Here is a 115343-nt window from a genome sequence, read left to right as displayed (position 1 = left end):
TCAATATCCAACAATGCAATTTAGAAGTGATTTACATCGTAAATTATGAATTATTAAAAATTTAGATTTTTCTAAGTTTACAAAACTTGCGCCTGAGGGTGAAAGATTTTTGAGAGAAGGTAAAGTTTTAGATCCTAGAAATGTTTACTTAAATGAAAGAGGTGAGTGAACTTCAAGTAGTTGAAGCGGACCTAAAGAATTTAACGGTGTTATCGCAGAAAGAGAGAGAAATAATAGTCAAAAACGTGCTTTTGACTATGATACTCCTTGGGGTCGTAGTGCCGATGATATTAATAGTGGAACTTATCCAGGGTGAACTAAAACTAAAATAAACCCTGATCAAGATCCTAATTTTAAAGATTTACATATATCAAATATAAATGGACTTGATGTTTTTAGAATGACAAGAAACGGCCAACCTAAAACTGATGGAGATTATGTTAATGATGGATATGTAGTCGAAATTGATGCATCTAAAAGTAATGCTTATGAGCGTACAAAGACATTAGTTAAAGAACTTACTGACAGAAAAGTAAATATTACTTCATATAGAATTAAGCATATGGGTAAAGCCAATGCTGCTCAAAACTTCAAAGAAATACTTCTTGCATTACCTGAAGAATTAAGGCAATTAGAGTTATTCTTTGATGCTAGAGCAACAAATACTTCATCGTTAATTGCTTTAGAAAATAAAAAGATTAAAGAATTATCGTTATACACAGATGGTAACTCACTTTTAGATAGTTGAAGTCTAAATCCTTGAGCACTTAAAGAAACTGCGTGAGTTAATACTCTTGATTATAATGTAAGTAGCGAGTATCCAAGTGATGCATATATCATTACAAGAATAAGATTTGATACTTTAGCTTTTGAGGAAAGTGATATTAATAAATCGTATGCTGATGACGATCCTACAAATAGATTCAAGAGAATTAATGATGGTTTAAGACGTGCTTACTGAGCTAGAAATAATGAAGCTATATTCCAAAGCATGGGTCCAGGTTTAAATCCTGATAATAATGAAAGTGGTAATGGTTATCCTATGGGATTAGATTTTGGTAGAGCACCAAGCGTTAGAACTTTAAGAGGATTGGTTTTTAAAGATATTATCAAACCTCAAAACGGAAGTAGAAAAATACAAAGAGCAAATTTTGCTAATACTGGTCAAAATTATAAATTGAAATTAATAGACTTAAATGATTCCGGTTTTGAAAACTTTATACCAAAAATACCCGGTGTTCAAGAGCCTAAAATTACTTTTAGCAATGGAGATGAAACAAAATATCTTTTTATTGATGATGCTGGACAATTGACAAGTAATGGTGTTCAAAGCATTTCAAAATTCTTTGAGTTAGCAAAAACCTTAAATAAAACCATAAGAGTTAGAAAAGGTAATATACAAACTATTCAATCACTTAGAAATTACGGTTTTGATGTAGAAGAATTTGAAGAAGGTGATGAACTTAATTTTACATAGGAGGCAATTATGAATTTTATTAGTAAGAAAAAAATATTTTTAAGTTTTGCTAGTATATCAATATTACCTATTGCGATATCATGTAGCACAGATAATAATTCAAAAAATAATGGAATCAATAATAATTCTGAACACAAAAAACAAGAAGTTAGAGATATATTAAATGATGATTTTTTAAATATTGATTCTAATAAGAAGCAAGAATTAAATACTCGTTTAGAAACCGCTAATAAGAATACAGTTGTTGATCAAATATTATCTGAAGCGAGAGAATTAAAAAATAATTCTTTAAAAAACAAAGGTATTGAACAAATTAAAACTTATGCACTTGATAAGTTATCAAATTTGAGAAATTTAAAAAATTATGAAGCAAGAATTACTAGCGAGAGTAATAAGGAAAATTTAGTTGATATAATTAAAGAAATTGATTTAGATATAAAAAATCAAGGACAAATAACTGACGCCGAAAAAGAAAAAGCAACTAAAGAGTTTAGTAAGTTAGTTGATTCTAATGGTTTTAAAGAAGTTTCGGTTTTTGAATTACTTAATACAACTCCTTCTTTTACGCCTCAACAAGGACATATAAAAAGCGAAGTTTTACCAACGACTTTTATAAAAAATATTTCAACATGGGTTGCGAAAATAAAACCAAAATATTCATGGTTTTTAAACTCATTTATTACTAATGCTAGACCAGAAGATAGTCTAGCGCAAGCTAATCAAAAAGGCGAGTTATTATTAAGTATAGTTTTTCAAAATAAATTCAATGAAAATCAACAATATACTGAGTCGTATAAAATCTCTGGTTTTAAAAGTAATTCTCAAGGTTTAGACGATGATGGAACTATTTTAACTAGTTCTACTGAAAGACTTAAAACACCAGACGAAAAATATGTTTTAATGAATCAAAAAGAAAGATTTAACGCTGATGATTCAAAATATATAAATGTTTTAAAAGAACAACTAAGATTAAATGATTGAAAAGAACTTCGTAAAGATGCAAAAAACGTAACAGACGAAGAAATAGCTAAGTATAATAAAGAAGCTGAAAAAGTTGGATTAAGTTCTTACGAATCTTCTGCTTTAAAAGGGTTTTCTATACCCAAATATAAGTCTGATGGAAGTTTTGAAGGATTTAGTTTGAATACCGAAAGATTAATTCCGATGGGACCCACTTGAGCCGATGCTTTAGGTGGTAGAAGCACTTTTCAAATTGGCGGATTAGGAAGAAGAATAACAAATGAAAATTATTTAAATCTTGCCAAACAAACATATTCCGTTACTTTTAGCAATCAAAGTATTACGGAATTAGAAAGTGAAAGAGTTGAAATTCAAAGAAATTTAAAATTTGTTGATCATTTATCTAATTTTGCTAATAATATTAAAGATCAAACAACTAAAGATAAATATTTAAAATTAATAAACGACGCTGGAGGTCAACAATATTATTTAGAGCCTTACGAATCACAAATTTGGGATATTATAGCCAAAGAAACAACAGATACCAATGCTAGCGATCTTTATAAAAAATATTTAAACGAAGAAAGAAATTTTTATAAAGAGAAAGTTAATAATTTAAAAGTTAGAGAAGAGACAAAGAAACTTTTAAATGAAACAATCGATAACTCTAATTCTTTTTATAATTTAGATAGTTTAGGAAATACAGGTACATCACCTTCAGGAACAATGTGAATTATGGATTATGAAGAGCCTGTTAATGGTCAATATCCAACTAAATTTTATTTTGGTACAAATTTACATGTTGCAGATAGTATTGCTAAAAATAAAAGAATGTTTTCTGGTATCGGCTTAACAAGATTGAACGGTGATAATAATGGTATTTTAAATAACTTTAAATTAATGGAAATGGAAGTAGAAAACGGAACTTTTACTCAATTCACCATGAATCCCGAAACAGTTAGAAGAGTTTTTGATGGTAGAGATTATCTTAAAAGTTCTCCAAGTGAATTTATAACTTCTACTCAAAAAGAAATATTTAAAGATGCGGAAGAATTTTTAGATTTTGCAGTAATTGAAATTGATTTTGGAAAAATACAAAATAATAGAGTTAGTGGCACAGGTTCGTTTCAGCCTTCGTCTATTACTCCACAAAATTTTGCTAAGTGAGTCACTAATGATTATGCAAATTGAGAAGAAAAAGACAAAACAAAATTTAAATCAGAATCTTATTTAAAAAATTATAAAAAAATTGAATTCCCACTTGCTACAAAAGGAAATTACGATTGAAGTAAATTAGATCAAATATTTGCGTTAGGTTATCCTAAATCAATTAGCAGCGGGTTTCAAGATTATTTCTTAAAGCCGTATATAGACGATGATCAACGCGCTAGAGCTGAGTGAAGTCATTCTCTTTGAACAAATGCGGACCATAAATTTTATGATTTACAAGCAACTGAAGATGGACCGCAAGGAAATCCTGAATTACTTAAAAGAGGTAATTTCTTATCTTACAATATTGGATTTAGGTCATTTGCGTATAAACCAGGATTGACCGATGCGTTTTTAGCCGCTCCTTTAGTTGGTGATAAACCTGATCCTAAGAAAAATATATATGTTTCTACCGATGACAATAAAAAATATATTAATTTCGGTTTAGAATATCTGCCACGTTGATTTACTCCTGGTGTTGGGGCTAGTGGTTCGAGTTTAAGAACCCAAAATAATGAAGTAGTTGCTATTTATCATGCCACAAACGCTAGTTCAAATACTGGTTTAGCAGCCGCATTTAGATCTGAAGGGTTCGATTACGGAGGAATGTTTGGAAAATATACATTACCTCAATATGATTTAATTTATGGCGGTGGTAAGGATCAAAAGAATTCTTATCGTGAAGCTATGAAAAAGTTATTTGAAAAAGGAGAGATCAAAAATACTCATTTATTTAAAAATGGTTTTGATAATATTCCTAAAGGGTTTGAATTTAAGGAAACTAATGGCTTTATTAAATCAACAGATTTAGAAAAAGAGGAAGGAAAAAATGAATAATACTACATTTGAAAATAAAAGAATTTATTCAGATTACAAATCTCACTTAACCTCTGATTCAAGAAGTAAATGAAGTTTATTTTACAAGAGTATTTTGATATTGTTTTTTGCAACAAGTATTCTTGTTATGCTATTCATGGCAAAATCTTCTATATTTCCTGAAGTTTACATAGGTAACGATGGTGATGGTTGAGTTAATTTGTTTAAGTTTGACGATCAGTATAGAGAAGGAAATGCGGTTATATTAATACGTTTTAGTACGTTATTCTTTGTATTTTTATTCTCGATATTTAAAAATTATAAGAACATTAGCAAGCAAAAAGAAAAAATTAAGCATTATATATTTTTCTATATATCTTATTTATTATTATCAATAGCATCTGTTGCGTTAATGTTTTTCTATACATATTGAAATAATCCAATTGAAACAGAAGAGGGGACTTATGTTCAAAAAGTACCTTATCACTGAAATGAAATTTTATCATTAACTTTTCTATTGATACCATTATTAGTTATCAATATTTCATTTGAAGTATATAACTATATTTATAAGAGAAAATCAGAACCATTACTTTATTCATCTGTTATTAGTTTTATAATACAAATAATTTCACAATTTTTATTAGTTGTGGCGATTATAGCAATTGCACAAGCGTGAATTAATCCTGCACCAGTTGATGCTGGAAGTATAGAATTAAAAAATAATGTTTCAGGTGAAACAGAAATAAGAAGCTTCACAAAACAGATATTAATGTTTAAAGATAATCAAACATGAGAAAGTATTGAATCATTATTTACAGTTAAAAAGGCAACAAATTTAATTATTATAATTGCATTATTTATAGCTTTTGGTTTTTTAATTGTAGGTTCAAATATTAGAAGTTTATCAAGATTATCTGAAAAAAATCTTTTAACTCATAATAACAAGGATAAATATATGTTATCAATAACATTATTTATTTCGGTATTACTTTATTTAATATATGTTGCAACAACTTCAGATATAAATAAAGTTTTTCGTATTATCGGAGATGATACAACATATAATTTTGCTTATTTAACAATAATTGGTATTGGTATATTTATATTTGCGCTATACTTTATTGTTTTAGAATCAAGCAAAAGAAAATTTAAAAGTTATATAACAAATACAATTGTTTTAGCTTTGACACAAACATTACTATGAATATTGTTAGTTATTTCATCAATTTTATTAGATGATAAAACTGATTGAAATATATATAACATAATAGTTATTGCTGTTTTATCAATAATTATTTATATTCATTATTTAGTAAAAAATAAAACACTTTCAAAAACAACTTCAAACCTAATTTTTATAGCAATATTTGTTCAAACAATTTTAATGTTTATTTTTGGATTAAATGAATTATTACTTGCTGATAGAAACTTTACTTTAATTTCAGTACCAACAGTTTTACCATTATTTAAATTAGCGTCAATAATTAATTTTATTATTATTTTCTCATTCTTAATGTATATTGTTGGGTATTCATTATATACACTTGTAAAGATTGAAAAAGATAAGATCAAAGACAAACAAGAAGAGGTATTAAAACATGTGAAAAAATAAGAAAAAAATAACACCTGAACAGAAACAACTTTTTGATTTATATGCAAATTACAAAGAAAAAATTAAAAGTGATAAATATTTATCAAACAGTAAAATTATGGCTACAATTTTACTTAAAAATAGTTTAGGTTTTAATTCAAAAGAATATAAAGAATTTGTTGCTAATTTAGATTTAGCTATTAAAAACAGAAATGATATTATTTTTAGAAAATTTATTATTAATTTTAATGTTAATTTAAAATTTAGTGCTAATGTCTTAGTTCCAAATATTGTTGATAAAGAGTCTTCAAATGATTATTCACTTAACTTAACTAAAAGTGCTCAACCAAATTTACAGAAATTATATGATTCCTTAAATAGTGAAATAGAAACGCTTTTAAATAATGGATTTGTTTTAGAAATATTACCTAATACCGCTTTCTTCATAGATAGCACATCACAAAAATTAAAAGTTTTCTTTGATAAGAAATTTGTAGTAGAGATTTAAAATGCATTTAAAAGATATTGTACAAAAGAAAAATAACCTTGAACATATTAAATTAAAGGTTAATAATGATAAAAATATTCTTTTAATTAATATTATGAAATTAACTAAAACACTAAGTTTTTATGTTGAAAATTCGGTTTTAAATATTCAATTAATTGAAGCTTTAAAAAATAAATATAACATTAAAAATAGTTTTATCGAAAATGTGTCTTTAGTTAAGAATAACAATTTCTTAAAATCAATGAAATCAAAATTTATCAAAGAAAAAGAACTTTACATATATTTAACAGAAGAACAAAAATATGGTACAGATTCATATTCTAGATATGAAAGAAATATATTAGAAAATATCAAGAATAAAGAAACGGATTTTATTACTATTGGTAATCGTGCCTTGCAATTTGCGAAACAAAACAATTTAAGTGTTATTAAGTCATTTGAAAATTCTTCTGTAAACAAATTAGCTAAAACGCTCACTCAAATGACAAAAATTTTATTTATCGATAATAATTATTCTAGAGTACATTTTGTAATTAATTCTAATAAGAATTTTAAAAAGCCATTCACAATATTGCCTTTAGAAAATTTTGATATTGATAAAATTTTAGGTGTTAAAAATAAAAATAGATTTGATGAAACTATTAAAGATTATAAAATATTCCCTAATATTGAAACTTTTATCGAAAACCAAATAAATATATTTTTAGAAAACTCAATAAATTCATTAATCACTGAATCATCATTTTATAGTGCTAAAAATGCTTTAGTTGCTACAAACCAAAAAAGTAAGCAATTAGATGATGAATTACTTAAAATATCTAAGCGTATCAATCGTGTAAAACAAGAAAAACAAATTGAAGAAATAGTTTTATTAACAAAGAAAAAGAAAACTATTTTTGAAGAAGGGGGTAGTGATGAATTTTAAAACTATCCACATATCTTTTATAGACAATAAACATTTAACACTTAAAGGATACTTTTTATCAATTAATCATAATGATGAAGACGATTGAATTAAATTAGAGAAAAATTCAATAAGTGCATATCCGCAAATATTAGTTAAATTTACATCCGAAAAAGAAAATGAATTTTATTTATTTTTAAAAAATGCAAATATAGTTATCGAAGAGGATGAAACTATTATTAAAACTTTTTCATCAATGAAATTTTATAAAAGATCGAAAAATAAACAAAACCACAAAGAAAAAATTAATACCTTAAACGAAAGAATCAATTATTTAAAATTTAAGCAAAATATTGGTTTAACAATTGATGAAACAATAAAATTAGATGAATTAAGAGAAGATTTATATGAATATAAATTGATGCAACAGTTAAAAATTAAAGAAAGGGATGATTATGAGTAAAAAACGTAAATTTTGAAAATTTGCTTCATTAGTTACTTCAACAGTTTTACCAATTTCTTTAATTTCTGCTGGTAATGAAACTACTACAACCACCCCATCTACTCCAACTTCAGGTTCAAACTCTAATTCAAATACAAATAATGCTAATCCCGAAAAAGAAAAGCCAAGATTAAGCAATGAATTTCCTGAGTACGACAAAATAGCAAAAGAAGAAATTAAAAAAATTCTTGAAAGTGCATTAGGAGCGGCAAATAGTTATATTGATAATGAAATTGCCAAATTAGAAGCTAGACCTAGTGAAGACCAAGGAACAGAAGGTTCTTCAAATGATAGTAAGTCTGATGAATTAGATTATAAACAAAGACTAAGTAGACTTACTTATTTACATATCTTAAAAAATTATTTAGAATCTAATAAAGCAAAAATGTTAGAAAAACCGGATGATTACGAATTTACTATTATTTTTCCTTATGTTTTATCTCAAAACGAAAAATTTGATAAAGGTAATGTTACTTATAACGGGAAAGAATATACAGGTGTAACTTTAGGGAAAAGCGCAACAACAAACTACGTCGAAGCTATTAAGAAAAAATATGAAGTAAAAGAAGATGGTGTTATATCAATTGAAACTAAAGACGAAGTTAATGGTCTTCAAAAAGGTAAATTTCAAGAAAGCATTAAACAGTATGGTGATAAATTATTAACATCAATAGGTTCAATAATTTATAATGAAAAAGATGCGCTCGAAATTGAAAAAGATATTAATTTAGAATTTAACACAATCGGAGATAAACAAGGTTATACAATTACTGTTCCTAAAAATTATGGATCTTGAGAAGAGTACTTCAAATCTAGAATCAGACCTCGTTTTATTGATTTTGACTTAACAGCAAATCAAGAAACAGAAATCGAAGAGGAAACAGAACAAGATCAAGAACAACCCACCGAAAATCCTACAAATCCAAATAGACCTCCAAAGGGACAACCAACCGAGCCATTACCTGCAGAACCAGTTGATCCTGAAGAACAAATTTTAGCTATTCCTGCTTTACTACCAAATGTTAAAGCTTCTTTAGGGTATATAACAAAAGAACAATTAAAAAACATTTTCCAACAATATAAAAATCAATATCAAAGTTCTTTAACATCAACTTCAAATACAACAAACAACAATTCTAACGGTGAAGTTGCAAATTCAGAACAACCAACATCTAAAGAACAAATTGATGCTAAAGAAGAGCAAGATTATAATTTAAGACGTGAAAATTCTCCTTTTTACTTTGATAATCCATATAATACAAGGTATAGTTATGATGTAATTGATATTGCAGAAAATAGTGGTAAAATGTTAGCTACCGTAATGATTAGCGATAGAAATGATAAAACTAAAAATATAAAAAGAGAATATAAAATTGAAATTCAATTAGATACATCCGAAGAAGCTCTATCAAAAAATTATTTACATGAGGCAGAAATTGACCAAATAAAAGATCAATTTGGTAGGTTATATCATGCTTTAGGCATTGATTCAAAAATTAATTATACAGATTTAAAAAGTGGTAGACTTTCAAGAGCTCTTTTCTCAATGATTGCAAAAGCTGTTGATTTAAATAATAGCAAAGATTTTGATGATAAAAGAAATGAAATTAACGAATCTTATAATAATGACTTTAATAGTTGAGAAGCAACTTCAAAAGATTTATGAATTTGAACATTAAATGAATTAAAAAATTCAAAAGTAAATAGTTTACCATACTATGAATTAATGTTGAATGCCTACGAAGAACAAATTATTGGATTTTGAGGTGTAGCAATCGAAGATCAAAGCGAACCTTATCGTGCTCAAATTATTAAAGATTGAGAATCTCAAAACTTTAATTTAAATGTTTTAAATGATTTATATAATTTAGTTCGTTTTGATTTATACAAACTTAATTCAATAGTCAAAACCAGTTCTTTTAGTTTAACAACTTGATACGATTCATTTATTGATTCCCTTACATCTCTTTCGAAACATGAAAGAATCTTAAATGAATTAACTAAATCAAAAGATTTAAATAACGAAACAGCAAAACAAGATTTTCAAAAATATTATGAAGAAGCAATTGAAATATTAAATAGCCAGTCTGATGAAAAATCCAATTTCTTAAGAGATTTTGGTATATTCTTATTGGTAATTGGTGGTTTAAGTTCATTAATCAACTTAATGGTTGCTTTAATCAAATTTAATAAAAAAACAACACAAATTAAAAAACTTTATCTACTTATTGGTATAACAATGGCCATTGTTTTAATAGCTGGTATTGTATTATTAGCTGTAGGTTTAGGAGTGAAAGGAATTTAATATGATAAATAATCCAAAAATTACATCAATATTTGACTATATTGTTGAAGTAAGCGGTGAATTTCCTTATAAACAGAGACAATTTTATTCATTAAAAGAAAATTCAGAAGTTAAGCTTATGTTAATTAGCGCAACTAAAAATAAGGCGTTTTTAATTGCAAACACAAAAAATACACAATTAAGAATTAATGCCGAGATTGTTTTAGAAAATAACGAAGCAAGTGTATATACATATCACAGTTACTTTGGAAAAGTTATTGATATTGAAGGGAATATTATTTTACCTACAAAACAAAAAAATAATTTAGTTCCAAATGAAGGTCAATCAACTGCTAAAATATTTGAATTAGCACACGATTTGATGACTGTTAAAACCTTAAATGAACAATTATTCACTGGTATTATTCCAATCGATCTTTTGATACCAATTGGTAAAGGTCAAAGAGAATTAATTATTGGTGACCGCCAAACCGGTAAAACACATATAGCATTAAATACAATAATTAATCAAGCAAGAAATGGTGTTAAATGTATTTATGTTGCTATTGGTCAAAAACGTGAAGCTATTTCAAAAATATACAACACACTTAGTGAAAATCAAGCTTTATCAAATACAATTATTATTGATGCACCTTCTACAAGTGCATACGAACAATATTTAGCACCATATATTGGTATGGCTCATGCTGAAAATTTATCAAAAACACATGATGTTTTAATTGTGTTTGATGATTTAACTAAACATGCAAATATAATTCGTGAAATTGCTTTACTAACTGATAGACCAGTCGGAAAAGAAGCCATGCCAGGAGATACTTTCTTCTCACACTCTCAATTATTAGAGCGTTCAGGTTCGTTTGTTGGACGTAAAACAATTACTGCATTACCTATTTTACAAACAGTTGATGGAGATATAACTTCATTAATTGCATCAAATATTATTTCTATTACTGATGGTCAAGTTGTAACCAGCGCAGATTTATTCTCACAAGGTGTATTGCCGGCTATTAATATTAATTTATCTGTTTCTCGTACAGGTTCTAGCGTGCAAAGTCGTCAAGTTACAAAAATTGCTGCCGAAGTTGGTAAAATTTATAAACAATATAAACGTCATCTAAAATTGGCTATGTTAGATTACGATTTTAATAAAGAAACATCTATGTTGATTTACAAAGGTAAAACTATTGATAAAATGTTTCAACAAAGAGGATTTACATTATATAAGCAAGAATTAATTTTATTCACTTCTAAATTAGTTTCATGAACAATTCTTAAAGGTATTAGTAATGAAGATTTAGCTATGAAATTCTTAAATAAATTTATTGTTGAAAATCAACAAGCAAAAGAAAACTACAATAGAATTATTAATGGATTAAGTTATGATGATAATTTAGTTAAATCATTTTTCGCTAGTGCGTTAAAACAATTTTCGGATTACAATAGTTTGGAATGAGATATTGATAATGAATATGATTTCATTGGTTTAGATGAAGCATATTTAGAAAAAGTATCTAGAGAATTAAAAGTTAAAGAAACAAACGGAGGTAAATAATGTTAGGTAAAATCTTAAATTTATGATCAGATATTATTGAAATTAAGTTTGATAAAGAAAATTTACCAAAAGTTAATACATTATTAACTTTACACAATGGTAAAACATATTTATTAGTTAAAAGAGTTTTAAATGATACAACAGTTAGAGCTATAATTATTTATGCTTCTGACGAAATTTCCATTGATGATAGTGTTACAAACACAGGAAGAAGTTTTTATGTTCCAGTTGGTAAAGGATCAAGAAATAATATTTATTCATTCCGCGGAGAACCTCTTTTAGAAGGAAGAGGTACAAAACCTTTATACATTGAAATGAATTCTATTATTAATAATGATAGATATTTAACAAATGAAGTAACTCTTGTAGAAACAGGTATTAAGGCGATAGATTTCTTTATTCCAATTATTAAAGGATATAAATTAGGTATTTTTGGTGGTGCCGGAGTTGGTAAAACAGTTTTAATGAAGGAAATTATTTTTAATGTTAATCGTAAAAATCAAAAAACATCTAATGTTTTTATTGGTTCTGGAGAACGTTCAAGAGAAGCTATTGAACTATTCAATGAGTTAGAACAATCTAAATTAATGGATAAATCAGTAATGTATATCTCTAAAATGAACGAATCACCTGGAGCACGTATGTCAATTGTACCAATTGGTGTAACAGCTGCTGAATATTTAAGAGATAGAGAAAAAGAAGATGTTTTATTATTTATTGATAACATATACCGTTTTGTTCAAGCTGAAAATGAAACAAGTGCTACATTAGGTAAAAAACCTTCTGTTGGTGGTTACCAATCAACACTTGATAGTGACGTTGCTAATATTGAGGATCGTTTATATAGAAACCAAAACGGATCAATTACTTCGTTCCAAACTATGTTTTTACCAATGGATGACTTATCGGACCCTTCTGCAGTTGCGGTGTTTAATCACCTTGATGGAAGTTTGGTCTTATCAAGAGCCCAATCTGCTAAAAATATTTTCCCTGCTTTTGATCCACTTGCATCAAATTCTAACTCAGTAGATGAAAAAATTATTGGAAAAAAACATTTTGAAGCAATAAGAAGAGCAAAAAGTATTTTAAAAGCTTATAAAGATTTAGAAGATGTTATTTTAATTCTTGGATTCGATGAACTTGATGAAGAAAGTAAAGTCATTGTTAAAAAAGCTTTACAACTAGAAAACTTCTTTACACAAAATTTCTTTATGACAGAGCATTTTACAAAGGCGCCTGGTCAATATGTTAAATTAGAAGACACGGTCGAAAGTGTTATTAGAATTTTAGATGGTAAATATATTAAGCAATCACCAGAAATTTTTCAATACGTTGGTGATAACTTAAGTATTCCAACTGACGAAGAATTAGGATTATAATTTTAAAAACTCCTCATTAAAAGAGTGAGTTTTTTTACAAAAACTTATTTTTTGGTAAAAAAATGATTAAAATATTAACTTTTTAATAAAAAAATAAGTTTATAGTGATATAATATTATAAGAAAAATATAATGAATATTACACGGAGGAATTATGTCAAATCCAAAAGTAAAATTAGATCAATCATTTATTGAAGAACTTAAAAAAACAACTAAAGCTTATAGTAATTCACTATCTATAGCCATTAGGAATAATATTAAAAACGAAAATAAAAAATAATAAAAAAACATAAGAAATTAGAAATTTTCTTATGTTTTTTTATTAAATTCAGAATTATTTATTATGCTTAACATTTAAAAAATACATTTTTAATAATTGAATATTTAATTCTAAAAAAGGAGTAAATCGTTTTTTTTAAATTATTTAAAAATTAAAATAAAAATATTTTATGCATAAAAGTTGCCTCTATATATAGAAATGTACAATTTAATTTGTATAAAAGAATACTTATATACGAACGTTTTGAGGTAAATTATGAAAATAAATAAGAAATTTTTAAATAAAATTACTCTTTTAGGAGTGACTTCAAGTTTATTTGGTTTGGTTTCGCTTAATAGCAGTAACCAAACATTAAACGAAACTGAATTAAATGACTCTGAAAAAGAAGTTTCTAAAATAGAATATACAATTAATCCTAATCCACATAATTTAAAGTATTTTGATAATTTAAGTTTTATTTCATCAAAATATACACTAGTTCGTGGATCATCAATTTTGTCGGATAAATATTTAGATCATCATATTAAATCTGTTTTAAATCTTAAATCTACTCTAGAATCAGAGAACACTTTAGATTATTTATTAGACAAAAATAATTTAAATACTAGAGTATTAATCGGAATAAAAGGTTCTGATGATGAAGTGTCTAAATATATTGAGTCTAAATATGAATCAGAAATTGATAATGATTTCAATAAGTTTGATGCTTATTCTCTAGTTGTTAAAAATAATAATATCGTAATAATTGCTAAAGATAAAGAAGGTGTTTTCGCTGCTTTTAATACATTGAGTTGAATATTTGAAGAAATGAACGGTCAATTTATTAGAGATTTAGTAATTAATGATTATGCTGATACTAAAATTCGTGGTTTTATAGAAGGGTATTATGGAGTACCTTGGTCTTGAGATGATAGAAGTTCAATGATGACATTAGCTGGTAAATATAAAGCTAATTCATATATATTTGCTCCAAAAGATGATCCGTATCATAGTGTAAAATGAGATGAATTATATCCTTCTGAAGAAATTGAAAAAATGAAAAAAACAGTTGAAGCAGGGCATTATGCTGGTGTTGAATTTACATGAACCGTGCATCCATGAATTAACAAATCACATGCTATTGATTTGCAAAACAATTATGATTCTGAAGTTACAAAATTGAAAGCGAAATTTAAGCAAATGTATGATGAAGTCGGTATTAGGCAATTTGGTTTATTAGCAGATGATATTGATGGTCAACCATTTAATCTTGTAAAAAAATTAATCGAAGATTTAGTTGCATGAGGTTCTGAAGAGGGTAGAGAAGTAAAAGGTTTTGTGTTTGTTCCAACAAAATATGAAGGAATGTCAAATACATGATCAGGAACAGTGGCCCAATTGCAACAGTACCAAAGAGAACTACCTGATAATTCTAAAGTATGGATTGTTTATACAGGTGCTAATGTTTTTGGTAGTGTAGAAACAAGATCTATAAATTGATGAGTTAATACTTCTGGAACAAATAGGTCACCTTTATTTTGGTTAAATTGACCTGTAAATGATCCAGATTATACAGCCCTTAATTTAGGGCCCGGAACAATGTTAAATAACGATGTTGAACCAAGTAAATTATTAGGTGTTGTAACAAACCCAATGCAAGAAGGTGAATTATCTAAAATTGCAATTAGTGCAATAAGCTCGTATACATGAAATATTAAAGACTTTGACGCTTGAAAAGAATGAAAAGAATCATTTTATAAAATAGCCCCTGAAGCCCCTGAAGCCCTTATGAAATTAGCTAGTCACATGACTTCTACATCTAAAGATGGAACTAGATGAGGGGTTAATATTGATGATGAATCTAAGGATATAAGACCATTAATCAATTCGATTACAAATTCGTTGAATTCAAATAATAATTTAAATGAATCAGATAGAGAACAATTATTAAGTGAAATGGAATCCATAATTGATGCTTATGATGAATTTATGCATTATTCAACTAATGAAAAAATGAAGCAAGAAATGGAATTATTTGGATTATCATTATCTAAAATAGCCGAAACAATTAAGAATGGTTTAGTAGCAATGAAATTGTTTGATGAATTAAATTCATATGATTTTAACATTAGATTAAAACAAGCTAAATTATTTGAAGCATATCAATACGCTGATAAAGCTAGAGAGGCATTTAATTTTGCTAAACATTTAATTAGAGAAGATTTAAAAGAAGGCTCAAAACCAAGAGATAAAGAAAAAATTGTTAGACCAGGTAATCAATATTTAGAACCTCTTGCAAAACTCATTTTAAATAAAATTAATTTTATTAAATCAAAGTCAGGAAATATAAATTTAGATAATTTATATGTTTCAAAAGAAAATAAAAGTCAAATTGCAAATCCAGAATTGTATAAGCAAACTGTTGAAAATGAAAGTGCAAATTCTCAAATTATTTCAAATATAGATCCTAATAACCGTGAAAATGTGGGTGCAGCATATATTGGTGCATCAAAAATAGAATACTTAAGTCCTAAAGATGAAACAAAACAAACTTTAACTTTAAAAGGTGGTCAATATATTGCGTTTGATTTAAATGTCGTCTCACAAATAACATCATATAATTTAGTTCTAGATGGAAAAGATAAAGATAACAAGAAACTAAAGAAATATTATTCAACAACATTTGATAAAATTAACTCAGTACCTAAAGATGTATCAGATGAAAAACCTTTTATTGCTAGATATATTATTTTATTCAACGATTCAGAAGAAGAATTAGAGTTTAGTATTACTGATTTTAGCTTAGTAAGAAGTTCACATGTTGAACAAATAACCAATGGTGCCAATAAGCAAAATGTCGAAAAAGTAAATAATTATAGAGTTCATTCATCGGATTATAACGAAGAAATGAATATGTATAAATATTTATTCCAAGATTCTGATTTTATCTTTACTTCGCACTCTGATAACGGAGAATTAGTTATCGAAAGTGAATCAGATGAAAATGCTTTATTTAATGAATTTTACATTAAGCAAGACCCTCTTTATATTTCGCATGCTTTAGTTTATGCGACAGTTTACAATAAAACAACCGGAGTCACCCAAAACAAAAAAATGGGTAATCTAGACCAAGTGGAAAACTTTTTTAGAGCACCTCTCGATAAAGATGAAATTGTTCTTAAACTAAATATTCAATATAGAAATTCTAAATTGCATCTTGATAAAATTGATGTTTTAAGTAATTTTAATCGTTTAGATTATTCAGAAGTTAAAACTGCATTAGAAGATTTAAAAGAATCTCGAAAAAAACACGAAAATATTACATTTACATCAAACCAAAATATTGATACATTAATTTTTAAAGCAGAAGAATTGTTAAAAAACAAATTAGGATATTCACAAATTGCAATTAATAGATTGAGAAACGAACTTATAAAATCTAAGTATGTTTATGATGTTGTAGCAAATCAAGATAATATTAACAAACTTGATTCCTTAGTTGCGGAATTAGAAAAATATAGTTCAGAAGATTTAACTAAAAAAACATTTGTTATGCTTAATAATAATTTATTAACATTCAAATCATTTAAAAATACTAGAAATAATAGTTTAACTAACGATGAAGTTTTAAAATGAATTGACAAATTAACTAAAATCAAAAGTAAATTAGTATTTGATAAATCTAAATCTGATCGTTATTTAGAATTATATACTTTAAGAAAAGATTTATTGAGTTTATCTACAAGTAATGATTATCCAAATCATGTGTTTGAAAAAATGAATGATTTGATTAATAATTTAGATAAATATTACGATAATAATGAAAGTATTCATTTTAATAGTGAATTATCTTCCATCGGAGAAAAACTATCTGAACTAAAAGTAGTACCTTTAGAAAAAGCACAAATAAATGATGAATCCTTAAAGGAAATAAATATTCTAGAAAATTCTATTGATCTAATTACTAAAAATAATATTTTAAAATTAGATTTAACTTTAGAATATAAATTATTAGACGTGACACGTAAAAACTTAGATTTTTATTCTAAAGAAGCTTTAAATAAGAGAAACCAACAAATTAAAGAGATTAACGCAGCTTATTTTGAAAAAGTATCAAAAATAGTTAAATCGCAATTAACTAAATTTAAAGATAAGTTAGATTTATTAAAACCTTCAAATAAATATATAAATTCAAAATTATTCCAAAAATTTGTAAAAGATTTAGAAGTATCTATAGACGACTTAAATTTAAATAAAAATAATTTAAATCTCGATAAATATTTAGAAGAATATTTAAGAATAAAAGATAGTGTTAATGATAAATTAAATTCTTTATCTAATAATATTTCAACAACAATGTATTTACAAAACCTTTATGATATAGATGATAATTTAAATGATATTTTTGTTCAATGAAAAAGAAATATTAAATATCAAGCGGAAAAATTATTAAGTTTAGAGGAATATGATCCAAAAACCTATTCTGATAAAGTCGAAGAATTGTATCAAAAAGGTAGAGATTTAGAAACATTAGAGTTAAAAAAAGATACTTTAAATAAAATGTACCAAGATTTTTTAACTAAAAAACAGGTTTTAAGTGATTTATTAGAAAAATCTAGAGAAGCAAAAGACAATTCTAAACCTTTTGAAATTTATTCTTCAACAACAAAATTGGTTAATAATATCGAAACTTCTCTAAAAGAAAATCCACAAAACGAAATTGAATTTGCAAAATTATTAGATCAAACTGATGATTTAATTAATACTGCTCATAAGTATTCATTAATCGAATCAAATATAGGAACTAAACCTGAGAATAATGTTGTGGTAATTGAAAAAGAGTCGCCATCTAAAAATACAAAAAAAGAAAATAATGTTTCAAGTTCATTAGTTTTATTAATTGTATTAAATGCGATTGTTACATTTGGTATGGCCCTTTATCTTGCATTTAAAAAAATTAAAAAGAATAAAAATAATTAAGGAGAATTATGAAAAAATATAAATCATTAATTATATTAGGATCATTAGTCAGTTTTGCATCAATTGCAACCGTTGTTTCTTGTTTTGCACCAAACACTAAAAAAGAGAGTGAAAAAGAAAAAAATGATAATCAATCTACAGAAGAAAATAAAGCAAATAGCAAAATAAACATTGCACTAATTGATAAATTATTAGAAAATAAATATATTACAGATTTTAACCAATTGAATAATAAAACAGAATTATTGTCTCAATTTAATAGTCAAAATTTAAATGTTAATAATGTTGAAATTATAAATTATGATTATGTAAACAATAAAATGAGCGCCAAGTTTACTTTTGAAAATCTGTCAACTAAAGAAGTTTTTAGTGTAGATAGAGAAATTAGCGGTTATAAAGATATTAATTTCGAAAACGAAATTCAAGATGTAAAAGAAAAAAATGATACCGAAATTGGAACTAATAACCAAAGAGTTATTAATATAAATGATAATTGAAGATTTGCTAAAATAAATGATGTCGACTCAGTTGAAGTTAAAAAAACTAATTTTGATGATTCGCATATGCTAAACGTTAATTTACCTCATGATTGATCAATTTATAATGATTTTAGTTCAACTATTTCAAATGAATGAGGTTCTTTAGAGGGCGGAAGTGCTTGATATAGAAAAGAATTAGATGTAAAACCAGAATGAAAGGATAAAGAAATAGAGATTCATTTTGGTGGTGTTTACATGGAATCTGAAGTTTATGTAAACGGACAATATATATCTACTTATCCTTCAGGATATCAAGAATTTAATTATAACATTGGTAAATATTTAGATTACTCTAAAGGTGCTAAGAATGTTATAACAGTAAAAGTAACAAACAAATCCGAATCATCAAGATGATATTCAGGTTCAGGTATTTATAGGGATGTCTCATTAAAAGTTACTGATAAATTACATTTACAAACATATGGTACACAAATTATCAATAATGATTTCGATGTTAACGACTTATCAAATGTTACAAGTAAAGCTATTTATACAATTAAAAATGACGATTCAAAAACAAGAACATTTAAAATTAAAAAAACTGTTTATAAATTCGGTGATGAAAAAACTATATTATTCACAAATCAAACTGAAGATGTCAACATAGACCCTAGCAGTTCAATTAAGTTAGAGACAGAGTTTAACGTTAATAATGTTCAATTGTGAGATACTAAAAATCCAAATTTATATTTATTAAAAACAGAAATTATTGAAAATGTAGATGGAAACGATATTGTTGTAGATCAAGAAACACAAAGATATGGATATAGAAAAATAGATTGAACATCTAATGATGGATTTAGTTTAAACGGAAAATGATTAAAATTCCATGGTGTTTCTATGCACCATGATCAAGGTGCGTTGGGTGCTGTTGCTAGTTATGACGCCATTTATCGTCAAATGAAAATTATGAAAGAAATGGGTGTTAATGCAATTCGTTCAACACATAACCCTGCAGATCAAAAATTAGTTCAAATTGCCGAAGAGTTAGGGTTATTATTTATTGATGAAGCATTTGATACTTGATATGGTGGTAAAAAAACAAATGACTATCATAGATTCTTCGAGCAACAAGCATTACATCCTGATGCAATTGAAGGTGAAACATGAGCAGAATTCGATGTTAAACAAATGGTGCGTTCAAAAATTAATTCGCCTGCAATAATAATGTGGTCAATTGGTAATGAAATTGCTGAAGGTACACAAGCAAAAGGTGTTACAGTTGCAACCAATTTAGTTAAATGAATTAAAGAAGTAGATCAAACAAGATATGTAACATGAGGTTCAGATAGATATCGTTATGGTAACGGGCAAGATGCTAATATTGCTGCAGCTTCTGAAAAACTTGATGTTGTCGGAATGAACTATTCTGAAGCAAATGCTCCGACATTGCATAATCTCCATCCAAATTGAAAAATATATGGTTCTGAAACATCTTCAGCCGTACGTTCACGTGGTGTTTGATATGCACCTAACAGTTATGATAACGGAACCAACGCAAACAATTATTATGGAAAACAACAATCAGATTACGGAAATAACCGTGTAGGTTGAGGAAAAACAGCTACACAATCATGAAAATTTGATAGAGATAACAAATGATATGCCGGTCAATTTATTTGAACTGGATTTGATTATATTGGTGAACCTACTCCATGATGAGGTCAAAAAGGAGATGATAAACCAAAATCATCATATTTTGGTATTGTAGATACAGCTGGATTTCCTAAAAATGATTACTATTTATATCAATCACAATGATTAGATGTTAAAGAACATCCTATGGTTAAAATAGCTCCCCATTTAAATTTTGATAAACCAGAAATGAGAAATTTAGTTGTTAACCAAGATGGAACTTTAGATTTAAGAGTTTATTCTAATGCTAAAAAAGTTATTTTAAAAGCAGATGGTCAAGAAATAGCTACCAAAGAATTCGCTACATTACAAACAAACTACACTGACGAAAAAGGAAATCCGATTATTTATCAACAAGGTGCAAACGAAAATGAGTTATATTTAAAATTCCCTATTAAATACGATGAATTTAAAAACAAAACAATTACAGCTGAAGCATACGACTCAGAAAATAATTTAGTAGCAACAGACACTATTAAAAGAGCTTCTACTCCGGTTAGAGTACAATTAAAACCTGAGAAAAATATTATTTTATCAAACGGCGATTCTTTATCTTATGTTCATGTTTCTGTAGTTGATGAAAATGGAATTGAAGATCCGAATGCTGATAATTTAATTAATTTTACAGTTGAAGGTGATGGTGAAATAGTCGGAGTTGATAATGGTGACGCTCTTACACGCGAAAGATATAAAGCGTATGAAGACGGAACTTGAAAAAGACATTTATTCAATGGTAAAGCGCTTGTTATTGTTAGATCTACAAATAAATCTGGTGAAATTACTTTAAATGCAAATTCAGAAAATCTAGAATCAACCCAAACAACAATTTTAACAGTTGAGTCTTTACCTAATACTGATACCATTATTCCGCTTGCTCTAGATAAGAGAAAAATAACAATTAATTTATTTGAACAACCAAATTTAAATGATATTAATCTAATCTTATCTAACGGTACAAAAGTTAATGATAATATTGAGTGAGATATAACAAAACTAGATAACTCAAATACTGGCGAATACACAGTAACAGCTAATTATCAAGAAAAAACTTTTGATCTTAATGTTGAAGTTGTTGATTTATCTACATTATATAGACCAACAAAAACATATTTATCATATGTAAAAGGCGAAAAATTAGTTTTATCTAATTCTGTTTTAGTATTAAATAACTCAAATGAATTAGAACATAAAGAAGTGGTGTGAAATACCGAAAATATAAATGTAAACGAATTTGAACCAGGTCAAGAAATTGAAATTAATGGATATTTAAAAGATAATCCTCAAATTTTAACAAAAGCTTATTTAAGTGTATTACTTGCTTTAACCGATGAAGTAGATACAGTAAAATCAAATAATAACACTGTAGAAATGGTTTATATTGGTACAAAATTATTAGACAATTTTGACAATGATACTAAAGAGTATACACTTGAATCGGAATATAAAAATGGATATCCTTTGATTGAAGTTATTCCTACTGATAAAAATGCAAAAGTTGAGCAATTAATAGTTGATATTGATGAATTTAATAGAGAATATATTATTTTAGTAACTGCACAAGATGGTAGTGTAAATATATTTAAGTATAAATATCATTTAAACTTAAATGATTATACTGAAGCATATTTAGATGTTTTACCAATCATTGAAGGTCGTGGTAGATATGCAAAAATAGAATTAAGACTATCAAACGGTTCAATTATTACACAGGATCAATTAAGTAATATTCAAATTAAAACATTGGATCCAGAAGATAATAAATACTTTAGTTCTAAATCAAATGAAATTTATGCTTCAATTGCAAAAAATAATATACCAGTTTATGCCGAATTTACATATAAAGGTCAAAAAGTTAGAACTCAAACAACTAATTTAATGATTTTAAAATCAAAAGAATCATCAAATATTGATTCATATAGTTCATTCAACTTAACTGTACAACGTGGTCAAGAAATAAGTCTACCAAATTACATAGAGAAAATGTATCAAGGTGATAAATTCCCAAGAAGACAAATTGTTGAATGAGATAATATTCCAAATACAGATCAAATGGGTGTATATTTAATTACTGGAACTATTGTTGAAACACAAGAACCGGTTTATGCTACAGTATCTATTTATGATTACGTAAAAGTTGAAGAAATTACACTAAATACTATTAAAGGTTTTGAACCATATCAATTACCAGACATTGTGCTTGTAACAGATAATTTAGGCAATAAAGTAACTAAAACAGTTACATGAGATAAATTTACTCAATCTAATCTAGAATCTTCTGAAGATTACTCAATTTTTGGAACAATTGATGGTGTTGAAGATTTAAAAGCTAAATTAAACATAAATGTTGTTCCGGAAAAAGAAGGAGATTATTTAAATATTTCTAAACAAGTAACTGGATTTGATTATCCTGCCGCAATTGCAAGTTTTACCAATGATATTGATCCTACTTCACAAGATAGAATCGAAAAAATAAACGATGGAATAGTAGAACCTAGAAACAATACTTCAAATAAATGATCTGATTGACAAAGAAACTCAACTAGAACATCTGATTGAGTAGGTACTATATTTGCACGTGGTGGAATTATTGGACCTGAAATGTTTGATCAACTTCAAGTTTGATTCGGTGAAGATGGTGGAGCCAAAGCACCTACAAATTATAAAATTCAAGTATTTGATCAACCAATAACAAATTTACCAAATGCTAATGGATTATCACATATTAGCGGATCAAATAGTAATTTAGCAGACGATTCATTATGAAAAGATGTTGAACTAAAAGAAAGTCCAACTATTACACCAAATAATGCTGCAGGTACAATATTTAATTTTGCAAAACCAGTTAAAGGTTATGCTTTAAGAATTAAAATGGATATTGTAAGAGGAAAACAAGGGTTATTAGTGTACGAATTCCAAGTAAATCGTAAAATACCAAAAGATAATAAACAAGGAGTTATTTTAACCAGAAATCTTTCGGCAAGAGTTTCGGATCAAAAAACTCCTATTGCAATTGCCGGCTTTACAAACGATGGAGCCGGATCAAATGATAGAGTACAATATTTAAATGATAATATTATTGAAACTCAACCTACAAGCATAAATAAATGATCTAATTGACAAAGAAATAAGAGAAATGAAGATTGAGTTGGTGTTCTTATCTCTGAAAATCAAACTAAAAGCGTAGACTCTCTTAGAGTATTCTTTGGTGTTGATGGTGGTTCAGGATTACCAAAAGAATATCATATAGAATACTTTGATCAACCAATAACTAATTTACCAAACGGTAACCAAGTTGGTCACATCGACGAACATAGAGATTCGAATTTATCAGATAGTTCGCTTTGAAAAGAAGTAGTATTAAAAAATAAACCTGAAGTAGCTTCTCTACCTTCAAACGATACCGAAGGATCCTTATTCGAATTTGCAACTCCTGTAAATGCAACCGCAATTAGAATAAGAATGAAAACACCTGACAATAAAAATGGAGTTGTTGTCAGGGAATTAAGAGCGTTTAGAACAAGTTCTTTAGAAAGCGAAGCACAATTGCTCGATGTAAAAATTAAAGGAAAATATGTGGATGGTATTAATCTTGAACAAAAAGATTACTACATCGATGATAATGTTGATTTAAATGATATTATCATTCAAGTTAGTGAAGGTGCTAAGGTTATTAAATATATGGATCAATATTCTGTTGAATTTACAATAATTTCCGAAGATCTTTCTAAAACAAATACATATAAATTCACTAAACGTTCATTTGAAGTAAGAAACGAATTAATAAGAAGATATGAAAAATTAGTTCAAACATTGGAATCTAGAATTACACCTAATTTAAGTGTGACTAAATATACAATGGCTAAGTCATTAGTAGCTAAATTTAGATATCTTTCTAAAATACTAGAAACACCAATAAATGATTTAAGACAAATAATTTTAGATTTAGATCAAAATACACAAAAATAATTGAAAGGACTTTAAATTATGAGTAAAAAATATAGAAAAATTTTTACAAACCTAATGGCAGGTTCGATGCTTTTAGGTTCAGTTGCAACTATGGCAATGAGTTGCGGTAGTTCAACTAGCAAAGAAAAAGAAAAACCTAGTCCGGTTGCTCCTGAACAACCTTCTAATCCTGCTAAACCGGATACAAAAAATGACACACCTTCAGATTCTACAAATAATGATTCTAAAAACGAACTAAAATTAAGTTTAGATAAAGTTACTGAATATTTAAAAACTTTATCAGATGCTAAATATGCAGAATTGAGACAAGAGTTAGAACAAGAATATCAAAGAGCAAATTCTATTTACTCTTCAAATAGCACAGAAAATGATGCATATGTATCTGCTAAAATAAATTTAGATAAGGCATATGAAAAGACTGTTGAAAATAAAAAATTAATCGATAATAAACCTACTGATGTTCCACCTGTAGAAGAAGATACAAAACAAGATAAAGACGAAGAAAAAAAATCTGAAGGTGATACAACAACTGAATCTGAAGATAAAACAAAAGACGATAAAGGTGGTAAAGCATCTGACAACGAAGATGAAATCACTACAAAGACAGACGAGGAATCTTCAAAAGAAAATCAAGGTGATAAAACAGAAGGTTCTGAAACTGGTAAAACAGATACTGAATCCGAAGGTGAAAGTGCTAGCGGTGAATCTGAAGATAAAACAAAAGAAGATAAAGGTGGCGAAACATCTAACAATAAAGACGAAACCACTGCAAAAACAGACGAGGAATCTTCAAAAGAAAATCAAGAAGATAAAACAAACGGTAAAGATTCTGAAAGTAGTAAAACAGATACTGAATCCGAAGGTGAAAGTAGTACCGGTGAATCTGGTGATAAAACAAAAACCGAAGGGGATAAAGACGGAGATAAATCATCTGACAACGAAGAAGAAACCACTGCAAAAACAGACGAAGAATCTTCAAAAGAAAATAAAGACGATAAAAGAGAAGGTTCTGAAACCGGTAACGATCAAGCAGGAACAGAAGATGCGAACGTAGAAAAAACAACAGAAGATTCAAAGAAAGAGTTGAATTATGAATATGTTGAAGTTAAAAAAATAATATCAAATACAAATGTTAAAAATTATTTATCAAATACATTTGAAGGATATTCATTTAAAAACTATGATGGTAGCGATTTAGACGAAAATAAAGTAATGTCTAATAACGAAACAATTAAATTATTAGGAACTAAAACAGAAGGTTCTGAAACTAAATATGCTTTATTAACTCTAAAATCTACAGGATATCAAGTTGGTAATTTAAATAATAGTGAGTTTTCTACAATTTTAACAGGAAGAGACAAGATTAATTTAGATATTGAAAAATCATATTATGATTATCATAATCCAAAAAAACCTAATGAAACAAGAGCTACTGAGTTACCTAAATTGATTGATGGTAATAAACAACAAACATCAAGATGAGATAACTGATTTGATTATGCAGAAATACAAGATCATAATACTTTCTATTTAAATCTTAAAGATAGACCTGCAAATTCTAAAATTCATGGTATGAAAGTTTGAGTAAGAGTATCGGGATTTAATGCAGATAAAACTTGAGGAGATTTTGATAAATATAATCATAGTGATAAAGTAGAATTACAAAATGGTAAAACAATGTCTCCTGAATGAATAAAAATTTATTCATCATCAACAAATAATGAATCTGATTTTAAATTAGTTTCTGGTCAAGATAAAGTATTAGATAATGAGTTCTTTAATTTAAAAGTAGAGAATAATTATAAATTAATTGATGAAGATAATTTACCAAACGGGAAAACTATAAATAGTAATATTTTTGAGTTAACAATAAATTTTGAACCAACAACAGATAAATATTTCAAATTCTCTTTTGAAGCACCAACTATTCCTAATTTAAAAGATCCAGAAGGAACTGTTGATCCAAAATTTAAATCTAACAAAGGATTTATAGGTTTTTCAGAACTTGAATTCATAGAATTGAAAGAAGGTGATTCAATAAATTCTGAAGTAGAAAAACAAAATAATGCATCAATATCATTTACTGCATTAGAGCAATTTGGTGATTCATTTAAATTAAATATAGATAATAAAGAAGTTGAATTAAACGGTAACGAACAAACACTTTCAATACAAGTTCCAGAAGATAAAACTTTTGAAGAAGTTTTCAAAACATTATTTAATCAATCAACTATTAAAAATAGTAACAATTCAAATTTACAAGAAGGAATATATACATTTGGTTATGTAAGCGAAGTTACAACAAATGCTAAAACACAAAAAGAAACTGGAGCAAAAGCAAAAGTAGTTGTAACAGATGGTACTACAGAACACAAAAAAGAATTTACAATTAATTTGACTAAAACAGAAGTTTCTACTCCTACAGAAGAAACAAATCAATAATCAAAAATAACGCACTTATTTAAAGTGTGTTATTTTTATATAATATAAATATCAAGCTTAGGTAATAGCTTGATATTTATTTTATTTAATTACTTGAAGACAATCAACCTTGCTTAATTGCTTTTCGTAATGTTTCTTTATTTTTATAACCTTGATTGTGTCTATCGTTGTCTTTATTTCAATAAATGTATGCAAGTAGTTGATCGTTTCAATAATTACCTAATGATGTTCTATCTGATCTATTACCTGTAATGAATTCACGATTATATGCAAATCCACCACCACTTCATCAGCTCTTTTTATATGCACCACTTTTTATTTTTTGGTCATCACTAAATTTATTTCAAAGGTTTGCTTTTGCGTTTTTAGCACTTTCTCATGCTTTTTCTAAACCACCAACAAATGTACCTTCGACATCTAAACCTGTGAAGTTTCAGAATTTACCACCAGTTGCACCTTTTTCAAATATTGCTCATAACATAATTGATGTTAATCTAAAAATAGCTTTGTATTCTGGGTTATTTTTACTTTGGGTTAAATTGTAATTATTTTGTGAAATTTTAGTAAACATCGATTTGAAAATGGGTTCAAAAATAGCCTTGATCAACTCTTCGGTTCTACCAACAACATTAAATATGTTTTCATCAAATGAGAAACCATAAGTTTTAGGTTGATCATTATTTTGATTATTATTTGTATTTGTCTCATTCGATGATCCGCTGCTTGGCTGATCTTTAAATAAGAAATCAAGCACACTATAAATACCTGTAGTTCTTTCTAAGTCGCTACTTTCGAATAGTCTATTTATAAATTCAACATAAATTGATTCATTAAATGAGCTTGTTAATAATCTAATTTTACTTGCTTGGTTTAAAATCTTTTTAAATGATATTGAATTCATATCGTCTGTAAGAATAAATGATAAAGCGCCATCCATAATTTTTTGTTTTACTTGTTGTGGAGTTGCCTTTGTAAAATCTAAATTTCTTAAGTTATCATATATTTTATCTATTATTGTGTTAAATAAAGTATCATTTGATATTCATGCTAAAGTTTTTTGTATTATATGTTCTATTACAACTTCATCTCTATTTTGGTTTAAATTAAATCCTGATTCTTTAAATTTTATTATTGCCAATTTAGTTATACCTTTTATAAAGTCAACATTACCATTTTGTGAAACACTTGCTTTGAATCAATTTTTAAACTTTTGCTTCATTTGCTCAGCATTGTTAGAATGTAATAAAACATTAACCGCTTCTAATCATGTTGTTTTATTTTCGTATTTTTTTGCATTATCAATAATATTATCAAGAATTAAAGTCAATAAATCTCTTAAATCCGGATTTTTAATAAATGTTATTATAGTATTGTTTATTAATTTATTTAATTCCTCATCATTTCTACCGGTAATTAAAGCTGATAGATTTATATCATTTATTGTTTTTCTAATTTTTTCTTCATTATTTAAGAAGTTTGTTAGTAATTGTTTAACTAAACTTTTTAAACCTTCTTTGTTTTCTTGCATTAATGAATCGTTTAATATTTTAGAAACTAGACCAAATGAAGTTGGGTTAACCTTAGCTATCATTTTGTCTTTAATTTTTTGACTTAATTGGCCTAAATTTTCGGATTCTTCGAATGCTTCAGTTGTCGCATCAATTAATTTAGAATTAATTTCTATTCGTTTAAAGAAATCTCCTAAACCATTTGTGAAGTTTTCTATAAATGTGTTAATAGGTTCATCAGCTTTAACTTCTAAATAATTCATAGCTTTATTTATTATTTTTTTAATAGGTTCTCTTAAATTATTTGAACTTAAAGCGTTTTCGAATATCTTTTGTATTTTTTCTTTAAATTTAGTTTTTCTTTGCTCATCCTTTAAGTATTCTTTTGTTATATTTACAAATGAAGTATTATTGATATCATTATTACTTTCAAAAAAGAATTTAACTATATCATTTACAACTTCTTTTAGATTGTTAGTTTTAACTGTGTTATTTATTAATCTTATAAAGTCTTCTTCAGAAATAAAGTTTTCCGAGATGAATGAAGCTTTATTAGTTCCTTCTAATGCACCTCAAATAATAGAACCTATATCGATTTTATCTACGGCCAAGTTAAATATGTTATTAATAATTTGTATTTTATTTTCTTTATTGCTTCCTATTTGGACTTTTAAAGTATTTAATACAGAAAGAATTTTAGCTTCGATATTTTTGTAATTTGTGAATTTTTTAATGTTTTTAATTGCATCAGATATAAATTCACTTACGTTAAATTGAATAGTTCCGTTAGTTCCTAGCTGTTTAATTCCTGATTCAATAAATGAATTAAATATATTGAAATTATTGTTTGATTCTTTAATTATTGTTAGTAATCACCCGATTGAATTTATTTTATCGTTATCTGTTGTTATGTTTTCAAATAATTTAGTTTTAATGTCATCAGGTAATTTTTTATCAAGAATATTTTTTACTATAGTTTTAAAATTTTCATTTTCTAATAGTTTTTTAGTTAATTTATCAAATAAATCTTTAATAGGTGTTTTTAAGTTTTCATTTGAGAAAATAGATTTTATTAAATCTTGATAATTGTCAGCGTTTTTAAATATAGATAAATTTGTTAAACTTCCCCTAATAATAGAAGTTAAACTAGTTTTTATGCTTTCTTCTTTTAAAACTTCTTTAATAATTGTTTTAAGTTTTTCTTCGTTATTTGTATTTACAAAAACTTGATCTTTGTTAACAAGAGAAATTATAGTACTTATTCAAGAATCATTTTCTTTAAATTTATCATATATTTTTTCGAATATCTCTACTACTATTTCTTTGTTATTTTCGATAGAACTAAAGTTATTAAATAATGCTTTAACAAACTTGTAATCAGCTAAATCGAACTTAGAAATAATATTTGTTTTAATTGATTCAACAAATTGTTTTAAAGTTGCGCTTGAAGACAATTGATTAATAATTGTCTCTATAATATTATTATATAAATCAACTTCTTTTAGATACGGAACAATATTGCTTGCAATATTGTAAACAAAACTATTTGATTCACTACCTTGTATAGTTATTTGATTATTCTTTAATACATTATTTAATAAAGAATTAATAAAGTTTGTTGTTGTACTATTTTTTGAAATTCTTTCTAAAGCACCAGGTAAGTTATTTTTAAAATGATTTTTAATTGTTTCTTTATTAAACAATTCTTGAATTAGTTTAAATGGATTATTTAAATTATTTAGTCACGAAGTATCATTTAATAATTCAGGAACTACCACGTTTAGTGTATCGTTTATAAAATCATCTTTTAATACTGTTCCTACCATTTTCTTAAACAAGTTAAGGTCTAAGTATTTAGTAACGCTAGGATCATTTATTTTATCAATTTGAGAGTTTACTATTAATTCAATAACACCTTTTTTATTTAGGCCAATAAATAATTGCTTAACAATTTTAATTATAGCTTCTTTGTGTGGTTGAATATTTGAAGAATTTAAAATTCCATCAACAAACGATTTAGGTTGTTGTGTAATTTTTGATTTTATTAGTTCGACAATATCGTTTGGTAATTTAGTTAGTTTTTCTATTGTATTTTCACTATTTTGACTAAATACTTCTTTGATTTTATCGAATATTTCACTTGATAAATTATTAAGTATATCTGAAGATTTGAAGAAATCTTTTAGATTGTTTGAAACATAATCTATAAATGAATTAATACCTTCATCGGTTGTTTCGACTCCATTTTTATTCAATAAACTAATTAATAATTGTTTTAGTGCGTCTTTGAAACTTACTTCATTTGAAAGGTCACTAAACATTAGGTTTAGTTCTGATTTTATTTCATTGAAGTTCACTAATTCGAAAAGTTTTGAAATTAATCCTTGATATGATTTTACTGATTCAAATTGATTGATATTATTTACTAATTTTGTAATTGAATTATTAATTATGTTGTGTAAATGTTGATTTCTAAGTATCAATTTTAAAATGTTACTTAAATCATTAATGTTTACATAATTTTCTATTTTTTCTCTTGTTGAAGAAGATATATTATTGAATAAATCATCTATAAATGTTCCTTTTGAGAATTTAATTATTAGATTTTTAATTATTGTTTTTATATCTTCTTTATGATTTTTGAATAAAGAAGAAGAAACGAGCGCTTTAATTAAATCGACAGCTTTTGTTTCGCCGTTATTACCGCTAAAAATATTTTTAAGACTAGATACAAATGTATTTAAAAGTGAAGTTACATTAAAGTTAATTCCATTTGTTTGAAGTTGATTGTAAATTAATTCAAAACTTAAATCGCTTAATTTTATTTTTTCATCGATTATATCTAATATATCTACAACGCTCTTTGCTAATTCTGCTTTATTATTAACCCCGTTTAAATACGGAGCTATAAAATCTTTTTCAAATATTTTTTTCAGTGCTTCTGTTAATACTCGTTTAATAGAATCTTTTTGGATTATTGAAGATAATATAGCATTAGTTTCTTCTTTTATTTCATCTTTTAAACCGTTTATAGAAAATACTTTTTTAATTAAGTCATTTATATTTGTTGAATTTTTAATTGAATCAATATTGTCTAATATTTTTTCTATTACTTTTTTAATTACTTCTTTTGTATTTGTGTTATTTACTATTTCTTTTATTGTGGAAACTATTAAATCTTTATCAATACCTATTGAACTAGATATTTTGTTTAGATTAATAGAATTTAAAAACGCAATACTTTTTTCATCTGTTAGATAGTTATTTAGGGCATTCTCTAATACTTTTTTAATTCATTCTTTTTGATTTTGTACAAATTTAGAATTTAAAATAGATTTTATTATTGTGAAATAGTTATTTTTAACTGCATTTGTTAAGTTATTTATTAATACTTCTTTTAATGAATTGAAATTATCAATTAAACTAGCTTGTTCTTGAGTTATATTTAGTAATTGATCTAATATCGAATTATTAACGTTAGAATTATTTATATCAAACAACAATTCTTTAAATTCATTTAATTTTTCTTCATCTAATTTCTGTGAATCATCAATTAATTTTGCATCTTTTAAGGCATCATTTATTATATCTTTGAAAATTTGTATGTTGTCTAGTAATGTGGTTGAAATAAATTTGAATACTTGGATTGAATAATTAAAATCAGAATTAATTGTATTTGATTTAAATAATCTTGATATTAATTCATCTAAATGGTTATTAACTAATGTATTTAAATTATTTTTTAAATTATTTGTTAATGTTTGGATTCTTTGTTCGAAATTAAATTCATTATTACCTTCTGATTTAGTGAATGTAATCAAACTATCTAAAACGTTTTCTACAAGACCTAAATCTTTAAATATTGTAAATCCATCAGTTATTAAATTGGAAATGAATATATTTGTTTTATTTTGATCATAAATTTTTGGATAATTAAGTTGAACATATTTTGAAATAGTATTTGCGATTATTGTTTTGATTTCATTTTGATTTGTAGTACTTGTTAAAAAATTAATTATATTTTGTTTGAGGTTACTATCTGTTGCTAAACTATTCAATGCAATAGAGATAATGTTATTAATATCATTTGCATTTTGTAACTGATCAGTACTATCAATCACTTTATTAAATGAATTAATAATAATTTCCTTGAAAGTATCATTATTAATTAATAAGTTAACAAACGATTTTAAGTCTTGGCCTGAAATATATTTATTTAGAGTATTTTTATATTCACTCGGAAGATTGTTTAATATAAAATCTACATATGTATTATTTTCTTTTAAATAGTTATATATATTATTAAAAATAATTTTTATATCTTCTTTATTTTTGCTTGCAAAATCTTTTGAAATATCTTTTATGAAATTAAATAATGTTGTACTTATATTTTCTTTATTGAACTTATCTTTAAGTTTATTAATTAATATTTCAATAATATCATTTATATTTTCTTTATTTTGATTTTTATATTCATTTAAAGAATCGAACAATAATGTTATTAGATTGAATTTATCAATTTGTGTAATTAAAGAAGAACTTAAATCTGTTAGTAATTGTTTTTTGTTTTTTACATTTTTAAATAATCAAGAAATTTCTTGGTTACTAATTTGAGAATCTATAATATTAGAAATTAATTTTTTAAATACATCATCTTTTTTTATAGTTTTGAAAAGATTTTCGAAACTATCTTTGATATTATTAACTTCTAATTTCTTAACTGCGATATTAAATATATCGTAAAAATTATGAATATTTGAAATTTCTTTTGAATTATTAAATATAAGATCTAATGATTTTTCGTATATATTTTTAAAGTTTTGATCTTTTGCTACTTTTAGTATAAATTGTTTTAACTCTGTTTTTTGAATCCCTAAAGCACTTTCTGGAAGTGCAAATTCTAATGTTGAATCTAAATCATTTGTAATGAATGTCTTTATTAATGATTTAACAAGTTCCAAAGAAAGAGTTCCGTTTTCGTTTGAAAATAGATTGGTTTTTAATATTGTTTTATATAATTCCACATCACTAAAGTTAAAACTATTTTTAATTGTAGTTAAAATGCCATTTGTAACTTCATTTAAGTCGTTTGACTGTGTAAGTAATTTAATGAAATTATCTATTAAAGAGTCAAAAGTATTAGTTGCTTCGAGAGTGTATAAAATACTTGGAACAATATTTTTTATTACTGGTTTGTATTTTTCATGAATGTTATATTTTGTATTTTTGCTTAATTCAATTATTACTTTTGTTATTGTTTTATTATAATCACCAGATTTAATAATTTCTTTAATTAAAGGTTTTGCATCTTGGTTGAGTAAAGTTTTAAATGTAGCATCCTTTAACAGAGCGTTGGCTAAGCTTGTGATTGAACTGAAGTTATTGATTTGATTACTATTAGAAATATAGATTTTAACTAAATCTTGAATTATTAAACTAAAGTTTGCCGAAGAAAATACTTTTGATATTATTTTACTTATCTCATCTTTTTCAACATATTTTGAAATTTCAGGTTTAACTAAATATGTTTCTAATAAATTATTTATAAGATTTTGTAATGTTCCGTTTTTTGTTAATTTATTAACAATAACGCTAACTATTAACGAAACACCTTCTTTATTATTTGTTACATAGTCTTTTTGAATTACTTCTTTAAATATTTCAAAACCTTTTTCATTTAGTATTTTATTAATCTCTATTGAAATTAAATTTGGCAACTCATTTAATTTTTCGATTGTGTTTGCGTTTTGTTCTTTAGCTTTTTTAATTTGATCAAAGATAACGTCTATTAAACTTTCGATGAGTTGTGTTTGTTTGAGGATGTTTCCGAAATCACTAGAAAATCCTTGAATGAAGTTTATTACACTAGGACTAGAATCTATGTTTTCGACGTGTGCAAAATCAGTTAATATTTGTTTAATTGTTTGTGCTAGTTCAGGATCATTTCATAAGTTAGCTAAAGTTGCTTTTAATTCTTTTTTAAACTTGTCTTCGTTAACGTTTTGTAATATTTGAACAACTAGTTCATTATAATTTTTTACGGTTTCAAAATTGTTAGAATTATCAATCAATGAATTTAATGTATCCTTAACTAAATTATTGAATGAATCTTGCTTGAAGAATAAGTTCACTATCTTACTAAATGATTGATCTGATATATATTCGCCTATCATTGTTTGAGATATTAACGGATACATTAAGTTAGAAGCATTCTTCAATTTAGACTTATCTAAAATATTGTTAATCAAGTTTTTAGATAAATCTTTATGGTTTTTCACTAAATTAGATTTAAATATTTGGTTAATTAGGGTTATTATTGATTTTTCTTGATTATTATCATCAGAAATTTTTGAAACGGCACCTAAAAATGAATTAGATAATAATTCCTGAATTTTATCAAATCCATAGCTAGGGAATGAATTAAGAGATATTGATACAAAATTTTCAATTATTTTATGTTGAGTATCAATTTCGTTTATCAAATCAATTAAGTCTGTTGTAACTGAAATAATTTCACTTTTAGTTATATTTGTTGTTAATTCATTTTTTTCAAGAATGTTAAAAATTAAACTACTAAATAAAGAATTTAATGCAGGATTTTTTAATAATTCTTTGAAAATATTTGAAATTTTAGAAGCAATTTTAGTATTTGTATTTTGGTCAGAGATGAATGCTAGTATTAATTGGTTTATATTTTCAAGGTTACTAAATTTTTCGGGGTGATTTGCAAATAAATCTATAGCATCATTTAAAATTTCATTAAAATCATTCGATTTAAATATTGAATTAATTATTTGTGTGATTTGTTCTTTTGAAATATTATAAGTTGATAAAAATTTATCAAATGAACTAGTTAGAGCTGAAAAAATATCATTACCATATCTATTTAAAAGATTTTTTACAATATATTTTAAAGTTGCTCCGAATTCAGTTCTTTGTTCTTGGGTTAAATCTGTTTTTGCAATTATTGAAATAATTTTAGGAATATTATTAACATTTAATACCACTTCCATAAAAGTATGACCAAGATTTTCTAAATTTAATTCATTTTTGTCTCTTAGTATTGCTAGAGAATTTTCTAAATCTGTAACTATACTAGAAATTAATTGAGAATTAATAATATTATTAACAACATTATCTAAAATAGTTTGGTTGTTAGAATTTGTAGAATTTAAAAAGTTGCTTAATCTATGTTCAGGATCTAATTCGTTATATAAGGTATTATTGGAAATAAATTCTATAATTTCTTTAGCAATAAAACTAAATTCTTGTGTTAATACACCTATTTTTACTCCAAAATTTCTTGGGTTTCTATTTAAATCATTTTCCAATTCTTCTTGATTTTTGTTATCTAAATAACTTTCAGAGGAATTTCCAAATACTTCTTGATCGGATTGAACCGCTTCAATTTGATAGTTTGTTGTCTTAGCATCTTTTTCTAAATAATCATTGTCAAAATTGTAATTTTGATAATCTTCTGTATTTAAAGTAGGATGAGTGATTTTTAAGTATAAATCCATTGCCATTTTTTTGTATCCATAATTATTTGGGTGGATATCTAAAAATAATGAATTTAATTTAGATTTATTTACTGTTCAATAATTGTTATTAAACACATCCACATAATTAACTCCATTAGAATCAGCGACACTCTTAATAGCGTCATTTATTAGTGAGGTTAATAAACTAATAGGTGATATGTCTAAATTTTGTCCGACTGATTTTGTTATGAAATCAGTAATTATTTGATCTAACTGTAAAAATGGTGAAGGGTATGAAACGATATTAATATTAGCCTTTGGTGCCATTACTTTTAAGTTGGCTAAGAAAGTTGTTAATCTTTTTTTAAGTTCAGGAATTGAATCTTTAAAGATGTTATTGAAAAATACTAATGAATCTCCGATAATTGGTTTTTTATCAATAAAACTTTTAATAATTTTTGTTATATCATATTTAGTTGCTGATTTAAATAATAAATAAAACAAATCATTAGCACCTAAGGTTAAAGTAATCAAGTTAGCATTCTCTAATTTATTTTTAATTTCTTCTTTATTACCTAATTTAATATTTGATTGATAAGTTGAATCAAATTCTATATCGAAAAATTTAATTCAATCAATTATTTGTGAACCTGAGTGTGCAAAATTATCAAAACTTTCAACACGACCATTAAAATTTAATAAACGAGCTAAATAAGCAGGATATGATAATCCTTCTATATTTCCGTTTTGATAATTTCCTTTTAATATTTCTGGTGTAGAAGCATCAAACCCTTCCGTAACAGAGTCACCAATTGCAACATATTTAATTTTTTGGTTTTTATCAATAAAGTTTTTTGAAACTTTACGTAGTATTTTTGTGCTTTCTGAAATTGATTTATTACCATTTTGAGAATTACTTTCTTCATTTGGTTTTGGTAAGTATGGCTCTATAACCAAAGGTTCTTTTGAAGAAATATTGTTCTTTTCTTTAATTTTCTCATATAAGTCTTTACCACCACTTTGCAATTCTTTATCAGAACCAGGCGCTTTACATGCAACAACTACTCCTGCACTTAATACTAAAGCCATAGCTGTACCGAAAATTAATTTCTTATTTTTTTTCATAATTATCCTTTCAGATTGTTTATTATATTATATATAATAAAGCGAAATAATTAACCTTATAATAATACCATATTTTTACATATTCATAAATTTAGCCGCCTATTCAAAAAAATGTTATAAAAAACATTATAAAGTTTGAACTTCATTTTGTTTATTTATTTTTTTGTGTTTAAACCACTTTTTTAAAGAAAATAATGAAAAAAACCATAAATTTGTCCGTTATTATCACTTTTTTTATGGAAAAATTACCATAAAAAAAGTGATAATATAGCATTTTCTAACATCTTTTTGGCTTGTCGATATTAAAAAAGATAAAATAATATAGATAAATGTGGAAACATTATCTTATTTAATTTAATTAATAAATAAACATTGAAGAGGTTAATATATGAGATTTAAAACAATTTGATTTAAGGGTTTAGCCATTGTTGCTCCCTTATCGTTGACAACAATGGCTGCTATTAGTTGCTCTAATAATAATTCAAGGTCAGAAAAAAATTCTAATGCTCAAAATGGAGCAAAAGATAAAAATGATGTAGATTCTAATAATAAAGAAACTGTTAAGTCTAACGAATTAGACCAAAAACAAAAAAATTCAACTGATTCTATAGATTCAAAAAATAACGAAAAAACAGAAAGTACGGATACAATAGTAACTCCAAAACCAAAATTAGATTCTAAAGAAAAAACTAACGATAATCATGAAGAGGTTCAATCGGATTCTAAAGTAGATAGTGAAAAAACAGAATCTGATCAAAAAGAAGGTTCAAATGATTTTACGAGCGAAAAAGAAAATCCGGAATCAGAATCAAAAGATGAAACCATTGTTGAGTCTAAAAAAGAAGATGAAAAAGATACTCCAACAACAGATGAACAGTCTAGAGATGAAAAAACAGAAAGTGGTAAATCATCAGAGCCTTCAGATAAAGACTCAAAGGGAGTAGGCGAAGAGGAAGAGACGATAACAAATGATAGTGAAACTGTAGGATCCCAAGGTTCTGCTTCCGCAAGGGACGAAAAAATAGAAAGTAATGAATCATTAGAACCTTCAGATAAAGATTCAAACGAAGGAACAAAGGAAGAAACAAAACCAGATGATAGTGAAAATGTAGAATCTCAAGGCGGAGAATTATCTAATTCTTCCGAGAAAGATTCGCAAGAAAATCCTAAAGAAACAACAGGACCGAACGGTGAAGAAACTTCATCGGAAACTATAGACACAGGTTCCACTACTAGTTCAAACGACACATCCGATAATGAAACTATAGATGAAGAAGAACAAAATAAGAAAAATTACAAAGAAGAAATAGATAGATTAAAAAACGATATAACAAATTCAAAAAATAATATTACAGACAAAACTTTTAATGGTTTAAATGAAAAAATTGAAAAATATTTAATGGAAAACAATTATTCCGATGAAGATACTATTGATACTTTAACATCAAAAAAAGCTAAATTGGAATTAGTTCAAAATCAATTAACTAAAATTAAAGATAAATTTAATCTATATAAAGATTCGCTTTATTATTTAGGAATAGAATATTCTTCTTATGAAGATTTATTACAAAAAATTGATGAAAAAATAAAATTATTTAACGAAGAAAATAATGATTGAAATTCTAAAATAGTTGTTGTGGATGATAGTAATTTATTTAACAATAAAGGAAAACTGCTACCATGATCTTTAGCTACTGATGATGTTGAAAAAACTAATTCAAAATCATCAAAGAATGTTTTATATGAAAGTTTTTTAAATGATTCAAATTTTTTAACAGATGTAGATAAAACAAATATAAAGAAAAAACTTTTAGATATAACAGGTTTAAAAAATATGTTAGCATCTTCTCTAGGGTTTAATGATAGCTATAGTGAATTATATGATGCAAACGTAAAATGAATTATTAGAAAAGATCAATTAAATGAATCTAAATATAACCAAGGTTTCGGAGAATATAAAGTAAGTAATAGTGGTGTAGATGGTCTACATCCAAGAAAATTAGAAAATTGATTAATATTTAATAGTTCAGATAGAAATAATGAATTAGGAGATCAAGTAAGTGCAATAAATAACAAAATTAACCAATTAACAACTCAATTTATAGATAGCAAAAAGACTTGAGAAGACTTTAAAAACGAACAATTTAGTGATTTAAAATCAAGAATAGACTCGTTTAAAGTTCTAATTAAAGAAGGAAAAGAATATAGTCAAAATTTAGCTAAAGAATTGTCTGAAGCATATTATTCAGGTTTATTAAATCTTGTATATCTAAAAAGTTATTTAACAATAACAATTTCTCAATTACAAGAAGTTAAAACTAATTCAGAAGAAGTAAAAGCTTTACTTAATAAATTAGGTGTTGATGAAGAAGACCAACCAAAACCTGAAGAAGCTACAGAATAACAAAAATTAAATTCACAATAATTTATTGTGAGTTTTTTATTTTAATAATTTATAATTATTTTATTAATTTATAAATCCAAGGAGAAAATAAAAATGGATAAAAGAACAGAATTATTTAAGCAACGTTTAATTAAATATCTTGAAATCGAAGCGATGTCAAGATATGAAGAACCCGTTGCTACAGAATTAAGAAATAATATTGATAATAATAAATTTGAAATTTTAAGAGATAAATTAGGATCAATTATTTTTCACAAGAAATCTCGAAGTGTAAATGCTCCAAAAGTTATGGTTGCTGCTCATATGGATGAAATTGGTTATATAGTAAGAAATATTGATTCTAAAGGTCAACTGTTACTAAGCTCAATTGGTGGAATATGAGCTTCAACAATTATTGGTACAAAAGCAAAACTTGTTACAAGTAAAGGTGAAACATTGCTTGGCGTTTTTGGTCATACAAGCATTCATATTATGGAAGCTTCAAAAGTTTCAAAAGCTTTAACAAATGATGAAATTTATGCAGATTTTGGATTTAAAAACAAAAATGAAGCAATTGAGAACGGAGTAGAAATCGGTGATAGAGTATATATATCTGGTGAGACTATTATATTCAAAAATCCTGATTTATTAGGTGGAAAAGCAATGGATAATAGAGCAGGAGTTACTGTATTAGAATTTTTAGCAAATCAAGTAGCTAATTTCGATTTGGATATTGATTTATATTTAGTAGGTACAGTTCAAGAGGAAGTCGGAACAAGAGGTGCTAGAAGTTCAGTTTCAATGATTAATCCAGATATCGCCATTGCTTTGGATACAACTTCTTCTCACGATACAATTGGAACAATTGAAGGTACAACAGCTTTATTTAAAGGTGCTGCTATTAGGGTTAAAGATGGCGGAACATTAATGGATACTAAATTAGTGCAATTTATATTTAATTTAGCAAAAAAACATAATATTAATGCTTATAAATTTGTAGCCGCAGGCGGAGGAACAGACGCTAAAGAATTACAATACGCTCAAGGCGGAGCTGCAACAATTACTTTATCTTTACCACAAAGATATTTACATAGCCCAATTGGTGTTATAGCAATTTCTGATTTACTATCAACACTTGATTTATTGGATAATTTTGTAAAAGAAATGAATCAAAATATTCACGAAAAAGAAATTAAATATTCATAAAAAACTTATTTTATGTCTAAAAATACTTAATTTTTTCATATAATTTAAAATATATTAATATATGATAAAATAATATTAATAAACACAATAAAGGAGAAAATATGATCGAACTTAGTGGAGGAGCATTAGCCGGAATAATAATCGGTTTAATAATTGGAATAGGTTTTGCAGTAGGTTTAACAACATTCTTTTTAACTAAAAAAATGTTCGAAAAACAATTAAAAGAAAATCCACCAATTAATGAAAAAATGATTCGTATTATGTTCTCACAAATGGGACGTAAAGCGAGTGAAACACAAATTAGACAAATAATGCGTTCAATGCAACAACAAAAATAAAATTCATTATTTAGTTAATGAGTTTTTTAATTTAAAAGGAAATATGAATTTAGTTATAAAATTAAAAAGATTTTTTAGAAGAAGTTTTATTAACAACTTCTTTAGTAATATAATTAGGTGAAGAAATAAAATACCACAATTAAAATATATTTTATTATCTTATATATTAATTATTTTTATTTTTAGTTTATTGTTGTGAAGCCCGGTTACGCAAACAAATCCAAGTGAGAATTGAACAAATGCCACTTCGTATGTTAATGCATTATTTACAACAGCTAGCGCTTTTAGTGATACAGGATTAGCTGTTTATGATACCTTTAGTCATTGAAATATGCTCGGACAATCTATAATAGCAATTTTAATTTTAATGGGTGGTGTTGGTATATTTGCACTAAAATTCTTTGTTTTAGGTTATCTTTTTCAACGAAATAATAGTTCTGTTATATCGGTTAAGATGCTCCAAAGTGAACGTGGTAGCGCAAAGTTTAATCAAACTACAAAATTAGTTATTTACTCTGTTAAATTTTTATTAATAACCATATTAATATCTGGTTTTCTAATGAGTTTTTACTTTTATTTTGTTAGTCCTATACAAACTAAAGGTATTGAATTGTTGTTAACTGATGCTAGTGGTCAAAAAAAATATATCGATCCAACAGGAGATTGATCTCTTGCATTTAGATTTGGTTTTTTTCACACCATTTCAGCAATTAATAATGCAGGATTTGACATTATTTCTGGTAATTCTTTATTACCATATTATCAAAATTATTTTTTACAAATTTGATTTATTATTTTACTAATAATAGGAGGTATAGGTTACCCCGCATTATACGATATAAAACGTTATATTAGACATAAATTGAATAAAAATAAAGAAAAATATCGTTTTACTTTATTTACAAAAATATCTATAATTTCTTATTTTTTAATTTTTGTAGTTGGTTTAATTATGATTTTATCTTTTGAATTAACTAGTTACGGGCTAAATGATTTATGAAATAAATATTATATACCTAGTGAAAATTTTAAAGATTATTTAGAGTGATTAAAATATAGTAAAAGTAATTCAGTTATGGCAAAAGAGATGTTGAGTGATAATTTTGATTCTTCAAATTTAGAAGGAATTCATAAACAGATATGAGATCTAATCAATAAAGTAGATTCAAAAGGAAATTCTTTAAAAACCTTTTTAGATTATGGTCATTTATATGGTTCAAAATTTGATCGTATATTTGCATTGGTATTTTCTGCATTCTCAACAAGAAGCGCCGGATTTGCAACTATTAATATGAGACATTTAACACACGGAAGCAGTATTACAATAATTATTATGATGTTTATAGGTGCTGCACCTTCCTCAACTGGTGGTGGAATTAGAACCACAACATTTGCAATTTTAATATTAACTATCTATTCAGTTTTAGTTGGTAATAGTAGAGTAAGGATTTTCAAACGCTCGATTGAAACTAAAACAGTGTTTATGTCTACACAAGTTTTTGTTATTGCTTTATTATTATTAATTGTTGCTACAATGTTTTTAATAACATCTCTCGATACATATGGAGGTTTAATACCAACATCAGAGTTGTTAACGGAAAAAGATGAATTAAACATATATAGAGAAAACTATCAAATTGAACATTTATTATTTGAAGTTGCTAGTGCTTTCGGTACAACAGGATTAAGCTCAGGAATTACTAAAAATTTAAATAATTTTTCAAAAATTATGATTATACTTATAATGTTCATTGGACAATTCGGAATTTCATCAACTTTATTAGTTTGAAAGAGAAAAAAATCTAAAGATAGAAATTATGAATATATTGATTCTGATGTAGCGATAGGTTAGGAGAAAAATGAAATTAAAATATTTAGATGACATAGCCGTAATCGGATTAGGTCGTTTTGGTCAATCCGTTGTAGATCAGCTTTTAAAATTAGGTAAAAACATCACAATAATTGATAAAAGTGAAGAACGACTAAAATTATACGAAGAAGATGCTGATAATATCTTAATTGGTGATGCAGCAGAAACTAAATTTTTAAAAAGTATTGATATTGATAAAATCGGTACTGTTGTTGTTGCTGTACCTAATAATATAGAAATAGTTGCAGCTCTAATCGAGATGAAAGTTCCTAACTTAATAGTTAGAGCTACAAGTAGAAGGCATGCGAAAGTATTAAAATTAATTGGAGCGCACGTTATTATTAGACCCGAATATGAAGCTGGAAAGCGTGCTGCACTTATTTCTGCCAATACAAATTTTCTTAGATATAGCGAAAATTTACAAGAGTTAGGTGATGATTTTGTGCTTGGTACTACACAAGTAAAAAATCCGGATTTATTTGATAAAAAAATTAAAGATTTATCTTTAAATCAACGTGGTATAACAATTGTTTTAATTAAAAATAAATCTAAAAACGCTAGACCTACTGGAGATTCTTTATTAAAAAAAGATGATCTTATTACTGTAATCGGAGAAATCCAAGATGTAACGCAAGCGTTCCAATGATTTAATAAAGAATAATGAAACTTAAAAAGACGTAATTTAGGCGTCTTTTTTTATTTTAATTTGTGAAAATTAACCATAAAATCTTAAAAAAACAAAAAAATACTATAAAAAAAATTATTTGTGTGTATAAGTGGTAAAATATTATTGGATAGTGGGAGGAAGTGGTAAAAATGTTAGGACAACAACTAAGAAACATTGATTCCAAAAATCGAGTGGTATTGCCCCCTGTTTTTAAAGAAAAATTGGGTGATGAATTTATACTTACGATTGGTTTTGATGGTAATGCAGAATTAAGAACAAAAGAAGCTTTTAATGAATATTTAAAATTATTTGAAAATAAAAGTTTTTTTGATAAAAGTGTCCGTAATTTAACTAGATTAATTATGGGGAATGCATTTGAAATTAAATTAGATTCAATGAGTAGAATTAGTTTACCTAAAAAAATTATCGAAAAACTAACTATCCAAAAAGAAGTAATTTTTGTCGGTGTAGGTTCAATGGTTGAACTATGATCTAAAGAAATGTTTGAAGAATTTGAAAACCAATATAATCCAGATGATTTATCAAAATTAGCACAGGAAATTTCAACTTTAAATGAACGATAGTAAAGAACATTACCCCGTATTATTAAAAGAAACAATTAGTTCGTTAAATATAAAACCTAATGGTATATATGTGGACTTAACTCTTGGTATGGGTGGACATTCGTCTGAAATTTTAAAACATTTAACAACTGGACATTTATATTCGTTCGATAAAGATTCATTTGCTATTGAAAAGTCTTACGAAAGATTAAGTAAAATATCAAATAACTTTACCCTAATTAAAAGTGATTTCAAAGATATAAAATCAAAGTTAGAAGAATTGAATATATATAAAGTGGATGGTATAATAGCTGATTTAGGTATTTCGTCTCCTCAAATCGATAACAAAGAAAGAGGTTTTAGTTACAACAAAGACGCACAACTAGATATGAGAATGGATCAAGAACAAGAACTTGATGCTAAATATATAGTTAATCAATATTCACAAAGTGATTTGGAAAATATACTATGAAAATATGCTGATGTTAAACTCTCAAAAAGAGTTGCGAAGGCTATTGTAGATAATAGACCAATTAATGGCACTTTAGAACTTGTTGAAGTAATAAAAAGTGCTTATCCAGCGGCATTATTAAGGCAAAAAAATCCTGCAAAAGCTGTTTTTCAAGCTATCAGAATTGAAGTTAATAATGAACTAAGTTCATTAGAAACGATGCTGAGTGATGCTATAAAATTACTTAAGCCTAATTCAACACTATCAATAATTACTTTTCATTCGATCGAAGATAGAATTGTTAAAAACTTTTTTAAGTCACTGACAATATCGAAAATACCTTCAAAACTACCAATTATGGAAGTTAAGAAGTATCAAACTAGACAAATTTCGCCATCAAAAAGTGAAATTGAAGAAAATAGGCGCTCAAAAAGTGCTAAATTAAGAATCATAACAAAAAATGAATAACATCGTGTGGGAGGGTATTATATGTATTACAAAACTTTTATAAGTTTTAAGATAAATAAGGATAATATCATCCTTTCAGTTATTCAACAAATTGATAAAAATTATATTCAAGTCGAATCAGAAAAGAAAATAGAATATAATAATTTCTTAAATGATTCGTTATCTATAATTGAACAAAATTTGATTAATCTATTAAAAAAATATAATAAAAATGACAAAAAAATTAATTTAATATTCTCCGATCAAATTTTTGATTATAAATACAAGCATCAAATAAATATTATTAATGATAATAATGTATCAATAAATGATAAATTAGTAATTTGTGAAAATGAAGTTTTATTAAATGAAAATGTATACAAATATAAATTATATTTTGATGATGGTTGAACAAAAGAGTACAAAATTTTACCAATTGATAAAAAACATTCTTCAGCAGAGGAATATAAATCAAGATTATATATAAACACAAATCAAAATACAAAAAATTATTTTATTAAGCTTAAAAATATATTAAATGCATTTAAACAAACTAAATGACAAAATTATTATTTCTATTTGGAAAACCAATTGTTAGCTAATAAACTTTTACCTTATAAAGGTAACCAAATAATGGTTCATGTATTAAGAGATAAAATATTACTAAATATAGTCAAAAATGGAATTATATATGCTGAAAAAATAATAAATAATGGAACTGACTTATTATTTGAAAATAGCAAACTACAAAATATTGATAAAAATATTTTAGATTCAAGATTAAATTCAATTCTTGATAAAAAATTCCATCAACAATTTATAAACTTTGATGAAATAAATAGTATTTTAGAAAATAATATTAGCAAACTTTACATAGCTTTAGATTCGTATATAAAAGCATTCATCCTTAAATTAATTAAAAATGCAAAAAAAGCTAAAATTTGATTGCATTCTGATAACAATAATTTATTACCTTATTGAGTTGTGTCGCTTAAAAATAAAAATGACGATTTTTATTCAAATTGTGATTTCAATTCTTTATTTCCATATATTAGAAACGAACAATTTAGTTTAATTAGTGATTTAGACTTTTCATTTCAACAAGCTGTTTTAGCTTCAAATAACAATGAAATAGATGATTATTCGCATTTGCAAACCATAACAAGTGAGTTTAATATAGAAAAAGTAAAAAATAAACCCTTCCTTACAGTATTTAAATCTTGATTTTCTATTAATAAATAGACTTATATGAAACAACATAAAACTTTAGTTATACATTTTGGTAAAGAAAGCATTCAAATAGTAAATCATTTAATCAAAATAAATTCATTAATAAAAGAATTTGAATATATTGCAATTGATAGCGATTTCGAAACATTAAATAATACTAAACTAGAAAATAAAATATTGATTAATAATTGAAAATCTGATCAATTCATCAATTATTTGCACCTAGAACCATTTATTATTGGTTCAGATACAATATTTTTATTAGTTAATTTAAATGCTGCAAATTTATTAGTAGTAAAAGAATTTGTTTCGCTCCTTTCATCTTTAAATAAAAAAGTTAATTTAATTTCATTTTATAATCACTCCGATTTCGATCAAATAAAAAAACATTTTTTTAACGAAATGTGTTCTATATATTTGATAAATAATGAAAACTATCAAGAACAATTAGAATTTTTTAATGAAGAAGATATTTTAAAATTAAAATCTATTATAGTAAATGATTATTTAAAATTTTATTATCATATGCATAATAATAACTATATAGAAGATAAAGAAAACATTTTTAATAAGTTTAATAATTCGAATAAAATAAACATTATTACCGCTTGAGCTTTTGGTTCGAGAAGAGTTACTAAAATTTTAGATAAATTATTGAAATATAAGGATAGTTTTTTTGATAATTTAAATCAAGCAATAGTAGTTATTGAACATAGTTCTGATTTTACGCTTGATGAATTATATATATTAAAAGAAAATTTAAAATCTAAATTTAATTTAGAACCTAAATTAATTCTTGTAAAAAATAATGACACTAAAATCAAACTTACGATTTTTATGAACGCAGAATATAAAAATATTAATGAACAAAAAGATATTTTGGATGAGCCTATGCAATTTATTGAAGAAATTTCGTATAATTTAACTGATGCAAATGGCTTTGAAGAAGATGATTTTATCATAAATTATGATGATAACGAAGAAAAAGAACAAATAATAATTGATTATAACGATACTTCAGATATTGAATTTTAATAAGAATATTTAGATTTAATGAGAGTTAGATTAGTAATAATTACTTGATGTTTCGAAGAGTAATTAAAAATAATTTAATTGTTAAAAACTCACAGCCTTTATAGCTGCGAGTTTTTAATATTATTGCCACGTTATATTTTTATTTTTTCTATTTTAAAAATAAATAATATATTTAAATTTTATAAAAAATACTTTTTCCCCTATATAATATTAGTTTTTGCTTATAAATTATTTTATTTAAATAGTTAAATTTCATTATAATATAGTTAATCAAATAAAGAATAAACAAAAATTAAGGGAGAAAATTATGAAAAAATTACTAGCTATTATAGCTTCAACGTTTCCTATAATAGCGCTCAGTTCATGCGTTGGTCAATCTCCGCAGGTAAACGCAGATGAGCCTAATAATGAAGATAAATTAGGAATTGAAAAATTAAATGTATATGAAGATTTAGATTTTAATAATATTAAAGATTCTATTCAAAATACTTTTGAATTAGATCCAGAAACATTAGAATACAAGAAAACTCAATTTAATTCATTTCTTGATGATATAAAACAAACAGCAGAAGATGAAAGTCCTACCTTTTATTTTAACAGAAATGCTGGTCAAGTTTGAAACACAAGTATGCAACATGCTATTGCTACTTTAAATTATTCTAATAAAATCAAAAACGATAAAACAAAGATTGTTTATGTAGGTGATCAGGATGTTTTAGAAGAAAACAAAAGATTTAATTTAAATTATTTACAAGAAAAATATAAAAATAGTATTAAATTAGAAAATCACCAATTAAATGTCGCAGATGGTAAATTTTCATATGTATATAAAACAGAAATTTTGGACTACTATGATACTTTAGAAAATTATAGAGTTATACCAACTAAAACATTTTTAGAATATGTTTTTAAACCGTTTTTAAAAGCGAATAAAGAAAACAAGTTTAACGTAGTTATTCCAGATATTTCATTTACGGGTTTACGTCCAGATGCTAGAGAGTATTTGTTAAAACATGCTAAAAAAATAGTTATTATCTCAGATGGTAATGCACAATTAGCTAAATTTATTCCGGAATATTTTTATTATGTATCAAATAAAAAAGAACCCGAAGATATAAAAAATATAGAACAAGCTTTTGATACAAAAAATGGAATTAATAAATTTAACGCAAGGGAATATTATAGATTAAAAGAAAAAGTTAAAATTTTTAATTTTCAAGGTAATTATAGTGTTAGTCTTAACAAAATATTTGATAAGTTAGGTAAATCATGGGCTAAGATTAATGTTAATTCATATCCTACAAGTTTAAATAAATTAGAAAAAGAAGGATGGTTAAAAGGAACTGATTATCTTAAAGATATTTTAATAGTCAATAATTTAATGAAAAATAGTACTGATAGTACTCCGAAATCATTAAAGGATTTGATGATTTTAAATAGTGATAAATATGATGCTAATAAAAAGAATATGGTTTTTATGGGTTCATCTCTTTTTAGAAATGGTGCTTATTTAGAAAATAAAAAATTGAGAGATAAAGCAATAGCGTATTTTGCAAAAATCGAAGAACTTTATCCTCGTAGTGAATATAATTATCTTTTTAAATTACATCCATATTATAAACCAGACCAATCATTAAATTATGTTAAAATGCTTCTTGGTAAAGATGATGTTTCTGATTATATTATTTTAGACCCTTCTGTTTCGTGAGAAAACATGTTATCTCTTGACTATTCTAATTTAGAAAATAATAGTGGTGAATCTGTTTTATTTAAAAGACAAAATGATAAAATAATTCCTAATATGAAATTATTTACACTTCAAGCAACAACAACTGTCTTAATGTCTACAATGCAATTTATCGAACAAACACTTGATGGTTACGATTCGCTTGATTCAAAGCGTGAAGTTGTTGATCCAAGCATTATTCCTTTAAATGAAGAGATAAATATAATCAATCGAGAAAATGAAGATAAAAAAGACTATTATAAAATAAATTACAATAATTTATATGGTATTTATAAGTGAAATTTAACAAGTAATGATTTTTATCCTATTACCGAATTTAAACCACTAAGTGAGTTTTTAGAACAAAAGAAAAAGAACTAATTATTAAAAACCTATATCAAGTTAATGGTATAGGTTTTTAATATATTTTTATCTTAATTTTAGTTTAAAGTTATTTGCACATATTTATTTCATTTTTTATATTTGTAATACATTTTTTTAAAATTTAATGACGAAAAACTGTAAATATAAATTATTATATGTCAATTTAGCAAAACACTTATTTGCAATCCTAACCATTTTGCTTGTGACAATAATAGTTTTTATGTTTTAAAAGATAGCGAAAAATACAAAATAACGTAAATACTTCACAAGATGATTTTAAGTTTAAAAAGAAACCTCTATTAGAAAATAAGAGATGTAAATATAATGAAAAAATATACTTAAAGTTGATAATAATAAAATACGTTCTGATTATTTAAATGTATAAATTGATAATAGAGTTAATAAAGAACCGGACGATTCAAACTAAAGCCAAAAATATTCATAGTTAGTTAGCTAAAAACCACAAATTTTGTAAATAGACATTTAAAGAAAAAATCGGTTTATTTATAAAACTAATAAGTAGTATTATAAAGAATATAAAAAATAAGCTTTAATAAGCTTAAAAAGCAAAAATAATAAACAAGCATTTTTACTTTTTATTTTTATACATAAAATAATTAGTATTAAATAATTTTATTTTTTAAAAATTGTTATAATAATATTACTTATGAAAATAATAGCTAGCAATAAACAGGCTTTTAGAGACTACGAAATATTAGATCGTTTAGAAGTAGGAATATCTTTATTAGGGTGAGAAATAAAATCTGCACGTGCTTCTCAAGTATCTTTAGATAACTCTTTTTGTTCTATTTATAAAAATGAACTTTATTTAAAAGAATCTTTTTTTAAACAGTATATGTTATTTAAAGCTGAACCAACACGTGATAGAAAATTGTTAGCTCATAAAAACGAAATTCGTAAGTTAAAACATAAAATGGAGACTCAAAAATTAACTATAGTACCACTTAAATTTTATTTTAACAAGCAATCTAAATTAAAATTAGAGATTGCATTAGCACGTGGTCTTAAAAAATACGATAAGAGAGAAAAAATACGTAAAGAAGAAGCTCAAAACAAAATTAAATCAACAATTAAATTTTATTAATTGGGGGTATAATGGTTTCGACATATATAGGTTTTATTATATTGCAGTAGTGTTGAGGACTATAATCTCTACTAGGCTTTTTAAACGGAAACGATAAAAAAGAAAACGAAGAATTTAACTTTTCTTCACCAGCGTTTTACGCTAACTCAAATCTTGCATTCGCTTAATATTTAGCGTCAAGTTGTGTTTATGCAACTCCTTTAGTATAAACATAGGTTTTAAAGGATAAAATAAAAGGGTGGTGTCTTTTATTTGAAATTCACTATTTATTTTAAGAATGAGGAATTTTGTTAGTTTAATTACTTAAAATGAATTATTTGCCTCTTTAAAAAATATTCAAAACTAAATAAACTGTAGAAGTATGATAATAATTTATGTGTGGACACGGGTTCGACTCCCGTTACCTCCACCATTTTTTTACATCTTTTTAATGTGGTATTAATTTCACATTTTAACCTAAAAATCGAATAAATTAATAAATTGATATATAATATATTTGCCTTTAGTGAATAAAGGCAAAATTGTTTTATAAATTAAAATCATATTATTATTCTTTCTGTATTGTGTATTATCCTTTTTATTAATATAATGTGTTATATTATTTTGTCCTACTTTGCGGTACTAATGCCTACTGACTACATATTACATAGAATATTCAAATTATAATATAAGTACATAGTTGACTTCACTATGTACTTTTTTATTTAATTTTTAATAAAAAACACAATAATGTTATTTATTGTGTTTTGCATAATTATTTTTTATTTTTCTTTTTGAAGAATATTACTGCAATTCCTGCTAATATTAATGCACCTAGTGAACCTAGAATTCCACCAACTATCGCACCTGAACTGCTTTTTGGAGTATTTTTGTTTTTGATTTCTTTTGTATTTGGCTTTTCAACATTAGGTTGATTTGTTGAAGTATCGGAAGAATTTGCTGTTTCGTTATTTTCGTTGTTTGTTTCAGGTTCTCTTGTATCGTTACCATGTGAAATATCTGGAACTAATGATTCGTCAATATCATCGATAATATCTTCTGTTGTATCAGCGTTGTTTGGATCAATTTCAATAATTTTTGAACGTAATTCACTATATTTTGTATCTATTTTATCAATTAATAATTGAATACTTTCTTTTGTAGCATCATCTTTATTAACTTCTTGCTCAGTTTCGTCGATTAATTCTTGCATTTGTTGAGTTAATTCTGGGAAACGTAAGTAGTATTTATCAATAAATTTATACCCTCTTTGGTCTTTATGTATTTCGTATTTTCTTGTCAATTGACCTTTTTCGGATGCAACTAATTTTGAAAATAAGTCATTAAATTCTTTATCTAAATTATTAAACTCTTCTACATTAGTGTTTGAATCACTTAATTTTTGTTTCATTTGATCAACTTTTTCTTTTAAAACATTATATGTTTCAGAAGTATAATTATCAGATTTTAGTGAATCAAATTTACTAATATCTAAAGTTACTGATTGTTTTTTATATGGTAAAGTAACTAATTTAGATTTTTTATCATTGTATTCTGCTTCAAGAGAATTTACTATTTCTTCGGTTAAATTATCTTTATCTTTTAAAGCTTCAACGATTTGATTTACTACAAATTGATATGCGTTAAATGATTCTGTTGTGTATAATTCATCTTCATTTGAAAGCAGATTTGTCATTATTTGATCTAATCTATCTGAATCAAATTTAGTTCTTGCACTTGAAGAAATTTTTTCTAAAGAGTTTTTAATAGAATCTATAGTTGATTGTCTAATTTGTTGAGATTTTAGTGTTTCTTTAGCGATTACTTCTAATAAATCATAACTATCTTTATCTACTTTAATTCATGTTTGGTAGTTTTCTGGTTTTGCATTTACCAAGTTTTGTAATTGTTCTTTATTAGTTTCTTCTGTTTGTTTTTTAGAGATTGGTATTATTTCAACTATAGAAGGTGTTTTATCTTGTCATGAAATATCGAATGATACAACTTTTTCATCTACTAATAAAGGAATTTTAAATTCTACAATGTTATTTGTTAATTTACCTAACTCTTTTTCTGAGTATTGTTTTGTCGAAGTGTTATATACTCTAACTTTAACGGTTGAACCAGAATTGTCACCTTGTGTAATAATTCTTACATCGGCAGCATCATATCTTCCCTTATTAACAATATATGTTAGGTTTCCGTTTTTGTTTGCTGGTGTATAGTAACTACTTAAGTTACCATCGATTGTCTTGTCTGTTACGTGAGCCGCATCTGTTTCAACGTAATTTGTACCAGTGAATTTAGGGTTTGAGTTTAAGCTAATATATTCAAAGTCATTTACAACTATCTCATTAAATAATAAAGCACGAGTTGGATAATTTGCTTTAACTAAAAGTTTAATATATCTAGCTTTTGCGTTTTCAATATTTGTATTACCTCATCATCTTACATTTGGGTAGTTCGAATCATTTTCACCTGAATTTATTTTAGATAAATTTGATTCTCTATCTGCATCAGTAACATCGTCACCTATTGTAAATGCTAATTTTCAACTGTCAGAATTATCACTATTTGTTGTTGAATATAATACATCTAAATCTCTTGGATAATCAGCTGTACCGTCTGTTGCGTATAATTTAAGTGATCTTAAGTCAATTTCTTTACCTAAATCATATACTGCAACATTTCCTTTGGCAGGATTACCACCAAATTTAGTTGTAGTATTAACATTTCGATCAAATTCTTTATGAGAATGTCTTTGATCTCCTCACCCTTGGTTAATTGCAATATCTGATTTAATTAATTTTCCAAATACTTTTTCTCCTTGTAAAACAAGGTTTAATAGTTTAAAATTAAAGGTTTTAGATTCTGTTTCAGATGTATTTTTGAATCTAATAAATCTAAATCCCAATGAACCTTTTAATGTGCTAAGGTCATCTATTTTTGTTCATGTGTATCCGTCTTTAGAATATTGTAATTCAACTCCTGGTATTTTGTCGTATTCTCCTGTAACGCTGCTGAATTCTAATATATCTTGAACGTCGATACCTATTTCTTTACCTGCTTCAAGTGTTAGTTCGTGTGATTGGCTAGGTTCAGATTCGTGTAATAATTGGAAACCTGTACTTGATTTAGTTGTTCCAAATCCTTCTGTATTACCATTTTTAAGAAGATATTTATTGTCTAATGCGGCTGAATCGTTTCCGACTTTAAATGTACCAATTCTTCATCAAACATTTCTATTTGTATTATTTTTAACTCTAATTCTTTTTGCTTTTACATTGCCTGTAAATGTTTGTGATTTATCGCTGTTACCGCTTTTTTCTCCAAATTTTTGTCATTGTCCATTCTCCACTTCGTATTGAATATCAAAATTTGTTAATATATCACCGCCTGCAGAATTTCCTTGTTGTAATAAAACTTTTGTAATTGTTCTGGGTTCAGGTAATGTAAAAGTTAATGTTGCATCAACTGAAATAGCGTCATTAGACGGAGCTCCTTGGTAGTTTTTTGTTCAAAATTCAGTGGCTTGATTATTGTCAAAAAGAACGTTTGGATTTGTATTTTGATTAGTTGTTCTTACTTCTCTATTTCCGCCGTGTTGTCCATCGTATTTTAGATCTGTATATCAACCGTTTTCTAAGTTAGTTTCTTTAGGTTGGTTAATTACTAAATTAGTAACACGTAGTCATGCACCAAAATTTTCACTTTGGTTATTAACAACTCTAACACCAACAACATTTTCTATGTTTATGTTTTCTATATATACTGGTTCGAAAGGACCGTTTACGTCATTTCTTGTTATATTTGTTTGTCCGTTAAGATCGGTTCATTGACCATCTTTTGTTTTATATTGAACTTTAAAGTTTTTAAAGTGATCGTTTCTATCTCCCATTTTAATAAATAATGTTTTTAAAGTAAATGGTGTTGAAGCATTTGCTCCAAAATAATCACCTTGAACAAATTTTGAATCAGTTCCATCGTGTGCAACTTTTCAAATTTGTTGTTTTTGATTTGAATAATCAAAAATATCACCCGCAGGGCTGTCTACTTGAACAGTTCTGTTTGTTTCAAATTCAAATGTTAGTTTATCCGGAATCAATAATTCTGAGTATTTTTTAGATAAAGCAGCTTGAAGCGATCTAATAAATGGTTGAATATGTTGAACACCTACTTCTGCAATTTCAAAGTGATCTAAATATCAGAATTTATGTGTTTTAGATTCTGAAATTTTATTTAAAGCTTGATTGTAATGGTCTATAAAATTAAATGTGTCTTTAGCTTTATAATCTTTTAAGGCGTCAATATATAATGAAACACCTTTTGATAATTCTTCGAATGATTTAAGTCAATAAATAATTTGCTCTTTCATTTTTTCGTTAGATTTACCGTTTAACATAATATTTGAGTATTTGTTTAAATCATTAAAAATTGTTTGAATTTCGTTTAATTCTTCATCAGTATATGAGTCATTATTTAATTTAGATTTAAATTCATTTAGTTTATCTTTAATATCTACTGATTCTTGCAATGCTACAACACGACCATCCATATTTTGATTAATCATGTGTTTTGATAATTCTCTAAATGCGTTTGACTCTTCATCATCATGTTGTTTGTTAGCTAAAACATATTTAAATGATGCTTCGTAAGATTTCTCTGCTTCATCATCTGTTTGTCAAATATTTCAAGTGTAATCGGCTCCACCAAAAATTGCAACTCTAGAAGGTTGTGATTGTTGCATAGGGTTAAAGATAACACCTTCGATTTTTGAAGCATCAACATTTCTGTGTAAGAATTCTTTATATCCACCTAAAATTAAATGGCTCTTTGAGTTATCAGAACAAGGCCAGTTAATTCATAACATAGGTCCTCTACCAACATTTTGAGTAAATCTATTAGTAAAATCTTGTGATATTTCACCTCAAATTCTACCACCAGTCATTACTATTTGAACTTCTTTAGGGAATGTTCTAAAGTAATCTTGACCATACCCTCCATATTCTTGAACAACATATGGAAGAGTAGTTTTTAATCCTGGATATTCAGGTTGTAACATTTTAAGTCACTCAACAACATCGTCAAGTAATCTTTTTTGCATTTTTTGATTATTATTTCCCGGGAACGGTGTTCCGGCATCATCTGCTAAAATTCCGATTTGACGAACCCCAGCTTTAATAACTTGCAAGAATTTTGCTTTAAGTTGAACTAATGATTGTTCATAATTAGATTCGTTCATTCTTTGTCCAAAAAATGGATGTAAAGTATAAATATAGCGAACCTTTGTTTTATTCCCTGTTTCGGCTAGAGGTTTAATTAAATTTTCAATTTCTTCATCGGTATAAAGTTCTCTTCATTTTGTAGAGTGTTTAGGATCGTTTTTAGGTGCATAGAAATATCCGTTAAGTTTATAGTATGTACCTCATTTCATATAATCAAGTCTATCTTCTAAACTTCATGGATTACCATAGTATCCTTCAATAACTCCACGAGTTGTTACATCTGCATAATCCTCAATTTTAAAGTTTTCAATTTCTCTACCATTTAATTGGTTAAAAATGTGTCAAAGTGTTGTTGCACCATAGAAAGCTGCATCTGTATCTTTTGCTAAAACAGATAAAACATTGTTATTGTTATTAATTTGGTAACTATCTGTTTTTTCGTAAAGTTCTTCGTTTACTTCTGTATTTTGAGATTTAATTAAATTATCTACTAGGTTATCTGCATCACCTTTAATACCTACTAAAATATTTGTTTGACCTTTAACTATATGTTTAGTTATTGTGTATTGTAAGTTCTTGATATCTAATACTTCTTTGAATCTATCAACTGTTGCTTCGTCAATTCCGTTTTCGAAAACTATATTAACATTTTGTGTTAAAAGGTAATTTCCGTCAAGATAATCAATTTTTTGAACTTTAGGATAAATTTCATATGTTTTTCTGTTTGCTACTTGTGTAGGAGAAGTTGTATTTTCTGTTTCTCCAGTTTCAACCGCACTAATTGAAGCAATTAATCCTGCTGATCCTGCAGCGCTTAAAACATATTTAACTATTTTTTTAATATTCATTTTTATTACCTCATTTGTAAATTTAAATTACATGTTTGCATTAATTATATTAATACATATTAATTAAATCAAATTAATATCTAGCATAATGTTAATGCATTTTATATGCATAAAGATATTTTCATTCTCATATTTATGAATTGTATATGCATCTAATTTGCTAAAAAACATTTTAAAAAAGCCTATTTTTAAACTTTTTTATTAATAAAAATAGAATCTTTTGGTTTTAATAATAAAAAAGAGCATATTTTATTCATTCACTAAAATAAAAATAGACATTTTTACAAGCCTATTTTTATTAATTTTTTAAAATCTTCTTCAGTTAATAACTTAACATTTAATTTCAAAGCCTTTTCATATTTAGAACCCGGATTTTCACCGTAAAGTAAATATGTAGTTTTCGAAGAAACTGACGAGCTAATTTTGCCGCCATTTTTTTCAATCATTTCTTTAAAATATTCTCTACTTTTACTTAATGTTCCTGTTATTACAAAGTTTAAATTGTCTAGTATATTTGAATCTTGAACTTCTTGTTCATAAATTAAAATACTATCTAAAAATTCTAAAAGATTTCTGTTATCATCTATTTTTATGTATTCTCCAATACTTTGAGTAATAATTTCACCTATTGTGTTTATTTGTGTTAATTTTTCTAAATTTATATTGAATAAATCCGTTAATTTTGATATGTCATTAGTTATTAGTTGCGCTACTTGAATTCCTATATTTGGTATCCCAATAGAAAATAGTGCTTTAAAAAGTTTAGTAGTTTTTGATACTTCGATTGAATTTAAAATATTATTAAGTTTTTTATTTGTTTTCGATTTAAAACCTGGTATTTGATTTATTTCTTTAGCATATTTTTTTAAATTATATATATCTTTAATGTTTTTTACGTAGCCTAAATCGTAAAATAAACGTATATTTTTTTCGCCTAATGTTTCAATATTCATAGATTTTTTAGATACAAAATGAATTAATTTTTTTATTATTTGTTCCTCACAATTTTGATTTACACAAAATTGATCAACAAAACCTTCTTTTTCTACTAAAAGATTGCCACAAGAAGGACAATTTAATATTTTACTAAAAACACCGTTTGTATTTTTTTTATTTAAACCAATTACTTTTGGAATAATTTCTCCTGACTTAATAATTGTGATTTGATCCCCGATATTTACATTTAAATTTCTTATGTATTCATAATTGTGCATAGTAGCATTATTAACGTTTGTTTGATTTAAATTAACTTCATCAAAATTAGCTATATAAGTTATTTTTCCGGTTCTCCCAACAGAGGCGGTTATATTTTTAATGATACTTGTAGCTTCCTGTGTTTCATATTTAAAAGCTATAGCATATTTAGGAAATTTAGAAGTTTTTCCAAGTTGTTCTCAATATTTAATTTGATTTAATTTAATAACATAACCATCACAATCGAACTCAAATTCATTTTTTAGTTCTCTAAAGTTTTCTACAAGTTCAATTAATTGTTCAAAAGAGTCAGCTACCATGATATTCTTATTAGTAGGAAAACCTAAATTGTCTAAAAATTTTTTTACAGAAGACTGTAAATCTATATTATAATCTTGAGCATTTACTAAGTCGTATAAAATAATAGATAAATTACGTTCTTTAACAACATTTTTATCTAGTTGTCTAAGTGTACCTGAGGCTGCATTTCTAGGGTTTGCAAAAATCTTTTTATTATTTTTAATGAATTCTTCGTTCAACTTATTATATGTTGATTTAGACATGTAAATTTCTCCGCGAACCTCTAAATCAATGTCCTGATTCAATGAAAGCGGAACACCTTCTATTTGTATAACATTTTCAGTAACATCTTCACCTTCAGTTCCATCACCACGTGTTATAGCTCTAATTAATTTACCTCTAGAGTAGTGCAAAGAAATAGATAATCCGTCAATTTTCGGTTCTAAACAAAAATTGATTTTTGGATTATTTAATGATTTGTTTAAATTATTATAATATCTCAACAAATCATTTTCAGAATAAGCTTTTTCTAAAGATAACATAGGGTTTTTGTGAACAAATTTACTAAATTTATTACTTGCGTAGGAACCTAAATTGAGTGTAGGAGAATTTTCTAAAATATACTGAGGATATTGTTTTTCTAATAAAATTAATTCTTGTAAATTTTTATCATAAACTAAATCTTCTACACTTGGTTCGTTGAGTTGGAAATATTCATAATTTCATTTATTAATTTTTTTAACTAATTGCTCAATTTTTAATTGAATTTTTTTATTCTCTTTCATTGGCTTACCTCTAATATTGTTTAATATTTAAATTATATATTAAATATTATTTTTATTATTTTTTGAAAATAAAAATATAAAGTGCAGCCTACATACACTTTATATTAGTGTGTTATAAATATAAGAAATATTTTTTTAAACATAATCACATAAAATATTTAATTTTAAAATTTTCATGATTTTAATTTACTAAAATAAATAACAAACAATAGAATAATACATTAAAGGAGTGTGTGAAGAAAGATAACCTTATTAATAATTTTATGGAATATTTACAACACATAAATAATTTTAACTAGTTGGTTTTATTTTTGGTTAATATAATTATTTTATGCAAACAAAATTTATTATTTTTTTTAAGTAAAAAACTATATATTATATAATTAATAAAAATATTTATATTTAAGGAGTAATATGAAAAAAGTAGTATTAATCGTTATTGATGGTTTAGGTTTAAGAAAAGAAACACAAGGAAATGGTTTCGCATTAGCAAATACACCTACTTTTGATAACTTATTTAAAAATTATCCAAATTCATTGATACAAGCATCAGGTCAATATGTCGGGTTACCTGAAGGACAAATGGGTAATTCAGAAGTTGGACATTTAAATATTGGTGCCGGTACAATTGTTTATACTGGATTATCACTTATCAAGAAAGCTTTAAATGAAGGTACATATAAAACAAACAAACAGTTTGTTAAAGTATTTAATGATGTTAAGGAGAACGATTCAACATTACATTTAATGGGCCTTTTATCACCTGGAGGTGTCCACTCATTAGAAGATCATTTATTCAAATTGTTAGAAGCCGCACATGAATTTGGATTAAAAAAAGTTTCTGTTCACGTTTTTGGAGATGGTAGAGATGTTGCACCTCGTTCAATTAAAGAATCTTTAACAAAATTATTGGAATTAACTGACAAATTTGGTTATAATATAGCTTCTATTTCAGGAAGATTTTATGCAATGGATCGTGATTCTATGTTTGATAGAGTTGAAAAAGCGTACGACGCGCTTTTAGGAAATGCAGATTCAAAATTTGATAATATTTTAGAATTTGTCGATAAACAATATGCTTCAGAAATCAGTGATGAATTTTTTGTTCCATCAATAAATTCTAACTTAAGCAAAGAATCTTTTGTTAAAGATGGTGATTCAATTATTTTCTTTAACTTCCGTCCTGACCGTGCAAGACAACTTACACATTTATTCGTTAATTCATCTTTATATGATTTTAAAGCAACTCACCAAGTTAAAATTAATAAATTTGCTTCAATGATGAAATATGAAGGAATTAACACAATTATAGCTTTTGATGAAATGGAAGTAAGTATGCCTATTGGTAGAGTTTTAGAATTAGCCGGAAAAAGTCAATTAAGATTAGCCGAAACTCAAAAATATGCTCATGTTACATATTTTATGGATGGTGGAAATGATATTGAATTTAAAAATTCAAAACGTATAATGGTTGATTCTCTTAAAGTTGAATCATATGCAGATGCTCCACATATGTCTGCTGAAAAAATTACAGATGAATTGTTGGCTAACGCATTAAATTATGATGTTACAATTATGAATTACGCAAACCCTGATATGGTAGGTCACACAGGTAATTTAAAATCTACAATAGAAGCAGTTTCATTTTTAGATTCACAAATTAAGAGAGTTGTGGATTGAGCAGAGGCAAATAATGTGACTGTATTTATTACAGCGGATCATGGTAATGCTGAAATTACAGAAGATCAAAATAATAAACCAGCAACAAAACACACAAGTAGTCCGGTTATGTTGATTACAACAGATAAATCACTTAAATTAAAAGATGGTATTTTAGCAAATGTAGCACCGACAGTTTTAGATTATATTGGCGTAGATAAACCTGTCGAAATGGATCAAGAATCTTTATTAATTAAATAAATAAAAATAGACTAATTTAATTTTGTTAGTCTATTTTTTATTATTTAATAATACTTGCTTATAGTCTTAATTTTCATAAATTATTTCTTTAATATTTTTTTACGTTTTTGTTTTTTGAATATATAATTTTACAAAAATAAAATGTAAAAAACTAAGGAGACATTAAAATATGAAATTTAATAAAAAATATTTTTGAATATTAAGTGGAACAACTTTAGCTTTAACAAGCATCATAATTGGTTCCGCTTTAGGAACAAGGAGTTCTAAACCTAAACAAGAAGCAAAAAATATAGAACAAGAGAGAAAAATACAATCTAATAATAATTTAAAAAAGAATAGTTCAAATCAAAAAAATATAGAGTCTAAAAAAGAACAACCAAATATTACAAATAAAACCAAAAACGAAAGAGTCATTGAAAATAAAATAGAGAATAAGAATAATCAAGAAGAGAGTCAAAACACATCAACACAAGCTAAATTTGAAATGAGTAATCTCGAACAAAAACAACCAAATAGAAAAGATGATTTATTTGATGTAGAATTTAAGTCATATAAAATTGCAAATAAACTTGGTTACCCTGCTTCTATTGCAAGTTTCACAAATAAGTCGACAGGATCTATTGATAAAGAATTTCTTTTAAATGATAATAATACTACTTACAATAATAGATGATCTAATTGACAAAATGTAAAAAGAAGTAAAAAAGATTGAGTTGGAATTATATTTGGTTCGGACAAAACTAGAAAAGAAGAAATGATTGATAGAGTTGAAATTATCTTTGGTAGAGATTTTCAATCTGATTTACCTAAAACAGATTGAGAATTACAATATTATCCAATCAATATAGATGATTCAGACCTAAAAAGTGGATGATGACATGCTGAAGATTGAACTGGTTCAAAATTATTAGATGATAATAATTGAAAGAATGTTGAACTTATAGATAACCCAAGTTTAACTAAATTTTCAGATAATCAAGATAAAGTAGTTTTTGACTTTAAAAAGGTGCAGGCTTATGCTGTTAGAATCAAAATGAATATAAAAGATGATAAAAAAGGTATTATCATTAATGAGTTTACTGCAAAAAGATCTAAATAACTCATTATTCTAATGACACTTATCAAAGTGTCATTTTTAAGTTCTTTTTACCTAAATTACTTTATTTTTAAACTATAATTAGCTAATATGAATAATATTTTAAAATTTATTAGTAATTCTAAAAAACACTTAGTCAAAAAATATTCAATTTTGAATTTAAAGATTATCCTTAAAAAAATGTTTACAGCTGATATTTGTGAGTTTAATGAAGGTGTTAAAGAGTCTTTGTTTAATATTTTTAAATTTGAATATAAAATGTTATCTTGAGTTTTTTTAACTTCTACAATTTTAAGATAGATAGCTGTCTTAACAATGTTTATTGATCATGTTGGTCTTATTGCTTATCCAAATGTTGAAGAATTAAGAATTGTAGGAAGAATGGCGTTTCCTATATTTGCATTTTTATCGATTATAGCAATTAATTATTCACGAAGACCATTATATTACACTTTTAGATTTTTGTTTATGGGAACCATTATTCAAATCGGAATATTAATATTATCTAAAAACGGATTTAACGAATCGTTAAAACCTGGATATTTTAATATTATGTTTATGTTATTTTTAGGCTCATTTAGTGCTTATTTACATAGAAAAAATATTTATATTGGTTTAGTTTTCACTTTTTAACTTTTGTTTTTCTTTTTTTAGGAGAATATAGTATTTCTAACATTGCAAGCACAAAATACTTATTTAGAATTGATTATCATTCTTATGGATATTTAATAATTATGATGTTTTATTATTCTTTTTTGATAGATAAATATTTTAAAAACCAATTGATATTTAAAATACTAGGAATATTACTTTTTATTGTTGTAAACGTAGTTTATAGCTACTTAAATTTAATATCTGAAATTCAAATTTATTCGCTAATAGATATACCGCTCTTTTTGTTCTATAGTTATAAAAAACCAATTAAATTTTGATTATTGAACAATTTCTTTTTACTTTCATATCCTTTAAGTTTTGTATTTCCTTTAGTTTTTATTTAATATTTTTATTACAAAAAACGCGAAATTATAACTATTTTAGTGTTTTTTTTTTTTTTTTGGTTGCGTAGTATAATCAAATTATATACATACAAATTATTAAAGGAGAACATGGATTCAATTAAAACAACTAAGTTGGATAAAATTTTATTAATTTCACTAACCTTAATAATTACTATTTTTAGTGCATTTTCTATTGAAAACAAAACAATTATATGAGATTCTAATGTATCTGTTATTGTTAAAATTTTAGGAATAATAGTTGCTAGTTCCGCTATTTTTGGGGTTATTGCTACTTGGTGATTTTATACGAGAAAAAAATATGCATTTTTATTTGCTATATTAAATGCATTTTTATTTGGTATTTATTCTATTTCATTGAATTTAGTTGCGGACTTCATTATATATGTGGGGTTATGTGTTCCTACTTTTATATATTTAAGATATATAACTAAATACAAAAACAGAATTAAACAATATCGTTTTAATTGACTAACTTCGATTTTTATTGTTTCAATTTGAGTAATTAGTTTTATAGTTCTATATTTTACAATTCCACATTTAACATTTTTATATGGGAAAATAATAAAACAATCTTTATATTTCGAAAATAATTTTAATAATAAATTTTTAGGCAAAATTATTGCTATTTCTATAGATTCAACTTTATTAGTGGCTGTAGTTATGATGATTCTAGGAATGAAATCATCATGAGTAATTTGGCAAATTAAAAATATTTTATCAATTATATTTTTTGCCGGTATAGGTATTTTGAATTGAAGTGTTATTATTATAAATATATCTTTTTCAGTATTATCTTTATATATATTTATAAAAACTTTTATAAACAAAAAGCGAATTATAGCAATAACCGGTCCTGGTTGTTCTGGTAAAAGTACATTATTAAATAATCCTAAAATACAAAAATTACTTAAAGATTACAATATTTTACTCAAAGATGAAAGGTCATATTTAGATAATGCAAATATAAATAATAATGACTATATTAAAGCTTTATCTAATAAGGGTAGTTATTTTGATGCTGAAAAAATGTTTTTCGAGAGTCAAAAAAAGATAATAATTGAGTCTAATTTGACAAATTCTCATCAACTATTAGATCGCCATATGTCAGACAGTTTTTTACATGCTGATGTTTTGATTAAGGAAAATAAATTTACTAAATCTGAAAAAGAAAAGTGAATTAAAGAAAAAAGAAGATATAAATGATTTTTAATGAATAAACCTAAATTAGATCTACTAATAGTAGTTAAAGCACCGTGAGAAAATATTCGTATATGAAGAAAACTAGCTATTCGAGATAAAGACAAAACAAGAAGAAAATTAGAATTCGATAATCTGGAGTTATTTAAAAAATTTCGAGAGGAGTATGAAGTTAATGAAGAGTGATTAAAAATAGCGAAATTGAGTTCTAAGAAAATAATTTTTCTTAATAATAATATAGACGGCGATAAAGGTAAAGAAAAATTGGTAGATGAATTTTATATCATTCTTAAGCAATATTTAAAAATTTAATGACAATATTATTGCGTTATGAATAAAATTAATTTGATACTTACTTGAGTTAGGTGAAAGGAATTTGACACTCTAATAAAGGAGTGTCATTTTTATGTCAAAACAATTTACATTTGAACAAAAACTTAAATATTGCAAAATTATTGAAAAAACTGATTTAAAAACTACATTAATACAATTTTAATAGATAATGAAGAAAGATATAAATGCTATTGAGATTTAGATAAAAAACAAAAGAGAAATAGAAGACCAGATCGTTATGGTTATACACTACTTAAAAAGTTGTATAAACGTTATAATATGGGTATGAATGAATTAAAAGCTAAAAGTTGAGAAAGGCCTTGAAGACCTAAAAAGTTAAAATTACCGACCTAAATAAGGATGAACTTGAATTATATCATGAGTCTATTGAGGAATTATTTAAAGCTAAAGGAATCAATTGTAATGAATTATGAAAAATAATAAAAGATAAAATGCAAAAAGAAATCAAGTTCAAACTTTAATATTTCAAAACTTACGACTTTTGTAAATGTTTCAAGAACAACTTTTTATTATGAACAAAGATTAAGAATAATCAAAGAGAAATGAAATGTAAATATCAAGTTAATAAATTGAATTTTAGGACAAGGTAAGTTAATTGGAAATGTAGTGGGTAGGACTAAAATATACGATCATTTTATAAAACTTTTTAACACTAATAAAAGGCTTAGAAAACATTTTAAGGAATATAAGCATAACATTACAGAGTATGAATTCATACTATCATACGAAGCATCTAAATATAAATCACAAGCATATATAAAAGGTAAGCGAAAATGACCAAAAGAGCACAAATATAGGGATATTTGCGCGTATAATGAAATTAAAAATATAGTTGATTTTAAATTTGAAACAGTATGGACAACAGATATTAAATATATAAAAATTAAAAATAAATACTATTACTTACACGTTATTAGAGATCACGAAACAAATATGATTTTAAATTGAAATTTACAAGATATTAGAACTGCTGATGATACTATAATGCTATTAAACCTAAATATTTTCATACAGATCGTGGTGTAGAATATGCTAATCTTGATGTTAAAAATTACTTAGCAAAAAGCAAAATAATTCAAACAATGTCAGCTAAAGGTAACTCATTCGAAAATAGTGGCTCAGAATATTTATTTGCAAATTTAGAAAGAGAAAAAATAAAGTTAAGAAACTTTAAAAACTAAATTATTTAAGTGTTTATAACGAGATAAATAAATATTTTGTTTATTAGAATTTCACACGATTACAAAAAATCTAGATTATAAAACTCCGTTTGAAGCATTTAAAGAAGAAGGTTTTAAATTTCTAAAAAATTATTTAATTCAATTAAATTTTATAATTACTTATTTTAACAATTCGAATATAAATATTAATAACAAACTTTTTAGAAATAATTAAATAAAAAATATAATTTATGTTAAACCGTTTATAAGCCAAAATAATTTTTAATTAAATAAATTAAAATTAAAAACTCATATCAATGAAAATCAATATGAGTTTTGTGTCAAATTTTAGTCACCAAAATTACAAAGCAAAAATACTAATTTTTTTAAATAAATTTAAGATTTTTTAGTCATTAAGATATAATAAAAATACCAAGCACGAAAGTGTTGCGCTTGATATTTCATTTTAGGATATTTTTGTTTTAAAAATATCCTAAAATGAACTTTTTAATTTGAATTAGTATTTTTATAGTCATTTATTAATATTATTAAAAATATGGTGCTTTTTGTAAAGTAAGATTGATTTAATAACGATTAAAATAACTTAAAATAAATTATTTATCTAGATATAAATATCATTCGAACCCATACTAGAATTCAAATTCAACTTCTTTTCTTGTAACTATCATTTTAGCATTTAGTATTTTCTCATTTTCTTTTGCATTTTTGATATCGGAATAGTTTTGAAATAAAAATTTTGATATTTTATTCATTACTAATTCATCAAGGTTGTTGATTATACCACGAGCACCCATTAAATGATCAGCAGTATCTTTGATTAAATCAGTTAATGCATCGATTGAATCTTTGTATGAAATTTCTACATTATATTGATCTTGAACTTTACTAAATAGGTTTTTTAATTTAGAATGTATTATTGTTTTTATGATTTCGTATTTGTAAATAAAGTTAAAAGGCACAACATTTTTATCGCCTATACGGTTTAACAGTTCGGGTCTATTCATATTTTCGATAAAATGTTTTTTAACCTCTTTAATGAATTGTTTTCTAACTGCAGGTTCATCTTTAAAGTCTGCTGTTATTTCTCTAGTACCTATATTTGAGGTAAAAATAATAAATGTTTCGGAAAAATCAATCAATTCTCCCTTGGATGAAGTTAATCTACCATCTTCTAATATTTGTAAGAATTTGTCTAAAATTTTAGGATGTGCTTTTTCAATTTCATCAAATAATAGTATAGAAAATGGATTTTCTTTGACTTTGTTAGTTAGTTCACCTCCAGAATCATAACCAACATAACCCGGAGGAGCGCCAATAAGTCTTTGATCTGAGTGTTCATGATTATATTCAGACATATCAAATCTGATTAATTTTTTTTCGCTTCCAAAAACGAATTCAGCAAGTGTTTTTGATATTTCAGTTTTACCAGTTCCTGTTGGTCCCACAAAAAACAGTATTCCTTTTGGTTTACTCATAGATTGACTATACATTAAACCGTTTAATCCTAAAAATGAGTTAGTTAAAACATTATGTATTTTATCAATTGCATAATCTTGACCTTGAACTCTTTTTAAAAAGATATTTTTTAAATTTTTAATTTTTTCGTAATCAATTTTTTCTCATTCAGACTCTTTTTGATTGAATGTAGCCAAATTATACCTATTAACAAATGATTGTTTATTATCTTTTATTCTTGCTAATTGCAGTATTTCAATACATGTTAAACCATCAGTTAATGCAACTGCTTTATTTAAAGTTTTGCCTTTGATATTTAATTCTTTCGAATCTATAGTTTTAAATTCTCTACTATTGTATTTAATTATATTTTCACGTTCTTCTATGTTAGGTTTTTTAATATTAACCTCAGCGTATTCAATATTTTTGTTGTAAATATCTGTAATCAAATTGTGTGAATCTCTCATTATTAACACTAATTTATCTTGATAATCTAACCTACCATAATCACTTAAATAATTAATTTTTTTATCGTTATCTAAAAATCTTGATATTAAGTTTACTAAATTATCAAGGTAATTATTTTGGTTATTTTGGTTGTTGAAAAAACTATCAGCAAAATTTATTACATAAATACCCGGAGTGTGTGTTCCATCCTCGTCATCTTTAGTTTTTTTAATTATTTCAAGCATAAATTCGTTTATATCATCAATATTATCAATGGTATTATATGTATCACGCCCTTTTTGATCTAATAAATTTAAAGCCCCATAACCAGGAGTAAAATATTCTGCTCTTTGATATTTGTTTTTAATTGCGAATTGTTCCAAAACTCCCTTTAAATCAGTACTTACAAGATTATTTTCGTCATCTATAAAAGTATATAAATCATTTACATTACCAACAATAGAAATAATATTTTTTTGAGATAGTTTAATATTTAAATATTCTAAAGATTTTTTCATTATTTATTATTCACTTTCATTTTTTGTGCTTTTGTTAAAGGCCTAGCACCTGAAATGCCACGTGTAATAAGTTGTGAATGTTTAAAGTAACCATATTTTTTTAAGTCTTCTTCAACTGATTCGGCTAAACTTCAACACATATGTCCTTCATAATCGCCAATATCATAACTTACAGTTCCTTCTAAGTTTAAAGTTAGTGCAATAGTGTTATTTTTTAAAAGAGGATTTTTGAATTTTGATATAAATGAATATTTTGGCTTAAGTTTATTTTCCGGATCTGTTTGCACTATAAATTCAATACTTTTATGTTTGTATTTATACTTTTTAAAGATTTCTAAATAGGTTTTATTTTTCTTAAGAGCTTCATTATATTGGTTAATAATTTCCTTTACATATGGTGCGTAATCTGATAATTCTTGGTAGTTATTAATGAACATAAATTCATTGAGTAATGACCCTTTTAATTTGGAATCTATGTCTTGCTTTAAAACATAATTCTTTAATTCTTCTTTTAAATATGCATGTTTTTCATCATCTATTTTTTCTTGTTTTATGATTGCTAACATGTTTTTAAAATTATCAGGGTTTAAACTCATATTTTCATTTTGAATTCTTTGTAAAACTATTTTAGATAAAAAACCATTTTCTAAAATTAAATCATTTACTTCACGAGTTTTTTCTTCCATTATTTGGTCAAAAGAAACGTCAATGCTCATATTCTGAACTACTTTTAATAACCTACTCTTTTCGATGTTATATTTCTCAACTACAGAATTATAACTTTCTGCATATTCACCAGTTAAATTACCTATTTTTATAAGGTTATTTTCTACAGAATTAATTTCGCCCATAACTTTATCAATTTCATTTTTTACTAAATTTGAACTAGTAAAATTTTTCAATTGCTGTAAGTTATCTTTAATGTCTTGAATTTCTTTTTTCTCTGTTTCTATATTAATTTTAAACTGAATAAATGCGGCGTGACTCATTAATTTCTGCCTCCTGATTTTGTTTCTTGTTTTTTAATAACTATTTTTAAGTTTCTTGATGCTTCAATTACATTATTTTCGATATCTCTAATTTCATCTAGTGTAAGATTATTAATTTTATTCTTAAATTCTTTAGTTTCTGTATTATGACTAGCAGGATGTAATAATTCATTAGTTATTTTTTTTATGTATTTTAGTTCATCACTATTTTCATATTGAGAAAGTGCATCTGATAAACGTTGAAATATTTTACCGTCTAATCCTAATTCTCTTTCTAATTTAACTCTAATATCTCTTAAAAGGTATATTTTATGATTGAATATAGAGCCGTTTAATATTTTTTTGATATCTTTTATATTTTTTTCAAAAATTACATAACCAATTATTTGAATTGTTTTAATTGGGTTGATTTCAATTGCTAAATTTTCATAAAATTTTTCATAATTATTTTCTAGAATTTCAATATTCTCATTGTATTCTTGTTCGTCAAATTGCTTATTTTCTAAACTATTTTTATATCTAGTAATTTCTTTTAATTTTTCATAAAATTTATCAATTTCCTCTTCTTTATTTCATTTTTTAGCGAATAAATAATTATTTCCGTCGTATTTAAAGTTAATTTTATCATTTAATTTATTTCATTCGTTAAAACCATTATCAACTAATAAATCGAATAGATCAACTGAAATAGCGTTGAATTCTTTTGTTTTAAACTCGTTGGTTTTAGATAATATTTCTAATATATCTGTAGATTTAATAAGCGGAATTTTATTAATCATATCTTTAGCCTGAGTATAGTCTATTTTATTAATTTGAGATAAGTTAGTTATGAATCAATCATTAAAATTAGGGATATCAATAATTTTACTCATATTTTCCATTAACAAATTAACTGCAAATGAACTATATTTTCTATTTTCTAATTTTATATTCTTGCTTGAACTAAATAGTTGATCAATATCCACTTCTTCCTTAACGAACCCGATAACATTATCTTTTAAATCATAAAAGCTAATTTCAAACTTATTTAAATAAATGTAAAATATATTTTTATCGCTATTTACAAGCATTTTTTTACCAAATAATGATTCTAAATCTTTTTCTTCATCAGATCATTTCTTTTGAGTTATTTGGCTATTTAAATTAAACGAAAAGTAATTTTTATTATTGTTTTTTAGTTCAAAATCATTTTTAATGCTTTCAACTTTTTCAGTATTTAAAAGTTGTTTAATAAAGTCTTTAATCTCAATAATAGGCTTATCATCTTCATCAACATTTAAACCGCTTACTTTTTTAAGATATTTTCTTGTTGTTGCTTCGTTAGTAGTAATGATGTTTTCATCAATAGAAAAAATAAAAGTGCCCTCTGTTCAGAAAATATCGTCCTTATTTACGAACTCATTTTTCTCTTTTTTATTTAGTATATAATCAACAAAAATTTCGTTTTCATTATAAGTTATATCTTCAAATTTAGTTTTTAACGAAGACCTTAATTCAATATCGTAAGTGTTTTTATAAATACCATAATTATCTATATAAATAAAGTTTTCATTATTTTTGTTATTTAAATCAATTGTTTTATTCTTAACAATATTTTCTTCTAAATTAATCAAATTTTTAATATAAATATAATTACGTTCAATTGTTTTAGATTCTAAACCAATAAAATTATCATTGTCAAATTCTTTCTTGATGGTAGGATGTATAATCCTTCTATCAGTGCCATTATTAACACCAAGTTGGCTGATATACATTTTTTTAACTTCTTCAACAGTTAATTGGTTAGGTTTAGAAAAAAGAATAACTTTATTGTTTATTAATTCAACAAATTTTATTAAAACAAAATCTAAAAGTTTTTCTTTTTTGATACCTGTAATATCAATTAAGAAATCTGTGATTGTATAATTTTCATATTTTTCAATCCCGTAAAGTAAATGAATTAATAAAATATTTTGTAGATCATTGGATTTTTGCGATTTCTTAAATTGAGCTTCAAATAAGATATTTAATTGTGGAATTAAAAGATTAGTTTTAAAAGTTTCTTTCATCTTATGCCTTTCTAAATGTATCTCCGTCTTTTGCGATTTCAATATATTCTTGTAGTATTTTCTTGGTTTTTGTTTCTATTTTATTATTTACGTTATCTCAAACCGAAACGTTAAAATCTAATTTTTCTAACTCATCAAATGCTCCTACCATAATTAACGTGTCTTTTGCACGTGAAACAGCAACATTGATACGTTCGGCACTTTTATAGAAATCATAGTTTCTTTTGTTTGGGTATTCTATTCTATCGCCGTCCATTTTTCCTCTAGCTCTAACAAAATCAACTATTATAATTTCTTTTTCTCTACCTTGGAAGTTATCAACTGTATCGACTTTAACTTTATTGATAGTACTTTTCATAAATAGATCTTTTTTAGCTTTTAAATATTTTTTAATCACAGAATTTTGCGATCTTGTCATCGAAATAATTCCGATATTGTCTAAATCAAATTTTTCATTTGTATTAGAATTTTTTAACACAATATTTTCAACTATTTCCGCAATTACAAATGCGTTGTATTCGTTTATAGTTGATTCTTTTGTTTCACTTTTATCTAATGTTCTAGTGTGGTCAAAAGAGGTATAATTATTTTCTATGATAGTTTTTCTTTGAAAGTCATTAAAGTAAATAGAATATTTGTTCATAAATTCTTGATTAATCTTACTTGTATCCATTACAATAAATTCTTTATTGATTTTAATATTATCATATTTATAATTAACTAAATATGAGCTTCCTTTATCAATTGGAGTAGTTAATTTTTCATCTTCATCATAATTAACATTTACAACTTTTTGTATAGACTCATTGAAACGGTGTTGTTCGGTTAAAAAGGTATAAAAGTTTTGGTTTTCACCAACATATGTTCCTTTTAATTTTAATGCATGAAATTTAAAAAATGGATATTTAAGTTCAGAAATTAACTCCCTAACACTTTCGTCGTTTGCAAATCAAGTTCTATCTAGTTTTCTATCTATATTTATCTTTAAATTTTTATTTCTTAATTCTTTAATATCTTTAAATGAATCAAGAAGTTTATTGATTTCTATAGATTCAACTTGATCATCAGACTTAGAACCTGTTTCGAAATCTAAAACAGGAGGTAATTGTTTGTAATCACCTGCAAGTAGGATTTTTTCAGAAAGCATACATGAATTTATAATCTCTAATGTACTACTTTTAGACACCTCATCAACGATTGTCATATAAATTGGATACTGTAAAAATAATTCTTTTACTGGTGCATTAGAATCTTTACGTGGATTAATTACTTGGTTTGCTGTTGTTGTTAGCCCAATTAAATTTATCAATTCATTTTCATAAATATAATCTGAAAATTCTTCTTTAATTTTACTATTGTGTTGGTCTTCTCTATTTTCAATTTTATCCTTTATTAATTGAAGTTTTTGGAATACTCTTTCATTGGTATCTTTTTGTTCGTTAGTATTTAAACTGCTTAATACTATGTTATTATTTGATATTTCTTTATATAGATCTTTAATTCTTTTGTTTTCTAATAGATAATCTAATAATTCGTCAACATATTTTTTTATTGATTTGATTCTTCTTCTTATTTCAACTTCTTTTTTTATATCTTCAAATTTGTATTCAATTTCACTTTTTATAAAATCATTGTATTCATTTTCGAATTGATTTAACAATTCGATAAAATCTTCAATGGTTCACTTATTAAATTCATTTTCAAATTCATCTAGTGACATATTTTTAGAATTTTTCTTAAAATAATCAATAAAAGCGATAATTTTTTTATTAATTTCAAAATGTTTATTTGATTTTCTACCGTCAATCATTTTTAATTTATCAATTATTTTACCTAAAATATCATTTTTATTTTTCTTTAATATTCAATTAATTATTGCCAATGAGAAGTTGTAAAAAGCATGGTCTAAATCATAAATATTTGATTCATCTTCTTCAATTTCTTGTTCCTTTATTTTATCAACTTTGTGGCTTATATTTCTATTTTTACTTAATTTTTTTCTAATCGTTTTGTACATAATAAAGTTCGGGTCATCTTCTGTGATAGATTTAATTCTATCGAAGGCGTTTAAAATTGCCTCATGAGTAGAAGACATTAGTAACACGTTTTGATCCTTATTATTAATAATATGATGAATTAGAGCACTAATTGTTTGTGTTTTACCGGTTCCGGGAGGACCTTGAAGATATGAAATACAAGGAGTTAAAATAGCTTTTTTAACTGCTAATTCTTGTTTTTTGTTCAATTTAATGTCAGGGTGCATGTTTAAATCATAATTATTTATTAATTCTTGTTTTACTTTGAAAAAATCCGGATTCTCTATTGATTTTGCTAACAGTGGGTTTTTATATTCTCCAGATTTAAAGTTTTTCAACGAATTATTAAATCTTTTATGTTTACTAAACATCCCATAATCTTCATCCGAAAGAATAAAATCACTATTTTCGTCAAACTTATGTGAAAACTCAATTAAGTCGCTTACTTTAACATTTGTATCATATATTTTTTTAACATCTATAGCTCTTAAGTTTCCTAATTTAGAATTATCAAACTCAAATGTGTAATATTCGTACTTTTCAGCTTCGTTTTCAATAGTTTTAACCATAATATCATTTTCATTTAAAAGTTTAGTTTTATTATTAGATGCTACCCTATTTTCGTTTTCATACATTTCAAATTTATTTTTTAAGTCTTCAAATTTATCATTAACTTCTTCATAAGTAGTTTTAGAGCCTAAAACTAACGTTTTAGCATTTTCAACATCATCTTTTAATTTATCAATTTCGGCTTCAATTTCTGACTTTAAAGTATTATTATCAGTTAACTTTGCAACTAATATTTGGTTGTTTTTTTCTAATTTAATTAAGTTTAAGTTTTTTTGGTATTCATCTTCTTCGTCTTTGTTTTTAAATTTTTTAGGTTTAATTTTATTAATTTGTTCGTTATTACTTTTAATTTCTTTATCATTTTTTTTGATATCATGATTTATGTCTAATAATCTTAAATTTAAATTTTCAATTTTTTCATTTATACTATTTAAATTTTCAATTTTTTCATTGAAATGATTTTCTAATTGTTTAACTATTTTTTCTTGTTTTTTAATTTCACTTTTTTTATCATTGTTTAAAAAATTAACCTCATTAAATTTGATTTTATCTTCAAGACTTTGTATTTCATCTTCGTTTGATTTAATTTTTGATTTTAATAATTCAACATATTTATACTCTTGAAATGATATGTTTTGTCTATTTATAGACACTTTTTCATCACTATCATTAATATTATAAAAATAAATGTATTTATTTTGATTTTCGATAATATTTACAAAATTACTATTAAATTCTCTTTTTGTGATTCTGAAAATAAATTCTGTTCTTTTGTCTGTGCTTCTTTCAGTTCTTAAGACTATAGGAAATATCTTTTCATTTTTTCTATCATTTACTTTGTTATATTTAGGAGCTTGATCTTTAATGTAATCTCTATAAAAATCTAGTGTTCTACCTAGTTTGATCATTCCATTATTTTTTTGTTTATCAGTTTTCATTATAAAAACATCATTATCAATATCAAATAAAATATTTTTTACAATACTAATGTCAATATTTGTTAAATTAGGTATGCTTCCTGTATGAAAGTTTAGGTTAATATTATTGACATGGTTAGTATATTTAGTTAAAATTTCTTCTTCTAAATTATTGAGAATTGAAATTCTATCTAATTCAAAAAAGTTACCTTTTGACTCGTCAAAATTAGTCTTTACATTGATTGCAATATTATTTTGATTTCTGAATATTTCACATTCATTTGATAAAAAAATTAAAAAATTTACCGATAAAACTTTAATCGGACTACTAATTTTAGCAAATAAATCATTATTTATAATATAAAGAGATTTTATCGAACTTTCTATACTACTAAAAAATTCATCCATAGTCATGTTTTTATTAACTAAATTGCTTGATTTTAAAAATTTTTTTATGTGATCATTAACTGTAAAATCTTGTTTTCTGTTTTTGAATGTTTCTGCCTGTTTAGCATCTCCAATATTCATTATTTTATTTTTGTTAATTTTTATGTTCAAATTCATATTTTTTTGTTTATTATACTCCGTCAGTTTATTTACTATATGTTAATTTATTACCATATATTTTAGTTTATCAAAAAAAAAAAAAAAAACAAACAAACAAACAAATAACCAATTGGATAATACAGAGAGTGCTATATAGTACTTTAAAATTACTAAAAGTAACTATTTTACCAAACTTAATCTAAATTTAAATAATTTTTACCACTGAATTAAACGTTAAAAATACGTAAAAATTTATACATTTTTTCTTTAAGTAAAAATAATTTTTTATATAATATAAAAATATGAAAAGCAAGGAACTTTTAATACAAATTTTAAGAATAAAAGACATTCTTAGTAACTTTAATGATATTGAATATCCTTCTAAATCTTACAGTGTCGAAGAGTACTGTGAGAATCTTTTTGATACCGTCTCCCTGTTGTTTAAGTTAGCATTTTAAAACAATACGAAAGGAGACGTTATAATGACAAAAAATGCAAAAAATAACTTACCTATTATTGAATTAAAAGAAGTTGTTAAAGAATTTTCTGACAAAACAGTTTTACACAACGTTAATTTAAAAATTAATCGTGGTGAATTTGTTACTTTACTCGGTCCTTCAGGGTCAGGTAAAACTACTATTTTAAGACTACTTGGTGGTTTTGAATGAACTACTCGTGGTGAAATTCAATTTAATGGATATGATATTAAAGATCTATCCCCTCATAAGAGAAATGTATCTACTATATTTCAAGATTATGCTTTATTTCCTCATTTAAATGTTGAAGGAAATATCGCTTTTGGATTAAAACTTAAACGTGTTCCTCGTGAACAAATTAATCAAAATAAAATTGACAATTTAGAAATCAAATTGTCCCAATGAACAAAAAAAGCTAATTCGAAAATGAAACAAATTGAAATTCAATTAGAACAATATACTGAAGAACTTAAAAATCTTAAAAAAGGTACATATCAGTATAATAAACGTCAAAATTGAATTGATGATTCTGATTTTAAATATTCATATTGAGAAAATTATGTTAATTTAAAAAAACAAGCATATGAAGATCGTCATTTTAAACGTAAAATGACTAATGCCGAAATGAACGAAAAAATTAGTAAAATAATTGATATTGTAGGTCTAAAAGGTAACGAAACAAAAGCAATTTCTCAATTATCAGGTGGTATGAAACAAAGAGTTGCTTTAGCTAGAAGTTTGGTTATTGAACCAGAAATATTATTACTCGATGAACCACTTAGTGCTTTAGATGCTAAAATTAGACAAAAAATGCAAGTTTTATTAAGAAGTGTTCAACAAAGCTTAGGTTTAACTTTTATTTTTGTTACACACGACCAAGACGAAGCTTTAGAATTGTCAGACCGCATAGCCGTTATGCGTGATGGAGTTATTGAACAATACGATACACCTAAAAATATTTATGATTTTCCTAAAAATATATGAGTTGCAAAATTTATTGGTGATTCTAATATTTTTGATGCAACTTTTGAATCTAATGGAAATATTAAATTACTTGGAAAAAGCTTTAAAACAATTCACGAAAAAACTGAATTTAACAATAAAGAAGTTTTGGATGCTTTAATTAGACCTGAAGATATTGATATTATTTCAGAACCTAAAAGTACTGAAGGGAAAATTAAAGGTACTGTCACTGAAATTTCGTATCGTGGAAGTTATTATTATCTAAAAATAGAAACCGAAGATGAAGATGTTATTTATGTTGAAACTGCTAAAAAATTTGAATTAGAGGAAGTTGTTTACTTGAGTTGAACAATTGATTCTATTCACTTAATGAAAAAAGATTCTAAGTGAGATTATTCCCAAAATGATTTCCAAAATTAAACATTTATTTAGTTTCGACAAAAAAACTGCTTTATTCATTCCTTATTTAATCATTGCTATATTATTAATTTTATTGCCTATTATTATGATTGTGGTTAATGCATTTGCTGTTCATGGTTCTAATTTTGATTCATTTGTGTTAATTAAAGATGTCAATACTTGAAGAATCATTGGAAGATCGCTATGAATAGGGATTGTATCCGCATTATTATGTTTAATAATCGGATTTCCATATGCATATTTTATTTCATCATCAAAGTCAAAAATATTTAGAATTTTTGCCTTAAGTTTAATGATAAGTCCTATGGCAATTTTCACCATTTCAAGAATTTATTCTATGAAAGTGCTAGCATTAGCGGTAGTTTCTAACTCAAAAAGTTTAAATAGCGAACTTTTTATGATTTTTGGACTTACAAGCCTAAATTTACCATTAATGATTATGCCACTATATACTGTTTTTAAAGATATGCCTCGCAATATTATTGAAGCAAGCAATGATTTAGGTAACAATAGTTTTCAAACAATTTTTAAGGTTATTATACCTTATGGTACAAAGGCGATTTTGAGCGGTCTTGCTATGATCTTTTTAGCGAGTGCAACTACATTTATTATTAGTTCAAAATTATTAACAGATGGTTCACAATTACAAACAATCGGAGAGTTGATTAATAGTAAAATTAACCCTGGTAATAAATATGATTTAAGTACAGGTTCGGCGTTAGTTATTGTTGTATCTGCTATATTTATGGGTATATTTAGTTTATTTCTAATTTTACCAAGAGTAATTTTCTACTTTAAAAGAGGTGCGCATTATGAATAAAGTATCCTCATTATTAAAACGTAGTTATGTTTACTTAATTTTATTAATAATTTATGTTCCATTAGTTGTTGGTGTTGTTTTTAGTTTTAATGTTCCTACTAAAAAAGGAGAAGCAAACCCAAGTTGAATTAAAGGTACTTTTGACAATTGAGTTTCAGTATTAGATTCTGGTCGTGATTTAGCTTTATTAAATACCATATTATTAGCCATAATAGTAAGTTTTTTAGTGGCTACAATAAGCATTATAACTTCATATGCAATGTACCGTCAAAAGAATAAACTAATCAAAAGTACACTTACATCAACATCAAACATTCCGCTTATCAACCCTGATAATATAACAGCAATTGGTTTAGTTTTAGTTTTTACTGCTTTTTTTGGAATAGTTCAAGTAGATAACGAAGGTTTTTTAAGAGTTATTGTAGGTCATACAATTATGGCTTTACCTTACGGAATATCATTAACATTACCTCGTAGTGAAAAGTTTAATAATAACTTATTCGAAGCTGCACAAGATTTAGGACACTCTAAAATAAAAGCTTGATTCAAAACATATTTAATTTATATGATTCCTTCTATTATTTCTGTAATTTTAGTTAGTTCGGTTTTAAGTTTTGATGATTTTATCATCGCGAGAACAACTTCTAATACTTCCACAATAGCAACTAAATTATACGAAGGTGCATTCAGACCGTGAGCACTTGTTTTAGGAGCTATAGTATTATTTACTACAATCATTGGAAACTTAGTTTATGCAAGTTACAAGTTGAAGAAAAAGTAGAAAAATAAAATTAGCTTTACTAACTATAAGTTCAGTAATAGGAATCACAACTTTAGCGACAACAATTGCTATTAAAAATAAAAATAGATTTAAACCAAGTTTTTTTAATTACAAATCATACATGTCGGATGATAATATCGAAATATTACGTGAATCATTTGATTATAAAGAATTCGATGAAATAAATCAATTTAGCAACGCATTGATAAATAACAAAGCTGCTGCCGGAATAGGTTCAGACTTTATAGTGGCCTCTTTAATTAAAAATAAACTTATCTCTAAATTGAATTATTCTATTATATTTAACGAACCTATTTTAGAACCCATGGTAGATTATGATAGATTGAGAAACCAATTTAAAAATAATCCTACAAATGAGTTAAAAGAAAAATTAGAACAAGCAACACAAGCACGTAATTTAGCTCGTAAATATGTGCAATTATCATTACGCAAAGAAATTTGAGAACACTTACAAAGTTATCAACTAGATAATAACGATGAGTTATGAGAATATTTTTATCCTTATTATTCTCAAGATATGGTCGTGTCATACAATATTAATAAAGTCGCAATTCCCAAAGATTATAAAAACAGTTTAGGAGGATTTGATTTTAAAAAATATTATAACGAACATCAAGAGCAAGCACAAATTAAAAACCCAAATGCTTTAGTTAATGTTTTAAAAGCTTTATCTAGTGCTAATTATAATAATTGGGTTATTACTGATTCAGTTCGCGATAATATGCTCTATGCTTCTGCTTATTGGCCTTTACCAGAGGGTAGAACAGATCAAAAATTCACAGGAAATGTAGAAGAAAACTCAGAGTCTCAAAACGAAACATATAAAATTTTAATTAATTCTTTTATTGATTTAATTAAGGATGGAACTGGATATGACATTCGAGATTCTAAACATATTTCTTTAAAAGGTGATGGTCTAGAGATTGTTAATGATATTACTAATCCACGAGATGATTCTGGTTCGATAAATGCATCAATTATGTATAACGGAGATGCTATTGACGCTTATTATAGCGAGGATAATTATGATAATGCAAAAGATGGATCTGTTTTAGCTTATAGACCAAGTGATAATATTTTATTAGTTGATGGTTTAATAATTTCATCTAAATTAGATCAAAAAACAAAAGATAAATATATTAAGACAATTTCACAAAGTTCATATTCGCAAACTCCACAAATCATTTTAGAATACAAAGAGTTATTGGGACAAAACTTAGTACCTAATTTTGATCAGTTAACAGATTCTAATATCACTCAAGCCCAAAGAATGATTTCCGAATTAAATAGTTGAAAAATCTGAAAAGATATTAAAACAAAAGAATTAAGTGAACTAGATTTAGAGCAAGAATCAATTAATAATTTTATTAACTATTATTCAAACTTATTAAACTTATCGAACAAAAATAATTCAAAAATATATCAAGAATTTTATGATTTAAGATCAAATGATGATGAAGACAATTTTGAGCAAAAGGTAAATTATTACCCAACTATTATTGAAAATAATTTATCTGAAAATAATTCTATGTTTTTAGATAAAATATCTTCTTTAATAGATTTAAACGTTGAAGATCGCGAAAGTAAAATTAACGATCTTAAAGAACAATCTACAGAGATTGAAAAAATAATTATTGAAATATTATTTAGCGATGAAGAAAATATTCTTAATGCATTAATTGAATATATTAGTGATAATGAAGTGTCACAAAGTGAGTTAAAAGATTTAGTTAAAAAAGTTATTGCTCAATCTATAGCGTTTATTGATCTATCGAATGATGATTATATTGAAGATTATAAGAATCTAACTAATTTTAACTTTATTAATTATGTCCCAACACAAATAACAGATTATGAAATAGTTTATAGAAATTACTTTTCTGATAAAGTTGAAGGACAAGATCAAAATGTAATTAATATCTATAAAATAGAAAACACTTCTAACGTTAGACACAAAGATCTTCAACCAATTTCCGACTCTCTTTTAAGTAAAATAACCACATATTATTTTGCTAAAACAAAATCATAACAAAAAATGACACAATATTTATGTGTCATTTTTTATTTTATTGTTTCTTTTTTCTGTTTTTAAATAATATAATGGCAGTTATTATGCCTATAACAACTATTAAACCACCTAATATTTTAAATTGTTGGTTACTTTTACTTTTTGCAGGGGCAGTAGTTGTTTTTGGTTCTTTGTTTTCTGTTTTTTCTTCAATTGTTTTAGTATCATTTTCTTTTTCGTTATTTTGAATATTACTTTTTGTTATTTTATTTAAATAATCAACAGTTTCTTCTACTTTTTTATTTTTTGAAGTTTCGCTATTATTAGGTTTAGCATTTGAAGAATTTTGAGAGTTTTCATATTCCGGACTATAAGTTACACCTTTTTTAATGTCTGAAAATGAGTCGGCAATTTCAACTATATCATTTTTTTGAGTTCTGATTACTATCTTATCACTTTCGTTAGGTTTTATTGAAACTTTTTCACCATTTAAATAAATAGATTTGAATGCTATGTTATTATATTCAAGTTTTAAATCTCCGCCTACATTAGATTTAATTTTTGTATATTTTAAATTTTTATTTTTTCAATCTAAATCAATTGTAAAGTTACCCCTTGCGAGTAAACCGCTTACATTACCATCGTTATAAGCATCGGGTAAAGCGGGTAGTAATTTAATATATTCTTTATTGGATTGTAAAAGCATTTGTGCAATACCACTAACTATTCCGAAATTAGCTTCGATTTGAAAAGCATTTGCACCTTCTCTAATATTATCTCATAAATTATTCATTATATTATTTTGAGTAAACATATCTTCAAGAACAGAATGTGCATTATTACCTTCATATAGATTAGCTCATAAGTTAATTTTATTAGCTTTACCTCAACCTGCACCAAAATTACCACGTAATTCTAAAGTTTTTTTAGCAGCTTGAATGTCTTCTTCTTTTTCAAAAATATTTCCAGGGAATAGTCCAATTAATTGACTTGTGTGACGGTGTCTGTTATCATTTGAAATAATTCTACCATCTTTGTATCTGTTGTATTTACCTTCTTCGTATCATTCTTTAATTTGTCCATCATCACCAATGTTTAAAGGTTTTAATTTTGGTTGTTTTTCCTTGATTGATCTAACTAATTCTGAGTCAAAATTACCTAAATTATTTTTTGATAAATAATTTGTTGCATTGATGTAATCAATGAATAACTGAGCAACCAATGATTGATCGTATGTATTCCCTAGAGAAACAGTACCATGCTCCGGAGAAAATGAAGGCGCTGAAACTCATCTATCTGTTTTTTGATCATAATATAAATATTGATCTCAAAATTTTGCAGTTTCTTCTAATAAAGGAAATATACGTTCAACAAATAATTTTTCATCTAAAGTGTATTCAAAATGATTATATATTTCGTGAACTATTCATGCATTAGAAGCAGGAGATCAACCTCAGTTAAATTCTCAACCAGGAGCACTAAAACCAAATGGTGTTGCTTGAGTGTGTGCTAATCAACCGTTTGTAGGGTTAGAATTATCTGAAGCAATATTTGAATACTCTTTAGCTGCTAATCTTCCACCAAGACGTAGGTCGTCGATATAGTCTAATAAAGGAATTATTGTTTCTGATAAATTAGTCATTAATGATGCTCAATAGTTCATTTGTAAATTAACATTTAAATGGTAATCACTATTTCAAGCCGGTGCATCATCCATGTTCCAAATACCTTGAAGGTTTGTTGGTAAACTTTTATAATCTTTGTGGGGTCTACTTCCAGAAATTGCTAAATATCTACCGAATTGAAACAATAGCTGCTCAAGATAATTTTTTGAATTTCTATCTAAAGTATTTTTACGATATTTATCGATAAGATCTTTTAAATTTTTATATTCAGGTTTTTTAGCTATATTTAATTTTACACGATCAAAAAGCGATTTGTAATCTTTAATATGATCAGATTTTATTTGTTCATATGTTTTGTTTAGTTTGTCTAAATTATTCTTAATGTAGTTTAAAGGATTAAAGTTTTCTTTTCTATATGTTGGAAATTTCAATTCATAATCACTTTTTGATTGAATAACAAAATAAACTTTTGATGCATTTGAAATTCTTAGTTTATTTCCTTCTTTGGTAATTGTATTATTTTCACCTTCTATTTCTTTAACTCTTAAAACACTCGCGAATTTTAATCCGTTATCTTTAACAATACCGTCTAAACTAATTTCTCTTTTTTCTAAATCAATATTTTTTGTATATTGTTTTAATTGTTCGTTATTGTTTGTACCAGTTAAATCTAAATCAAAGTTAAGTTTGTTTCTACCTTTTGCACTCATTGAAATCACAATAACATCATCAGGATAACTAGCAAAATATTCTCTAGTATACTCTGTTTCATCAACTTTATAAGAAACTGTAGTTAGTGATTTTGATATGTTTAATGATTTAGAATAATCTACAATATCACTTTGTTCAAATGCATTTCTTTCTGTAATATCTACATTAGCCATAGAAATGTATTTTCCATATAAACGATTATGTGGTCCGATAAATTTAGAATTAGCAATTTGTTTTGCTTCTTCAATTTTATTCTCGGATAGTAGTTTTCTTATTTGATCTAAATATTCAAAATGATGTTTATTATTTTCCGAAGCAATCGGGGTATTCCCACCATTATTTTCTTCATTTGATTTTGGTCCACCAGTCCAAATTGTTTTTTCGTTTAATTGTATTCTTTCGTTGCGAACACCTCCAAAAATAGTTGCACCTTGATCACCATTACCTATTCCTAATCCATTATTCATTCAATTATCACGATTAAAATTAGATATTATTTCGTTATATTTTAATTCTAATTCTTGATTGGCGATTATTTGTTCGTTTGAATTTGAATTATTATTTATTTGAGTTGATATTGATAAAAAACTTGGAATAGATACCACTGAACTTAATAATGGTATTAATATCTTTTTAAATTTCATTATGCTCCTTATTATATTTTTAATAATATAATATTAACATTTTCGCAATTCTATAATTTATTATGGTTTTTTTATTCATAAAATGCAATTAATTTATAATTAAAAACAACACTTTTTTTGTGTTGTTTTTAAGTAGTTTTATTTAGATTTTTTTCTTCTTTTAAAGAATACTAATAGCAATCCTAAAAATGCCATAATACTTGATATTGTAACACTTGTTACAACTATTCCTGTTGTATTTTTAGATTTTGTTTTTTTGCTATTTTCATCATTATTTGTATTTGAATCAGTATTTGTTTTGTCGTCTTTTTGATTGTCACTTGGTTTTGTAGTATTTTCATCTACTGTTGTTTCAGGCTGACTTGGAGTATTGTTATTTGTATTTGAATCAGAGTTTGTCTTGTCGTCTTTTTGATTGTCACTTGGTTTTGTAGTATTTTCATCTACTGTTGTTTCAGGCTGACTTGGTGCGTTATCACTTGTATTTGAATCAGTATTTGTTTTGTCGTCTTTTTGATTGTCACTTGGTGTTGTGGTATTTTCATCTACTGTTGTTTCAGGCTGACTTGGTGCGTTATCACTTGTATTTGAATCAATATTAGTTACTGAACTATTATCTAAAATAAAGTTTTTAGATACTTTAATTTCAGGGTTTGATTTTTTATTAATAATAACTTTACCCATAACTATTTTATTATCTTTATCAACTTTTGATAGTTCAACTTTATAATCATATTCTTCGTTAGAAGGTATGTCCAAATATTTTATGTCAAAATTATTTCAATCAACTGTATTTTTTAGTGATACTTCTGGTCTTTCTAATGAATCTTTTTCAACTTTGTTAATAGTGAAATCTTTATCGTGTCTAAGATCTTTTATTAAACCTTTAAATGAATTTTCTTTAGAACCTAAATATTCCATCGGAATAAATAAACTTGAAGCTCCATTAAATGTATGTTGTCTACCATCTTTGAATACATAATTTGTACCTACTGGTACACCACCTACTTCTTCTCCGTCAACAAATAATTTCACAATTCCAACCATTCTATTATTTGGAACTGTTATTAAACTAATTTCGTGTCACTCACCGATTGGTAATTCATAATCAAATGAATAATCGTTTAACTCTTGACTAAATCCAAATTTATTTGTATCTTTTTGTTTGGTTTTAATTGCTAATTGTCCATATGCAGTTGGAGCATAGAATAGTATTTCCTCAGGTTGATCAACTTCTTGACGTTTAATTTTGAAAGTTATTTTTGTATTAAATGGTAATTTTCCATATCCCAATTTAACTTGTGAATTACCACCTTTAAGTTCAATAGCGGTTGTAATATCTTCACCAACTAAATCTTCGCTTAATGATGTATTTTCTCCTAATTCCATTTTTACCGCTTCACCAGATTTGGATAATAATTTTTCATTATCATTTTTACCTGATAAATCAAAATTAAATAATTGTTTATCATAATCTTTTAATGTAAATTCATGACCTGGATTAATTCCGGGAGCTAAATTTAATTTATTTACTACATTGTTTGTGTAATCGTTAAAGTTTTGATCTAAGCCGTCACCAATTCCTCAAACTCTTGTTGCAAAATATGGAATCATTTCTTTTATTCTTAAGAACTCGTCATATTCTGTAAGTCCACTATGGTGAGTATCTATGACCGAGTCACCTCAAACAGCAAATGAACCACCTAGCATTTGTTTTGATCCTGCAGGTATTCTATTTCCACCAATTACATTAGCTTCGTATCCATTATAAATTCCACTAACATTGAATCTATCATTGTATGCACCTTGACGACCACTCCCGTTAGGAACTATATAAGTTGGTTGATCTAATGTATGAATTAATGAATATCCTTCTTTGTACATTTGAACAGGATCTGCTCATTGTAAACTTCAAATATTCATAATTACGTTTTCTTTTAAATCTTCATCAATTTTTTCGGTATTAGATTTAAATCATTTAAAACTTCCCCAAATACGAACTTGAACTTCTTTTTCTTTAAAGTACTTGAACATATCGTTTACGAATCTATAGTAAGCGTCATGATCAGAGAAGAATTCATCAGCACCAATATGAACATTAGTTCCAGTGGTTTTATCGAAAATTCCACCTTCATTTACGTATTCATCTAAAATATCTTTAATTAATTTTACTGCCTCTGGTTTTCTAATATCAATGTGATCAGCAAGAGATCTTCTTCCGCCACCAAATTGTGAGTACCCTTGAACTGCTAATTCTGGGTGTAATTTAGTAAATGCTATTGCGTGAGCCGGGAAATCTAATTCAGGAACGATTTCAACACCTAATAATCTACTTTGATCAATAAAGTTTTTGAATTCAGCTTTTGTATAATGATAGTCTTGGTTATGTAATGTAACACCTTCATCATTTTTATGGCTTGACTCAAGTCTTCAACCTGAATATGCTTTAAGCGCGTTGTTTGAGCCTTTTGCTTGGTCGTAGTAATCTTCTAAGAAAATTAAGTTATCTGTTAAATGAACTTGGAAATCATTCATTTTATATCATGACATTTGTTTAACGATATCTTTTAGAATATCCATAGAAACTGCTTTTCTACCTACGTCAAATGACATACCTCTTTTCTTGAATTTAGGATAATCTTTCATTTCTCCTTTAACAAGTTTTTGTTCAGGGTCGAGTTTTATCATTTGCAATAATGTACGTGTTGCTCAGTAAACTCCTACGGCATCAGTGGCTTTAATTGTAACGTTATCATTTATATTCATTGAATATGTTTCGTTATCGAAACCACCAATTGATTTTTCTGATAAATCAAATAAAATATTTCCATTAGTTACATTTGAATCGGTCTTTAAGATTTCTAGGTCTTTTCCAAATAATTCTTTATAATCCTCTTTTAATTCATTAAATACAGCATTAATTTTATCGTTTATTTCACCTTTAAAGTATACTTTTAAATCTTCATTTAAAGTTAGTTTTTCATTACTGTCTGAATATCATTCTGAAATCTCAACTGCAACTTTTGGTTTTTGGTTCTTATCTTCAACTTGTGTATGTTTACCTGGAACTACGAAATTATATGTTTTATTAAATTCTCTATTTCCGTCTTTGTAATTTAAATCAAGAACAACTGTTTTATCAGTTAATGGTTGATAGACGTTGTATTGTTCATCGATAACTTGTTCATAATCTGCAAATAGTTTTAATTTTGAATTATCTAACCCTTCTGGTAATATTAATTTTGTTTTTTCCTCATTTAATGTAGGTTTTCAATTTTCTAATGTTGATTGTACCCGATAAAATCCAGAGTTAAAATCTATTGGTTTTTTGTATGCTTCGAACTCAATTACAGCGGCACTTCTTCAACCATCATGGTCTGATTTTGCATTTGATTGATAATTTTTAATCTTAAGTCTTAATGTTCTTGCGTTAATTACCGGTTTTGTAAAGTTTGCAGTAATTTCTTTTTTACGATCATCTAATTTGTTATTTACATCATATGAATAAACTTTATTTGATTCATTTTCAATGTTTGCGTCCATAGCTTTTGAAGATGCGTAAATTTCAAAATCAGAAATATTATCACGCTCAAATAGAATGTTAAATGATGATAATGTTTTACCTCCATCTAAATTGATGGTCAATATTCTATCTTCTGGATCAAAATTATTATCATTATTATTTACTCTTGGTGTTCCTCATCTAGATGGTTTAGTTCTATTTCCGTCTACAGCTTTATTTGCGTTTAATGTATTATTTTCTATTGCACTAGCAACCACCGCTTGATTTTTTAATCTGTTTTCTTGTATTTCGCTTGTAGCTGCGGTGTCATTTGGGTTAGTATCGCTTATAAGATCTGCTGGGTATTGTCTTTCTGAAGTCAAATCTATGAATTTTTTATATGCTTCAAAACTAAAAACAGATATATTTCTTCAATTTGTTTTATTTACAACTCCCTGTGCATCATAGTTTGTAAATTTGATTCTAATATTTTTTGCGTTTTTAACGGTTTTAGTAAAGTTTTGTATAATTTCTTTTTTTCTGTTGTCACCTTCGGCATTATATTCATATACTTTATTATCGTTATTTTCTATATTATTTGTGTCTAATGCTGAAGTGGCAAATATTTGAAATTGACGAACATTCGCACGTTCTAAAAGTAATCTAAATGAAGATATACTTTTAGCTTCAGTTAAAGAAATATCAATATATCTTACAACACCATTATCTGATTTGTTTGTAGCTCATCTTGTTTGATCGTTTGAATCAACTACTTTGTCAGGTGTATGTCCTGCTCCTTCATTATCTGGGGAGGTAGCAGTTGCGTTGTTTTTAATCAAATTAGGTTGTTGTTGATTTGTTGGTCCAAAATCATCAATAGGTCTCTTGTATAATTCAAAATTTTGTATTGAAACATTTTGTCATCCAGCCCCCGAATGGATTGTTCTTCCATCTGGGTCATATTTTAAAATTCTGATACGAATATTTTTTGCATTTTTAACTGTTTTAGTAAAATTTGTTTTAAAAACATTTTGTCTCTTATTTGCATCTACATTATAGTGATAAATTAAATTATTATCATTTTCTATATTGTTTGTGTTTTCTTCATTAGTAGCGAAAATTTTAAATTCTCTAACATTATCTCTTTCAAATAATAAATTAAATGATGAAATCGTACTTGCGTTTTTCAATTTAACATCTAAATACTGAGGTTTTGATCCTTGATCTGTCGCTCATCTTGTCGAAGCTTTAGCAGCATCTATAGCGTTTTGTGCTGGATTATTGCTTTCTTGCGAAGAAGCTGTGGCAGTTGAACCATCAACGATTAGATTTTCTTGTTCTTCGTCAGTTGGACTTAAATCTTCTGCAATTGTAGAATTATTTTCGGCATATAATTTATCAACTTTAACAATTGTGTTTTTATTTTCATTTTTATTTTGATTTGAGTTTGCTAAAATTAATGATGCTGAACTAACTACTCCTGCACTCATTATTCCTAGATAAATAATTTTTTTAATATTATTTTTTAACATTTTTATTAACCTCTAATTAACTATTTTTGTATCATATTTTTCATATGGTTAAACCATATCAACATTATTTTAAAGGAAACAAAGTAACTAATCTAGTAATTGTATTTAATATTTTTAAACTTCTTTTTATAAAAAATATGATATAATATGTGAATTATGTAAAATGTGGTTTTTTAACCAATTTTATAAACTTTTATGTAAAATAATAGTATAATAAAAAATATATCAATTAATGTAACTAGTTTACATTTTTATTTTTAAAATTAATAATAAGGAGGTATTTTAAAATGGACAATAATTTAGATAATAAGAATCAAAAAGAAGTTGATCTTGATATAGACCAAAATGAAAAAGAATGTATTTTAGACGAAAATATAATTGAACAATATTCAAATGATTCACAGTCCTTGATAAATAAAATAACAGGTAATAATTTTGATCAGGATATTGCTGACGTTTTATTTTCCGGTGAACAAATAAGAAATAGATTGGTTAAGAAAAATACTATTTATAATAGAACTAAAATGTCTAATTTTGGTCTTAAATTAAATAGATTATATTCAATAATGCCGATGTGAAAATTAATCTTAATCACAGTGATTACAGCTATTTTTTTTGGTGTTATAAGTGTTTTCTTGGTTAAAAATGTAGGTATATATAATTTTGGTCTTGCCGCCGTAGGTCAATCGTTAGCAAGATTGATAGTTGTGTTTTTTAAACCCGATTCAGGAATTAGCGTAATAACAAGAAATTTAATTGAACAATTTGTATTTTGGATTGCTTATATTATTTTGAGTATTCCTATATTTATTTTTGGGTATAAAAAAATAGGTAAAGTATTCGGGCATTTAACAGTTATTTTCTTAGTTGTATCATCGATAATATCATTTTCAATAGGTATTATTCCTGGTTCAAATTTTTCATTAATAGGTGATTTTTCTAATCCAAGAATTAAAGAAGTTTTCAAAAGTATAGACGGAGGTTATAAAGAATCTCTAAGTTCTATTATTCCTCTTTTATGAAACGATGGTGGTAATATAATTGCTTTATTTATCTCAGCATCAGTATACGGATTTCTTCTTGCGTGAGTTTTTGCTATTATTCAAATAATAGGTGGTACAGCAGGGGTAACGGGTATTATAGGTGAATGATACGCTAACGAAAAACAAAAATCATTTGGATCAATTTCTGGATATATGAATATAATTATTGTAGTAATTGGTGTTTTATTAGGTTCATGATTACCTGGTTCTATATTATTAGATCAAGCTAATGCTAATTCAACTAATCCTGAATTAATTAAAGATATTACTTCAAAAGCTTGAAAATTTGAATTATACTTATCTCCTAATTTTGTTGCTACAATATTAACAAACGTTGTATATATTGCAGTTTTAAATAAATTATATCCAAAATTTAAATTGGTTAAAGTCGAGATTTATTCAATGAAAAAACATAATCAAATCGCAAATGTTATTTCTTCAGATAAGAAAATCGTTTCAGGATTAACCAAATTTAAAGCAAAAGGTGGATATAGTTCAAGCGGATATTATGTTATTACATCTATTACATTATTTAGACAAGTAAATAGAATAATAAACGATGTACGTAAAGTTGACGAAGATGCTTTTATTTCAATAACAGATGTTAGAAGTATTGATGGTTACATATATTTACCAAAAAATAAGTTCTAGATATATAAAAATGTTGAATTTAAAATGCACAACTTGTTATTGTGCATTTTTTTATATTTATTTTTTTACTCAATTAAACTATATATATTTGCATCTTCGTTAAATTTTATTAGATTTTCATTAATCATTTTTTCTAAAACATAATTGAAAATTCTGGAAGTTTGCAGATTTGTAGATTTATAACCGATATATTCTAATAGTTTTTTATGTAAAGAGCCGCGATCTATAAAATGTATTTGTTTTAATATCTTTAATATTATATCTTTATATTCATACACACTTATTTCATTTGATTTTCTCTTATTTTCTTCGTTATACCCGTAAAATAATATTTCATCTGTATCAGTTTCGTTTAGAACAATAAAATTATTATCAAGAGTGTCATCATAACCCTTTTCTATTCTAATAAAACCTTCGTTTTTAAATCTATTTATAACTGCATCATATACTTCTCTTATTCTTTTACTAAAAGTAGATGTATTAAATGAATATTTAAATATATTTTGCAATTGTTTTTCGTGTATTATTTTGTATTGTTTTATCAATGTTTTGTATAATAATTCTTTATTTCCGTCAAAAAGTTCATAAAGCATATTATTTATTGTATTGAAGTCAAAGTTTGGTCATATATTAAATTCTATTTCTTCAGGTTCTCTTTCTTCGACAATAAAATATTGATTTATGGCATCATAGTTTTTATCTATATTTTGACTGATGTTATTTACTTTCGAATTTTCCTCGTCAGCTCTTTCTTGTATGGTCTCACTATAATCCTCTCTTATGATATTTGGTTTATTCATAAGAGCTTCATTTATATCTTCGTTTATATTTTTATTTTGGTTTGAGTTTATTGCTGATTCGATAGCGTCTAAAAGTTTTTGAAGTTGTTGACTTTTATTTCTAAATCAATCAACACTTCAAACACGATATATATTTCATCCCCTATTTTTTAAAATTTGTTGTCTTAATTTATCTCTATCGCGTGTAGTTTTTGCTCAATTATATGATTCAGCATCTATTTCTATACCCAATAAGTAATTATTTTCATTATTTGGATCTAATACTGCCAAATCAACTTTAAAATCAGAATTACCAATGTGTTTTTTTATTTTAAAACCTTTATTAGTCAATTCGTTATATAATTCATCTTCAAATCCTGATTTATTAATATCATTTTCTAAATTGATTATTTCGTTATTAATTCCAAACTCAGCAATTTTTAAATAATCTTTAAAGAATTTTATTCCACGCGAACTAGATCTTTCTAAATCTATATCAGTTCAAGATAATGATGAGACAAGAATTACACCCTTTTTAGCTCTTGTAAAAGCAACGTTTAAACGTTTGTAACCGTTACTATGATTAATTGGCCCAAAATGCATTGAAATATTTCCTTTAATATCTTTACCGTATACACTACTAATAATTATAATATCACGTTCATCACCTTGTACCGTTTCAATATTTTTTATGAATAAGGGTTCTTTTGCTTTTCTATCAAAAAACGGCTCGTATTCCGGATGTTTATCTCTAAATTTTTCAACTAATCCTTCTATATACATTTGTTGTTTAATATTAAATGTTACTATACCTATAGATATATTTGTTTCTTTTTCCTTCATTATTTGTTCGAGGATATTAATAACCGTTTCAGCTTCAGCTTTGTTTATGCCACTATCAAAAATACCACTTACTTTTTGAAATTGAATAGCCTCAAAACGTCCCGGAATTCTACTTGCTGGAAATGTAACTAAATCATCATATATTTCATAATTTGAAGGATAAATTAGTTGATCAAATTCTGACCGATAATGTCATCTTAATTTAATGGTTGGAAGTGCTATATTTGATAGTTCTAATATGGAATCAAAACCTTTAATGGAAATATCATTTTCATCTTCATATTCTTCATGAATCTCTTCATTATCATTTAATGAATCAAAGAAACTTGTCGGTGGTAATTGTTCGTTATCACCTACAATTATAAGTTGATTAGAACGATAAATTGCACCTATAGCATTTTCTGGTCTAACTTGAGATGCCTCATCAAAAATAACTACATCAAAGTTTATTTCAGTTCCGCTTAAATATTTACTTACTGATAAAGGAGACATCATCAGACATGGTTTTAATTGTAATAATAAATTTGGTATTTTTTGAAATAATTTTCTAAAAGGCATAATTCTACGAGATTTATTAGCTTCTGCTTTTAAAATTTTTATCTCCGGATTTGAAGCACCAATACCTTCCATAGAAGGAATTTGACTCAGTAATTTTGCGTCAGTTTTTATTTTTGCTATTTTTTTAATTTCTTCGTCTATTAAAGAAAATTCTTTTTTATTTATTTCTAAAGTAGTATTTGTGAATTTGTATGAATCTTTAGTTTGGTTTAAGTGATAATCTATTAGTAATTTATATAGTCTTTTTAAAAATATTTCTTTGTAATTTTCTAATTTTTTTAATTCAAAAATTTTGTCAACGAAGTCATATAAATAATTATTTTTTAATTCAATAATATTGTTATTTAATTCAGTAATAGAACGTATATATGGTTGATCGGAAATTAATTTATCCAATTTTGATTCTAAATCTTTCTTATTTAAATTTTTAAGGTTTAGAATATCTGATTTAAACAAATTTTGTAGTGAATTAATATTTTGTATTCACTGATTATTATCCATTATCCATGTATTTAAATTTTTAATATAACCAAAATCATCGTTAACCATCATTATAAAGTTTTGAATATTAATTCTAAAATTACTATTTTTTTCTTGTTCTTTAATAAATGAAACCAAAACTAACATATCCAAAGTTTGTTTTATATTATCGGTTTTATAATCATTAATTCTATAATTTAGCTTACTCGCACATTCTTCTATTGTTTTTTTTCTATCTTTATACTCAATAATATAGTTAATATTGTCTTCAAATAATTCTAAATTTGCCTTTGATTCTTTTGAAAAACTATTTATGTCTTTAATTGTTGATCTTCATTTAGAATTTAAAAATTTAAAAAATTTATTTTTGTTATCTAAATAAATATTTTTAACTTTATTAAAGTCAAATAAATTAATTTTTTCTAAATTATACAGAGTATCCAATTTACTTTTTAAAGTGTCAATTTTTGAAGATTCATCAAATATTTTTTGATATAAATCAATTTCAAAATTTAAATCTTTAGTGAAAGCATTTATATCAATTTTTAACTGATATTTATTCTTAAAATCAATTATTCTCTTAAAAATATCCGTAATTAATTCAATATTAAATGCAAATTTTTCTTTATTAAAAGTAAAGTCTTTGTGTTCTTGAATTAACAAATTGTCTATATTTGAAATTTTTGAATTAACGCTATATATTAGCGATAATATTTCTTCTTTTTCTAATTCGCTATACGAATTTCATTTAAGTCCTCATCACGAATTAACGAAAGGGTTTTTATCAAAAAAATTCATTCTTTCTTCAAATTCGATCAATAAATTCGAGATTTTTTCTACTTGTTCTAGGTTTAAATTGTTAAAATTATCAATTTTAAAATATACATCATCATATTTTTCTAAATTATAATAATTTGAAATCATATGATATAAGTTCATTTTAATAGGTTCTCTTTTCAAGAGAAGTTCTCTACCATAATTATTCAAAAAATTAGATGAATTACTATATTTAGTAATAATATTTTCAATTTGAGAATTAATTATATTAATATTTTTGTTACCTTTTTCAAGTGATTTGTATAGTTCGTTCAAGATTATTTTTTTGTCTAAATCTTCATTGTGAATTGGGATTGAATATGATTCTAACCCTATTTTCTTTAAGTTATTATAAACAACATCCAAAGCTGCTTTTTTCTCTGAAACAAAAAGTATCTTTTTACCTCTCGCAAGTAATTCGCTAATTATATTTGTTATTGTATGTGATTTTCCTGTTCCTGGCGGACCTTGAAGAATAAAACTTTGACCTTGAATAGCTTTTTGAATAGCAATTTCTTGAGACGAATCGGCGTCTAAAACATGATATAACTCATTGCTTTTAAATTTTTCTTCTATATTAGTTTCATCTATTTTTTCGAATTCTATATTTTGGTCATCTCCAGAAATTGATTTTATAAAATTATTTAATACTATTTTATCTTCATTTTCTTCTAAATCCTTATGCATGTTTATTTTGCTAAAGTTAAAAACAGATAAATATAATTGATCAATAATCTCTCATCTAGGATCGTTAAATTTAGATGAAATTAGTTCTTTGAATTTTATATATTTTGAATAATTGTCCAATTCATTATCCAAAACAGAAATATCTATTTTTATTTTGTATGCAGTTTCTAACTTTTGTAAAAGTGTTTCGTTAGGTTGTAATATTGATTCATCATCGAAATTAAGTTGATAAATTCTTTTTTTATTTTTATTCTCTTCTTTTAAATTTGTTGAAATTAACATTAACGGAGCAAAATGTTCCTTATCATCTTCTAGATTTTCAAATCATTTTAAATATCCGACTGAAACAAATAATGTGTTGATAGCAAATTCTTCTTGAAATGAAATGTAATTTTTATAAAGTTTTTTTAATCTATCAGTTTGTTCTTTTCCGTTTACACTAGAATAAATAGATTTTTTATCATTTACATTAATATTATGTTTTAATAATGTGTCTAAGTCTATTTTAGAGTCTATGGAAGTTAAATTCATTTTTTTAAGATCCAAGTTTTCGATATCTATGTTTTTGTAGTTTGCAGTTTCGTTTAAAAATATTTTTAAATTTGGAGATATAAATGGTAAACCGATTTTATTTTTTTCGGAAAAAATATTAAAATTTAATGCTTTATTCCTTAAAGTTAAATCTAATAAAGAATTTTTTCAAATTTTCAAATTTTCTAGTATTTTATTGTTCATTTTTACCTTTCTTATTACAATGATAATGTTACGATAATTAAAATATATTTTAATTATATTACTTTATTTTTATCAAAAAAATGAAAACGAATAATTAGATATTAAAAATATTAATTTTATTTTCTTCAAAATTTGTTTATGCTATAATATTCAAAATTTTTAAGAGAGGTATTAAAAATGAAAAGAAAAATAGCTAAATTATTATTTATTATAGGAACACTCCCTTCGGTAGGTTTAATATCTTTTAGTTGTGCTAATAATGAGTTAAATTATGACAATAGTAAAATGAACAATCAAAAAGAATCTAAAGAAAAAACAAATAATAAAAATGTTGTAAGTCCTAAAACTACTATCCAAAAAATAAACGATAGTTTAAGAGTAGAAGAAAATATAAAAAACAAAGAATCAAAAAGCAAAAATAACGATCAAGAAAACGTCAAAAATAATTTTAAAGAATCAAACAGTAATAATGATTCTAAAAATACAACTGATATAAAAAATAAAAATCAAACAAAAGAAGAATTAGATGAAACCGACTTGTATTGACTAAGAAAAAAATACAATGATGAAATCTTAGGATTATTCAATAGTTTTAGTCATAAATATATAACAGAAACGCTAAATAACTGATGAAGAGAAAAAAATAACATTGACGAATCCAAAGAAAATAAATTTAAGGAAAAGATACAAAAATTAATAGAAAAATTTACGGTTGATTTATCGGTATCTAACCACAATTTTTCCGAAATTGAAAAAATGATGAATAACGCAATTAAAGAATTACTAAAATTATCTGATGAAATATCAAAAATAATTAAAGAGAAAGATACACAAAATAAAGAATATTTAAATCAGATTTTTGATAAAAAAGAAAAATTAATTTCTATTTATAACTTAATTTATTTAAAAACTTTAAAAGAATCGTATGATTTTGCTTTTAAAGAAAGAAAAATGAATATAGATCAAAGTTATTGATCTAATAAATTGAAAGAAAATGTAGACAAAATAAATTCTGAAATAAAAAACAATGAAAGTGAAGATTGACTACAAAAGAAAACAGTAGATATATTAAAATTAATGTTAAACGGACAAGTTATTGAAGAAAATAATTAAAAGTTATTTTAAAAAAGTAAACTTCGATATAAAAAATTAACATTTTACGAAATGTTAATTTTTTATTTATTTTTAGATTCTTAATCTTTATACCCAAATAATTCCATTAATATATCTATTATTTGGTCACTTCTTTTGTTTATGTTATCGAAATATTCTTTAGCTTCATAATTATTTATTTTAATTTTTTTATTAAGTAATTCGAATTCATCTAAATCTTTTGTATTTAATTGTGATAATGATATATTTTTATCCAATTTAAAATTATCGCCAAATAAAATTAAGTTATTTTCAGATACCTTATAAGTTTCTTTTAACTTAGAATTTTTTGTATTAAATGCCTTGATTGTTTTTTCGTTAAATAAAGCTCCATTACCTATTTTATGAATATAATTCATAATTTCTTTTTCATTATATTCTTCGTTTGGATCATCCAATTCTAAGTTAGTTTTATTGATTACTGACTCGTAACCATAATTAGTTTTAAAATCATCAAATTTATTAACAGAAGTAAATTCATTTTCGAATTTATTATAATCGTTTACGATAAATGAATTAATTCTAGCTAGTAATATTTTTCTTTCGTTATTATTAATTTTAAGATCACTTTTTTCTAAGTTATGATTATTATATTTTTCATTTAATTCTTCTCTCAGAACTTCATTTGATCTATATTCTCCTGTTTCAGGATTAATATACAATGATGATCTAAGTTCTGGGTGAATACTAAATAAAGCCTCTTTGAATAATTTTAATTTTGATTCAAATTCAATATCATCAATTTGTTTTATGTTGTCCAATTGACCTTTATCTAAGAAAAGTTTACTTAATTCAATTATTTTTTTACCTAAAGATTCACCGGCAAAATTTGTATTTTTTCATAAGAATTCAAAACGTTCTAATTCGTAAATTAATTTACTAATTCTTGTTACGTATTTTTTAATGTCTTCTATTTGAGTGTTAAAGAAATTAAATTTGTTTAAAATTGTAAAAATTAGAGGTGTAAACACTTTTGAGTTTCCGTCATTTGTTAAATTATATATTTGATATGATAAAATAGGAAATTCAAGCAAAGTAGATTTAAAATCATTAAATCATTTTATTTGCTCTTTTGTCAATCCGTTATTAAGAGTTTTATTTACTATGCTATCTAAATTGTTTAAATGTCCAGTTCTTGCAAATTCAAAATAAACTATTTTCTTGAAAAAAATGAAGTAAAATTCCTCGTATTTATCATCTTCTATAGTTGCGTTAATTTTAGATGTTAATTCTTCAAACTTATTATATATAATTGAGTTTTTTGAAATGCTAAATTTATCTTCTATAACTCTTTTTTCTGCAAATCAATTGTTTGAAACATAAATCGAATTATAAAATAATTCTAAAAGATTCATGTCTGCATCTTTAGTTTCTTTTTGATTTTTTCTAAAATATTTATCAAATATGTTTTTGTTTAGGTTAACTATTGTTTCAATACTTATATTTTTATTTTGTAAGTTATAGTTATCAAAATAAGTAATTAAACTACTTTTAACTAGGTCTAAAACACTTAATTCTTTACTATGCAAGTTAATATTTTTGAAAATATTAATTTTTTCTGTTGGGTTATCATAAATTTCGGTAAAAATAGTTGTAGTAAATTTGACATTTTTAAGTGTGAAAATTACAAATTCCGAAAATCTTTTTAAACCATTTAGGTCTAATTTATAAAAATATGAACTAATAACTTTAGATAACTCTATTGCGTTGTTTATATAATTATTATCACCTCTTGTATTGAAATCTCCTAAAATACTATGAATTGTATTAAAGTTTTCTGAATCACCTGTTTCAAGGTTTGATTTTAATTCATCAATACGTCTTTTATAAACTACATCATAGTAGAAATCTCTAAAAAGTAATAAATTTTGATAATCTTCGTTATCCAAAATGTATTCTTCTTCTCTAAATGCATCTAAAAATACTAAAGATAATTTTAATAAAACAGTTAATAAAATTATAAATGTCATCAATCTTTGTTGTCCGTCCAATATTTCTACATTAGTACGCGAAAAAGACAAAATAATATTATTAAAGAATGCATATTGTTCTTTATTTGTCTTATTTTTATTTTGTAAACTTGAATAAATATTTTCAATTAATTCTTCTACCAAATATCCATTTCACATGTAAACTCTTTGAAATGAAGGTACATAGAATTTTGTTCCATCATTTAAAATCTCACCTAAACTAAATAAGTGTGCAAAAATAGGTTTTCCGTCTTTATAAAGTTGTTCTCTAGCATTTTTTTCGATTAAATTAGATAACGCATTTTTTTCAATATCTAACTCTTTCATTAAACGATAAGTTTCGCTCCAAGATTTAAAATCTTCTACTTTTTTCTTAACTCATGAATAATCTTTTACTTCGTAATTTTCGTAAAAGGAAGATAGATTATCGTTTAATAAAATTAATATATCATCATATTGCTTGAAATATTCGTTATAAAAGTACTCAAAATAATTTATATTTTTAGCTTTTAGTTTTAAAAAGTCAATAAAATTGGATTCTTTTGAATCAAATTTAACATAAATATTAGTTAACATTCTAACTACTTGAATGTCTTCATTTGAACTAAATAAAGCTTTTTCTTCAAGAATAGCATTATCTATTACGTCAAATAAATATGGTTTGGAATAAGTTTTTATGTAAAACTTAATATATTCCTTAAATCCTTCAATCAAATTTTCTTTACTTTGAATTATTTTACTAAAATGAATGTTGAATTTATAAGAATCATCTTTATATAAATCAATAATTTTTAATCCTAATAAAACATTTACTATTTGATTATATGTGCTTATTGATAAATTCTCTTTATAAAGAGCGAGTTTTTTTGCATCACTTTCTTTATCGATTATATTTAGAGAATAAATATTATTTGCATTTTCATCATCTCCATATATTTTTTTTAAATTAGTTATTTTCACCAAAAAATTATTGTTAAAATATTTTTTAACATCATTATTTTTTAAAAAGTCAAAATAATTATCTATGTCGGTTCCTATTGATCAAAGCTCAACACCCTGATTTTTAATTATGTTTTGAGCTTCTTTAGTCATTTTTTTCATAGTTTAAGTCCTCTATTTCCTTAATTGTTTCAAATATATTTTTTATTGCTTGTACAACTATAGAATTACCAGCTTGTCGATATAGCGATTCTTTAGTTAAAATATTCTTTTTTATTAAATTTTTTAAACTATCAAAATCCTTATCTTCAAACCCCATCAACATATAAGCTTCTTTAGTTGAAATAAATCTATAAGGTAGTTTGTTGTTTTTGTTATTCTTATATTCAATAATACCTACATTTGGTATTCTATCTTGTTTTGTCGTTACAGTATCAATTACAAAATTTGTAGAGTTATTTAAAACCTTCTTTTTATTAATTTGTAATTGAATCATTCTTTCACGTGATGGAGTATTATTGATTATAAAATCATCGTTTTTTTCGTTAGATTCAAAATCAAAAATTTTATTAAAATATTTTTCTCTATTTTTTATGTTTAATTTTTTCTTTTCCATTTTTTTATCTAAATATTTCTTAAATTCCTGATCATTTTTAAAAGGGCTTTTTAAGTTATCTAAAATTGAAATTGCAAAAACACGTTCTCTCTTTTGAATTGAACCAGAATCCAATGCATTTATAACAGTGGTGAAAGTTTTATATCCTAATTTTTTTAAAACTTTTTTTCAATCTTCATATTCTTTTATGAATTTTTGAGATAATAAATTTTTTACATTTTCCATAACCAAATATTTTGGTTTTTCTTTTGATTCATTTAAAATTCTATAAATTTCTCATACTAAATTAGAAGTTGATTCAACATTGTTTATTCCTTTAGCTTTACCCATACTTGCGACTGATAACCCTTGACAAGGAAAAGAATATGTTATTAAATCGATTTTTTCTTCTTCTAATATATTCGGATCTAATTTAGTAATATCAACTTGATTGTTGGTCAATAATATTGATGCTGCTAAATATTGTTTAAATTCGTAGTCTTTTTGGGTTATTTTGGAAGGTTTTTTAGAATCTAAAGAAATGGTATATTTGTTTAAAAAGAAATTTATTTGCTCTTCCGTATTTAAATTGTATTGTTGTAAGATTTTTAAATATTTCCCTTCTAAATTATGATGCATTTGAGCATAACTTATATTAGCTCTAGCATCTCAATCGGCAATTGCTTTGATTTCAAATATCTTTTTGTTGTACTTTTTGTTCAATTGATTCATTGCCTTATTTTGTGCGCCAATACCTGAAAATGTTTCTAATACTTTAATTCGTTTTTTTTGCATTAAAAAATAACCACATTTATCATAAATATGGTTTTATTATTTTTTTAAAAGTATTAGAAATTTGTTTAGTCTGATATATATATATATATATATATATAAGTTGGCATTTATATCTATTAATTCTTTATTCATAACATTTTCCTATATTTATTATACACATAAATTAAATTTGCAAATAAAAATGCTAAAATTAAGAATTTATATTATTTTTATTTTTTCTTCTTAAAAAATAATATGTAGGTATAAAAATACTTAAAAGAGCTATTATTGAACTAGATATTATTGTAAAAATACCTAATTTTGTTTTAACAAAACTTTTAGTTTTTTTGTTTTCGTTAAATCTGTTTTGAGAAACTTTTTGTTGTTTGTTTTGACTTTTATCAGTTTTAGAATTTATTTTTTTATCTTTTTCTTTGTGAATGTCAGATTTTTTATTTTCAATCGAATTGTTTGAATTGTTATTTTTAGAACTACTGTTAGAATTTTTAGTATCAACCTGTTTTTCTTTAGTAATTGAGGCTAAATTATCTTTATTTTCTTGTTTCTTTTTGTTATTTTCTTGGACAATCGTTTCAGGTTTATAATTTTGTTCATTTTTTGGTTTTTGGATTTCAATTTTGTCTTGAATTAAATCACTACGGATTAAAGTTAGGCTAGTTTGATTAATTTTGTAGTATTTTTCTTTATCTCCGTTATATATAACATCAATAACGTTATTGTCATCACTTAATTTTGATGGATTTAAAATTGTTCATCCCTTTTTTAATTTAATTTCGTTAGTATTATTGATGTTTTTACCTATTGTTATTGAATTGGAGGAGTTATATTTATGTTCCAAACCTCTTCTTATTGTTAAGAATGCATAATTAACACCAGAATAATCACCTATACCAATAATTTTAACCTTATTATATCCGCAATTTGCTATATCATAGTAAAATCCACCTTCTTTATCCAAAACCTCTTGGTATTCAAGTTTATAATCTTGATTTAAAACTAATGTTTTGCCATTATATTTAACATTTATAAAATCATCACCGTGTTCTTGATCTAAATGATAGTCATATTTGTTCAAACTAATTTCAGCATATTTAAGATCTTTGTTTGTGCTGTTAGATGAATTATTTATATATTCTGAATTAGTGAATACCTTAATACGAGCAGTTGCTCCATTATAAGCTTTTTGACTAGATTTTCATTCTCCGTTTTGATTAATGAAACTAAAATCGTTTTGTGTATTTAATTCATCAGAAAATTTTAGTTTAGCATATTCGTTTTCATTATTTATTTTAACAACCACAGTAAATCATTCACCTTGCTCAATCTCGATAGGATTATCTAAATCAATAGTTCTTAAACCATCATTGTGAAAATATTTTTTTTGAGAATGAACTAACTCGCCTAATTTTAAATTTCTAGGATTAGGATTTTCGGTTTTTCTATATATTTTAATTTCTATTTCACTATCTAAACCCTCAAAACCAACATTTATCGCCTTCAATTGTTCTTTATGATTTTTATCGCCCTTTTTTGCTTGGAACGTTACGGCTGCTTCTTTAAAAAGATCGCCATAAATATCTTTAAAGGAACCATCACAGTAATAATTGTTTTCATAAGTCGATTTATTTGTGTAGTCTAGAGTAAATAACTCGGAAATATTAGAATCATACGATAAATAAAAATATCCATTTTCTCCAGAGTTTGTGCCCCATGAATTTTTAACTATTCAAGCACCATCTTGACTTGTGTCAGAACTAAATTGTTCTTTTGGAATAGTATCATCTCAACCTATTATAGTTGCCGCATGAGTTATATGAGTAAAATTTTTATATTTATTAGCCTCTTGATTATAAAAGTTATATCCTTTATTGCTTAGTAGATCAACCGCGGAAAAAGAAAATGAAACCGCACCATAGTTTTTAACGGCAAACTTAATTTCCTTTATGCTTTTTTCCTTAGATATAGTATTTTTATCTGAGATTTTTATAAAATCTTTAAGTATGAAATTGGTGCTATTACCAATTTTTTCTCATTCATAATCATTTTCGTTTCTCAATTTATTTCATTGTAGAAGAGAATAACCTGCATATATAGGTGATGAACCGCTTTTTTCCCAAAATAAAGATGAATTATTATCAAAATCAGTATTATGAAGCAAATCTTCTCCTATACCTCTATTTAGAGTTTTATATGCCAAGTTTTTTTCTGATAAATCAAGAGTATCAGGCGAAACAAACAATCCTTTTTTGAGAATATTTATTTCGCTCACCGCTATTGTTGAGTATGCTCAACATAAATTGGAAAGGCCTTGATGCCTAACGGGTGTAATATAACCTTCGTCTCTACCATCATATTTTACTGGCAAAATATTTTCGTTATTGTTTGTTGTAGTAACTATTGAAGTGCTAGAAATCAAAATGTTAGTAGCCATTAAAATGCAACTAAAAAAATGTCTTTTTTTCATATTTTCCCTCTTATTCAATTTTTGTGATAAGTATATCACAAAGAAAAATTTTTTTCATTTGTGATATATTAGATATTTTTTAAAATTTAGTGTTAGTAATAACCGCTAAAAAATTATTTTTTAACTATGTTTAAAGATATAAAAATAAAAGTAGTAAAATAAAAATATCAATTCGAAAGGCAAAAATGAAAAAAATAAAATTTTTAACAATAATTCCCTTAACTTCATCAATAATGTTTCCTGTTATTGCTTGTTCAACAAATAATAAATATAGTAAACCAACCAAAACTAACACTAATGATGAAAATATATCTAAACAAAATAAAAAAGATAATGTTGATAAAGGCAATGATTCTAATGAGTTAAACAAAATTAATAACGCTAATGATATTGATGAAGAAAAGAAAGAATCATCTAAAAAAGAGAAATCTTTAGTTGAAAAAGATAGTAAAGATAATACTAACAATGTCGAAAATGATGAAATAACTGAAGATATTAATAAAGATTCAAGTAATAAAGATACAACCATCGATGAATCAACACTTAATAAAGAAGAAAATATCGAAGATAACAATGTAAACTATAAGTTTTTAAAAGAAGATCAATTAGAATCTCAATTCACAACAAATAGTGCTATTTATCGTTTAAAAATCGAGAATTATCAAGTCATTTATAAAAATAATTCGAAAATACTCGCAAAACTAAAAAATAGTAATTTTGTTTTAGGTAATATCGCAAAGAAAAATGATAATATTTTGGAAGTTACTTTTCAATTTAATGATTTAGTCGAAAATACTGAATATCAAATTGACGAAATTAAAATAGAAAATGAAGAAAACATTAATAATTTAAATATTAAAAAATATAATTTTACTTTTAGAACAAAAAACATTATTCCAAATGAAATAAATGATGAAGAAATTGAGAGTGAAAAAGTTGATAGCACTAAAAGCTCTCATTTATCAAATAAAAATGATTCAGATAGAGTTACATACAGAAGTTTGCAACCTGCAAACGAATTTAGCATCAATGACCAAGGTATAAAAAATATTATCGAGTTGACGAAAGAATCTTTACAAACTAACGAATCGTACAAAAAATATTTTAGTGAGTTAAATAAAAGATATAATGATTCAATTCAAAAAGTAGATGATAAAATACATTATGAATCTGAACTTAATTTTAGCGAAATAGAATATTCCGAAAGTAATACAAAATTTATTTTAAACAAGGAATCTAATTTAAATTTAAATAATCCGAGACTTTTGATAAAAAGTTGAAATCAAAGTCAAAATTGATCAAAATGAGTGGACGCAACTTTAGAACAAGGTGACAAACTAGTAATTAATAATTCTGATTTAGATAAAAAAATCTCAAAATATGTAGTTACTATGATTGAATCAAATAATAAAAATTATTTAATAGCTCTAAACGAAAAAAATATAATCACTAGTACACCTGTTAGAAATTTAGAAATTAACAATTTTAGCCTTTACAAAGATGAAAATAATAAAAATATTTTTGGTTCAATATCTCTAAATTGAAACGAAGAACAATTGATATATTTAAAAGATAAAATTTTTGTTTTAACTTTTGAAGCAAAGCAAAAGATATATCAAGAAAAATCACATACAACACCAAGTTTATTTGGGCCCGGGGAAAAAGTAATAGAAAATGAAGATGAAAAATTCGATGACAAAAATAGAGTTCAAAAAATTAAAAGAATTTATGTTCCTTTTGATAAATTATGAAAATTTAATTTAAATGGTCTGCAAGAACAAATACAATATAAACTAAGTTCGTTGGATATAGTTTCAAATGATGAGTATATAAATGTAGTTGAGAAAATAAACTATAATACAAATTCATATTTTAACTTTAATTTCAATTGAAATAATGACCAAAAGTTGAGTGATCAACTATATAATTTTGATGTACCCGAAAGTACCGATGTTAATTTTACGAATTTAAATTTAAATAAAAAAGAATTATTTGAAAATAATCAATCTAACAAAAATAAATTGCCTTTTTCTATCAATAATTTATCTACTCTAATAAACTATAATTACGAAGTTCATAATTTAAAAACTTTATATAAAAATAGACAAAAACCATTAGGTGAAGAGTTTATAGATTACAAAATTATTAAAAATAATGTCGAACAATCCTTACATTGGTTTAAGACAAGAGATTATTTAGCTAAGCAACCTTTTAAAATTAATACATCTAAAGATTTAGCAATAATAACTAAAGATTTAAATTCCATAGTAAATTTAAATCAAATACCAAGCGAAGATATTATTTTTTGAATAACATTTGAATTTAATCCTAACCCTCAAAATGCTCTACATTGGAGCGAATTTAACGATGTTAATTCAAGAGTAACTATACCTGTGTCTTATAAAAATATATTAAACGATAAAGTGATTAATGATGTTGATTTTATGTATAATTTAAGTTCAGAAAATAATAATTTTCAATCTAATATAGCTTCTAAAATAAGATCATTAGTTAGTTTTAATTTAGAGTTATCAAATAATAACACACTAAAATTAAAAATAAAAACAAGAAATAACGACGTAACTTTAAATAATACAACTTGAGAACATAATTCATCATCCGGTCGTTCTATTTATTTAAATACAGCTGATTTATTTGTTTATTGGATACAACCAAAAACAAATCAAACAAAAAACTTGAGTTTTAAAGAAAACCAAAAGTTAGATGAATTATCAATACAGACTAGTGCTACTGCTTATAATGATACTTACGAACTAAAAGAAAGTACTTTAAAACGTCAAGAAACAAATCCGGATGGAACAATTTCTCTTAGGGATATAGAAAATCATTTAGAAGAAACTCCAAAACCTGAAGAAATATCTAAACGTTTATTTAAAGAAGATAATTCCAAAGGTATACAAGAAGGTAGAAATAGAGCTTACTCTCTTTCTAATAAATCAGACGGTACATGGAATATTTTTGCCAAAGTAAACGACGATCCAAATGACTATCGTTTTTGAACTTTTTCAAATTATCATGTTTGAGTAACATTAAAATCAGAAAATGCAAATATGGCTACAGTATCTAAAAATAAAAGTGGTAATGAAGTTCTATCAATTGCAAAGGGTGAAATTTTGGCACCTACATTAATATCAAAAAATACCACAAATCAAAATCAACCGGTTTATTACAAGCCAAAAAATATCGAAAATATAAACGTTGATGGTAATTTATATAATTTTGATTTTACTGATGAAAATCAAGCTATTAAATATGAAATGATCATCGATTTTACCAATAACAATAAAAATGTATTTGATAAATTTAAAGATAACATGGGTATTGAACAAGTTAGAACACCCGAAAAAGAACAATATAAAAATTACAACGACACTTCATACATGGAACAAGAAAAAAATCGCGCCGATTTACTAATTGCAATTGTAGATTTTAAACCTATTTTTGAAAAATTTGAAGGAAAAGACTTATCGCAACCAATCAACGATAAAACTTTAACCGAACAAGAAAAAAATGCAATAAATCATATTTTAAATTTCAAAAATTTAAAACCACTTAAAATTTCCAAATTATCAAGATACATAAATTCATTTACAAATTTAAACGCATATATTAGTTCTATACCAAAAGTTCCTACAAAAAATCCTTATGGTAACGTAGAAGCATCTAGATATAGAGAATATTTATACGGTGTTAATTCTGTGAAAGTGCATTTGAGCTCTCCGACAAATGTTTCTAAATCATTTAATGGTGCGGTTTACTCTGAAGTTGAATATTTTGACTTGTATAGTGGTTCTTCCGGTTCTGCAGTATATGATTACAATGGAGATTTATTAGGTCTAGTAAAACAAGGTACTGCTAATAAAATAAATAATTTTATTTTTGTTGATACTCAAAAATATTCTTATTTTGGAAATGATGACACCATCTATAATCCAGGTACTTTCCGCTCAATAAATAAAAAATTATCATATCTATATCCGACAAAGTACAAAAATATTTTCGAAGATAATAGTGAAGATAATAATTAATAAAATACAAAAATAGTTATCAATTAGGCTATTTTTGTATTTTTTATTAAAAAATTATTTTTAACCTATAAAAGGTATAAAATATAAAATCAAAGGAAGTTCTAATGAATAATAATATAAATTATCTACAAACTAGTTTTGTTGATAAATTAAAACCACATAAAGACTTGTTAAATGATAAGGACATAAGTTTTAATAAATTAAAATATACTTTCGCAATGTTTTTATCAATTTTGGCAACAATAACTTTTCGATTTAACTCTTCAATTTTTATTGCTGCAAATATACATAACGACTGATTCGTATCATTATTTTATTTGATGATACAATTACCTTCGGTTATTGTATATTTTTTAGGACCCAATCTAGCTAAAAAATTTAGTCCTAAACAATTGATTTTTATAGCAGATTTTGGTTCGATATTATTTTTATTAATATTATTGATATCTAATATTTTTATAAATAATATAACCATATTACTAATAGGTATTTTTGTTGTAAATACAGTTTATGCATTTTCAGATGGGGTAAGACTTATTGCTACAAAAAATATCGTTTATTATTCAAGTGTAGATAGCAATACATTACATTCTTTTAATATACTCAACATATTAGCGTACGGATCAGCAACATTTTTCTCACCAATTTTAGGTTTTCTAATTGAAAAATATGTAGAGTTCAAGTATATAATGATTTTTAATTTAGTAGCATTCATTTTATCTGATTTGATTTATTTATTAATACAACAAAAAAAGATAGCAACTGAATTTATAAAACGAAACTCTATGAAACAATCAGAAAAAGTAAATAATACTCATGTTTGAATTTTTGCAATTAGTTCAATGATGATAATTCAATTATTTTTATATCCAAGACAGGCGGGTATTATTCAATTTTTAAAAGAAATTAAAGATTTTGAAATTGAAAAATACGGATATTTATATAGATTTATATTATATAGTTCAGGTTTAATAAGCACTGTATTACTCTTGATTTTGTCTAAACTTAAATATAAAATTAAGAGTAATAAAATATTCCACTTGTTAATGTGAATTATCTTTATTATGCATTTTATTTTTATGTTTATCTTATTTTTCTCAAAAAATAACACACTATTATTGGTAGGTTTTTTTAGTTTAAGTGGTTTTCAAAACTTTTTTAATTCTTATACAGAACCTACATCAAATAATATAATTTATCAAAATTTTGATAAAAAAGATTACAATAAGCAAAATGCATATGCATTATCAATTAGAATCATAGTTTACTCTTTGATAATTGTACTATTAACCGTTTTTTACAGATTTTTAAACTTTAGAATTAGTTTCAGTGTTTTTACGGTTATTTTATTTATTAATGTATGTTTAATTTCATATAGTAAATACAAGATAGATAAAAAATAAAGTATTTCTAAGCAAATACTTTTTTATAATGATTTATTTTTTTATAAAATTTAGTTTATATGGTAAAATATGCGTATTTTTGATATAATTATAAAATAATTAGATTTAGGAGTATACATGGAAGTAGAAGTTTTCAAAAATAAAAAAAATAAAACACGTAGAGAATTAAGAATTGAAGTTATTTCTGTTTTATATAAATACGAATTGTTAGGAGAAAAAATTAGTTTAGAGGAAGTAAAACAAGAATTTAACTTAAATAGTGAACAACTAAAAACTCTAAGACGAATTGAAAATTCATATATATTTAGTAAAAATATTTTCAATCGTTTATTAAACGAAAATTGATCGTGAGATAGAATAGACCCTTTGATAAGAGCTATTTTAATCAATGCTGCAAGCGAATTTAAAATAATACAACCTAAAATAGTTTTTAATGAAGCTATTGAAATTACTAAAATGTATTATCCGCTTGAAGATGGCGAACAAAATAAAGATAAAAAAAATCTTGTAAATGGAATATTAGAAAATTTTTATAAGGCTATTTTATTAATCGAAAATAAAACAAAGAACGAACAAAACTAAATGATGCAATGATTTTGAAATAAATTATTTATTAATTCATGAAATAAAACAATAAATTACACTTTTTTAATTTTCAAAGAAATGAATTTAATCGAAAAAATCGAATTAAATCAAGTTCTTAAATTTTTAAATAATAAAAAGTGAGATAACATTGAGGAGTTCATTGTTAATTTTTTTGAAAAAATAACCTTTAAGGATAATTTAGATAATAATAAAAAAATAATGATTGATAATTTTTATAAATTCGTTTTTTATCATGCGTATTTTAAAAAATGAAAATTACAAAAATTTAGTTTATTAAAAATAATTAACAAAGAAGTTGATGAAGTTGAATTTAATCATCAAAAAAGACATTATTATTATAATTTTTTAGATGAATTTAAAAAAATTAAAAATTATAATAAATACTTAATAAAACTTTTGAGGAAGGTTATTTAAATATGAATAATGATATTAGAAAACAATTTCCTATTTTAAATAATATTACATATTTCGACAGTGCGGCGCTTGTGCTAAAACCTACTATAGCAACGAATGCAATCACTGAATATTATACAAATAAATCTATTTCGTCGAGAACGGCCGACACACCATTAGGAAATGAAATTAATCAAACAATAATAAATGTTAGAAATAAAGTAGCAGACTTGCTCGATGCTAAAGATTCAGAAATAATTTTTACAAGCGGAACAACTGAGTCAATTAATATTTTTGTTAGAATGTTTAGTCAATTAATTAAAAAAGATGAAGTTATTTTATTAAGTTCATTTAATCATTCTTCAAATATAATCCCGTGAATTGAAATATCTAAACAAAGTGGTGCGATAATTAAATTTAGCGAAAATTTGATTGATGATATTGACAATACCCCTAATTTAAAAATTGTTTCATTAGCACAAGAAACTAATAATTTTAATCAAAATTTTGATTTAAATAAAATTTATAAGTTAGTTAAAGAAAAGAATGCATATTTATTTAATGATGCAGCGCAAGCGATAGCTCACCAAAAAGTCTCTTTTTCTTTTTCTGATGCAATAGCTTTTAGCACAAATAAATTTTATGGACCAACTGGATTGGGTGTTTTGGCAGTCAAAACAGAATTATTAAAACAAATGAAGCCTGTAAAATTTGGCGGCGGAGCTATTGATGATATTAACACCGATACAACATGAACTCTCAAAAAAACTATAGCCGCTTTTGAACCTGGAACTCCAGACATTGCCGGTATGTATATGTTTAATAAATCTTTGGATTTTTTTAACGAAATAGGATACCCAAAAACACAAGAAATTTTAAAAAAATTATCTATTTACTTACATGAACAACTATCTAAATTAGAAAATATAGAAGTATTTTCAAAACCTGGTGATTATATTGCTTTAATAAATATTAAAGGAATAAACTCTCAAGATGTAGCTACTTATTTAGGTTCTAAACAGATTTATACTATTGCAGGAATTTTTTGTGCTCCATATTTAAGAAATATAAAACAAGAATATTCATATTTAAGAATTTCGTTAGCAATATATAACAATTATGAAGATATTGATAAGTTGATAGAAACATTAAAAAACGGAGGCGATTTTTATGCATTTTAATCCTAATATAGCTAGAGAATTGATTATGTCTCATTATACTAAACCTAATAATAAAATGGAATTACAAGGAGAATTTCAAACTTGTTTTAGCACAACATGTTCAGATAAATTAAACATTCAAACAAAGTGAGATAATGATAAGCTAGTGGATGTTCATTTTAATGGACATGGTTGTGCTGTATTTATGGCTTCTACAGATATATTTTTAGATAAAATAAAAGGTTTATCATTAAACGAAATTAGAAAACTGACACTTTTATTTGAAAAATTTGTAAACCAAGAGCAACTTAGTGATGAACAAATTAATTCACTTGGTGATTTATGAGTATTTTTTAATACTAAAACTCATTTAAATAGAGTGGTATGTGCTTTATTAACACCTAAATATTTCTTAGAAAATGAATAATAAATATATTTTTCATATAGATTTTGATTCATATTTTGTAAGCGCTATAAGAACTATTAAGCCAAATTTAAAAAATAAACCAGTAGCAATAGCTAGATCGGAAAAACATTCCGTTGCTGTTTCAGTTAGTTATGAATTAAAAAAAATAGGAGTAAAAGCAGGTTCTAAAGTTTATGAAATTTTAGCAATTGAACCTAAAACAATAATCGAAAAACCTTATTTTAGGTTGTACCAATATTTGTCTAATAAAATTTTTAAATATTTAAAAAAAATTTTTGCATCAAAAATTGAAGTGGCATCAATTGATGAGTGTTACATTGTTCCGAATATTATTTTAAAAAACAAAGAACAAGCAATTAGTTATGCTAAAAAAATTCAAACAAGCGTTTTAGAAAAATTTGATATACCAATAACCATAGGAATATCTTTAAATAAGTTTTACGCTAAAATGACTACTAATATTTCGAAACCTTTTGGTATTGGCTATACAGATGAAAATAATTATAAAGAAAATTTTTTCAAACTAGATATTGAAAAATTTCATGGTATTGGTTCTAAAATAGCAAATAAACTTAGACAAATAAATATTTTTACTATTGGTGATTTGGCGAAAAAGAAAAAAAACGATTTTGAATTATTACAAGTTTTTAAAACTACAGCTTACAAATATTTAGATAGTTTGGATATAGAAAAAAATAGTGATTTAAACTTTGAAATAGAACAAAATAAAGTAATGGGCAATGAAATAACCTTTGAATATCAATATGATGAAATAGAAATTCTAGATAAGGTAAATAAAATTGCACTGAATATTAGTAATAGATTAAAAGAAGAATTCTTATTAGCAAAAAATTTATCCTTAGTAGTTAGAGACTATAGTAAAAAATGAAAAGCTTATAATAAAAACATATCTCCTACTAATGATTCAAGAGAAATATATAAACATATTAAAAAATTAATTGATAAAAATGTGGATTTAAATAATATAAAAGGTATTGGAATTAGAGTATCTAAATTAGTTGATAAAGATAGTATTTATAATCATTTTTCTCTTTTAGGAGAAACAAAAAAAGTCGATGAGCAAAAAGAAAAAGTAGAAACCATAATTGCTCAAGTCAATAAAAAAATAAAAAGTACAAACGTTTTTAAATTATCAGAATTAAATAAAAAAGAAAAAATTAAAATTAATCATGAGATAAATTTAATATCACATAGTATTTTTAAAAAATAATCAAGGAGAAATATGAAAATTGGTATTTACGGAGGTAGTTTTGACCCAATACATAAGGGTCATATACAAATAGCAAAAGATGTAATAAGCGAGCTTGGTCTAGATAAATTATTAATAGTCCCAACTTATCAATCACCTTTTAAAAATAAAAGTGGTGTTAAAACAGAAGATAAAATAAATATGATTAATTTGGTTTTAGAAGACAAAATGGAGCTTTGTTTATTTGAGGCAAAAAGAAATAATATTAGCTATACAATAGACACTGTTAAATATTTAAAAAATAAATATAAAAATGATGAGTTATATTTAATTATAGGATCAGATAATTTACCTAAATTAAATAAATGAAAAGATATAGAAACTATTTCAACATTAACTAAAATAGTCGCTGTACGTAGAAGTAGAACTATAAATAAACTTAATCTTAAAAGATACAACGGAGTTTTATTAAAAAATAAATTATATGATTATTCTTCAACCGATTTTAAAAAAGGTTTTTCGATAATAGAAAATGAAAAAGTTTTTTCTTATCTAGATCCAAAGGTAATGAATTACATACAAGAAAAAGGATTATACTTATTTGAAATAATACATAATTCACTTTCTGCACGTAGAGCTAAACATTCTAGTTTAACGGCTAGTTTTGCGGCAGAAATAGCTAAATTAAACGGTGTAAGCGCCCTTAAAGCGTATAAAGCTGGTATTTTACATGATATCGCAAAAGAATGAAGTGTAGAAAATTCAAGGAATTTTATTAAAATGACAGAGCCTGAATTAATTGATACTCCTAAACATTTCTTGCATCAAGTTTGCGGATATTTATGAGCTAAATATGTTTACGGAATAAAAGATTTAGAAATATTAAATTCTATAAAATATCATACAAGCATGAGAAAAGATATGAATACATTAGATAAAATAATTATATTATCTGATAAAGTAAATTCTATAGTTCATTTTAAAGGTGTTCAAAGAATAAAAAAATTAGCTTACGAAAATTTAGATCAAGCATTTAGGGAAGTGATAAAGATTACTTATCAGTGAAATATTGATAAAGGTGTAATTTTTGATAAAGAAATTGAATCAATTTATCAAGAATACATAAGAGGAGAAAACTAAACATGGAAGAACGTTTACAAAAAATACTCTCTAAAGCAGGAGTTGCATCTCGTAGAGAAGCTGAAAAATTAATTACTAACGGAAAAGTCAAAGTAAATGGAATAGTTGCAAAGTTGGGAGACAAAGCTTCTTTTAACGATGAAATATTAGTAAATAATGTACCAATTGAAAGTGAAGAAGAAAAAGTTTATTTCATTCTGAATAAACCACCTAAAACAGTATCTACACTTAAAGATAATTTTAACAGAAAAAAAGTTACAGATTTAATTGATACACCATATAAAATATTTCCTGTAGGTAGACTAGATTATGATACAACAGGAGCTTTAATTTTGACAAATGACGGGGATTTAGCTAACAAATTGACTCATCCAAAATATCAAATATTAAGAGTTTATAGAGCTAGATTAAATGAAAAACTATCTCCTAAGGAATTAAAAAAATTAAATGGCATTGTAAAAGTAAATAATACCAAAAGTGTTCAAGATGTTATACCTGTAGGCGAAGATAGCCCAAAAAGTTATTTTGTTGTACTTAGTTTAGGAACTTATCATCATGTTAAAAAATTATTCGAAACAGTAAATAAAATGGTTATAAATTTAAAAAGGCTAGAATATGCAGGAATAACAGTTGAAAAATTACCGTTAGGTTACTATCGTCCATTGAAACCAAAAGAAATTAAAGATTTAAAAAACCTTGTAAGATTACAAGAAGAAAAACTATTTAAACCAGATAAAAGTAGATAAAATTAAAAATTAGCAACCTTTTGCTAATTTTTAATTTATTTATCCTATAAAATCAGGGTCTGCTTTACCTGAATCTTTTCATTTTTTAATCAACTCTTGATATTGTTCTTGATTTTCACATCTTAAAAAATCTAATTGATCTGCATCATTAGAAAAATCAAATTGTGGCGATGTATCTGTATTTGTATATTTTTTATATCATTCACGAACTATTCTAATATCATCTTCAACTTCAACTTTATTTACTTTCCTTGAATAAACTTTCATGTAACGTTGATTTAAATCTACATTAGCAGGGTCTAAATAATCACCTTTTTCATCTGATAAAAATGCAACTAAAATAGAGTAAAAGTCAACATTTTGACCTATTTTTTTAGACATTAAATATGTATATAATTGAGCTTGCTTTAAATACGAGGGATCTACACCTTCATTATCTCATTTTTCCTTCTTAGCTTCACCTGCAGTTTTTACTTCGTAAATAACTTTATTTATAGGATCAAAACCATCAGGAACACCACTAAGAACATCATCTACGTTCTTAAAATAATCATAGTCATATTCTGAAGCAACATAATTCTCGATAGTAATTCCTCTTTTTTTAACTTGAGGAGAATTTCTAAATATATCAAAAATCTTTGGCTCTAATATCGTACCCGCATTTATATATTTTTTGGATAATACAGGAATTTTTAATCTAGTAATATGGCAAAATGCATTAAATTCTGATTTAAATCTCCCTGGAGTTAAAATGTCACCTACACTGCTACCACCTATTTTTTTATAACCTTTTCACTTATCAAAAGTTCTTAACTGATTATAAAATTCAGGCAATAATATTACAACTCTTTTTTCTTCATCTATAATATAATGTTTTTTATTAAAATATTGTCTAGCCATTATTTTTAATGTAATTCTCCACTAATAATTTAGCAACAACTTCAACACCCTTAAAATCAGCAACCAACTCTTCATTAATCAGCGTGTTTTGAGGTACTATATAATCAAAAACTAAGTTAACAAGTTTGTC

The 115343-nt window shown here is 25.1% G+C and carries 62 protein-coding genes and 1 other RNA gene (2 of these 63 only partly in view); 47 read left to right on the top strand and 16 right to left on the bottom strand.

The window, feature by feature from the left end:
* The 13 genes from KQ876_RS01790 to KQ876_RS01735 all read left to right on the top strand — a co-directional run.
* Positions 1–1477: the 3' portion of a putative immunoglobulin-blocking virulence protein gene (locus tag KQ876_RS01790; protein WP_205851733.1), read on the top strand. The gene continues 881 nt to the left of window position 1, outside the view; 1477 of the gene's 2358 nt are visible here — the last part of the coding sequence; the start codon falls outside the window, past its left edge; it ends in the stop codon at positions 1475–1477.
* A 9-nt stretch (positions 1478–1486) separates the two neighbouring features.
* The gene (gene mip / locus KQ876_RS04370; protein ID WP_216490045.1) at positions 1487–4483 is read left to right on the top strand and encodes an Ig-specific serine endopeptidase MIP; all 2997 of its coding nucleotides are present in this window, start codon (positions 1487–1489) and stop codon (positions 4481–4483) included.
* The gene (locus KQ876_RS01780; RefSeq protein WP_205851737.1) at positions 4476–6077 is read left to right on the top strand and encodes an MSC_0624 family F1-like ATPase-associated membrane protein; all 1602 of its coding nucleotides are present in this window, start codon (positions 4476–4478) and stop codon (positions 6075–6077) included. Before mip ends, KQ876_RS01780 begins: the two co-directional genes overlap by 8 nt.
* A complete protein-coding gene (locus KQ876_RS01775) occupies positions 6064–6564 on the top strand; it encodes an MSC_0623 family F1-like ATPase-associated protein (protein WP_205851739.1) in 501 nt (166 codons plus the stop codon). Before KQ876_RS01780 ends, KQ876_RS01775 begins: the two co-directional genes overlap by 14 nt.
* A 1-nt stretch (position 6565) precedes the next feature.
* Positions 6566–7489, top strand: coding sequence for an MSC_0622 family F1-like ATPase gamma subunit (locus KQ876_RS01770; protein ID WP_216490043.1), 924 nt, complete (start codon positions 6566–6568; stop codon positions 7487–7489).
* Positions 7479–7931, top strand: coding sequence for an MSC_0621 family F1-like ATPase epsilon subunit (locus KQ876_RS01765; protein WP_205851743.1), 453 nt, complete (start codon positions 7479–7481; stop codon positions 7929–7931). Before KQ876_RS01770 ends, KQ876_RS01765 begins: the two co-directional genes overlap by 11 nt.
* Positions 7924–10275 carry an MSC_0620 family F1-like ATPase-associated subunit gene (locus KQ876_RS01760; protein ID WP_216490041.1) on the top strand — a complete coding sequence of 784 codons (2352 nt, stop codon included), beginning with the start codon at positions 7924–7926 and terminating at the stop codon, positions 10273–10275. Before KQ876_RS01765 ends, KQ876_RS01760 begins: the two co-directional genes overlap by 8 nt.
* A 1-nt stretch (position 10276) precedes the next feature.
* On the top strand, positions 10277–11827 hold the full coding sequence (locus KQ876_RS01755; RefSeq protein ID WP_205851747.1) for an MSC_0619 family F1-like ATPase alpha subunit: 1551 nt from the start codon (positions 10277–10279) through the stop codon (positions 11825–11827).
* A complete protein-coding gene (locus tag KQ876_RS01750) occupies positions 11827–13206 on the top strand; it encodes an MSC_0618 family F1-like ATPase beta subunit (protein ID WP_205851749.1) in 1380 nt (459 codons plus the stop codon). The genes KQ876_RS01755 and KQ876_RS01750 overlap by 1 nt, the downstream gene beginning before the upstream one ends.
* Positions 13207–13359: 153 nt before the next feature.
* Positions 13360–13485 carry a hypothetical protein gene (locus tag KQ876_RS04180; protein WP_255533578.1) on the top strand — a complete coding sequence of 42 codons (126 nt, stop codon included), beginning with the start codon at positions 13360–13362 and terminating at the stop codon, positions 13483–13485.
* A gap of 255 nt (positions 13486–13740) precedes the next feature.
* Positions 13741–18444 carry a beta-N-acetylglucosaminidase domain-containing protein gene (locus tag KQ876_RS04365; protein ID WP_216490039.1) on the top strand — a complete coding sequence of 1568 codons (4704 nt, stop codon included), beginning with the start codon at positions 13741–13743 and terminating at the stop codon, positions 18442–18444.
* Positions 18445–18452: 8 nt separating this feature from the next.
* Complete coding sequence (locus KQ876_RS04360; protein ID WP_216490037.1) at positions 18453–24584, top strand: glycoside hydrolase family 2 TIM barrel-domain containing protein; 6132 nt, start codon at positions 18453–18455, stop codon at positions 24582–24584.
* A gap of 18 nt (positions 24585–24602) precedes the next feature.
* Positions 24603–27026: a hypothetical protein gene (locus KQ876_RS01735; protein WP_216490035.1), complete on the top strand. Its 2424-nt coding sequence runs from the start codon at positions 24603–24605 to the stop codon at positions 27024–27026.
* Positions 27027–27111: 85 nt separating this feature from the next.
* On the opposite strand, the gene KQ876_RS01730 is transcribed toward KQ876_RS01735, so the two are convergent.
* Positions 27112–37140 carry a GDSL-type esterase/lipase family protein gene (locus KQ876_RS01730; protein ID WP_216490033.1) on the bottom strand — a complete coding sequence of 3343 codons (10029 nt, stop codon included), beginning with the start codon at positions 37138–37140 and terminating at the stop codon, positions 27112–27114.
* Positions 37141–37528: 388 nt separating this feature from the next.
* On the opposite strand from KQ876_RS01730, the gene KQ876_RS01725 reads away from it, so the two are divergent.
* The 12 genes from KQ876_RS01725 to ssrA all read left to right on the top strand — a co-directional run bounded on the left by KQ876_RS01725 (position 37529) and on the right by ssrA (position 50957).
* Positions 37529–39544, top strand: coding sequence for a hypothetical protein (locus tag KQ876_RS01725; RefSeq protein ID WP_216490031.1), 2016 nt, complete (start codon positions 37529–37531; stop codon positions 39542–39544).
* A gap of 93 nt (positions 39545–39637) precedes the next feature.
* Positions 39638–40729 carry a M42 family metallopeptidase gene (locus tag KQ876_RS01720; RefSeq protein ID WP_216490029.1) on the top strand — a complete coding sequence of 364 codons (1092 nt, stop codon included), beginning with the start codon at positions 39638–39640 and terminating at the stop codon, positions 40727–40729.
* Between the two features lie 101 nt (positions 40730–40830).
* Positions 40831–41067 (top strand): YneF family protein, encoded by a 237-nt coding sequence (locus tag KQ876_RS01715; RefSeq protein ID WP_205851765.1) that lies wholly within the window; start codon positions 40831–40833, stop codon positions 41065–41067.
* Positions 41068–41110: 43 nt separating this feature from the next.
* Positions 41111–42919 carry a potassium transporter TrkG gene (locus KQ876_RS04355; RefSeq protein WP_205851767.1) on the top strand — a complete coding sequence of 603 codons (1809 nt, stop codon included), beginning with the start codon at positions 41111–41113 and terminating at the stop codon, positions 42917–42919.
* A 7-nt stretch (positions 42920–42926) separates the two neighbouring features.
* Positions 42927–43598 carry a TrkA family potassium uptake protein gene (locus KQ876_RS01705; protein ID WP_205851769.1) on the top strand — a complete coding sequence of 224 codons (672 nt, stop codon included), beginning with the start codon at positions 42927–42929 and terminating at the stop codon, positions 43596–43598.
* A 155-nt stretch (positions 43599–43753) separates the two neighbouring features.
* Positions 43754–44188 carry a cell division/cell wall cluster transcriptional repressor MraZ gene (locus KQ876_RS01700; RefSeq protein ID WP_308699348.1) on the top strand — a complete coding sequence of 145 codons (435 nt, stop codon included), beginning with the start codon at positions 43754–43756 and terminating at the stop codon, positions 44186–44188.
* A complete protein-coding gene (rsmH, locus tag KQ876_RS01695) occupies positions 44178–45086 on the top strand; it encodes a 16S rRNA (cytosine(1402)-N(4))-methyltransferase RsmH (protein WP_205851772.1) in 909 nt (302 codons plus the stop codon). Before KQ876_RS01700 ends, rsmH begins: the two co-directional genes overlap by 11 nt.
* Positions 45087–45107: 21 nt before the next feature.
* Positions 45108–46307 (top strand): MAG3720 family protein, encoded by a 1200-nt coding sequence (locus KQ876_RS01690; RefSeq protein ID WP_216490027.1) that lies wholly within the window; start codon positions 45108–45110, stop codon positions 46305–46307.
* A 6-nt stretch (positions 46308–46313) separates the two neighbouring features.
* Entirely contained in the window at positions 46314–47330 is a 1017-nt protein-coding gene (locus KQ876_RS01685; RefSeq protein WP_216490025.1) for a hypothetical protein, read from the top strand.
* A 307-nt stretch (positions 47331–47637) separates the two neighbouring features.
* Positions 47638–49437 (top strand): hypothetical protein, encoded by a 1800-nt coding sequence (locus tag KQ876_RS01680; RefSeq protein ID WP_216490023.1) that lies wholly within the window; start codon positions 47638–47640, stop codon positions 49435–49437.
* Positions 49438–50107: 670 nt separating this feature from the next.
* Positions 50108–50545, top strand: a complete 438-nt coding sequence (gene smpB / locus KQ876_RS01675) for an SsrA-binding protein (protein WP_216490021.1) — start codon at positions 50108–50110, stop codon at positions 50543–50545.
* A gap of 2 nt (positions 50546–50547) precedes the next feature.
* Positions 50548–50957, top strand: a transfer-messenger RNA (tmRNA) gene (gene ssrA, locus KQ876_RS01670).
* A 342-nt stretch (positions 50958–51299) separates the two neighbouring features.
* On the opposite strand, the gene KQ876_RS04350 is transcribed toward ssrA, so the two are convergent.
* Complete coding sequence (locus KQ876_RS04350) at positions 51300–56597, bottom strand: beta-N-acetylglucosaminidase domain-containing protein (protein WP_216490020.1); 5298 nt, start codon at positions 56595–56597, stop codon at positions 51300–51302.
* Positions 56598–56878: 281 nt separating this feature from the next.
* Positions 56879–58876, bottom strand: a complete 1998-nt coding sequence (gene ligA, locus KQ876_RS01660; protein WP_216490019.1) for an NAD-dependent DNA ligase LigA — start codon at positions 58874–58876, stop codon at positions 56879–56881.
* 414 nt (positions 58877–59290) lie between these two features.
* Here ligA and gpmI point away from each other — a divergent pair, with 414 nt between their 5' ends.
* The 7 genes from gpmI (at position 59291) to KQ876_RS01625 (ending at position 65488) form a co-directional block, all read left to right on the top strand.
* A complete protein-coding gene (gpmI, locus tag KQ876_RS01655; protein ID WP_216490018.1) occupies positions 59291–60796 on the top strand; it encodes a 2,3-bisphosphoglycerate-independent phosphoglycerate mutase in 1506 nt (501 codons plus the stop codon).
* 169 nt (positions 60797–60965) lie between these two features.
* Positions 60966–61895, top strand: a complete 930-nt coding sequence (locus KQ876_RS01650) for a hypothetical protein (protein ID WP_205852572.1) — start codon at positions 60966–60968, stop codon at positions 61893–61895.
* An 87-nt stretch (positions 61896–61982) separates the two neighbouring features.
* A complete protein-coding gene (locus KQ876_RS01645) occupies positions 61983–62192 on the top strand; it encodes a hypothetical protein (protein ID WP_216490017.1) in 210 nt (69 codons plus the stop codon).
* Positions 62193–62525, top strand: coding sequence for a TraX family protein (locus KQ876_RS01640; RefSeq protein WP_308699362.1), 333 nt, complete (start codon positions 62193–62195; stop codon positions 62523–62525). It abuts the gene before it with no gap.
* A 473-nt stretch (positions 62526–62998) separates the two neighbouring features.
* Positions 62999–64420: a nicotinamide mononucleotide transporter gene (locus KQ876_RS01635; protein ID WP_216490015.1), complete on the top strand. Its 1422-nt coding sequence runs from the start codon at positions 62999–63001 to the stop codon at positions 64418–64420.
* Between the two features lie 132 nt (positions 64421–64552).
* Positions 64553–64795, top strand: coding sequence for a hypothetical protein (locus tag KQ876_RS01630; protein WP_216490013.1), 243 nt, complete (start codon positions 64553–64555; stop codon positions 64793–64795).
* Between the two features lie 273 nt (positions 64796–65068).
* Positions 65069–65488, top strand: a complete 420-nt coding sequence (locus tag KQ876_RS01625) for a hypothetical protein (protein ID WP_205851783.1) — start codon at positions 65069–65071, stop codon at positions 65486–65488.
* A 784-nt stretch (positions 65489–66272) separates the two neighbouring features.
* Here the strand turns inward: KQ876_RS01625 and KQ876_RS04345 are convergent.
* Genes KQ876_RS04345 through KQ876_RS04340 form a run of 4 tightly spaced genes read right to left on the bottom strand, consistent with a single transcriptional unit; the run spans position 66273 to position 75187 of the window.
* On the bottom strand, positions 66273–68063 hold the full coding sequence (locus tag KQ876_RS04345; RefSeq protein ID WP_216490011.1) for an AAA family ATPase: 1791 nt from the start codon (positions 68061–68063) through the stop codon (positions 66273–66275).
* Positions 68063–69052: a hypothetical protein gene (locus KQ876_RS01615; RefSeq protein ID WP_205851785.1), complete on the bottom strand. Its 990-nt coding sequence runs from the start codon at positions 69050–69052 to the stop codon at positions 68063–68065. The genes KQ876_RS04345 and KQ876_RS01615 overlap by 1 nt, the downstream gene beginning before the upstream one ends.
* The gene (locus KQ876_RS01610; RefSeq protein ID WP_216490010.1) at positions 69052–71100 is read right to left on the bottom strand and encodes a hypothetical protein; all 2049 of its coding nucleotides are present in this window, start codon (positions 71098–71100) and stop codon (positions 69052–69054) included. The genes KQ876_RS01615 and KQ876_RS01610 overlap by 1 nt, the downstream gene beginning before the upstream one ends.
* A gap of 1 nt (position 71101) precedes the next feature.
* Entirely contained in the window at positions 71102–75187 is a 4086-nt protein-coding gene (locus KQ876_RS04340; protein ID WP_216490009.1) for an AAA domain-containing protein, read from the bottom strand.
* Positions 75188–75651: 464 nt separating this feature from the next.
* Here KQ876_RS04340 and KQ876_RS01600 point away from each other — a divergent pair, with 464 nt between their 5' ends.
* Positions 75652–77028: an ABC transporter ATP-binding protein gene (locus KQ876_RS01600; protein WP_216490008.1), complete on the top strand. Its 1377-nt coding sequence runs from the start codon at positions 75652–75654 to the stop codon at positions 77026–77028.
* A gap of 42 nt (positions 77029–77070) precedes the next feature.
* On the opposite strand, the gene KQ876_RS04515 is transcribed toward KQ876_RS01600, so the two are convergent.
* Positions 77071–77349, bottom strand: coding sequence for a hypothetical protein (locus KQ876_RS04515; RefSeq protein ID WP_374978437.1), 279 nt, complete (start codon positions 77347–77349; stop codon positions 77071–77073).
* Here KQ876_RS04515 and KQ876_RS04510 point away from each other — a divergent pair.
* From KQ876_RS04510 to KQ876_RS01585, 3 genes are read left to right on the top strand one after another with little or no spacing between them, the layout of a single operon-like run.
* Positions 77321–77848, top strand: coding sequence for an ABC transporter permease subunit (locus KQ876_RS04510; RefSeq protein WP_374962840.1), 528 nt, complete (start codon positions 77321–77323; stop codon positions 77846–77848). The genes KQ876_RS04515 and KQ876_RS04510 overlap by 29 nt on opposite strands.
* Entirely contained in the window at positions 77841–78629 is a 789-nt protein-coding gene (locus tag KQ876_RS01590; RefSeq protein WP_216490007.1) for an ABC transporter permease, read from the top strand. Before KQ876_RS04510 ends, KQ876_RS01590 begins: the two co-directional genes overlap by 8 nt.
* Complete coding sequence (locus KQ876_RS01585) at positions 78601–80679, top strand: hypothetical protein (RefSeq protein WP_216490004.1); 2079 nt, start codon at positions 78601–78603, stop codon at positions 80677–80679. Before KQ876_RS01590 ends, KQ876_RS01585 begins: the two co-directional genes overlap by 29 nt.
* 37 nt (positions 80680–80716) lie before the next feature.
* On the opposite strand, the gene KQ876_RS04335 is transcribed toward KQ876_RS01585, so the two are convergent.
* Positions 80717–83638 carry a glycoside hydrolase N-terminal domain-containing protein gene (locus tag KQ876_RS04335; protein WP_216490001.1) on the bottom strand — a complete coding sequence of 974 codons (2922 nt, stop codon included), beginning with the start codon at positions 83636–83638 and terminating at the stop codon, positions 80717–80719.
* Positions 83639–83776: 138 nt separating this feature from the next.
* Complete coding sequence (locus KQ876_RS04330) at positions 83777–88672, bottom strand: family 20 glycosylhydrolase (protein ID WP_216490000.1); 4896 nt, start codon at positions 88670–88672, stop codon at positions 83777–83779.
* Positions 88673–88959: 287 nt separating this feature from the next.
* On the opposite strand from KQ876_RS04330, the gene KQ876_RS04325 reads away from it, so the two are divergent.
* Positions 88960–90366: a DUF2179 domain-containing protein gene (locus tag KQ876_RS04325; protein WP_205851794.1), complete on the top strand. Its 1407-nt coding sequence runs from the start codon at positions 88960–88962 to the stop codon at positions 90364–90366.
* Between the two features lie 65 nt (positions 90367–90431).
* On the opposite strand, the gene KQ876_RS04320 is transcribed toward KQ876_RS04325, so the two are convergent.
* Positions 90432–95264: a DUF4011 domain-containing protein gene (locus tag KQ876_RS04320; protein ID WP_216489998.1), complete on the bottom strand. Its 4833-nt coding sequence runs from the start codon at positions 95262–95264 to the stop codon at positions 90432–90434.
* Between the two features lie 177 nt (positions 95265–95441).
* Here KQ876_RS04320 and KQ876_RS01560 point away from each other — a divergent pair, with 177 nt between their 5' ends.
* Positions 95442–96377, top strand: a complete 936-nt coding sequence (locus KQ876_RS01560) for a hypothetical protein (RefSeq protein ID WP_216489996.1) — start codon at positions 95442–95444, stop codon at positions 96375–96377.
* Positions 96378–96457: 80 nt separating this feature from the next.
* Here the strand turns inward: KQ876_RS01560 and KQ876_RS04315 are convergent, their stop codons facing one another.
* The 3 genes from KQ876_RS04315 to KQ876_RS01545 form a co-directional block, all read right to left on the bottom strand.
* Positions 96458–99487, bottom strand: coding sequence for a DUF262 domain-containing protein (locus tag KQ876_RS04315; protein WP_216489994.1), 3030 nt, complete (start codon positions 99485–99487; stop codon positions 96458–96460).
* Complete coding sequence (locus KQ876_RS01550) at positions 99471–100715, bottom strand: DNA cytosine methyltransferase (protein ID WP_216489992.1); 1245 nt, start codon at positions 100713–100715, stop codon at positions 99471–99473. Before KQ876_RS01550 ends, KQ876_RS04315 begins: the two co-directional genes overlap by 17 nt.
* A 190-nt stretch (positions 100716–100905) precedes the next feature.
* Positions 100906–103179, bottom strand: coding sequence for a C1 family peptidase (locus KQ876_RS01545; RefSeq protein ID WP_216489990.1), 2274 nt, complete (start codon positions 103177–103179; stop codon positions 100906–100908).
* A gap of 185 nt (positions 103180–103364) precedes the next feature.
* On the opposite strand from KQ876_RS01545, the gene KQ876_RS01540 reads away from it, so the two are divergent.
* The 9 genes from KQ876_RS01540 (at position 103365) to KQ876_RS01500 (ending at position 114313) form a co-directional block, all read left to right on the top strand.
* Positions 103365–107228 (top strand): hypothetical protein, encoded by a 3864-nt coding sequence (locus KQ876_RS01540; protein WP_216489988.1) that lies wholly within the window; start codon positions 103365–103367, stop codon positions 107226–107228.
* 104 nt (positions 107229–107332) lie between these two features.
* Positions 107333–108631, top strand: coding sequence for a hypothetical protein (locus KQ876_RS01535; RefSeq protein WP_205851801.1), 1299 nt, complete (start codon positions 107333–107335; stop codon positions 108629–108631).
* 117 nt (positions 108632–108748) lie between these two features.
* Positions 108749–109213, top strand: coding sequence for a transcription antitermination factor NusB (locus KQ876_RS01530; protein ID WP_205852559.1), 465 nt, complete (start codon positions 108749–108751; stop codon positions 109211–109213).
* 81 nt (positions 109214–109294) lie between these two features.
* Positions 109295–109651 (top strand): hypothetical protein, encoded by a 357-nt coding sequence (locus KQ876_RS01525; protein ID WP_205851803.1) that lies wholly within the window; start codon positions 109295–109297, stop codon positions 109649–109651.
* 2 nt (positions 109652–109653) lie between these two features.
* Positions 109654–110811 carry an aminotransferase class V-fold PLP-dependent enzyme gene (locus KQ876_RS01520; RefSeq protein ID WP_216489986.1) on the top strand — a complete coding sequence of 386 codons (1158 nt, stop codon included), beginning with the start codon at positions 109654–109656 and terminating at the stop codon, positions 110809–110811.
* The gene (locus tag KQ876_RS03820; protein ID WP_205851805.1) at positions 110801–111217 is read left to right on the top strand and encodes an iron-sulfur cluster assembly scaffold protein; all 417 of its coding nucleotides are present in this window, start codon (positions 110801–110803) and stop codon (positions 111215–111217) included. The genes KQ876_RS01520 and KQ876_RS03820 overlap by 11 nt, the downstream gene beginning before the upstream one ends.
* The gene (locus tag KQ876_RS01510; protein ID WP_216489984.1) at positions 111210–112448 is read left to right on the top strand and encodes a DNA polymerase IV; all 1239 of its coding nucleotides are present in this window, start codon (positions 111210–111212) and stop codon (positions 112446–112448) included. Before KQ876_RS03820 ends, KQ876_RS01510 begins: the two co-directional genes overlap by 8 nt.
* A 12-nt stretch (positions 112449–112460) precedes the next feature.
* Positions 112461–113567 carry a nicotinate-nucleotide adenylyltransferase gene (locus KQ876_RS01505; RefSeq protein ID WP_216489982.1) on the top strand — a complete coding sequence of 369 codons (1107 nt, stop codon included), beginning with the start codon at positions 112461–112463 and terminating at the stop codon, positions 113565–113567.
* 2 nt (positions 113568–113569) lie between these two features.
* Entirely contained in the window at positions 113570–114313 is a 744-nt protein-coding gene (locus KQ876_RS01500; RefSeq protein ID WP_205851808.1) for a pseudouridine synthase, read from the top strand.
* Between the two features lie 39 nt (positions 114314–114352).
* Here KQ876_RS01500 and KQ876_RS01495 read toward each other — a convergent pair whose 3' ends face one another.
* Positions 114353–115213, bottom strand: coding sequence for an MAGa7180 family putative nuclease (locus tag KQ876_RS01495; RefSeq protein ID WP_253282214.1), 861 nt, complete (start codon positions 115211–115213; stop codon positions 114353–114355).
* A protein-coding gene (locus KQ876_RS01490; protein ID WP_205851809.1) for a hypothetical protein crosses the window boundary here: on the bottom strand, positions 115206–115343 show its final stretch. Its footprint extends 522 nt past the window's final position; 138 of the gene's 660 nt are visible here — the last part of the coding sequence; its start codon lies off the right edge, out of view; it ends in the stop codon at positions 115206–115208. The genes KQ876_RS01495 and KQ876_RS01490 overlap by 8 nt, the downstream gene beginning before the upstream one ends.

The sequence above is a fragment of the Mycoplasma sp. CSL7491-lung genome (assembly GCF_018913965.1).
GTDB lineage: Bacteria > Bacillota_I > Bacilli_A > Mycoplasmatales > Metamycoplasmataceae > Mycoplasmopsis.
This window is presented reverse-complemented; position numbering and strand designations above follow the sequence as displayed.